Here is a 99,180-nt window from a genome sequence, read left to right on the forward strand (position 1 = left end):
GATGATCGGGCAGATTGCGGTAGCCGCGGGCGATCATCGCCCCGCCGAGCAGCACCCGCCCGTCCTCGATGCGGACCTGGGTGCCGTCCAGGGGCACGCCCTCGTAGACGCATCCGCCACAGGTCTCGCTCATGCCGTAGGTGCGCACCACGGTGATGCCCGCCTCGCGCGCGCGTTCGAGCACCGGTGTCGGCGTCGCCGCGCCGCCGACGAGCACGCCGTCGAGTTCGGCCAGCGCCTTCGCCGCGATCGGCGAATCCAGCGACTTGATCAGCTGGGTCGGTACCAGCGCGGTGTAGCGGCGTGGACCGCGCATGGCCGCGACCGCACCGGCCAGCGCCTCGGGCAGGAACCCGCCCGACACGTCGAGCACGGTCGGCTCGGTGCCGGCGAGAATGCTGCGCAGCAGCACCTGGATGCCCGCGATGTGGTGGGTCGGCAGCGCCAGCAGCCAGCTGCCCGGCCCGCCGAGCCGGTCGTGGGTGGCGTTGCCGCTGGCCCGCAGGGCCTCCGCGCCGAGCAGCGCGCCCTTCGGGATGCCGGTGGTACCGGAGGTCGTCACGACCAGGGCCACGTCGTCGTCGATCGGGTCGCCGGGCTTGAGCGCGTCGGAGAGTCTGCGCGCCTCGCGTCGATCCGTGGTCGGGATCGGCAGCCACGCGGGGCCGTTGCCGTCGAGTGCCTGCCGCAGATGGGGAAGTACTTCCCCGACACCGGAACCGGTCGGCATCTGCAGCGTCCGCAGGGTCTTGCTCACCCTGTCACCTCCGGATACAGCTCGCCGCGCGCCCTCACGGCTTCGATCGTGTCATGCGACCGACATGACCCGGCCAACGGGTCGGTTTGCCGGGGAACGGCTCGGAAATGCCAGGCATAGCGACTGCGATTCAGTAGACGGACAGTTCTCGCACTGCGGTCCGGACGACGGCGGTCGGGCGCTTGCTCGCAGCTATCGTGCGCGGCCGGACCGGGATCGGCAACTCGGCTCGACCGCCCCGACGGCCCGCTCACTCCGGCGACCAGCGCTGATCCCGCCGTATCGGATGGTCCTCGGGAACCTGAACCAGCACGATCGGGACACCGTCGGGATCACGCACCCACATCTCCCACAGTCCCCACGGTTCCCGCACCGGCGCGCGCTCGATGGCGATGCCCTTGAGCGCCAACTCCGCGGCCGCGTCGGAGATCTCGCGCACCTGCAGCCAGATGGCGCCGTCGAAGGTGCCCGGCTGCCCGCTGCCGCCGTGCGCGGCGACCTCGATCAGCGACTGCCCGGCGTAGAACACCGTGCCGCCCGGGTACTCCCGCGCGATCGCCAGGCCGAGTCCGTCCCGGTAGAACTCCAGCGTCCGCGCGTAGTCGCTGGGGCGCACGATGATCCGGCTGTTGAGAATCTCCATGGCCGTCCTCAGAAGTACCAGGGATAGGGCGTCCAGTCCGGCTTGCGCTTCTCCAGGAAGGAGTCGCGGCCCTCGACCGCCTCGTCGGTCATGTACGCCATCCGGGTGGTCTCGCCCGCGAACAGCTGCTGGCCGACCAGACCGTCGTCGAGCAGGTTGAACGCGTACTTCAGCATCCGCTGGGCCTGCGGCGACTTGCCGTTGATGTCGGCGGTCCACTCCAGCGCGACGTTCTCCAGCTCGTCATGGTCGACGACCTTGTTCACCGCGCCCATCTGGTGCATCTCCTCGGCCGTGTACGGCCTGCCGAGGAAGAAGATCTCCCGCGCGAACTTCTGCCCGACCATCTTGGCCAGATACGCGCTGCCGTAACCGCCGTCGAAGGAGCCCACGTCGGCGTCGGTCTGCTTGAACCGCGCGTGCTCGCGCGAGGCCAGCGTCAGGTCGCAGACCACGTGCAGGCTGTGCCCGCCGCCCGCGGCCCAGCCGTTGACCAGCGCGATGACGACCTTGGGCATGAACCGGATCAGCCGCTGGACCTCGAGGATGTGCAGCCGGCCCGCGCGCGCCGCGTCGACGGTGTCGGCGGTCTCGCCGCTGGCGTACTGATAGCCGTTGCGGCCGCGAATGCGCTGGTCACCGCCGGAGCAGAAGGCCCAGCCGCCGTCCTTGGGGCTCGGCCCGTTGCCGGTGAGCAGCACCGCGCCGACATCCGAGGACATCCGCGCGTGATCGAGCGCGCGATAGAGCTCGTCGACGGTGTGCGGGCGGAACGCGTTGCGCACCTCGGGCCGGTCGAACGCCACCCGCACCGTGCCCTGCTCGATATGCCGGTGGTAGGTGATGTCGGTCAGGTCCTCGAACCCGGGGACGGGCCGCCACAGCTTCGGATCGAAAGTCACGACCACGATATTGCCCTATGCCTCTCGAGTCCGGTACGAGGTCGTGACCCCGCAGGTCGAGCGGTCGCCGCGTATCCGAGTGACCCGATGCGTATAGTTGCGCGTGCTCGTTCAACGAACCGATCCGGAGGAACCTGAAAGTGGTTGCAGCGCTGTCTGAATCCCTGCTCGACGACACCAAGCGTGCGGCTTTCCTTGCCGACGCCGTCGAGGTTCTCGACGCCGAGGTCTCGGACAAAGGTGGTGCGTCCGGCCTGGCCGTGAAGGGTGGCTACGCGGCGGTCAAGAAGATCAGCCCGACCATCGTCCCCGACGCCCTCGCCTCGCTGGCCCCGAAGCTGCTCGATCAGCTCCAGCCGTACTGGGCCGAGTTCACCACCTCCGGCACCGGCACCTTCGCCGACCTGCTGACCGCCAAGTCCGACGAGGTCGCCGAGTCGCTGCTGGCCGTCACCGACGCCCGCGCCGAGTCGTCGAGCCGTCCGGCCCTGCAGAAGGTGTACTCGTCCATGCGTGGCTCGGCCAAGAAGCATGTCGTCGAGGCCCTGCCGCGAGTGGCCGATCTGGTGCAGAAGCACGCGGGCTGAGCCCTTGGCGGGGTGGCCCCCGCCGCGATCGTCCGAAAGGCCGGTGCGAGTCCGCACCGGCCTTTCGCATGCCCGGAGTGACCACACTCACGTCGCGGGCCGCGAGGCGGACGAGGCCACACTCTTTCCCGGTCGGCGGTAAATTCCGGCGGCGCGGATGTGAGGCACGGCACCCCCTTCGTGAACAACAGGAAAAGCGTGGGTTGCCACCTATTCCTCCTGTCCTTTGCGATCTCGCGAACGATTGGCTACCGCCATACCGGATCGGTTACGTTGCCCTCGAGCGAATTCGGGGATCGCAATTCTATTGTTGCGAATTGCGGATTCCGCTCGGTACGGATGCACATGACCGCATTGCGCAGGTCGAAAAGGAAGTCAGGGTTTCTCATGATCTCTCGCAAGACCATCGCCACCGCCGGTGCCACCGCGGCCGCCGCCGCGCTCTTCTTCGGCCCGGCCGCCGTCGCCAACGCCGAGGGCTCTGCCAGCGGCTCCGCTGAGCTCGCCGAGCTGTCGAGCGGCTCGGCCGACGTGCTGAGCGGTTCGTCCGCCGGTTCGAGCGTGCTGGAGTCGGGCAGCTCCGCCGTCGACAGCGCCACCTCCGCCGTGCTCAACATCATCGAGTCGATCACCGGCATCCAGGGGCTCGCCGCGCCCGCCGAGTGAGCTGCTGACCTGCCCCCTTCGGGGCCGGCCCCGGAATCCGGCGGTGGACTCGTTTCCGCCGCCGGATTTCTGTTCTCTTGAATTCTTTTTGCATTCCCATGAATGACGTCGGAGTGATTTCCAGCTACCCGCTGGAAATCTGTTTCGCGCTGTCCGTGTCCGCGCTCGGCCCCGGCGCCGTCCGCGACGGTGACGGAGACAACCCGGGCCGGGGGCAGACGAGGGTGCGCCGGTCTGACAGTCTGGGATTGTGAATCCGTCAACTGCGCAGGCACGAGTGGTCGTCGACGAGCTCGTGCGCGGCGGGGTCAGCGAAGTGGTGCTGTGTCCCGGATCGCGCAACGCCCCACTGGCCTTCGCGCTGCAGGCGGCGGATGCGGCCGGGCGACTGCGGCTGCACATGCGCATCGACGAGCGCACCGCGGGCTTCCTCGCCGTCGGGCTCGCGGTGTCGTCCGGGCGGCCGGTGCCGGTCGTGATGACCTCGGGGACCGCCGTGGCCAACCTCGGGCCCGCCGTGCTGGAAGCCAACTACGCGCGCGTTCCGCTGATCGTCGTCAGCGCGAACCGGCCCTACGAGATGCTGGGCACCGGCGCCAACCAGACCGTCGAACAGCTCGGCCTGTTCGGCAGCCAGGTACGCGCCACCATCAGCCTCGGGCTCGCGGAAACCGAGGTGGGGGAGTCGGCGTATCCGCGACAGAACAGCGTCTGGCGTTCGTCGGTGTGCCGCGTGCTCGCCGCCGCGCGCGGAACCCGGTCCGGCAACGCGGGTCCGGTGCAGTTCGACATCCCGCTGCGCGAGCCGCTGGTGCCCGAGTTGTCGGACGACCCGCTGCCTGCGGGCCGGGCCGGTGACCAGCCGTGGACGGCCACCCAGTACGCCACCCTCGACGTGCCGCTCGACATCGACCTGACGCCCGACACCGTGGTGATCTCCGGGCACGGTGCCCGGCTGTTGCCCGAGCTCGCCGCGCTGCCGACCGTCGCGGAACCGACCGCGCCGATGCACGGCCCCGCGCTGCATCCGCTCGCGCTGTCGCTGCTGAAGCCGAAGCAGGCGATCATCACCGGGCGGCCGACGCTGCACCGGCAGGTCTCCCGGGTCCTCGCCGATCCCGAGGTCACCGTGTTCGCGCTCACCACCGGTCCGCGCTGGCCCGACGTGTCCGGCAATGTCGTCGGCACCGGCACGCGCGCGGTGACCACCGGCGCGCCCGATCCGGCCTGGCTGGCCCGCTGCGCCGACCTGAATCGGCAGGCCGACTCGGTGGTGCGCGCCGAGCTCGCGGCACACCCGAAGGCGACCGGCCTGCACGTGGCCGCCGTCGTGATGGACGCGCTGCGCGAGGGCGATCAGCTGCTGCTCGGCGCCTCGAATCCGGTCCGTGACGCCGCGCTGGTCTCGCATCCACGGCCCGGCGTGCGGGTGCTGTCCAATCGCGGCGTCGCCGGCATCGACGGCACCGTCTCCGGTGCTGTCGGCGCCGCGCTGGCCCACCCCGGCCGCACCATCGCGCTGATGGGTGACCTCACCTTCTTGCACGACGCGTCCGGCCTGCTGATCGGTCGCGGCGAACCGCGCCCCGACAACCTCACCATCGTCGTCGCGAACGACGACGGCGGCGGCATCTTCGAGCTGCTCGAACAGGGCGATCCGCAGTACGCGGGCGTCTTCGAGCGCGTCTTCGGCACCCCGCACGGCATGGACCTGGCCGCCCTGTGCGCGGCCTACCGCATCCCGCATCAGCAGGTCGACCCGGGTGAACTGGCCTTCGAGCTCGCCGCAGACGCGCACGGCCTGCGGGTGCTCGAGGTCGCCACCGAGCGGTCCAGCCTGCGTGAGCTGCACGCGACGGTGCGGGCCAAGATCGCGGGGTAGGCCCTACTCCTCCTCGGTCTCGACGAACTCGTCGTCGAGTGGGACCGGGATGGCCTGCTCGAGCAGGTCGGCGGGGTCGGCCTCACGGTCGACGGAGGTCAGGTCGTCGCGGTAGTCGGCGGCATCGGAGAAGGCCGGGTCGTCGGGATCGTCGGCGAGGAAGGCCGACTGCTCCTGCTCGATCCGATCGGCCTCGGGGACCTCGTCCAGCGGTCGGGCGGACTCGTAGTCGATCATCGGTGCTCCTCGGTCGTCGCCTCGCGTGGTCACTGATCGTTACGCCTTCCAGATTGCGCCGAACACGGCTTCTCGGCAACCGATGAGTTCGGCGCGGGCGCGTCGTCTGTACGAGTACGGCAGCCCGATCTCGCTGAGGAGCGTCCATGGAACCGCAGTTCGACTTCGCCCCCGCCGCCCGCACCCTGACCGGGGTGCTCGCCGGCATCGCCGATGACCAGCTCGCCGGGCCGACACCGTGCGGCGACACCACCGTCGGTGGCCTGCTCGCGCACGTCGTCGGGCTCACCGAGGCGTTTCGGCAGGCCGCGACCAAGGAGTCCGTCGGCCGCTCCGCGCAGCCGAACCTCGACGACGACCTCGACCCGGACTGGCGGACCTTGATCCCGCGACAGCTCGACGCGCTGACGGCGGCCTGGCGCAGCGCCGACGCGTGGGACGGCGACACCGAGGCGGGTGGCGTCGAGATGCCCGCCGCCGTGATGGCCGTCGTGGCGCTCGACGAGGTCACCATCCATGCCTGGGATCTCGCGGTCGCCACCGGGCAGGACGTCGCCGTTGATGTCGGCTACCTGCCGATCCTGCGTGAATTCCTGCGCGATACCGATCCTGAAGGAACGCCCGGCCTGTTCGGGCCGGTGGTGAGCGTGCCTGCCGACGCTCCCGAATTCGACCAGATCCTCGGCCGTACCGGGCGTGATCCCGGGTGGCGACCCACGGTCGGTGCCGACCGGCGGGTCTGATCTGTAGCCTGTCGCCCGACGCTTGTCGTCCGACGCCGACGGACGAGCCCGTCACCGGACGCCGTCGAGAGACCCGCCGGCTCAGCGGACGAACGCGCCGCCGAGGGTCGCCAGGGTGGCGGCCCTCGCCGACTGGTCGGCGGCCGCCTCGTCGATCGGGTCGCCGGAGGCGAGTAATCGGTAGTACAGCGGCGCGGAGACCGCGGACAGGACGGCCCGTGGCTCGGTGCCGGGTGGCGCTTCGCCCCGCGCGACGGCGTCCTCGACACAGGGCGCCCATTCGGTGAGGCGGGTGTCGTAGAAGCGGTGCAGCGCCGTCGCGGTGACCTCGTCGGTGGTCGCCGCCGCGATGACGGCGCGGAAGAGCCTCCCCTGCCTGGGATCGGCGAGGGTCTTCGCCACCAGGCGCGCGTTGGCGGTCAAGTCGTCGAGCAGGCTGCCGGTCTCGACCCGGGGCAGCGACTGTTCGGCCATGTCGACGAGCAGATCGGCCACGAGCCACGCCGGGTTCCGCCACCGGCGGTAGACCGTGGTCTTGCCGACGCCGGCGGTGGCGGCCACCGTGGCCAGGTCGAGCTGCGCGAAACCGTGCTCGGCGAGCAGATCGCCCGCCACCTGCAGTACCGACTCGCGGACGCGGGCGGTGCGCCCACCTGGGCGAACAGAGCCCGGCCAGGCGATGTCGTGGTCCATAATGGAACTCCTGTTTCATTTAGCGCGAATCGGGTGTACTGTCGCTCTTGTTAACGGAACTATAGACCCTTTAGGAGTTCTCATGGAGTACCGGCGACTCGGCGCATCGGGTCTGCACGTCCCCGCGCTCGGTTTCGGCGCGGGCACCTTCGGCGGCCGCGGCGCCCTGTTCAGTGCCTGGGGCGATACCGACGCGGCACAGGCCAGGCGCCTGGTCGACATCAGTCTGGAGGCGGGCGTCACGCTGTTCGACACGGCGGACGTGTACTCCGACGGCGCTTCGGAAGAGGTGCTCGGCGCGGCGATCAAGGGCAGGCGCGAACAGGTTCTGCTGTCGACCAAGTCGGCGCTGCCCACCGGACCGGGCCCGCACGAGGCCGGTGCCGGCCGGGCCCGGCTGATCCGCGCGGTCGACGCGTCGCTGCGGCGGCTGGGCACCGACTATCTCGACCTGTTCCAATTGCACGCCTTCGACGCGGGCACCCCGCTGGTCGAAACCCTCACGGCGCTGCACGATCTCGTGCGCGCGGGCAAGATCCGCTACCTCGGTGTCTCCAACTTCGCCGGCTGGGAGCTGATGAAGACGCTGGCCACGGCCGAAGAACTAGGGCTGGAACGGCCGGTCGCCCACCAGGTCTACTACTCGCTCGTGGGGCGCGACTACGAGTGGGAACTGATGCCGCTCGGCACCGATCAGGGCGTCGGCGCGGTGGTCTGGAGCCCGCTCGGCTGGGGCAGGCTCACCGGCAAAGTCCGTCGCGGCCAACCCCTTCCGGCGGGCAGCCGACTGCACGAGACCGCCCAGGCCGGGCCGCCGGTCGACGACGAACGCCTCTACGACATCGTCGACGTGCTCGACCGGATCGCCGCCGAGACCGGGCGCAGCGTCCCGCAGATCGCCCTCAACTGGCTGCTCACCCGGCCCACCGTCGCGTCCGTGCTGATCGGTGCCCGCAACGAGGAACAGTTGCGGCAGAACCTCGGAGCCATCGGCTGGCAGCTCGACGCCGAGCATCGCGCCGCCCTCGACGCGGCGAGCGCGACGACCCCGCCGTACCCGTACTACCCGTACCACCGGCTGCCCGACTTCACCCGCTTGAACCCGCCCGCGGTCCGGGCGGCCTGACTCAGTACACGTCGCGCACGTACCGCTTCTCGGCGACGAGCTGCTTCTTGAAGGCCAGGGCGCCGGCCTCGTCCAGCTTCCCGTGGATCTGGGCGATCCGGAGCAGGGTGTCGTCCACGTCCTTCGCCATGCGCGCCGCGTCGCCGCAGACGTAGAAGTGTGCACCGTCGCGCAGCCAGGCCCACAACTCGGCGCCGTGTTCGATCATCCTGTGCTGCACGTAGATCCGCTCGCGTTGGTCACGGGAGAAGGCGAGGTCGAGGCGGGTGAGGAAGCCCGAGCGGAACATGTCCTCCAGCTCGGCGCGGTAGTAGAAGTTCTGGGCGGCGTGCTGGTCGCCGAAGAACAGCCAGTTGCGTCCGGTCGCGCCGACGGCCCGGCGTTCCTGCAGGAAACCACGGAAGGGAGCGATACCCGTGCCTGGGCCGACCATGATCATCGGTGTGTTCGGGTCGAGTGGTGGGCGGAAATGCGGCGCGCGCTGCAGGAAGATCGGCACCTCGGTACCCGCCCGGTCGGCCAGGAAGGTCGAGCACACGCCGCCGCGGCGGGCGGTGTCGCCGCTCGGCTCGCCGTAGCGGACCACGCCGACGGTCAGCTGCACCTCATCGGGGTCGGTCAGCGGGCTGGAGGAGATCGAATACTGGCGCGGCTGCAGCTTTTTCAAGGTGCCGAGCCAGTCGACCAGATCGGTGCGCACCGGGAAGTCACGCAGCACGTCGACGACCTGTCGATCCCAGAGGTAGCCGGCGAGTTCATTGCGGTTGTCGCGGCGCAGCAGCTTCGCCAGCTGCGGATGGGGATTGCGTTCGGCGATGAAACCGAGCAGATCCTGGCTGACCTTGGTGATGTCGTAGTGCGTGCGCAGTGCCTCGGCCAGGGGCAGGTCGCGGTCGTCGAGCTCGACCACACGACGGCCGTCCAAGCCGGTCGCGGCGAGCCATTCCTCGACGAGACCGGGGCAGTTCTCGGGCAGGATGCCGAGCGAGTCGCCCACCTCGTAGCTCGCTTCGAGATCGCGCAGGTCGAAACCGAAGCGGCGCACCTCTTTCGGCGAGCCCGGAGCGCTCAGGACGTCGTTGCGCACGAGCGTCGCCCGGACCGGGGCTTGCCGGGTGAACGGCATCGGAGTGCCACGCTGGACGCGGCCGGGCGAGGAGGCGGGGACACGTTGCAGCGTGGTCGCGCCTCCCCGGGCTGTCGCCTGGCTCGGGGAGCCGCTCGGCCACCGTGCCGCGGGGGCGGTCACACCCCCACGCGCTGACCCCGAGCTCGGTGAGCCGGTCGGCCACGATGTGCGCGCCGCGGGCGCGGCGTGCGGCCCGCCCGGGGCGGATGACCCCGCGGATCCCGGGCCTGTCGTCAGCGGGGCGGACGACGGGTGGGCCGACGAGGTCCATGCTCCGCCGTTCGGTCCGCCCGCCGTCGGCGAAAGGTCGTCGCTCGGCGCCGAACCGGTCGGCTGGGTCGGCGCACCGGCGGGCGCTGTCCCCTCACGACCGGGCCCCGGCTCGCACAGCACGGTCAGGACATCGTCGAGCCACTGGTCGGCGGCATCGGCGAAGTCTGGTTCGCAGTCGACGCGGGGGAGCATGCGCTGCGCGCCGTGCTCGGCGAACAAGCGGTCGAGGGTGCGGCCGTGGCCGCAGAAGTCGTCATAGGACGAGTCGCCGAGCGCGAAGACCGCGTAGCGGACGGCAGGGAAACGGGTGGCGCTGTCGGCCAGGCGGGTGGCGAAGTCGGCACCGTTGTCGGGTGGTCCGCCGTCGCCGAAGGTGCTGGTGACGAGGAGGACGTCGCCGGTGAGGGTGGACAGGTCGCAGGAGTCCATGTCCAGCAGGGACGGGAGAAAGCCGGCGTCGGTCAGCCGGGCGGCGACGGTGGCCGCGAGCTCCTCGGCATTGCCGGTCTGGGAAGCCCACAGAACCGTCACCGGTGGCGTGGGTGCGGCTGCACCGGTCGCGGGTTCGGCGACGGATCCGGTGGAGCGCGAATACATTCCGGCCAGCAGCCCGTCGACCCACAGGCGGGTCTGGGCGGACAGCGGTGCGGTGGTGGGCAGTACCGGCTGCCCGGTCACCGGCAGCGATTGCAGTGCGGCGAGATAGCCGCCCAGGTAGATGCGTTCGGATTCGGCGAGCGTCGGGGAGGCGGGCGCGTCCAGACCGAGGATCCCGGCCAACGGGTGCACTCCCACCGCGACGGGTTGCGCCGGTTCCTGTTCAGGCGTGGGGGCGGGTCCGACGCGGCGCAGCGCCACCGCGCAGGCCTTGAACTCCGGCTGCAGCGAGGCCGGGTCGACGGCGTCGTTGGTCACGGCATTGATGGTCAGATACTCACCCTGTTCGTCGTTCCAGTGGAAAGGAGCGAAGCAATCGCCGGGCCGCACCCGATCGCTGATCTGCACCGGCAGCACGGCCCGGCCACGGCGGGAGGCGATCTCGAGCTGATCGCCCTGGCGCAGGTCCAGACGTCGCGCATCCTCGGGGTGCACCTCGACGAACGGCGCGCCGTTGAGCTTGGTCAGCTTGGCGACCTTGCCGGTCTTGGTCATGGTGTGCCACTGGTGTTGCAGGCGGCCGGTATTGAGCAGGAACGGATAGTCGTCGTCGGGGAGTTCGGCGGCGGGCAGGTGCGGGCGGGCGAAGAACACCGCGCGCCTGCTCGGGGTGGCGAACGCCAGGCGCGGCGTCGTGCCGTCGGCGTCGACGTGCAGCGGCTGGTGGACGCCGTCGTTGAGGTAGCGGATCGGGTTGCGCGGGGTCGCGCTGTCGCGGCAGGGCCACTGCATCGGGCCTTCGCGCAGCCGGTCGTAGCTCATGCCGCTGAGGTCGTAGCCGGTCGCAGGGTTGGTGAACCGGGTGATCTCGGCGAAAACCTCGGCGCTGGAAGCGAAGTCGAAGCCGGGGAAGCCCATGGCCGTGGCGACCTGGGCGATCAGCAGCCAGTCCGGTCGCGCGTCGCCGACCGGATCGACCGACTGCCGCAGCAGGGTGACGTTGCGCTCCGAGTTCACCATCACCGCGTCGGACTCGGCCCACAGCGTCGCGGGCAGCAGCAGATCGGCGTAGGCGTTGGTGGCCGTCTCGCCGTAGGCGTCCTGCACGACGACGAGTTCGGCTGCCTCCAGGCCCGCGATCACCGTCTTGCGATTGGCCACGGTGGCAACGGGGTTGGTGCAGATGATCCACGCGGCCTTGATCGCGCCCTCGGCGAGACCACGGAACATCTCGATGGTGCCCGGCCCCGACTCGGTGCGCAGGGTGTCGGCCGGCAGACCCCATGCGGTTTCGACGAAGGAGCGGTCGGCGGGGGAGAGGAGGCTGCGCTGACCGGGCAGGCCGGGGCCCATGTAGCCCATCTCACGGCCGCCCATCGCGTTGGGCTGGCCGGTCAGCGAGAACGGGCCGCTGCCGGGGCGGCAGATCGCGCCCGTCGCCAGGTGCAGGTTGATCAGCGCGTTGGTGTTCCAGGTGCCGTGCGTGGACTGGTTGAGACCCATCGTCCACAGCGACATCCACTCGCCGGCCTCGGCGATCATCCGCGCCGCGGTGCGGATGTCGGCCTCGGCCAGCCCGGTGATCCCGGCGACCCGGTCGGGCGGATAGTCGGCGAGGAACGCGGGCATGGCGTCCCAGCCCTCGGTGTGTTCGGCGATGAAGGCGGGGTCGATCGCGTCCTCGGCGACCAGCAGGTGCAGCAGGCCGTTGAGCAGCGCCAGGTCGGTGCCGGGCGCGATCTGGAGGAACAGGTCGGCGCGGGCCGCGGTCTCGGTGCGCCGCGGGTCGACCACGATCAGCTTGGCGCCGGCCTTGAGCCGCTCGGCCATCCGCAGGTGCAGGATCGGGTGGCAATCGGCCATGTTCGCACCGGAGACGAAGAACAGGTCGGCGTGCTCGAAGTCGTCGTAGGAGCCGGGCGGGCCGTCGGCGCCGAGCGACTGCTTGTAGCCGGTGCCCGCGCTGGCCATGCACAGCCGCGAGTTGGCCTCGATGTGCTTGGTCCGCAGGTAGCCCTTGGCCAGCTTGGTGGCCAGGTACTGGGCCTCGAGCGACATCTGCCCGGAGACGTAGAGGGCGATCGCGTCGGGACCGTGCTCGTCGAGGATCGCGCGCAACCGCGCGGCGGTCTCGTGCACGGCTTCGTCGACCGGCAACGGCACGGGCACCTGTCCGCGTTCGGGCCGGTGGTAGGCGGTGTCCATCCGGCCGGGGGCGGCCATCATCTCCGCGTGGGTGGCGCCCTTGGTGCACAGTCTGCCCGCGTTCGCCGGATGCAGCTTGTCCCCGCTGACCTTCGCGATCAGCCGCGCACCCGACTGATCAGTCTTTGTCTGGACGGTAATGCCGCACCCGACGCCGCAATACGAGCACTGTGTGCGCACAGTGCCTGAGTCGCGGAAGTCGGCTGTCATGCCACCGATCATCCGTACCCGGCGTTGCGCTCGATTTACCGAACGTTATGTCCAGGTGACAATCGACCTCACACACCAGAATTTCCGCGGTGAGGTGAGGTGTGGAATATCGGCCCTGATCAGGGCGCATTCCGCGCAGGGGAACCTGCGGGCGCCGCTGGCGGGGTGACCGTTCTCACCCCGCTCTCCGCAGCGGATTCAGCCCAGTTTGTAGCCGCGGTGCAGCGCGACTACACCGCCGGTCAGGTCGCGCCACTGCACGGAGTCCCAGCCCGCGTCGGCGATCCGCCGGGCCAACCTGCGCTGGTTCGGCCACGCGCGGATCGATTCCGCCAGGTACACGTAGGCGTCGGGGTTGGAGCTCACCGCGCGCGCCACCTTCGGCAGCGCCTTCATGAGGTACTCCATGTAGACGGTGCGGAAGGGCCCGAACACCGGGGTGGAGAACTCGCACACCACCACGCGGCCGCCCGGCTTGGTGACCCGCAGCATCTCCCGCAGTGCCACGTCGATGTCGGCGACATTGCGCAGTCCGAAGGAGATGGTCACCGCGTCGAAGGAGTTGTCGGCGAAGGGCAGGGCCATGGCATCGCCCGCCACCATCGGCAACTGCCGGAACCGGCCCGCCGAGAGCATGCCCTGGGAGAAGTCGGCGGCCACGCACCAGGCGCCGGATTTGCCGAGTTCGACGGTCGAGACCCCGGTCCCCGCGGCCAGGTCGAGGACCCGCTCGCCGGGGCGCAGGGCGAGCGCGCGCCGCGTCGCCCACCGCCAGTACCGATCCTGGCCACCGGAGATGACCGTGTTGGTGAGGTCGTAGCGCTTCGCCACACCGTCGAACATCGACGCGACCTCGTGGGGTTGCTTGTCCAGCGAAGCCCGAATCGGTTCACGCTGCTCTGTTGTCGCCACGATTCGAGCTTATCCGTCGGTGGGCGCGGCGCTCTAGGCTGAGCGCCGCAACTGGTCGCGCATCCCGGTGACGTCGGCGTAGTGCGTCATGAGCTCGGTGCAGATCGCGGGCCAGGTGCGGTGCAGCACCGACTTGCGCGCCGCCGCCGCGAACCGTGCCCGCTGGCTGGCATCGCGCAGCGCCGACACCGCGCTCGGCAGCAGCTCGGCGAACCGATCGACCGGCAGCAGATACCCGTTGCGGCAGTGCGCGATCAGGTCGCGCGGCCCGCCCGCGTCGGGTCCGATCACGGGCACGCCCGAGGACAGTGCCTCCTGCACGCCCTGGCAGAACGTCTCGTGCTCGCCGGGATGCACCATCACGTCCAGGCTCGCGTAGTGCGTGGCCAGCTCGCCGCCACCCAGCTCGCCGGTGAAGATCGCGTCGGGCATCAGCCTGCTCAGCCGCGCCCGTTCCGGACCGTCGCCCACCACGACGAGCTGGATCGACGGGTCACCGGCCAGGGTGGCCAGCCGCTCGACGTGCTTCTCCGGCGCGAGCCTGCCGACGAACCCGACGACCAGCTTGTCGCTCGAACTCAGCCAGCTCGCGCGCAACTCGTCGCTGCGGGCGGCCGGGTTGAACCGGTCGATGTCGACGCCGCGGCCCCAGCGATGCACGCGCGGGATGCCGTGGTCGGCCAGGTCCTGCGCGGCCGCCGAGGACGGCGCGAGGGTGCGGGTGGCGCCCTCGTGGATGCGGCGGGTCCAGGCCCACGCCGCCCGCGTGGCCAGCCCGAGCCCGTAACTCTTGGCGAATCCCGCCACGTCGGTCTGATAGACCGCGATCGAAGGCAGGTCGAGCCGGGTGGCGGCCGCCAGACCGCCGGCGCCGAGCAGGAACGGCGAGGCCAGGTGCACCACATCCGGATCGAAGGCGGCGATCGCGGCGGTGATGCCCGGCTGAGGCAGCCCCACCGGCAGCGAACTGACCTTGGGCACCATCATCGCCGGCACCCGGTGCACCGGGAATCTGCCGTGGAAACGCGGGGCCGGTGGCACACCGCGCAGGGTGTCGGGCGCCACGATCATCGCGTCGTGCCCGTGCTGATCCAGGTGATCGAGCACCCGCAGCACGGAGTTGACGACGCCGTTCATGTTCGGCAGAAAGGACTCCGCCACGATGGCTACGCGCACGATTCCAGGGTGACCGCCACACCGCGCGACACCCCCACACCGACGTGAAGCCGGGACGAACAGCAGGAGAAGTTACGCCTCGCGCTGCTTGCGCCGGATCAGCCACAGCACCGGCAGCGCCAGCGCCCACGTCACCACGATGACCGACGCCGCCGGAATGATCGCCACCTGCGCGTCGCGCCCCGCGACCCGGACCAGATCGGGGTCGCGGGTGCTGTATTCCACGTTGATCCGCTGACCCGCGGTCAGGTTGGTCGGATAGAGAATGCCGACCTTCGGGTTGTGCGTCACGCCGTCGGGCGTCACGTACATGACGGCCGAGCGCAGCCGTCCCGCCGAGAGCACCTCACCGGAGGTGACGCCGCGATGCCGCTCGATCTCGTAGTCGTTGCGCCAGGCCGCGAGCACCAGCAACACCATCAGCACGCTGATCACGGTGGCGATGCCGAGCACCGACGTGCGCGCCCGTCGCAGGCGCTTGGATCGCCGATCCGACAGGCTCACTTCCGACACCCGGCACACAGTACCGTTGCGCGCATGTCCCGAAAATTCAGCTTCACCGTGCCCTACGCCGTCCCGGTCGAAGATCTTCACCGGGCACTCGTCGACGATGCGGTCTGGCAGGAGCGCTTCGCCGGCGCCGAGACCGCGACCCTCGAACTCTCCCATCCGGACGGGCCGGGTTCGATTCGCCTCCATATGACTGAAAAGCCCGGCCAGGACAAGGTTCCCGGCCTGGTGCGCAAGGTGCTCAAGAGTGATCTGGTGCTCTCGCGCACCGACAACTGGCAGCCGCTGACCGGTGAGGTCGCCAAGGGCAGCTTCACCGGCCACACCGGCGGCATCAACACCGAGATGTCGGGCACCTATGAACTGCGCCCGACCGCCGAGGGCAGCGAGATCGAGGTCGTCGGCACCGTCACCGTGAAGGTGCCGCTGGTCGGCGGGGCGATCGAGCCGCTGGCCGAGCAACTGCATCAGCGGGTGCTCAACAGCGAGCGCAAGTTCATCGAAGGCTGGTTCGCCAAGCTGTAGGCGTCGACGGTGCCGCCGCGTCCGGGCGGCACCGTCTCACTCGCGGGGCTCGACCAGGACCAGCCAGTTGCCGGAGTTGTCGCGGATGACGGCCTCGGTGCCGTACGGGCGCTCCGACGGCGGCTGGATGAATTCGACGCCCTTCGCGGTGAGCTCCTCGTAGCTCTTCTGGCAGTCGGCGGTCCGCAGGCCGAGCGCGCCGTGGGTGCCGGACGCGAGTGAGCGCCGGACGGCGTCGGCCATGTCGTCGGTCAGCGGCGGTCCGGGCACCATCAGGGTGACCTCGAGTTCGCGATGATCGGGGTGCGCGACGGGTGACCCAGCGGAAGCCGTTGTCGCCCATGCTCACATCCGCGGTCTCCACGAAGCCGAGCTTGTCGATGTACCACCGCTTGGCGGCGTCCTGATCGGTGACGTACACGGTGACCAGGGAAACGTTCGTAATCGTTGTCATGATCCGAGGCTATGGCGTGGCCTCCTCACCCGGCTTCTCCGAAATTGCGGTGTCGGGCCGCACCCGATCCGAGAGCCCGTGCATGAAGACGTAGCAGCCGGGAATGTGCGGCGCCCCGTCGGCGAAGCGGGCCTGGTACTCGCTCGGCGAGACCCCGACGAGCTGACGGAACTTGGCGCTGAACGAGCCGAGACTCGAATAGCCGACCATCATGCACACCTCGGTCACCGTGAGATTGGAGGCGCGCAGCAGGTCCTGAGCCCGTTCGATCCGGCGCTCGGTCAGATACACCGCCGGGGTGCGGCCGTAGACGGCGGCGAAGGCGCGCAGGAAGTGGTACTTGGAAACACCTGCGGCACCGGCCAATTCATCGAGGTTGAGCGGATCGGCGTAATTCCGGTCGATCAGATCGTGGGCGGTGCGCAGATGCGGCAGCAGCGCCAGCACCGGTCGACGGGCCATCGCGCTCATGACGGCGCCCGCACCGGCCCGCGGTCGCACCCCGGGATGCCGTCGGTCACGGGTGCCCGATCACGCGGCCCGCTCATCGGCACGCCTCGTCGCGCGCCGGTATCCGATCCGCCCGTTCGCACCTCACCGGTGTGCTCGCGCGCACGGTGTCAGCTGAACGGCGCGCGGTCGTCGGCCCGCAGGGAGGCACGGCCCGCCGCGCGCCACGCACGGGCCGTGAAGTCGACGTCCTCGTCGGTGACCAGGTTTCCCATCACCCGAACCGCGGTGCGCTGCAGGTACTTCGACCGCATCACCGGCGGCCCGCCGAGCGGAACCATCTTCGGGTGGGTGGCCAGCCCCGCGATCCGGCGCGCCACCGAGAACGTGCGCCCGTACCGCGCGCGCAGCAGCTCCGGCCAGACCCGGCTCAGGTCCGGTTCGTCGAGCAGGCCCGACAGCATGTGCCCGCCCTCTAGCCCGTAGTCGATGCCCTCGCCGTTGAGCGGGTTCACGCATCCCGCGGCGTCACCGACCAGCAGCCAGTTCGGCCCGGCCACGCCGGAGACCGCGCCGCCCATCGGCAGCAGCGCCGAGGCCACCGCGCGCAGCTCGCCCTCGAGCTGCCATTCCTCGCGTCGCAGCCGGGTGTAGTGCTCGAGCAGCGGCTTGAGCGCGATATGGGAGGGCCGCGCCTCGGTCGCCAGCGAGCCGACGCCGATGTTCACCTCGCCGTTGCCGAGCGGGAAGATCCAGCCGTAACCGGGCACCAGGGCGTCCTCGGCGTTGCGCAGCTCCAGGTGCGAGGAGATCCACTGGTCGTCGCTGCGCCCGGACTTGATGTAGGCGCGCGCGGCGGTGCCGTAGGCGTAGCGGCGATGCCAGGTGCGACCGAGCTGCTTGCCGATGGGGGAGCGCACCCCGTCGGCCACCACGAGCACCCGGCAGCGGACCGTGTGCGTGTCCGCGCCGATGCGCACCGACACGCCGGTGACCCGCTCGCCGTCGCGCAGCACCTCGATGACCTTGGCGCCGTCGACCATCCGCGCACCGGATTTCACCGCGGTCTCGCGCAGCTTGTCGTCGAGTTCGGTTCGGGGGACGGCGCTTCCATAGGTGGGGAACGACCCGCCCGGCCAGGGGAGCAGCGCCTCGCGCCCGAAGCCGGCCATCCGCAGGCCGTGGTTCACCGTGTGCGCCCGCAGCCATTCGCCGAGGCCGAGATTCTCCAGCTCGGCGGTGGCGCGCGGGGTGAGCCCGTCACCACAGGTCTTGTCCCGTGGGAACACGGCGGAATCGAGCAGCAGCACATCGCGTCCGGCGCGCGCCGCCCAGGCGGCCGACGCCGAACCGGCGGGCCCGGCCCCGACGACCAGCACCTCGACGGCGCTGGGCAGGACGGCTTGTTCTGCGGGGGCGGAATCCGGTGAACCCATGGCTCAATACTGGCACCCCCGGCCGCTGTGCGAGAGTGTCGGGTACACCGGGAATAGTCACTGTGTGACCGTGTTCATCGGCCCTTGCGCCAGAACACGCTAGGTTGCTACCCGTCGGGGTCGGACGCATCGCTGGGAGAAGATAATGAGCACATCGGCTGTGAGCGACGAGAGCACCGTGGTCGCCGGGGTGGACCTCGTCGATCCCGAACTCGCCGCCACCGTGCGCGACGGCCTGGCCGCGGTCGAGCAGCTGCTCGTCGACGAACTCTCCGACGGCGAGGAATTCCTGCAGGAAGCGGCGCTGCACCTGGCCCGCGCGGGCGGCAAGCGTTTCCGCCCGCTGTTCACCGTGCTGACCGGCCAGCTCGGCCCCAATCCCACCGACCCCGCGCTGGTCACGGCGGGCACCGTGGTGGAACTGGTGCACCTGGCCACCCTGTACCACGACGATGTCATGGACGAGGCCACCCAGCGCCGCGGCGCGGAGAGCGTCAACTCGCGCTGGGGCAACAACATCGCCATCCTGGCCGGCGACTATCTGTTCGCCCACGCCTCCCGGCTCACCTCGACGCTCGGGCCCGACGCGGTTCGCATCATCGCCGAGACCTTCGCCGAGCTGGTCACCGGGCAGATGCGGGAAACCATGGGCGCCAAGCAGTCCCAGGATCCGGTGGAGCACTACCTGCGCGTCGTCTGGGAGAAGACGGGCTCGCTGATCGCGGCGGCGGGCCGCTTCGGCGGCACCTTCTCCGGCGCGGGCCCCGAGCACGTCGAGCGGCTGGCGCGCCTGGGCGACGCGGTGGGCACCGCCTTCCAGATCTCCGACGACATCATCGACATCTCGTCCTCGGCCGAGCAGTCGGGCAAGACCCCGGGCACCGACCTGCGCGAGGGCGTGCACACCCTGCCGGTCCTGTACGCCCTGCGCGAGTCCGGCGCCGACGGCGACCGCCTGCGCACCCTGCTGGCGAACCCGCTCGAGGCCGACGCCGAGGTGGAGGAGGCGCTGGAGCTGCTGCGCCGTTCCCCCGGCATGGTCAAGGCCAAGGAGAAGCTGCAGGAATACGCCGACCTGGCCGACGCCGAGCTGGCGGCCCTGCCCGCGGGCCCGGCCAACGACGCCCTCACCCGCCTGGTCAGATACACCATCGAACGGGTCGGCTGACCAGGAACTATTGCCGGGTCAGGCACGTTTTCTCAACATGCCCAATGGGATCAAGACCTTCGGATTGATGGTCGGGCTGTCGGCGTTGATCGTCGCCATCGGGGCGATGTTCCGCAGCCCGGCCATCCTCGTCATCTCGATCGTGCTGGCCGTCGGGATGAACGCGTACGCCTATTTCAACAGCGACAAGCTGGCGTTGAAGGCGATGCACGCGCAACCTGTCAGCGAGCTCGAGGCGCCGGTCATCTACCGGATCGTGCGGGAGCTCGCGACCACGGCCCGCCAGCCCATGCCGCGGCTCTACATCAGCCCGACCAACGCGCCCAACGCGTTCGCGACCGGCCGCAACCCCCGGCACGCCGCCGTCTGCTGTACCAGCGGCATCCTGCAGCTGCTCGACGAGCGGGAGCTGCGCGCGGTGCTCGGCCACGAGCTCTCGCACGTCTACAACCGCGACATCCTGATCTCCTCGGTCGCGGGCGCGATGGCCTCGATCATCACGGGCCTGGCCAACATGGCCTTCTTCGCGAGCTCGTTCGGCAGCAGGGACGGCAACGGTCCGAACGTCATCGGGGTGCTGTTGGTCTCACTGCTCGGCCCGATCGCGGCGGGCCTGATCAAGATGGCGGTCTCGCGGTCGCGGGAGTACCAGGCCGATCAGTCCGGCGCCGAACTCACCGGCGACCCGTTGGCCCTGGCCTCGGCGCTGCGCAAGATCGAGCGCGGGGTGCAGGTGGCCCCGCTGCCGCCGGACCCGAAGCTCACCAGTGAATCGCACCTGATGATCGCCAACCCGTTCCGGGCGGGCGACCGCATCGCCCGCTGGTACTCCACGCACCCGCCGATGGAGGAGCGCATCAAGCGCCTGGAAGAGATGGCTGGCGGCACTCACCTGCACTGAGCGCCGCCGGCCCACCTACCTGTAGTTCACGAACTGCAGGGCGATGCCGAAGTCCTCGCCCTTGAGCAGGCTGATCACGGCCTGCAGGTCGTCGCGCTTCTTGCTGCTGACGCGCAGCTCCTCGCCCTGGATCTGGGCCTTCACGCCCTTGGGGCCCTCGTCGCGGATCTTCTTGGAGATCTTCTTCGCCTTCTCGGCGTCGATGCCCTGCACCAGCGTGCCGGTGATCTTGAACACCTTGCCGGAGGCCTGCGGCTCGCCGGCGTCGAACGCCTTGAGCGAGATGTCGCGGCGGATCAGCTTCTCCTTGAACACGTCGAGCGCGGCCTTGACCCGCTCCTCGGCGTTGGCCGTGAGCACGATGGCTTCCTCGCCCGACCACGCGATGGCCGCGTCGGTGCCCTTGAAGTCGTAGCGGGAGTTCAGCTCCTTCTCTGCCTGGTGCAGCGCGTTGTCGACCTCCTGCCGATCGACCTTGCTCACCACGTCGAATGACGAATCAGCCACACTGCGCTCCTGTCCATGAAGGTCCGACGAACTCCGGGGCCGGAGGTCTACCGGCCACCGAGACAGTTGTACCCGCACCGGTGCCGCACCACTGCTCGCAGGGGTGCTGTGCAGGCAGTTTGCATTGCCGGGGTGGGTTCGTTGTAAGCTTCTCAGCGCACCGGAGACGGCGCACAAGGCAGATTGCCCGAGCGGCCAATGGGAGCAGACTGTAAATCTGTCGGCGAGAGCCTACGTAGGTTCGAATCCTACATCTGCCACATCGAACCCCGTCGATCATTGATCGGCGGGGTTCTTTGGTTCTCGGGGCAGCCAGCCCAGCACCGGTGGGCTCAGCGGTACGGAAAACCGCGCAAAAACCCGCTCTGAACAGGCGATTTGGTGCTCTCGTCAGAGGGTGTGTAATCTCTTTCAGGACGCCGGAGCACGGGGTCGCTCTGATCGGCCCGCCGATCAAGACCTTGTGCCACGTAGTCATGCCCCCTTAGCTCAGTCGGCAGAGCGTTTCCATGGTAAGGAAAAGGTCAACGGTTCGATTCCGTTAGGGGGCTCGCCGGATTGCCGGTGTGGTGACCGACTTTCCCGCCGGCATCCACCGTAATAGGTCCGCCGTGGCGGTGTAGCTCAGTCGGTAGAGCAAACGACTCATAATCGTTGTGTCGCCGGTTCAAGTCCGGCCATCGCTACCAATAACGACTCAGCCCAGACCGGAAAGAAGGCATATCGTGGCCGCGAAGTCCACCGATGTCCGGCCAAAGATCACCTTGGCCTGCGAAGAGTGCAAGCATCGCAACTACATCACCAAGAAGAACCGGCGCAACGACCCGGACCGCCTCGAGCTGAAGAAGTTCTGCCCGAACTGCGGAACCCACCGGGCGCACCGCGAGTCGCGCTGATTCACCAGAACATCTGCCGAAGGCCGGACGAGAGTCCGGCCTTTGTGCTTTTCCGGGGTCGATACAGTACCCCGTCGCGGCGGTGATCACACCCCGGTCGACCTCGTGATCGGCTACGTGTGAGTAAGGTCCAGAGTTGTGACAGTGAACACCGGAACCGACGAAGCGGTCACCGCCGCAGCCGCCGAACCGTTCGATCCAGCCGCGCACGCGGCGGCGATGGTCGGCCACCACTACCGTGTCGACGACTACTACGAGGTCGGCCGCGAGAAGGTGCGCGAATACGCCCGTGCCGTCCAGGACTACCACCCGGTGCACTGGGACGAAGACGTCGCGCGTGCGAACGGTCACGAGGGTCTGCTCGCCCCGCTCACCTTCATCTCCCTGGTCGGCATCCTCGCCCAGCGCAAGCTGTTCGAGGAGATCGTCACCGGCTACGACCTGAGCCAGATCATGCAGACCGATCAGATCCTGGAATTCCACCGCCCGATCCGCGTGGGTGACCAGCTGACCTGTGACGTGTACCTGCACTCGTTCCGGCAGGCCTTCGGCGGCGACATCATCGTGACGAAGAACATCGTCACCGCGCAGGACGACGAGCTGGTGCTCACCACCTACACCACCCTCATCGGCCGCAGCGGCGGTGACATCGATCCCACGATGTCGGACGCGGTGCGCAACATCCTGATGCACGGCCTCGGCGACGAAGAGCCCGCGCATCACGCCCCGCTCGACGTGCACGCCGAGATCACCCCCGATCCGGTCACCAAGATGCCGGAGCCCTATGTCAGCACCACCGCCCTGCCCTTCGACAGCGTGTCGGCCGGAGACGAACTGCCGCCGCGCACAGTCCGGCTCACCCGTGGCGATCTGGTGAACTACGCGGGCGTGTCCGGCGACGCCAACCCGATCCACTGGAGCGACGAGATCGTGAAGCTGGTCGGCCTGGACAACGTGGTCGCCCACGGGATGCTCACGATGGGCCTCGGCGGCGGTTTCGTCACCTCCTGGCTCGGTGATCCGGCCGCGGTGAAGGAATACAACGTCCGCTTCACCAGCCCCGTCTACGTCGGCTCCGACGCGCCTGCCGAGGTCGAGTTCACCGGTAAGGTGAAGTCGGTCGATCCGGAGGCCAGGACCGCGGTCGTCGCCATCACGGCGAAGTCGGCGGGCAAGAAGATCTTCGGGCGCGCCACGGCAACCGTTCAGCTGTCCTGACCTGGTCGCCTGTGCCGGATTGGCGAATACGGCACGCGGTAACGTACACTCGGGACTCTGGGGTCACCGGCTGCTGCGCGCTGATCTTCCCCGGGAGTAGATCTCCCATGGAAGCGGCGCGCATGTTGTGTGACACCAGGGCTCGATAATCGAATATCGACACTGTGGTTGGGCGTCAACGGCTCAGGCTGGTCCAACCGAAGGGGCGTAGCTCAATTGGCAGAGCAGCGGTCTCCAAAACCGCAGGTTGCAGGTTCAAGTCCTGTCGCCCCTGCCCTGAATGCCAGCGACGAGGAAGGATCGACGTGACGGACGAGCGGGATACTCGCGCCGAAGACGGCGACGACACCGCCGCTGCCACTCGGCCGAGCGGCAAGCGGACAGCTCGCCGCGCGCGCACGTCGGATGCTCCGGCGGACACCGGTTCGGTGGCCACGCTGGACCGGCCCTCCTTGCGCAAGGACAAGGCTGCCGGTAAGGCCAAGACGGGCAACCCGTTCAAGCGGCTGCTCAAGTTCCTGCGAGAGGTCATCGCGGAACTGCGTAAGGTGATCTGGCCCAACCGGAAGCAGATGGTCACCTATACGGCCGTCGTTCTGGTGTTCGTGGTCTTCATGGTCGCGTTCATCGCCGGGATCGACATAGCGTTCGTCAAGGGTGTCGACTGGTTGTTCGGCTGATCGCCGAGCATCGCCGCCGGTAGCCGATCCCGGGCGGAGTGCGCTCCGCGCCCCGACCGGGCCCAGAGATGTACGTGACGACACAGGAAGCGAGTGCCTCAGTGAGCACCCCGGAGAACGAAACAAACGCCGAGTTCCCGGTTGACGACGCTGTCGTGGCGGAGACCGCCACCGACGAGGTCGAGGCCACCACCGAGCTCGCTGACGCCGACGTGGCCGAAGAGGCCGCCGTCGAAGCCGTCGCCACCGAGGAAGACCCCGACGCCGACCCGGTCGAGTCGATGAAGGCCAAGCTGCGCCGCGTCCCCGGCGACTGGTACGTCGTGCACTCCTACGCCGGCTACGAGAACAAGGTCAAGACCAACCTCGAGACCCGCGTGCAGAACCTCGGCCTCGAGGACTACATCTTCCAGGTCGAGGTGCCGACCGAAGAGGTCACCGAGATCAAGAACGGCCAGCGCAAGCACGTCAACCGCAAGGTGCTACCCGGCTACATCCTGGTCCGCATGGAGCTGAACAACGAGTCGTGGGGCGCGGTGCGCAACACCCCCGGTGTCACCGGCTTCGTCGGCATGACCGGCGGTGGCCCCGGCGCCAAGCCGACCCCGCTGACCATCAACGAGGTCGTGAAGTTCCTGGTCCCGGCCGGTGCGCAGCAGAAGAAGGCCGCCGCGGCCGCCGCGGCGCCCGCCGGTGGCGAGTCGACCGGTGAGGTGTCGGCCAAGCCGATCATCGAGGTCGACTTCGAGGTCGGCGAGTCGGTGACCGTGATGGACGGCCCGTTCGCGACGCTGCCCGCCAGCATCAGCGAGGTCAACGCCGAGCAGCAGAAGCTCAAGGTGCTCGTCTCGATCTTCGGTCGCGAGACCCCGGTGGAGCTGAACTTCACCCAGGTCTCCAAGATCTGACCAATCCCGACCTTCGGAAACGGCATCGCTGCGGCGGTGCCGTTTTCGTTGTCACACCTGCCCCGCTGACGGTGTGCACGACGCGGTTCGGTAGAGTGTGACAGTTCGTGTGTAGACCCCCTCCAGGCGTTTTCCGTCCGGTGTGACGGTCGTGCGCGAATGCCGGGCTTGGACCCGGCGTGGGAGCGATCCCGCAACAGGCTTACGGCAACCGTAAGGAACCGAAACCCAAGGAAGAAAGATGCCCCCCAAGAAGAAGAAGCTCGCCGGGATCATCAAGCTGCAGATCCAGGCCGGCGCCGCGAACCCGGCCCCTCCGGTCGGCCCCGCGCTCGGTCAGCACGGCGTCAACATCATGGAGTTCTGCAAGGCGTACAACGCCGCGACCGAGTCGCAGCGTGGCAACGTCATCCCGGTCGAGATCTCGGTGTACGAGGACCGGACGTTCGACTTCAAGCTGAAGACCCCGCCCGCCGCCAAGCTGCTGCTCAAGGCCGCCGGTGTGCAGAAGGGCTCGGCCGAGCCGCACAAGACCAAGGTCGCCAAGGTCACCATGGACCAGGTCCGGGAGATCGCCAAGACCAAGCAGGAAGACCTGAACGCCAACGACATCGAGCAGGCCGCGAAGATCATCGCCGGCACCGCGCGCTCGATGGGCATCACCGTCGAAGGCTGATCTTCCAGCAACCCGAGTGGGAGGGCCGGCCAGGCCCGACAACCACTTCTGAACCAGATTAAGGACAGACAAACATGGCAAAGCGAAGCAAGGCGTATCTCGCCGCTGCTGAGAAGGTCGATCGCGACAAGCTGTACTCCCCGCTGGCCGCCGCGCGCCTGGCGAAGGAGACCGCCACCACCAAGACCGACGCGACCGTCGAGGTCGCCGTCCGTCTCGGCGTTGACCCCCGCAAGGCCGACCAGATGGTCCGTGGCACCGTCAACCTGCCGCACGGCACCGGTAAGACCGCCCGCGTCATCGTGTTCGCCGCCGGCGAGAAGGCCGCCGAGGCCGAAGCCGCCGGTGCCGACGCCGTGGGCGCCGAGGACCTGATCGAGCGGATCCAGGGCGGCTGGCTCGACTTCGACGCCGCGATCGCCACCCCGGATCAGATGGCCAAGGTCGGCCGCATCGCGCGTGTCCTCGGCCCGCGTGGTCTGATGCCGAACCCGAAGACGGGCACCGTCACCAACGACGTGACCAAGGCCGTCGCGGACATCAAGGGCGGCAAGATCAACTTCCGCGTCGACAAGCAGGCCAACCTGCACTTCGTCATCGGCAAGGCCTCGTTCGACGACGCCAAGCTGGTGGAGAACTACGGCGCCGCGCTGGACGAGATCCTGCGTGTGAAGCCGTCGACCGCCAAGGGTCGCTACGTCAAGAAGATCACGGTTTCGACCAACACCGGCCCGGGCATCCCGGTGGACCCGAACCGCACCCGCAACCTCCTCGACGAGGATGCGTGAGCTTCAGCTGACAGGTAGCTCCTGATCGACCACGAGGGTGGGAACGCACTGCGTTCCCACCCTCGTGGTTTTCCGGGGACTATTCGCTCGGCGGCCCCGGTTGCGCACGGGTGTGACCAGGATTCTGCTGATCTCCGGTAGCACCAGAGACGGATCGACCAATACCGCCGCCCTCCGCACGATCGCGGCTGTCGCGCCGCCGTCGGTGCGAACGGAGCTCTATGCCGGCCTGCGCGAGCTGCCCGCCTTCGTCCCCGGTGCTGATCCCGCCGAATACCCCGCGGTGAGCGCCCTGCGCGCCGAACTCGCCGCCGCCGACGCCGTCCTGATCTGCACCCCGGAATACGCGGGCACCCTGCCGGGCAGCATCAAGAACCTGCTGGATTGGACCGTGGGCACGGCAGATCTGTACGAGAAGCCGACCGCGTGGCTGACCGTCGCCGTGCCCGGCCGGGGCGGCGGCGCCGAGGCCACCCTGTCGACCGTGCTCGGCTACGTCGGCGCCCAGATCGTCGAATCGGCGTGTACGCGACTGCCGGTGCTCGGCGCCGATGTCGGCGACGACGGACTGGTCGGCTCCGCGGAGTTCCGCAGCGGTGCGCGCCAGGTGCTGGCCGCGCTGGTCGCGCACACGCCGGGGGAGTGAACCGGCGCGCCGGGCCATGTCGCCCGGCGCGCGTCAGGTCAGTCCTCGCTCTTGTCGATCTCCCGCCAGGCGAGCAGCACCGATTCGCCGCCGTGCGGTTTCCACGGCAGGAAGATCGCCACGATCACCGCGCAGACCAGGACGGCGCCGGTCGCGACCAGCGACGCGGTGTGCGCGCCCTGGAGCGTGGCCGTCTTCATGGCGACGATCAGGTTCTCGCGCTGGGTCTCGAAGAACGGGGCCAGTTCGCGTTTGCGCAGCTCCAGGACACTGAGGGGGCTGGCCTTGACCAGGCTCTTCTCGTTGTCGTTCATGATCCCGACCGGGATGGCGTCGATGCGCGCGGCGATCCGGCTGGTGTAGTACGAGGCGACGATCGAGCCGAGCACCGCGACGCCGAGGGTGCCGCCGATCTCGCGGGTGGTGTCGTTGACCGCGGACCCGGCGCCCGCCTCCTCCAGCGGGAGCGCCGACATGATCGATTCGGTGGCCGGGCCCTGCACGATGCCGAGGCCGAGCGCCATGAACACCATCGACGGCAGCACCCCGATCAGGTAGCTGCTGTCCACGGTGACCTGTCCGCCCAGGTAGAGCCCCAATCCGGTGAGGCAGAGGCCGAGCACCAGGACGGCCGTGGTGCCGACGCGCTGCGCGAGCAGGGTCGCGACCGGCGCGCCGACCGCCACCGAGAACGCGAACGGCAGTGAGGCGATGCCGAATTCGAGCGGCGTGTACTCGCGCACGCCCTGGAAGTACTGGGTGATCAGGAACAGGAACCCGAACATGGAGAAGTAGCCGATGGCGATGGCCAAGGCGGGCAACGAGAATCGCCGATTGCGGAACAGTCGCATGTCGAGAATCGGTGCGGGCGTGCGCAATTCCCAGATCACGAAGGCGGCGAGCAGGACCGCGCCCAGCGCGGCGGTGCACAGGGTGGTGAGTGAGAGCCAGCCGTTGTGCGGTGCCTCGATGATCGCCCACACCACCAGCGTGATGCCCGCGATCGAGAGCCCGATGCCGGGTAGGTCCAGCCTGCCGACCTGGTCGGCCCGCGATTCCGGCACCCAGAGCAGCGTCGCGATGAGCGCGGCGAGCGCCACCAGCACGTTGATCCAGAACACCGAGTGCCAGCTGAAGTGCTCGAGTAGCCAGCCGCCCGAGATCGGGCCGATGGCGATGGCGAAGCCTGCCATCGCGGTCCAGGCGGCGATGGCGAGCGCGCGCTCACGCCGGTCGGTGAAGATGTTGATGATCAGCGCGAGGGTGGCGGGGAAGACCGCGGCCGCGAAGACGCCCATCGCCGCGCGGGCCGCGATGACCTGCGTCATCGACTCGGCGAGCGCGCCGCCCACCGACATCACGGCGATGCCGACCAGGCCGATCGTCATGATCCGCCTGCGGCCGTAGCGGTCACCGAGATTGCCCGCGGCGAGCAGCAGTCCGGCGAAGGTGAGGGTGTAGGCGTCGACGACCCATTGCAGGCCGGAGACGCCGGTGGCGAGCTGCACGCCGATGGAGGGGAGGGCGACGTTGACGATGGTGTTGTCGAGGACCACCAGCAGTTCGGCCAGGCAGATCACGGCGAGTGCGAGGAATCGCCGCGAACGCCGGTCCAGCAACACTGGTGGAGCGACTAGCGAGGTTGTCATAGCCAGGAGTGAATCAGGTTACTGTCACCGCGCGTAACACCTTTCAGGTGCGATTGCTACCACAGTGTAGGAATGAAAGTGACTTGGATCACTGGATATTCGGGCCATTCCGGCGTGGGCGACCCGTTTTGGCAGATGAGGGTGCGTCCAGGTACAGTGGACTCCGGTCATCGACCTGTTCGATGACTACCCATTCGTTCTACCGAAGACCGTTGGTCGTCGATGCCGTTCGCGCGGTATCGATCGAAGGTCCGGCGACATTGCCGGCGGCCCACGCAGGGAGAGCTGAGGCAGAAGAAGTCTATTCTTTCGCGCCCCGGTACGCCTTGCGTCCGGGGCGTTAGTTTTGTCGCCGGCCCCTGAATTCGGTAGTGCGCGTTCACGAACCGACATCAGAGAGGAGGCGAAGTATGGCGAAGCCTGAAAAGGTCACCGCTGTCGCGGAGATCGTGGAGCAGTTCAAGAACTCGACGGCCACTGTGGTCACGGAATACCGTGGCCTGTCGGTCGGCAAGCTCACCGAGCTGCGTCGCGCCCTCGGCGCCGAGGCCACGTACTCCGTCGCCAAGAACACCCTGGTCAAGCGCGCGGCCGCGGAAGCGGGCGTCGAGGGCCTGGACGACTTGTTCGTCGGACCGACCGCCATCACCTTCATCCAGGGTGAGCCGGTCAACGCCGCGAAGGCGCTCAAGACCTTCGCCAAGGACAACAAGGCGCTCGTCATCAAGGGCGGCTACATGGACGGCGCCGCACTGTCCGTGTCCGAGGTCGAGAAGATCGCCGACCTGGAGACCCGCGAGGTCCTGCTGGCCAAGCTGGCCGGCGCGATGAAGGGCAACATGTCCAAGGCTGCCGGGCTGTTCTCGGCTCCTGCCGGTCAGGTGGCCCGTCTGGCCGCCGCGCTGCAGGAGAAGAAGCAGGCCGAAGGCGCTGCCGAGTAATACCCCCGCACGGGTGTTACCGCCCGCGCACACAGACATTCACTACCGAAAGGAACAATCATGGCCAAGCTGTCCACCGAAGAGCTGCTCGACGTTTTCTCGGAGATGACCCTCCTGGAGCTGTCCTCCTTCGTGAAGGCGTTCGAGGAGAAGTTCGAGGTCACCGCCGCTGCCCCCGTCGCCGTTGCCGCCGCGGGTGCCGCCCCGGCCGCCGCTGACGCCGCCGAGGAGCAGGACGAGTTCGACGTCATCCTCGAGGGTGCCGGCGACAAGAAGATCCAGGTCATCAAGGTGGTCCGTGAGATCGTCTCCGGCCTGGGCCTGAAGGAAGCCAAGGACCTGGTCGAGGGTGCCCCGAAGCCGATCCTGGAGAAGGTCGCCAAGGAGGCCGCCGAGGCCGCCAAGGCGAAGCTGGAAGAGGCCGGCGCCAAGGTGTCCGTCAAGTAATTCAGCGCTTCGCGTTCGACAGCCGGGCGGTCCCCTTTCGGGGGCCGCCCGTTTGTTATTTCTCCCGACATGGGAAGGTGATACACGCTGTACCGCGAGGTCCGGGTTACTCTTCAGTCATGTAGGGGTGTGCCCCGTCTCACTGATGGGTTACAGTGACCGGACCCACAGAGCCGTGACGCGCCGCCGTGATGTGAGCGTGCGGGAGCGGGGTGGGGTGCTCGCAGGGATCAATGGAGGTAGGCGTGGGCGTCGAGGTCAGGACCGAGGGTGTAACCAAGTCCTTCGGTTCTCAGCGAATTTGGCAGGACGTGTCGATCACGCTTCCCTCGGGTGAGGTGAGCGCGCTACTCGGGCCTTCCGGCACGGGTAAGTCGGTGTTCCTGAAGTCGCTCATCGGTCTGCTGCGGCCCGAGCGCGGTTCCATCTTCATCGATGGCACCGATATCACCACCTGCTCCAACAAGGAGCTCTACGAGATCCGCAAACTGTTCGGCGTCCTGTTCCAGGACGGCGCGCTGTTCGGCTCGATGAACCTGTTCGACAACATCGCGTTCCCGCTGCGGGAGCACACGAAGAAGTCGGAATCCGAGATCCGGCAGATCGTGATGGAGAAGCTCGAGCTGACCGGTCTGCTCGGCGCCGAGAACAAGCTGCCCGGCGAGATCTCCGGCGGTATGCGCAAGCGTGCCGGTCTGGCCCGCGCGCTGGTGCTCGACCCGCAGATCATCCTCGTCGACGAGCCCGACTCCGGCCTGGACCCGGTGCGTACCTCGTACCTGGCGCAGCTGCTTCTCAACATCAACGCGCAGATCGACGCCACGATCCTGATCGTGACGCACAACATCAACCTGGCCCGTACCGTGCCCGACAACATCGGCATGCTGTTCCGTCGCCAGCTGGTCATGTTCGGCCCCCGCGAGGTGCTGCTGACCAGCGAGGAGCCGGTGGTCAAGCAGTTCCTCAACGGCCGCATGATCGGCCCGATCGGCATGTCGGAGGAGAAGGACGAGGCGCAGATGGCGCGCGAGCAGGCGCTCGTCGACGCCGGCCACCACCACGGTGGCGCCGAGGAGATCGAGGGCATCATCCCGCAGATGAAGGCGGAGCCGGGCATGCCCGCCCGCCAGGCCGTGTTCCGGCGGCAGGCGCGGGTGCGCGAGATCATGCACACCCTCCCGCACGCCGCTCAGGTCGCGATCCGCGAGTCGCTCGCCGAGTCCGACGACACCCAGGTGATGGCGGCCTACGGCGCCGATCAGCCGACCGAGCAGTTCGACACGAAGACGATTCCGCACGGCCAGATCAACGGCTGAGCACCTCCGGCGAGTCACCCCGAAACCCCGGTCCACGTGACCGGGGTTTCGTCGTGCCCGGCCGAAAAACGCCCTCTGAACGGGCGTTTTGCCGGTTGGCGCCGACGGCGTGTCGCGGGTAAAATAGCCGCGGTTCCGCGCGGGGATGTGTAGCGCGCCAGGCGATCTCACTTCTCGGACAGACCCCGCCGCGCCACTTGACGAGCCGGGCGCGAACCGTCACCCTATTCACAGCAGCGTCAGCTGTTACAGGGGCACAGCGCCCAGGGCACCCGACGCGGCCAGCGTCCACGGGAGTTCGGCGCGTTTGCCGTGTGAGCGGTCGCACGGATGGTATGTTGACACCCCCTTATATATGGGTGTAAGTTTGGACGTTGCGCTGGCTGCCTCCTGTCCACACCTTGATTCGCACACGAAAGTTCCACCTTCCGGTGTTACTTCCGCTGCTGCCTGTTCGGGTTTCGTTCGGGTTGTAACCAGCGGAATTCGTAGCAGACAAGCGACGGTCGCGGACCACCACGCGACGCGCGTGAGGTGCTGGAAGGACGCATCTTGGCAGTCTCCACCCAGACCAAGGCTGGAATCCCCGGAGCCCCGTTGAGGGTTTCGTTCGCGAAGATCCGTGAGCCCTTGGAGGTGCCCGGACTTCTCGACCTACAAACGGACTCGTTCGCCTGGTTGGTCGGTACCCCCGACTGGCGTGAGAAGGCGGCCGCACGCGGCGACGTCGGTCTCGCAGGCGGCCTGGAGGAGGTGCTCGAGGAGCTCTCGCCGATCGAGGACTTCTCCGGCTCGATGTCCCTGTCGTTCTCCGACCCGCGCTTCGAAGAGGTCAAGGCCTCCATCGAGGAGTGCAAAGAGAAGGACATGACCTACGCGGCGCCCCTGTTCGTCACCGCGGAGTTCATCAACAACAACACCGGCGAGATCAAGAGCCAGACGGTCTTCATGGGTGACTTCCCGATGATGACCGACAAGGGCACCTTCATCATCAACGGCACCGAGCGTGTCGTCGTCTCGCAGCTGGTGCGTTCCCCCGGCGTCTACTTCGATCACTCGATCGACAAGGGCACCGAGAAGGACCTGCACAGCGTGCGCGTGATCCCCTCGCGCGGCGCGTGGCTGGAGTTCGACGTCGACAAGCGCGACACCGTCGGCGTCCGCATCGACCGCAAGCGCCGCCAGCCGGTCACCGTGCTGCTCAAGGCGCTGGGCTGGACCACCGAGGAGATCGTCGAGCGTTTCGGCTTCTCCGAGATCATGATGTCCACCCTGGAGAAGGACAGCACGCCCGGCCAGGACGAGGCGCTGCTCGACATCTACCGCAAGCTGCGTCCGGGCGAGCCGCCGACCAAGGAGTCCGCGCAGACCCTGCTGGAGAACCTGTTCTTCAAGGAGAAGCGCTACGACCTGGCGCGCGTCGGTCGCTACAAGATCAACAAGAAGCTCGGCATCCACGTGCACGAGCCGGTCACCAGCTCGGTGCTGACGAAGGAAGACATCGTCACCACCATCGAGTACCTGGTGCGTCTGCACGCCGGTGACAAGACGATGACCGCCCCCGGTGGCGAAGAGGTGCCCGTCGAGGTCGACGACATCGACCACTTCGGCAACCGTCGCCTGCGCACCGTCGGCGAGCTCATCCAGAACCAGATCCGCGTCGGTCTGTCCCGCATGGAGCGCGTGGTTCGTGAGCGGATGACGACTCAGGACGTCGAGGCGATCACGCCGCAGACCCTGATCAACATCCGCCCGGTCGTCGCCGCGATCAAGGAGTTCTTCGGAACCTCCCAGCTGTCGCAGTTCATGGACCAGAACAACCCGCTTTCGGGTCTGACCCACAAGCGCCGCCTGTCGGCGCTGGGCCCGGGTGGTCTGTCCCGTGAGCGCGCCGGTCTGGAAGTTCGTGACGTCCACCCGTCGCACTACGGCCGCATGTGCCCGATCGAGACCCCGGAAGGCCCGAACATCGGCCTGATCGGCTCGCTGTCGGTGTACGCGCGGGTCAACCCGTTCGGCTTCATCGAGACCCCGTACCGCCGCGTCGTCGACGGCAAGGTCACCGACGAGGTCAAGTACCTGACCGCCGACGAGGAAGACCGCTACGTCCGCGCGCAGGCCAACTCGCCGGTCGACGCCGAGGGCCGCTTCGTCGAGGAGAAGGTCCTCGTCCGCCGCGCCGGTGAAGAGGTCGAGTTCGTCCACCCGTCGCAGGTCGACTACATGGACATCTCGCCGCGCCAGATGGTGTCGGTCGCGACGGCCATGATCCCGTTCCTCGAGCACGACGACGCCAACCGTGCCCTCATGGGCGCGAACATGCAGCGTCAGGCCGTGCCGCTGATCCGTTCCGAGGCCCCCATCGTGGGCACCGGCATGGAGCTGCGCGCCGCGGTCGACGCCGGCGATGTCGTGGTGAACGAGAAGCCGGGTGTGGTCGAGGAGGTCTCGGCCGACTACGTCACCGTGATGGCCGACGACGGCAGCCGCAAGTCCTACCGGATGCGCAAGTTCAACCGCTCCAACCAGGGCACCTGCTCCAACCAGCGTCCGATCGTGGACGAGGGCCAGCGGGTGGAGCAGGGGCAGGTCCTCGCGGACGGCCCCTGCACCGAGAACGGTGAGATGGCGCTCGGCAAGAACCTTCTCGTCGCCGTCATGCCGTGGGAAGGCCACAACTACGAGGACGCGATCATCCTGTCGCAGCGCCTCGTGGAAGAGGACGTCCTCACCTCGATCCACATCGAAGAGCACGAGATCGACGCCCGCGACACCAAGCTGGGCGCCGAGGAGATCACCCGGGACATCCCGAACGTCTCCGACGAGGTGCTGGCCGACCTGGACGAGCGCGGCATCATCCGCATCGGCGCCGAGGTCCGCGACGGCGACATCCTGGTCGGCAAGGTCACCCCGAAGGGCGAGACCGAGCTGACCCCCGAGGAGCGCCTGCTCCGCGCGATCTTCGGTGAGAAGGCGCGCGAGGTGCGCGACACCTCGCTGAAGGTGCCCCACGGTGAGTCCGGCAAGGTCATCGGCATCCGCGTGTTCTCGCGCGAGGACGACGACGATCTGCCTCCCGGCGTGAACGAGCTGGTCCGCGTGTACGTGGCCCAGAAGCGCAAGATCCAGGACGGCGACAAGCTCGCCGGTCGCCACGGCAACAAGGGCGTCATCGGCAAGATCCTCCCCACCGAGGACATGCCGTTCATGCCCGACGGCACCCCGGTCGACATCATCCTGAACACCCACGGTGTTCCGCGTCGTATGAACATCGGCCAGATCCTGGAGACCCACCTGGGCTGGATCGGCAAGGCCGGCTGGAACGTCGACGTCGCCGCCGACGGCACTCGCCCCGACTGGGCGCAGTCGCTGCCGGAGGAGATGCTGGGCGCCCCGGCCGACTCCAACATCGCGACCCCCGTCTTCGACGGCGCGCGCGACGAGGAGCTGACCGGTCTGCTCGGCTCGACCCTGCCGAACCGTGACGGTGAGCGCATGGTCAACGAGAACGGCAAGGCCACGCTGTTCGACGGCCGCTCGGGTGAGCCGTTCCCGTACCCGGTCGCGGTCGGGTACATGTACATCCTGAAGCTGCACCACCTGGTCGACGACAAGATCCACGCCCGTTCGACCGGCCCGTACTCGATGATCACGCAGCAGCCGCTGGGTGGTAAGGCGCAGTTCGGTGGTCAGCGTTTCGGTGAGATGGAGTGCTGGGCCATGCAGGCCTACGGCGCGGCGTACACGCTGCAGGAACTCCTGACCATCAAGTCCGACGACGTGGTGGGCCGTGTGAAGGTCTACGAGGCGATCGTCAAGGGCGAGAACATTCCGGAGCCGGGCATTCCGGAGTCGTTCAAGGTGCTCCTCAAGGAACTCCAGTCGCTGTGCCTCAACGTGGAAGTGCTGTCCTCGGACGGCGCCGCGATCGAGATGCGCGACGGCGACGACGAGGATCTGGAGCGCGCCGCGGCGAACCTGGGCATCAACCTGTCCAGGAACGAAGCGGCCACCGTCGACGATTTGGCGAACTAGGTGGTGACGCGGGTGGCTGCTCCGGCAGCCGCCCGCGGACCCGCGATCGGTAACTAGTGAACTTTTTGCTCGAATTCGACCCGAACAGGGGAAAGGAAGTTACGTGCTAGACGTCAACTTCTTCGATGAACTCCGGATCGGCCTGGCCACCGCTGAAGACATCCGCCAGTGGAGCTATGGCGAGGTCAAGAAGCCGGAGACCATCAACTACCGCACGCTCAAGCCGGAGAAGGACGGGCTCTTCTGCGAGAAGATCTTCGGCCCCACCCGGGACTGGGAGTGCTACTGCGGCAAGTACAAGCGCGTCCGCTTCAAGGGCATCATCTGTGAGCGCTGTGGCGTCGAGGTGACTCGCGCCAAGGTGCGTCGTGAGCGGATGGGCCACATCGAGCTGGCCGCGCCGGTCACCCACATCTGGTACTTCAAGGGCGTTCCGTCGCGCCTGGGCTACCTGCTGGATCTGGCGCCGAAGGATCTCGAGAAGATCATCTACTTCGCCGCCTACGTCATCGTCGGTGTCGACGAGGAGCTGCGCCACAACGAGCTCAGCACCCTCGAGGCCGAGATGGAGGTCGAGAAGAAGGCTGTCGCCGATCAGCGTGACGCCGACCTCGAGGCCCGCGCGCAGAAGCTGGAAGCCGACCTGGCCGAGCTGGAGGCCGAGGGCGCCAAGTCCGACGTCCGCCGCAAGGTCAAGGACGGCGGCGAGCGCGAGATGCGTCAGCTGCGCGACCGCGCCCAGCGTGAGCTGGATCGTCTCGACGAGATCTGGACCACCTTCACCAAGCTGGCCGTCAAGCAGCTCATCGTCGACGAGGTGCTCTACCGCGAGCTCGTCGACCGCTACGGCGAGTACTTCACCGGCGCCATGGGTGCGGAGTCCATCCAGAAGCTGATGGAGAACTTCGACATCGACGCCGAGGCCGAGAGCCTGCGCGAGACCATTCGCTCCGGCAAGGGGCAGAAGAAGCTGCGCGCGCTCAAGCGCCTCAAGGTCGTCGCGGCCTTCCAGGCCAACGGCAACTCGCCCATGGGCATGGTGCTCGACGCCGTTCCGGTGATCCCGCCGGAGCTGCGCCCGATGGTCCAGCTCGACGGTGGCCGCTTCGCCACCTCCGACCTGAACGACCTGTACCGCCGCGTGATCAACCGCAACAACCGCCTCAAGCGACTGATCGATCTGGGCGCGCCCGAGATCATCGTCAACAACGAGAAGCGGATGCTGCAGGAGTCCGTCGACGCGCTGTTCGACAACGGCCGTCGTGGTCGCCCGGTCACCGGTCCGGGTAACCGCCCGCTGAAGTCCCTGAGCGACCTGCTCAAGGGCAAGCAGGGTCGTTTCCGTCAGAACCTGCTCGGCAAGCGTGTCGACTACTCGGGCCGTTCGGTCATCGTGGTCGGCCCGCAGCTGAAGCTGCACCAGTGCGGTCTGCCGAAGCTGATGGCGCTCGAGCTGTTCAAGCCGTTCGTCATGAAGCGTCTGGTGGATCTCAACCACGCGCAGAACATCAAGTCCGCCAAGCGGATGGTCGAGCGTCAGCGTCCCCAGGTGTGGGATGTCCTCGAAGAGGTCATCGCCGAGCACCCGGTGCTGCTGAACCGCGCGCCCACCCTGCACCGCCTCGGCATCCAGGCCTTCGAGCCGCAGCTGGTCGAAGGCAAGGCCATCCAGCTGCACCCGCTCGTGTGTGAGGCGTTCAACGCCGACTTCGACGGTGACCAGATGGCCGTGCACCTGCCGCTGTCGGCGGAGGCGCAGGCCGAGGCCCGCATCCTGATGCTGTCGTCGAACAACATCCTGTCCCCGGCGTCGGGTCGCCCGCTGGCGATGCCGCGTCTGGACATGGTGACCGGCCTGTTCTACCTGACCCGTCTCGACGAGAAGGGTGTCGGCACCTACCAGGCCGCGGGCAAGGACGAGCCGGAGCAGGGCGTGTACTCCTCGCCCGCCGAGGCCCAGATGGCCGTCGACCGCGGTGAGCTCACCGTGCGTTCGATGATCAAGGTGCGGCTCACCGAGCAGCGCCCGCCGAAGGACATCGAGGCGGAGCTGTTCCCGGACGGCTGGCACCGCGGTGACGCGTGGCTGGCCGAGACCACCCTGGGTCGCGTGCTGTTCAACGATCTGCTCCCGGCGGACTACGCGTTCATCAACGAGCCGATGCCGAAGAAGCGGCAGGCCACGATCATCAACGATCTGGCCGAGCGCTACCCGATGATCGTCGTCGCGCAGACCGTCGACAAGCTCAAGGACGCCGGCTTCTACTGGGCCACGCGTTCGGGTGTCACCGTCTCCATGTCGGACGTGCTCGTTCCGCCGGAGAAGGCCGAGATCATGGAGCGGTACGAGGCCATGGCGGATCAGATCGAGAAGAAGTACCAGCGTGGTGCTCTCGATCACCAGGAGCGCAACAACGCCCTGGTCAAGATCTGGCAGGAAGCGACCGAAGAGGTCGGTACGGCGCTGCGTTCGCACTACCCGGCCGACAACCCGATCATCACGATCGTCGACTCGGGCGCGACCGGTAACTTCACCCAGACCCGTACCCTCGCCGGTATGAAGGGCCTGGTGACGAACCCGAAGGGTGAGTTCATCCCGCGCCCGATCAAGTCCTCCTTCCGTGAGGGCCTGACCGTGCTCGAGTACTTCATCAACACCCACGGTGCTCGTAAGGGTCTGGCCGACACCGCGCTGCGTACCGCCGACTCGGGTTACCTGACCCGTCGTCTGGTGGACGTCTCGCAGGACGTCATCGTGCGCGAGCACGACTGTGGCACCGAGCGCGGCATCGTCGTGCCGATCGCGGAGAAGCAGGCCGACGGATCGCTCATCCGGGACGCGCACGTCGAGACCTCGACCTACGCGCGCACCCTGGCGACCGACGCGGTCGACGAGAAGGGCAACGTCGTCGTGGCCAAGGGCGCCGACCTCGGCGACCCGGCCCTGGAGGCGCTGCTCGAGGCCGGCATCACCGAGGTGAAGGTCCGCTCCGTGCTGACCTGCACCACCGGTACCGGCGTCTGCGCCACCTGCTACGGCCGCTCGATGGCCACCGGCAAGCTGGTCGACATCGGCGAGGCCGTCGGCATCGTCGCCGCCCAGTCCATCGGTGAGCCGGGTACCCAGCTGACCATGCGTACCTTCCACCAGGGTGGTGTCGCCGGCGACGACATCACCGGTGGTCTGCCGCGTGTCCAGGAGCTCTTCGAGGCCCGTGTCCCCAAGGGCAAGGCGCCGATCGCGGAGGTCTCGGGCCGGGTGCGCCTCGAGGACGACGACCGCTTCTACAAGATCACGATCATCCCTGATGACGGGTCGGACGAAGTCGTCTACGACAAGCTCTCGAAGCGTCAGCGTCTGCGGGTGTTCAAGCACGACGACGGCACCGAGCGCCTGCTGGCCGACGGTGACCACGTGGAGGTGGGTCAGCAGCTGCTCGAGGGCGCTGCCGATCCGCACGAGGTGCTGCGTGTGATGGGTCCCCGTCAGGTGCAGGTCCACCTGGTCCACGAGGTCCAGGAGGTCTACCGCTCGCAGGGTGTGTCGATCCACGACAAGCACATCGAGGTCATCGTGCGCCAGATGCTGCGTCGCGTGACGATCATCGATTCGGGTGCGACCGAGTTCCTGCCCGGTTCGCTCACCGAGCGTGCCGAGTTCGAGGCCTCGAACCGTCGCGTGGTGGCCGAGGGTGGCGAGCCCGCCTCCGGCCGTCCGGTGCTGATGGGTATCACCAAGGCGTCGCTGGCCACCGATTCGTGGCTGTCGGCGGCCTCCTTCCAGGAGACCACCCGAGTGCTGACGGACGCGGCGATCAACTGCCGCTCCGACAAGCTGATCGGCCTGAAGGAGAACGTGATCATCGGTAAGCTCATCCCGGCCGGTACCGGTATCAACCGCTACCGCAACATCCAGGTGCAGCCGACCGAGGAAGCCCGTGCCGCCGCGTACGCGGTGCCGTCCTACGACGACACCTACTACTCGCCGGACAGCTTCGGCTCCTCCACCGGTGCCGCGGTGCCGCTGGACGACTACGGTTTCAGCGACTACCGCTAGTCGATAGCGCGAACGCCCCGCCCCCTGTTCGAGGGGGCGGGGCGTTCGTCGTTTCTCCGGTCGAGCGGCTGGTAGCGGCCGCTCGGGGTCGTCAGCCCGCTGAGCCGGTCAGCGCGTCGAGCAGCCCGCCGAGGCCGCCCGAGCCGCTGTCGCCGTCGCCAGGGCCCGGGTTGGTCGGCTTGGGGACCACGTTCACGGTGACGGTCTTGGAGCTGATGAGCTCCTGCACGGCCTTGATCTCGTGCGTGCCGGTGGTTTTCGGCGTCCAGGTGATGGTCGCCTTGCCGTTGGACACCGACACCGGCTCACCGATCTGGGTGCCGTTGTCGGTGAAGGTCACCTTGAACAGGAACGAGGTCGCGGTGACATCGGCGGTCACGGTGTAGGCCGTGTCGACGTAGTGCGTGGTCCCGCTGACCGCGATCGACTGGACGAGCGCCGAGGCCTGCGGTGCGACGAGCACGGCGGCCGCCGCGACCGCGCCGAAAGCCGTCAGACCGGCGCCGGCCCGCCGGGTGAGGGTGAAACTCATGAGGTACTCCTGATTCGCGCTGTCCCACTGCTGTGGGTGAGCCAGAGAGTATCGACCCAGGTAGGCCCCTGTTCGAAGAATTGAAATAATCGCATTTCACCCTGGCGCGAGGGGTCAGGCTCCCTGGGCTCGCTTGCCCGCGCGGCGCGCGAAGTCGTCGAGCGCGTCGAGGACCTCGCGGGCCTGCCAGAGGCGGTTGCGGCGCATGCCGGTGAACTCGGTGAGGACGCCGGCCTCGACCAGCACGTTGATCGCGCGAACGGCGTTGGAATCGGCGATGCCGAGGGCCTCGGCCGCGGTCGTCGCGTCGAAAACCGGTTGGCGCAGGGCGATGTCGATCAATCGCCACGGCGTGGAGCCGCGCCTGGCCCGGATCGCTGACTCCCACCGCGCACGGATCAGGTGAATGTCCTCGACCAGTAGGCGGGCATTGCCGAGGGCGGTGAACGTCGCTTCCGCGACTTCGCGCACTATCGGCGCCGGGTCGCCGTCGCGGTACGCGGTGAGGGCGGCGAAGTAGTCGTCGACCCGCGACAGGAGCCCGGCGGCGATCGGAACCGCCGCCAGCTCGGTGACGCCCTTCGATCGCAGCATCGCATGCATCAGCGCCCGGCCGGTGCGGCCGTTACCGTCGACGAACGGGTGGATGGTCTCGAACTGCGCGTGCGAGAGGGCGGTGTGGGCCAGCGCTGGAATGTCGTCGCGGCGGATGAATCCGAGGAGATCATCGATCGCGGTGGGCAGCCTGGAGTGGTGGGGCGCGACGAACGCTGCCCCATGCGGCCCTGCATTGTCGCCACCGATCCACACCTGCTGGGTTCGCCACCGGCCTGCGGTCTCCGGCTCGTGGACCATCAGCGCGGCGTGCATGTCCAGTAGCAGACGCTCGTCGATCTCGCCTTCCGCCGATTTACCATCAGTTATTGGCTAACTGATGATATGTCGGCGTGATCAGTCGGATGTCGTTTCGGTGGGGCGGGAGCGAGGTGGGGCGGTGCGGGCGTGGGTGGCGTAGAGGGTGAGGCCGACGAAGGTGAGGCCGCCGACGAGGTTGCCGACGACGGTGGGGATCTCGTTCCAGATCAGGTAGTCGCCGAGGGAGAAGTCGCCGCCGAGGAGGAGGCCCGAGGGGAACAGGAACATGTTGACGATGGAGTGTTCGAAGCCCATGTAGAAGAAGAGCATGATGGGCATCCACATCGCGATCACCTTGCCCGACACCGAGGTCGACATCATCGCGGCGACGACGCCGGTGGAGACCATCCAGTTGCACAGGACCGCGCGGATGAACAGCGTGAGCATGCCCGCGCCACCGTGCTCGGCGTAGCCGACCGTGCGGGATTCGCCGATCTCGCCCAGCTTCTCGCCGACCGCGCTGGGGTCCATCGAGAAGCCCATGGTCAGGATGATCGCCATCATCACGGCGACGGTGAACGCACCGGCGAAGTTGCCGACGAACACCCAGCCCCAGTTCCGCAGCATCGAACGCACCGTGACGCCGCGTCGCTTGTCCAGCAGGGCCAGCGGCACGAGCGTGAAAACGCCGGTGAGCAAGTCGAACCCGAGCAGGTACAGCATGCAGAAGCCGACGGGGAACAGCACCGCGCCCAGCAGCGGCTCGCCGGTGTTCACCGTGATGGTGACCGCGAAGGCGGCGGCCAGGGCGAGGATGGCGCCCGCCATGTAGGCGCGGATCACCGTGTCGCGGGTGGACATGAACGCTTTGGCCTCGCCCGCGTCGATCATCTTCTCGACGAAGTCGGCCGGTTTCAGGTAGGACATGCAACCCCATTCGTAGTGCTTCCAGCACAGTAGTTTTCGCGGCCGAGATTGCCTGCCGATCACTGAAGGTTGCCGCTGCGTAAATAGTGGTATGCCACTATGGCGGGGGTGTGGCGACGGGTGGCAGGCTGGCGGCGTCCCCGATCTCAGGAGCCCGCATGCAACCGATCATGAGCAAGTCCGCCGCCGCCGACCTCGTCGTCGCCGCCCGCATCCGCAAGGGGCTGACGTGGGCCGCCATCGCGGAATCGCTGGGCGCGCCGCTGGTCTGGACGACGGCGGCACTGCTCGGTCAGCACCCGATGACCGCCGAACAGGCGGCCGCGGTCTGCGCGCTGCTCGACCTCGACGAGACCGTCGCCGAGAGTCTGCGGCTGCAACCCGCACGCGGCGCCGACCCGGCCCAGCTGGCCGACCCGACGATCTACCGCCTGGTCGAAGCCGTCTCGGTCTACGGTCCCGCGCTCAAGGCGCTGATCCACGAGGAGTTCGGCGACGGCATCATGAGCGCCATCAACTTCAACATCGACATCGCCCGCCGCCCACACCCGGACGGCGACCGTGTGGTGATCACCCTCGACGGGAAGTTCCTCGACTACCGCTGGTGACTCACGAGCGAACCTCGGGCGCCACGGCGGGCGCCTCGGGATCGCCGAGGGCGTGCGGCTCCGGTTCGCCGAGCCGCACGGCGACGACGCCGACGAGAATCAGTGCCCCGCCGAGCAATTGGATCGGCCGCGGCGCCTCGCCGAGCAGCGCCCAGGCGAAGAGCAGTGCGGCGAGCACCTCGTTGAGCGCGACGAAGGACGCCAGTCGCGAACCGAGGCGCCGCGTCGCGGCGATGCCGGTGACGTAGGCGATCGCGGCGGTGACGATGCCGATGAGCAGGATCGGCACCCACCAGGGCGTGCTGAAATCGTCGAAGACCACGGTCTCGGTGGTGACACGCAGGGGGACGATGCCCGCGGCGCCCGCCACGAGCAGGGCCACCCCGCCGATGAGCAGGCCGCCCGCCGCCAGGACGGTGCCGGGCAGCTCGCCGCCCTCTGCCGAGAGCAGGAAGTAGGTGGCGGCGCCGACCATCGAGCCCAGCGCCCACAGGATGCCGATCGGGTCGGCGGAGACGCCGGAGAGCACGTCGAGCACCAGGAGCAGGCCGGTGATCCCGAGCAGCGCGCCCGCCACGGTCGCGGCGCCGGGGCGTTGCCGGTGCCGCAACCACAGCCAGCCGACGATCGCGATCGGCGCGGCGAATTCGATGAGCAGCGCGACGCCGACCTCCATGTGCGCGACCGCGTTGAAGTAGGCCAGCTGGGTGCCCGCCACCGCGATCAGGCCATAGGCGATGACCAGGGTCAGGTTCTCCCGCAGTAGGTTCCAGCGTCCGCGCAGCTGGGGGAGCGCGAGCGGGAGCAGGACCGCCGCGGCGAGCAGGACGCGCACGGCGACCACGGCGGCCGCGCTCCATCCCGCGTTCATCAGTCCGCGCGCGAGCGAGCCGGACAGCCCGAACGACGCGGCCGAGGCCACTGCGAAGAGCAGGCCGGTGCGCATCCGTCGCGCGGTTGCGTCATGAGTCAACGTCGCCATGACTAATGACGGTAAGCAGCTTGCGGTAATGTGTCAATGTGGTTTTCGCTCATGACACCGAAGCGGCGCTGCTGGCGGCAGTCGAATTGGTCAACTCCGCCGAGGACCCCGACACGCTCACCGAACCGGCCCAGCTGGCCGAGTTCTTCCGCCGGCACGACTACACCGGCGTCCGCTCCGGTGACGCCACGGAACTCGCCGCTGTCCGGGCCCTGCGGCCCGCCCTGCGCGAACTGCTCACCAGCGATCGCGACACCGCGGTCACCCTGGTGAACCGGATTCTCGCCACCCACCGCGCCGTCCCGCAGCTGGTCCGGCACGGCGCGGTCGACTATCACGTGCACGCGGTGCCCGCGTCGGCCACGCTCGATGTCCGCATCGCCGTCGAGACCGCCATGGCGATGATCGACGTGATCCGCGCCGACGACATGACCCGGCTCTCGGTCTGCGCCGACGATTCGTGCGCGGGTCTGGTCCTCGATCTGTCGCGCAACCGCTCGCGGCGCTACTGCAGCACGGCGTGCGGTAACCGGAACGCGGTCGCCGCGTACCGCGCCAGACAGCGCTGACCGGTCAGCGCACCTTCGGGCACTTCTTGCCCGCCAGGTGACACTTGTCCTCGAAGCCGGCGGGCAGCCACGTCCCCTTCCGCAGCTGGGGATGCTGGGGGAAGTGCTGGAGGGCGGCGGTGGTGAAGATCAGCGGCGCCCAGGCGGTGCGGATCTGCAACTGCTGCAGCGTGCCGGCGCGGTCGGGAAACCGGCAGCCGAGCAGATCGGGCCCGGTGAGGTCGACGCTCTCCAGCGCCGACCAGTACAGCGAGAAGGACTGATCCGGATTGGCAAGGTGCACACGCCGATTCGAGATCATCGCCGAGCCGGGCCGCTCGGCCACCCAGCGCGGCCGCGCGGCGGCTTCGGCGCGGGATCGCCGCGTCTCGTTGCGGATGCCGTTGCCGAGGTGCGCCGCGACGCCGAGTGGTGTCCGTCCGTCGGCGCGCACCTGGCCGCGCGTCCACCGGCCGTCCCCGAGGCCGCGCCAGGTGAACCAGTGGACACCGCCGTCGGCGAGGCAGGTCTCGCCCGGCTCCAGCCGCACCCGCGTGGGGGTGGACGGGATCTCGGCGGCGCGCCCGGCCGTGAGCAGCGCCACCACCCCGCATGTGTACAGCAGGTAGTCGTCGAACCACGTCCATCCGGCCTGCTCGGCCAGGGCGCGATCGATATCGGCCAGCGGGTCGAACACGTCTCTCACCACCCACTCACAACGTGCGCTCACGGTCAGCGCGCTGTTCCTGCCTCAACGGTAGCGGAGGGCGTGACCGGGCTCAGCGCTCGCTGTCGAGTGCCGCCATCTGCGCCGCGGCGTAGCGCTGCCCGGCGACCGCGTCGGCGGGAGCGGCCGCCTCGATCTCGGCCAGTTCCGCCGGGCTCAGCGTGATCCGGAGAGCGTCGAGGGTCTCGGTGAGCCGGGCGCGGCTGCGCGCGCCGATCACCGGCACGATGTCGGTGCCGCGGCTCAGTGCCCAGGCGATGGCGAGCTGGGCGACGGAAACCCCCTTGGCGGCGGCGATCTCGGCGAGCGACTCGACCAAGCGCAGGTTGCGCGTGAGGTTCTCGCCCTGGAAGCGCGGGCTGTGGGTGCGGAAGTCGGCGGCGTCGGCCGGTGCGCCGCCGGTGCGGAAGGTGTCGCTGAGCAGGCCGCGGGAGAGCACGCCGTAGGCGGTGATGCCGATGCCGAGTTCCCTGGCGACGGGCAGGATCTCGCGCTCGATGCCGCGCGTGAGCAGCGAGTACTCGATCTGCAGGTCGACGATGGGATGCACGGCGTGCGCCCGCCGCAAGGTGTCGGCGCCGATCTCGGACAGGCCGATATGGCGCACGTAGCCGGCCTCGACCAGCTCGGCGATGGCGCCGACGGTGTCCTCGATCGGTACGTCCGGGTCGAGCCGCGCGGGACGGTAGATGTCGATGTGGTCGACGCCGAGCCTGGTCAGGCTGTAGGTCACGAAGTTGCGCACGGCCGCGGGCCTGCCGTCGAAGCCGCCCCACGAGCCGTCGGGGCCGCGCAGTCCGCCGAACTTCACGCTGAGGACGACATCGGCCCTCGGCCGCTCGGCGATGGCCTTGCCGATCAGCAGTTCGTTGTGGCCCGCGCCGTAGAAGTCGCCGGTGTCGACGAGGTCGGCGCCCGCGTCGATGGCGGCGTGGATCGTCGCGCGGGATTCGCGGTCGTCGGCGGCGCCGTACATGCCGGACATGCCCATCGCGCCGAGGCCGATGCGGCCGACCCGGGGACCGGTCGCGCCGAGGCCGACGCGGGGAAGGGAGATCGAGTTCGTCATGCCTCCAGCCTGGGCGGCCCGCGCCCGGCGCGGCAGAGACCGCTCATCGGGGGACCGCCGATCCCTGGCTGGGACGGCCGAGTGCGCGCACCATGGGGACATGGACCGAGCCGAACTAGCCGACTTCCTGCGCAGGCATCGTGACCAGCTCACGCCCGCCGAGGTCGGCCTGCCACCCGGCGTGCGCCGACGGACTCCCGGCCTGCGTCGCGACGAGGTCGCTCTGCTCACCGGGATGTCCACCGACTACTACACCCGGTTGGAGCAGGCGCGCGGTCCGCGACCGTCGACGCAGGTCCTTGCCGCGCTGGCGCGGGCGCTGCGCCTGAGTGCCGACGAACGCGACCACCTGTTCCACCTCTGCGGACATCAGTCGCCGGATCGGGAACTGCGCGACAAGCATGTCGGGCCCGGCCTGCTGCACATGTTGGCCAAGCTCGACGACACCCCGGCCGCGGTGGTCACCGAGCTGGGGGAGGTGCTCGTCCAGAACCGCATGCACACCCTGCTGGCGGGCGATCACGGCGACCGGGTCGGTCTCGATCGCTACTACGCGTGGCGTTGGTTCACCGACCGCACCGCGAGAACGGTTTTCCCGGAAGAGGATTGGGACCGGCTCGGCCGCAGTCACGTCGCCGATCTGCGCGCGACCGCGGCACGCCGGGCCGACGACGCCGAGGTGAACACCTTCATCGCCGAATTACGGCGCGCCAGCGCCGAATTCGAACAGCTGTGGAACGAACACGAAGTGGCGGTACGGGTCACCGACATCAAGCGGTTCGCGCATCCGGAGATCGGTCTGATCGACACCGTCTGCGAAGTCCTGGTCACCCGCAACGCCGCGCAACGGCTGCTGGTCTACCTGCCGCGGCCGGGTACCGACGCCGCCGAGAAGATGGCGCTGCTGCGGGTGATCGGTACCCAGCGGCTCAGTCCGGCGTGAGGGTCAGGGTGCCCCGGTGACGTACGCGATCGCGGTGTCGATCGCGGGCTGACCACCCGCCATCGCGTACCCGGCCAGCGCGCCGATCGCGGCGCCCGCCACGGTCGCGACCGGCACGGTGATGAAGTCCAGGATGAACAGGCCGAGCGGGAAGCCCAGGACGAAACCGATCGCCGCGCCGATGGCGGCGCCCTGGATGATCTCCGGCTGCAACCGCTGGGTCTCGGCGAAGAAACGCTCCTGCGCGCTGATGTCGCGCAGCGGCGCGTCCGTGCCGCCGACCGGGGTCAGGGTGAGCCGGGTGCCGTCGGCGTCGATGGCGGGCGTCAGCGGCACGCTGTGCTCGCCGACGCGCACGAGCATCGGCAGCGCCGCGATCACGGCGCCGGACGCGTCGGTGATCGCGACGACCTTCGCGTCGTGCGCGAGCTGGAAGCGGCCCGCGTCGAGGGTGGTCACCACCGCGCGCCGATCCTCGGCCAGTCCGACCTGGTAGTTCACATCCTTGTCGACGCCGGTCAGCTGGATGCCCGCCGGCGCGGCCTCGACGGCCTGGGTCGGCCGGGGTTCGACGGGAGCGGGCTCGGCGGCCCCGATTCCGGTGGCCGACAGGGTGACCCCCACCGCCAGCAGTGCCGCACCGAGCGCAGTGCCGATCCTCATTCCGCAAGCCTCCCGCTGAATCGCCTGGGACCGAATCGTCCCGTTTCATCGCGGCAAACCTAACCGTTGCACGGCGATTCGGAAAGTCGTAGCCGCCTCGCTCAACCGGCCGCGGGCGAGCGGTCACCGCCGGGCGCGCGCCGGGCGAACTCGGGCGCGTGTTCCGGGCGCAGGCCGATGCCGCCCAGATAGCCGGTGAGTCCGGCCAGCACCGGCACGGCGTCGACGACCCGGAGCGGCAGCGGCGCGGTCCGCAGGGTGCCGCGCAGGGCCGGTGCGATGAGCATCTCGTGTTCGCCGCGCTGGGAGCGCTGGGTGAAGCTGGCGGGCAGCATCCGCCTCCGCTGCACCTTCTCCAGCTCGGCGGTGGAGACCGTGCCGTCGAGCAGGGGCCCCGCCAGGATGCGCGCGGCCGCGACGGCGTCCTGGACCGCGAGGTTCACGCCGACGCCGCCGACCGGCGACATCGTGTGCGCGGCGTCGCCGAGACACAGCAGGCCGGGCCGGTACCAGCGGTCGAGCATCCCGACGGTCACCTCGAGCAGCTTCACGTCGTCCCAGGAGCGGATCGCCGCGATCGCGGCGGCGGGCCAGCCGAACAGTTCGGCGAGGCGATCGCGCAGCCAGCCGATGTCGTGGCTGGCCCGTAGCCGCGCGTCGTGACCCTTCTCGATGATGTAGCCGGTCTGGTAGTAGTCGCCGCGATCGAGCGCCACGGCGGAATTGCCGCTGGTGAAGCGGGCCTGGATGGCGCCGCTGTCGATGTCGTCGCGGGATTTCGGGATGCGCAGGAACCACATGTCCATCGGTACGTCCGCGATCCGCTGACGCAGCCCCGCCGCCTCGCGCACCACGGAATCCCGCCCGTCGCAAGCGATCACGAGATCGGCGCGGAGCTCGTGCACGTCCTCGTCGGCATCGCGCCAGCACACGCCACGCACCGCCCCGCCGTCCTCGATCAGTCCGGTGACGGTCGAGCGCATGCGCAGGGTGAAGCTCGGCTCCACGGTTGCGGCGCGCGCGAGCAGGTCGAGGAAGTCCCACTGCGGCACCATCGCGATGTGCTTGTACCGCCCGGGGATTCGGGTGAGGTCGGCGGCGACGACCATGCGGTCGCCCGCGTACATGCGCATCTTCGTCAGCGCGGACTGCGGCAGCCTGGCGAAGGCAGGGCCGAGCCCGAGTTCGTCGAGCAGCCGCACCGTGGACGGATGGACCGTGTCGCCACGGAAGTCCCGCAGGAAGTCGGGGTGCTTCTCGAGCACGGTCACCGCGACGCCCGCGCGTGCCAGCAGCAGGCCCGCCATCATTCCGGCCGGCCCGCCGCCGACGATGCAGCAGGTGGTCTTGTCCATGAGTTTCCCCCTCGGAAGCCAATGTCTACGACGAAGCGTAGTAGTCAAAGCGCGGGCGGGTCCAGGCTTTTCGAAATTCGGCTCTTGACGTGAGTGTGCGGCCCCGCAATACTGAACTAGATGGTTCAGTATGACTTCCTAGACGCCTCGTTCGGCGCGCTCGCTGACCCCACCAGGCGGGGGATACTCGAGCGGCTCGGACGTGGACCCGCCAGCGTCAGCGAGCTGGCCGAGCGCTTCGAGATGACCCTCACCGGCATCAAGAAGCACATCGGACTGCTCGAGGACGCGGGCATGGTGGTCACCGAGAAGCGTGGCCGGGTCCGGTACTGCCGGATCGGCGAGCACGTCTTCGATCGGGAGGTGGCGTGGATGCAGGGGTACCGGCAGATGCTCGAGGCCCGCATGGACCGTCTCGGTGAATTCCTCGAACGAACGGAGCCAGAGCGATGAGCACAACCACCAACGACGCGGTCATCACCACCACCTCGGACCGCGAAGTCCACATCGAACGCGATTTCGACGCCCCGCTCGACCGGGTGTGGGACGCCTACAGCCGGATCGAGCAGCTGTCCCGCTGGTGGGGCCGCGGGCACGTGGTCGACGTCGAGCGCTGGGAGTTCCGCAAGGGCGGGCACTGGCGATTCGTCGAGCACGACGGCGACGAGTCCTACGGCTTCGAAGGCCGTTTTCGCGAGATCACCCCGAAGGAGCGCATCGTGCAGTCCTTCGAATGGGACGGCATGCCCGCGCACATCTCCATCGACGCCACGACCTTCGTCGACCTCGGCAACGGCCGCGCCCGCGTGGTCACCGACAGCGTCTTCCACACCGCCGAGGAATGCGCGGGCATGCTCGCCTCGGGCATGGAAGTCGGCCTCAACGACAGCTATCGCGCCCTCGACGCCCTGCTCGCCGGCGGACGCTGAGCCCGCCGGCTGATCCGGCGCCGCGGGGAAGGCGGTGCCGGATCAGGTGTGGGTGCAGCCGGTGGCCCGTTTGCGCGGCTTCAGGCGCAGCGGCGGCAGCGGCGGCGCGGGAATCCGCTCGTCGGGTCCGTGCCCGGCGATGTCGCCGAAACGCGTGGTGTCCCTCGCCTCCCAGGCCTCGCGGGCCGCGACGATCTCGTCGTGACTGCGGCCGACGAAGTTCCACCACATCACCAGCTCCTCGGTGAACGGCTCGCCGCCGAGCAGCGCGAAATGCGCGCCCTCGGTGCTCGACAACTCCACCTCGGCGCGATCGGTACCGAGGTAGAGCAGGGGGCCGGGACCGAGCTCGGTGCCGTCCACCACGACCGTCCCGCGCACCACCAGCACCGCGTGCTCGAACGCGCGCTCCACCGGCAGACGCACCCGCGCCCCGGCCTCGAGCACGATATCGGCGCCGACGATCGGCGTATACGCCTTCGCCGGTGAGGTGACACCGCCCAGCGAGCCGATCAGCACCGTCGCGCGCAGGCCCGGTTCCTCGTAGACGGGCAGCGCGCGATGCTGTTCGAAATGCGGGTCGACGCCGGTCGCCGTGCCGGGCAGGGCGATCCACAGCTGCAGGCCGTTGCCCGCGTGCGCGCCGGGCACCCCGAACTCCGAGTGCGCGATGCCGCGACCGGAGGTCATCAGGTTCAGCTGGCCCGGTTCGATCTCGACGTCGGATCCCACGGAATCACGGTGCCGGATGCGGCCGTCGAACGGCCAGGTCACCGTCTGCAGGCCGATGTGGGGGTGCGGGAGGATGTCAGGGGAGGCGCCGGTCTGCTTGACCGTCGGCGAGCCGAATCGGTCGAGGAAGCACCAGGCGCCGACGGTCGGCAGATCACGTTGCGGCAGTGTGCGTTCCACGTACACCCCGCGTACGCCGCCGAGCGGGACCTCGCGCGCCGGATACAGCTCGGCGACCGGACCGGGACTCGGCGACGGCTCACACAGCGCCTCCGCCGGGTCGGTCTCCAGATCGCTCATCGAGCGATGCCCTTGCCGACCACGTGCGCGTCGTACTCGGGGTGCTTGTCGAGCCAGCCGCGGATGAACGGGCAGTGCGCGGTGATGGTGCGCCCGCGGGCGATCACGTCCTCGACGGCGAGCCGGGCCAGCACGCTGCCGATGCCCTTGCCCGCGAAGGCGCCGTCGATCTCGGTGTGGATGAAATCGGTGTCGTTGTCGCGCTCGATGTATTCGGCGAAGCCGGCCAGCTCACCGCCGTAGAACACGTCGTAGCGGTTCTTCTCCGCGTTGCGCACGACCCGGCGCTCCGGTTCGGTGGAGGTGGGCTGCGACGCGGGAGTTGCCTCGGACATCTTGCGCTCCTTCCGCACCCGAACCGGGTGCGCGCTCAGGATCGACACGCGGTTGAACGCGCCGATCGCGATGGCGATCCAGATGATCACCGAGATCTGTTCCTCGGACCAATGCTCGCGCGCGATCGCGTATTCCCGATCGGTCGCTTCCTCGTCGGGCAGCGTGGTGACCGCCTCGGCCAGCCCCAGCGCGGCCCGCTCGGCCGCAGAGTACGGGCCGCCGCGCCGCCAGGAGGGCAGCACCGCGATCTCCTGTGCGGTCAGCCCGGCGCCTGTCCCCGCGCGCTCGTGCACGTCGAGGCAGTAGGGGCAGCCGTTGATCTGCGAGACCCGCAGATTGATCAGTTCGATCAACCGCCGATCTATCCCCGCGGCCGCGGCGGCGGCGCGGATCTCGGCCGCCGTCGCGCTCATCGCCTTGAAAATCGCCGGACTCTGCTTGTCGACCCACACCCGCTCGCGCTGCTCGCTCACCCTGTGATGCTAGCTCCGGGCGCCACGGGGCAGTGGCGCGACGGTGCTCATGTGGCCGGTCGCCCGGCGTCGGATCGGCCCTCGTAGATGGCGATCTTGTAGTCGAGGACGGCCACGGTCTGCTGGAGTTCCGCGATCTTGTCGAGCACGTCGGACCTGGTCTGCCGGAACATCTCCAGCCGGGCCGGATAGGTGTGTTCCCCGGCCCTGACCAGTTCGGCGTAGCGGATCATGTCGGCCACCGGCATGCCGGTCATCCGCAGCCGGGTGATCAGCGTCAGCCACTCCAGGTCGCGATCGGTGAAGCGGCGGTTGCCGGTGTGGTCGCGGCCGATGTAGCCCATCAGGCCGATCCGCTCGTACCAGCGCAGGGTGTCGCGGCTGAGCCCGGAGCGCTCGGCCACTTCGCCGATCGAGTACCGCGGGCGCGACCGCTCGTCGTCTGTGCTGTCGGTCAGCAGAGCCGTGTCGTGATCCATCGTGCTCGTCCCCTCTCGTGGAACCCCACCGACGCTAGCCACCTGGAGTGCACTCCAAGCAAGACCCATTGTCGCGGGACGAGCGCCGTCAGTTGTACTTCGGCAACTCCTGGACGGCCCACTGGTTGCCGTCGGGGTCCTTGAAGAAGGTGAACAGGCCCCAGCCCATGTCCTGGACCGGGCTGGCCTCCACCCCGGCGGCCACGAGCTGCTCGTAGGCCTGCTGGGCGCTGGGGACCACCATCTGCATGCCCTCGACACTGCCCGGCGCGGCACTGGTCAAGCCGCGGCCGATGCAGATCGAGCAGCCCGAACCCGGCGGGGTGAGCTGGACGAAGCGGATGTCCGGGCTCGGGGTGTGGTCGTGGTCGGCGTTGAAGCCGATGCTCGTGTAGAAGTCCTTGGCCCGGTCGACATCGGTGACCGGGATGGCGACGAGTTCGATTTTCCAGTCCATGCGCACAAGCATGGCACCGGGGACCGACAGAAACGTAGTGTGGATCACATGGCTGGTAAGGACATCGACCGGATCAGGGCGCGCTCGGCCTGGGAGACGGTCAAGGAGAGCCCGGTGATCACCGCGATCGCGGTGGCGCCGGTGGTGCTGGTACTCGGCGTGGTCTGGTGGCTGACGAACGGTTTCGTCGCCTTCGTCCTGCTGGTACTGCTCGGGGTCGGCATCGTCATCGGCGGCAAGCTGTTGAAGTAGGCCGCCGACGAGTTCATCGGGGGACGTGGAAATGCGTCAGTTCGCCCGTACCCGGGTCGATCCGCGCCCACGGCCGGTCGAACGCGAGCACGGCCAGCGCCGAGGTGGGGAACTTGCGGCTCAGCTCGGTGGCCTGATCGGACTCCCGGTTGGCCGCCAGTTCCCAAGCGGTCCACGGGATTCCGGGGACGTGCCCGACCACGAGCAACGTGCCGATCGCGTCGTCGGTGAGCTGGATCAGCTCGATGAGCGTGTGCGGGTTCGCCTCGTAGATGTCGTCGGTGAACTCCACCGGCGCGTCGATCCCCGTCGCGGCCAGGGTCTGCCTGGTGCGCGTCGCGGTCGAGCAGCGGACGGCGTCGACGGCGGGCTGGGTGGCGCGCAGCCAGTCGCCCGCCAGCGCGGCTTCGCGGTGTCCACGGGGCGCCAACGGCCGGGCGTGATCACCCACGCCGTCGGGATAGGCCGATTTTCCGTGACGCATGAGGATGAGGGTCGACGCCATGGAACCACGGTAATCCCGACCGCCGGTGAGTTGGCGGTCACACTCGAGGCACACTGAAAGCTGCGTCACCGTAGATGTGTTCGTGGCACACCCGCCGCGGACCCGCTCGGCCGACGTCTCGAGCCACCGACACACACATTTCGAGGATCTGCACACTATGGCCTACGTCATCACGCAGCGTTGTTGCAACGACGCCAGCTGCGTCACCGAGTGCCCGGTCGACTGCATCCGCCCGACCCCGGACCAGCCGGAGTTCGCGACCGCGGAAATGCTGTACATCGACCCAGACACCTGCATCGACTGCGGCGCCTGTGTCGATGCCTGCCCGGTGGACGCGATCTTCTCCGAGGACGATCTGCTCGCCTCGCTGGCCAGGTACCGCGAGATCAACGCCGCCTACTTCCAGCGCCACCCGCTGGAGTCGAACTTCGACCCGCTGGCCACGCCGACGCGCCCGCCCAAGGATCTGGGCACGCTGCGCGTCGCCATCGTCGGCGCCGGGCCCGCCGCCTGCTACGCCGCCGACGAGTTGCTGCGGCGCAGCGACGTGGAGGTCGAGATGTTCGACCGCCTGCCGACCCCGTGGGGTCTGGTCCGGGCCGGCGTCGCGCCCGACCACGCGGGCACCAAGAACGTGGCCAACATGTTCGACTCGGCCTTCCGCCGCGACACGCTGCAGTACTACCTGAACGTCGAGGTGGGCCAGCACATCGACCATCAGGAACTCCTCGACCACCACCACGCGGTGATCTATGCCGTCGGAGCCTCCAGCGACCGCAAGCTCGGCGTGCCCGGCGAGGACCTGCCCGGCAGCCACTCGGCCACCGAGTTCGTGGCCTGGTACAACGGCCACCCCGATTTCGCCGACCGCGAGTTCGACCTGTCGGGGGAGCGCGCGGTGATCGTCGGCAACGGCAACGTCGCGCTCGACGTGGCCCGCGTGCTCACCGTCGACCCCGACGAGCTGGCCAAGACCGATATCGCCGACCACGCGCTGGACGCCCTGCGCCGCAGCAACATCCGCGAGGTCGTGATCCTGGGCAGGCGCGGCCCGCTGCAGGCGGCCTACAGCACCCCGGAGTTCCTGGCCCTCACGCATCTGAAGAACGTCGACGTGGTCGTCGACGCGGCCGATCTCGAGCTCGACCCGCACAGCAGGGCGCTGCTCGACGACCCGAACATCGAGCCGTCGCTGCGGCTGAAGTACACCCTCGCCGAGGAGTACTCGACCGCCGCGCACGACCCGGCGCACAAGCGGATCGTCTTCCGCTACCTGGCCACGCCGACCGCGGTGCACGGCGACGACCACGTCACCGCCGTCGAGTTCGCGCACAACGAACTCTCCGAGGAGAACGGGCAGCTGGTGGCCACCGCCACCGACCGCACCGAGACCCTCGCGACCGGCCTGGTGTTGCGCTCGATCGGCTACCGCGGCGTTCCCGTGCCCGGCCTGCCGTTCGACGAGCGGCGCGGCACCGTGCCCAGCGAGCACGGCCGCGTCATCGACGCGACCGAGCCGGTGCCGGGCGTGTACGTCTCGGGCTGGATCAAGCGCGGTCCGCGCGGCGTGATCGGCTCCAACCGGGTCGACGCCGAGGAGACGGTGGAGGCGCTGATCGCCGACTTCATCGCGGGCAAGCTGACCGCGCCCACCGGCGACCGCGCCGCGCTGCAGGCGCTGCTGGCCCAGCGTCAGCCCGATCTGGTCGACCGCAAGGGCTGGAAGACCATCGACCAGGCCGAGAAGACCGCGGGCAAGGCGGCGGGCAGGCCGCGCGTCAAGTTCACCACCCGCGCCGACCTGCTCAAAGCGGCCAAGGGCTAGCCGACGGCCCCGGTCCGGTGACGGGCCGGGGCTACTCCGGAAGCGGCATGATCTTGACGACCGTCGTCGTGATCCCGCCGACCACGAACCACAGCCGCAGCACCGGGCGCCCGGTCCGGTCACCCGGCTCGTGCCGCGCGCGCACCGTGATGTGCTCGCGCGCCAGCACCGGCGCCACGTACTCGATCACCGCGCGGTGCGGTCCCGCGACCAGCTTCGGGTAGTCGACCAGGAACTGCTCGACGGCCTGCCAGTAGCAGGTGTGGTTGACGTGGTTGTACTGGTCGATGTCGGTCGCGCGCACCGGGAAGGGCAGGTCGGTGTCGGATTCGCGCGGGGCCGGATCGGTGAGGTAGGGCCGCCAGCGCAGCCGGTGCTCGTCGGTGGATCTGGCCAGGTAGGCCAGGCCCTCGTCGGAGATCCGGGCGGGCAGGTTGCTCGACTCGCTGAGGTTGATCCAGAAACCCTCGGTCTCGATGAGGCCGCCGCCGTCGCTGCTGATCCGCGTGCGCATGTTCGTCCAGCGGGTCGACATGCTCGCGCACCAGCGCCGCAGGTGCACCTGATCGGGCCAGGTGATCGGCCGGATGACGTCGATGACCGTGCGTCGCACGATCCAGGTGGGGTCGGTGCGATGCAGTTCGGTCTGGTGCAGTTCGTCCCAGGAGATGTCTTGCAGGTAGCGCGCCACGGCGTCGAAGCGCAGCCGGTGATACGGATCCACGTCGCCAGCCCGGACGGGCCACGCCGCGGCGAAGCCCATGCCCTCCTGGGGAAGCGGGGCCAGTGGCTGATCGAGTGACACTTGTGCTCCTTGCGCGGCGCACCGGGGCGCGCCGCGACTTCTTGCGTAGTTCTGCAGACGACTTTACGGGTCGTGGATCACACCATGACAGACCTACCCGCTCCCGGTAGCCTGCAGGAATGGTCGCCGGGGCGATGGCGGGCTCGATGTTCGGCCGCTATGAAATGCGTGGACTTCTCGGAGTCGGCGGAATGGGGGAGGTCTACGAGGCCTACGACACCTCCAAGAATCGCGTTGTCGCGGTGAAGGTGCTCAATCGGGAACTGGCCGCCGACCCGGTCTTCGTGCAGCGATTCCGCCGCGAATCCCAGGCGATGGCGAGCGTGCAGGAACCGCATGTGATCCCCGTGCACGACTGGGGCGAGATCGACGGCGTGCTCTACATCGACATGCGTCTGGTCAAGGGCACCGACCTCAAGGACCGGCTGCAGCGGCACGGCAGGCTCACCCCCGGTGAAGCAGTCCAGGTGATCGAGCAGATCGCCGCCGCGCTCGACGCCGCGCACGAGACCGGCCTCGTGCACCGCGACGTGAAGCCGGCCAACATCCTGCTCACCAGCAACCTGTTCGCTTACCTGGTGGATTTCGGGATCGCGCACACCCCCACCGACCCCGCGCTCACCAGCACCGGCAGCGCCGTCGGCTCGATGGCCTACATGGCGCCGGAACGCTTCGACGAGGCCCCGCTGACCGGCGCGGTCGACACCTACGCGCTGACCTGCGTGCTCTACGAAAGCCTGGTCGGGCGGGTCCCGTACCCGGTGAACAGTCTCGCAGGGGCGATCGGCTCGCATCAGATGGCGCCGCCGCCGCGCCCGAGCGCCGTCGACCCCGCGCTGTCGGCCTTCGACGCGGTGATCGATCGCGGGATGGCCAAGCGGCCGGGGGAGCGCTACGCGACCCCGGGCGATCTCGGCCGCGCCGCCAGGGCCGCGCTCGTGCAGACCGAGCGCTCGGCGCCCTCGACGGTGCCCGGCCCGCGGGTGCCGGGGCCCGTCACCCCGGCGACCGCGCAGCCGCACTGGTCGGAAGTGCCTCCGCCGCCGACCGTTTCGGGGCCCCAGATCCTGGTCGACCGCACCGGGGCAGGGCAGCACGGGCAGCCGACCACCGGCCCTTCGCATCCGTCCGCCACCGTGCGGCAACCGACGCCGGCCGAGCGACCCGCGCACCCATCGGCCACCATGCGGCAACCCGCGCCCGGTCCCGCCTACCCGTCGGCCACGGTGCGACAACCAGCGCCCAGCGGATACACCCACCCGTCCGCACCGTTACCCCTTCCGCCGCAACGCAATACGTCCACCCCGCTGCTGGCCGGCGCACTGGGCGCGCTGATCGTGGTCGCCGCGGTCGGCGTCGCGGTGTGGGTGATGCTCGACGTCGCGGACGACAAGCAGACCGTCGCCGGTCCCACGTCGACGGTCGGGGCCACCCTCCCGCCGCCGGTGATCGACACGGTCAGCCAGGACGTGCCGACCACCCCGTACGAGCCGCCGCCCGCCACGACAACCGTGCCGCCGCTGCAGTCGAGCGTCTCCGGCGCCGACGGCCAGGGCTTCCTGTCCGGCCCGCGCTGCAACGACAACGACGCCGCGATGTCGATCGCCCGCACCACCGGTTCGAAGGTGGTCATCTGCCACACCGGCGCCGGCCGCTACTACTACAAGGGCGCCAGGGCCAGTGACGGACTCGGGCTGGAACTCGACGATCCGGTGCCGACCGGCAACGGTGGCTTCACCGCGACCAACCCCACCGACGGCACCCGCTACCTGCTCACCGCCACCGGGCTGGTGATCACCAAGGACGGTGAGGTGCTCGCGAGCGAGCCGGTGACCGAATTCGCCTACCGCTGAGCTGTCCACCGGGATATGTTCGCGGTGTCAGGTGCCACGAAGAAGAGGTGTCAGGAATGCGCGCAGCACAGGTCGCCACGTTGGACGGACCGTCCGCGATCGAGATCGTCGACCTGCCGGAACCGGCGGCCTACCAGGGCGGCGTCCTCATCGACGTGCACGCGGCGGGCATCGCCTTCCCCGATGTGCTGATGACCCGCGGCCTCTACCAGATGAAGCCGGCGCTGCCGTTCGTCGTCGGCGGGGAGGTCGCCGGTGTGGTGCGCAGCGCGCCGGAGGGCTCGCCGCTGCGCCCGGGCGACCGGGTCGCCGCGCTCACCATGCTCGGCAATGCCGTGGCCGAGGTGACCGTCTCGCCCGAGCACGCCGTGTTCAAGCTGCCCGACAACGTCTCGCTCGAGGCGGGCGCGGGAATCCTGTTCAACGACCTCACCGTCCACTTCTGCCTCACCAAGCGCGGCCGGCTCGCCCAGGGCGAGACGGTGCTGGTGCACGGCGCCGCGGGCGGCATCGGCACCTCGACCCTGCGCATGGCGAAGGCGCTGGGCGCGGGCCGGGTGATCGCGGTGGTGAGTACCGAGGCCAAGGCCCAGGTGGCCAAGGCCAACGGCGCCACCGACGTGGTGCTCGCCGACGGCTGGCTGGCCGCGGTCAAGGAGCTCACCGGGGGTCGTGGCGTCGACATCGTGCTCGATCCGGTCGGCGGCGACCGCTTCACCGACAGCGTCCGCTCGCTGGCCGGTGGCGGCAGGTTGCTGGTCGTCGGTTTCACCGCGGGCGAGATCCCGACGGTCAAGGTGAACCGGCTGCTGCTCAAGAACGTCGAGGTCGTCGGCGCGGCCTGGGGCGAATGGGTGATGAGCCACCCGACCTACCTCGCCGAACAGTGGGCCGAGGTCGAGCCGCTGCTGGCCTCGGGCGCCATCCCGGCGCCGGAGCCCGTGCTGTACCCGTTGGAGCGGACCGCCGAAGCGGTTGCGGCGCTGGACAACCGGACCGCGACCGGCAAGGTCGTCGTGCAGCTGCGCTGACCAGGGAACCCGGCACGGCACGGGTGTGTCGGAGGCAGTCGGTATCGTCCAGCACGCCAAGGGGAGGAGCCGCATGCCACTGTCGAACAGGGTGCTGAACCGAACGCTGCTCGCGCGCCAGCATCTGCTCGAACGCTCGACGCTGAGCGTGCCGCGGATGTGCGAGCACCTGATCGGCCTGCAGGCCCAGGACGTGCCGCCGCCGTTCGTCGGGTTGTGGAGTCGCATCCAGGATTTCGATCCGGCGGCGGTGTCGGCTGGTCTGGAGGACCGCTCGCTGGTCCGGATCACCCTGATGCGCGGCACCATTCACCTCGTCACCCCGCCCGACGCGCTGCGCATCGCACCGCTCATCCAGCCGGAGCTGGAGAAAGTGCCCGCGCGCAAGGGTTTCAACTACGGGGCCATGGTCGGGCTCGACCTCGACGAGGTCCGCGCGCACGGCGAAGCGGTGCTCGGTGACGAGCCGATGTCCGCGGCCGCGCTGCGCGCCGAGGCCGCCCGGCTCTACCCGGATCGCGACGCGGGCGTGGTCGTCCAGACCTGGCTGTACCAGCTGCCGGTCCTGCAGACTCCGCCGCGCGGCCGCTGGCGCGACAGCAGCAAGCCGGTCTGGTCCCGGGTGCAGCCGTGGCTCGGCGCGCCGCTCGACCCCGGCTATCCGGTGGCGGAACTGATCCTGCGCTATCTGCGCGCCTTCGGGCCCGCCACCACCATGGACATGCAGACCTGGTCGCGTTTGCCCGCGATGAAGCAGGCCGTGGCCGAGCTGGGCGACCGCGTCCGCACCTACACCGACGAGCGCGGGCGCACCCTCTACGACGCGGCCGACCTCGAACTCGCCGACCCCGAGCAGCCCGCGCCCGTGCGGTTGCTCGGCTGGTACGACAACGCGCTGCTGTCGCATCAGGACCGCGCGCGGATCACCGGCGACGACACCGCACCGCCGATGCGTGCCTTCGCCTCGTGGGTGTCGCCGGTGCTCATCGACGGTTTCCTGGCCGGCATGTACAAGGTCTTCGTGAAGTCGGGCACCGCGCGCCTGCGGATCAGCCCGACCAGGAAATGGTCGAGAACCGAAGCCGCGCAGGTGGAATCGGAGGCCGCCGCCCTGCTGGCCTTCCTCGAACCCGAATCGGCGCCGGCGGTCGAGATCCTGGAACCCGGCGCGGACGTCCGGCCGTGACACGGCTTTAACGTCGGGGCAACACTCGGTTCCTAAGGTCTTCCCCACGACGTTCATGGCTGCAACGGACGACGTGCACCGCTGAGACCGGCGGGCGAACCAGCCGCATCCGAGAGAGGTGCGCGCATGGGTTCTTCCGCGTCCGTCGTCGTCACCGACGTCACCGTCTACACCGAACAGGGCTGGGCCTCCGGCGAAGTCGTCGTCCGCGACGGTGTGGTCGTCGCGCTGGCGGCCGGGCCCGAACACGCCGACCTGCCCCGCTTCGACGGCGGCTCCGGCTACCTGCTCCCCGGCTTCGTCAACACCCACACCCACCTGCAGCAGGCGGTCCTGCGTGGCGTCGGCGAGGGCCTGCCGCTGCTCGAATGGTTGCGCTGCGTCGGCGAACACACCGTCGCCGCGACTCCCGAACAGACCTACCTCTCGGCGCTGGCGGGTGGCCTGGAGTTGTTGCGCAGCGGCGTGACCACGGTCGTGGAGCACCTGTGGCCCAACCCCTCCGACGAGATCCATCAGGCCATGATCCGGGCCCTCGACGAACTCGGCATCCGGGTGGTGCTCGGCCGCGGCATCGCCGATCGCGCCGACAGCACCCGCAAGTGGGGCCTGGACCCGCGCCTGCTGCAACCACTCGACGAGGCGCTGGCGCACGTCGACGCCCTGGACAAGCAGTTGGTCGGCACCCGGATCACCACGGCACTGGCCGTGCCCAACCCGCGCTGCCTCACTCCCGACGGCATGGCCGCCGCCCGCGAATACGCCGGGGCCACCGGCAAGATGGTGTCGATCCACCTGCTGGAGACCACCACCGACGAGGACATGTGCCGGTTGCACGCGGGCACCGGCGCCGTCGACTACCTCGACGCGAGCGGCTTCCTCTGGGACCGCACGCTGGCCGTGCACTGCGTCAACCTCGACGCCGCGGGACGCGCGGTCCTCGCCGAGCGCGGCGTGACGGTGTCCTACAACCCGGTGTCCAACATGCGGCTCGGCAGCGGCGTCGCGCCCGTGCCGCAGATGCTGGCCGCGGGCATCGACGTCACCCTCGGCGTCGACGGCGCCGCGAGCAACGACACCCAGGACATGCTGCTCGCCCTGCGCCTCGGCGCGTTCCTGCAGCGTGCGGCACACCGGCGGGCCGATCTGCTCGACGCCCACCAGATGCTGCGGATGGCGACCGGCGCGGCGGGCCGAGCGGTCGGCGGCCCCACCCACACCGGCATCGCCGTCGGCGATCGCGCCGACCTCACCCTGGTCCGCTTCGATCGCGACTTCGCCTGCCTGCCGGTCCTCGACCCCGGCGCCACCCTGCTCACCGCGGCCTCGCCGCGCGTGATCGACACGGTGTGGGTCGACGGTGAGGCCGTCCTCCGCGACGGCCGCAGCACCCGCGTCGACGCCGACGACCTCACGCAGCGCCTGATTCGCATGCGCTGATTGTTAATACGCCAGAAACGAACCACACATTGCATGTAATTCGGTGAAGTCAGACTGATGTCGACCAAAGGTTGCACGCAATATCGCAGAGAAGGTGAATCACGGTGACGCTCTACGGCACGGTGAACGACGCCGACGCGAGGACGCTGCTCTCCGGCCTGGAGGTCTCCTTCGCCGGTGTCAGCAAGCGCTTCGGCGGCGACCAGGGCACGCTCGCGCTGACCGAGATCGACCTCGATCTGCGCGAAGGCGAATTCGTCGCGGTGGTCGGACCCTCCGGCTGCGGCAAGTCGACGCTGCTGCGCCTGGCCGCGGGCCTGGAACCGGTGAGCGCCGGATCGGTCGCGGTGAAGACCGATTCGATCGGCTTCATCTTCCAGGAGGCCACCCTGCTGCCCTGGCGCAAGGTGCGCCGCAATGTCGAACTCTCGGCCGAACTCGCCGGCATCGACAGGTCGGTGCGCCGCGAGCGGGTCGCCAGGGCGATCGAGGCCGTCGGGCTGGCCGACTTCGCGAACAAGCTGCCGCACCAGCTCTCCGGCGGCATGCGCATGCGGGTGTCGCTGGCCAGAGCGCTCGCACTGGAACCGCGGCTGATGCTGCTCGACGAGCCCTTCGGCGCGCTCGACGAGATGACCAGGCTGAACATGCAGGAGGAACTGCTGCGGCTCTACCGCGACAACGCCTTCACCGCGCTGTTCATCACCCACTCGGTCTCCGAGGCCGTGTTCCTCGCCGCCCGCGTGGTGGTGATGTCGGCCAGGCCCGGCCGTGTCCACGAGGTGATCGACGTCGACCTGCCCTACCCGCGGGACCGGGAGCTGCGCTTCCAGCCCGCCTTCACCGCCCTCGTCTCGCGCGTCTCGCGCTCGCTGAAAGAGGCTGCCTGATGGTCAGTATCGCGGCCCGTGCCGCCACCCCCGCCGCCGCGCGCCCGAAGCTGCCGACGGCATCGATCCGCGCGATCGGGAAATCGCTTGTCGCGCCCGCTGTCTCGATCACGCTGGCGCTCGGCGCCTGGTACGCGGTGTCGATGCTGCTGCTCAGCGAGAGCCGCCGGTTCCTGCTGCCGCCACCGCACGTGGTGTTCCGCGAATCGCTGGCCGACCCCGCCAAGCTCGCGGTGATGGGCGAGGCGCTGGCGGTGACGGCCAGGGTCGCGATCACCGGCCTGCTGATCTCGGCCGTCCTCGGCGTCGCCATCGCGGTGCTGATGAGCCAGGCCAAGCCGATCGAAAAGGTCGTCTACCCGTATGCCGTGGTGCTGCAAGCTATTCCGGTGCTGGCGGTGGTGCCGCTGATCGGTCTGTGGCTCGGCTACGGCTTCGCCGCGCGCACCACGGTGTGCGTGCTGATCGCCATCCACCCGATCATCGCGATGACGCTGTTCGGCATCAAATCCGTCGACGCCAACCTCCAGGAACTGTTCACACTCGGTCGCGCGGGACGGCTGCGCAGGCTGTGGTCGCTGCAGCTGCCCGCCGCGCTCCCGTCGACACTGACCGGATTGCGCACCGCCGCCGGGCTTTCCGTCACCGGCGCGATCATCGGCGACATGTTCTTCGCGCAGGGCAAACCGGGCATCGGCACCCTGCTCGACACCTACCGGGCCCGCTTGCAATCGGAGGACCTGATCGGCGCGCTGCTGCTGGCCGCGCTGTTCGGCGTGCTCGTGTTCACCGTCTTCACCGTGGTGCAGAAGGTCAGCGTCGGTCGCTGGCACAACTCCGCGCACTAGCCGTCACCCGCACAAGAGGATCAACCATGAAGTCATTTCCCGCGCGCCGCCTCCGCCTCGCGACACTGGCCATCGCGCTGGTCGCGACCGCGTCGGCCTGTTCCGGCGACATCGACGAAGGCCCCGCCGTCGCCCTCGAACCGGCCCCGGCCGAGCAGCAGCTCGCCGGCGCCTGCCCGGCCACCGTGGTGGTCCAGTTGCAGTGGGCGCCGGAGACCGATTCCGGGCCCATCTTCGGCCTGCTCGGCCCCGGCTACCGGGTCGACGCCGACAACAACAAGATCACCGGACCGCTCGTCGCCGACGGCAAGGACACCGGCGTCGAGCTCGAGATCCGGGCCGGCGGTCCGGCCATCGGCTTCCAGACCGTGCCCTCGCAGATGTATGTCGACCAGAGCATCACCCTCGGGCTCGCGCACTCCGAGCACGCCATCGCGGCCGCCGGTCAGCAGCCGATCGTCGCGGTGACCACGCTGCTGCGCAACAGCCCGCAGATGCTGATGTGGGACCCGAAGACCAACCCCGGCTGGCAGGACATCGCCGACATCGGCAGGTCGGGGAAGCCGATCGTGGTGTCCAAGGGCCAGCTGTACCCGAACTGGCTGGTGGCCCGCGGGCTGGTGAAGCAGGACCAGATCGACGCGTCCTACGACAATTCGCCCTCGCGGTTCGTCACCGATCCGTCCTTCGCGCAGCAGGGTTTCGCCAATGCCGAGCCCTACACCTACGAGCACGAGGTGCGGGCCTGGAACAAGCCCGTCGCCTACCAGTTGCTCAAGGACGTCGGCTACGAGGGCTACGCCCGCACGGTGAACGTGCGCGCCGACAAGCTCGCCGAACTGCGGCCCTGCCTGCAGAAGCTGGTGCCGATGATCCAGCAGGCCACGGCCCGGTTCCGGGCCGACCCCGCGCACGTCAACGACGTCGTCGTCGACGTGGTCGAACAGAATCCCAAGCTGAGTCCCTACAGCCCCGAACTGGCCGCGTTCGGTTCCAAGGCCCTGATCGACGGCGGCCTGATCGGCAACGACACCGACGGCGTCCTCGGCAGTTTCGACGAGGCCCGCGTCCAGCGCATCATCGACGAATTCGGACCCATCCTGCGCACCGGCGGCGCGGACGTGCCCGCGGGACTCACCGCGAAGGACCTGGTCACCAAGGAATTCCTCGACCCCAGCATCTCCGTCACCGGATAAGGAGTCACACCAATGACCACCAGTTACGACCTCTCCGAGGTCTCGCGCGAGAAGGCGATGGGCGGGCTCGGCAAGGAGACCGACGCCCGGGAGATCCGCGTCATCGACCTCACCGACTTCGACGACCGGCGCGCCGAGATCACCGAGCAACTCTGGGACGCGGCCACCGAGATCGGCTTCTTCCAGCTCTCCGGCCACGGCATCCCGCAGGACCTGATCGACGGAATGTTCGGCGCCACCGCCGATTTCTTCGCGCTCCCCGAGGCCGTGAAGGGCCGATACCCGCTGGTCAAGAAGAACAACGCGGGGTGGGAGAGCCTGAGCCAGGTGCGCCCGTCCATCGGCGTGCCGGATCAGAAGGAGTCCTACCAGGTCACCCGGCCGCACATGGCCGAGCTCTGGCCCAGCGAGGACGAACTGGCCGGATTCCGTTCCCGCGTCCTCGATTTCGAGTCCCGCGCCTGGGCGGTGGCGATGCGGGTGCTGTCCTGCTTCGCCGACCGTCTCGGCCTGCCGCGCGAACACTTCACCGCCGCACACGATCCCGCCTCCCCGGACTACCAGAGCACGCTGCGGCTGCTGCACTACTTCGCCGTGCCCGAGGAGCTGCGTGGCGTGCCGGGCCGGTGGCGGGCGGGCGCGCACACCGACTTCGACTGCCTGACCCTGCTGTTCCAGCGCGACGGTCAGGGCGGGCTGCAGGTGTGCCCCGGCAAGGAGATGGCCGAGCAGGAGTGGACCTCCATCACCCCCTCGTCGAGCCTGATCACCTGCAACATCGGCGACATGCTCACCCGCTGGAGCGACGACCTGCTGCCGTCGAACTTCCACCGCGTCCGCAGCCCGGGCGAGGGCGAATACCAGGGCGAGCGCTACAGCATCGCCTACTTCGCCCAGGCCGACCGCGACGCGATCATCCAGGGCCCGGCAGGCAAATATCCGCCCGTCACCGCCGCCGACTTCCTCACGCAGCGTGTGCAGGCGAACTATCAGCCCAAGGGATAATCGGGACAGCACCCGGAAAGGACCATCGTGATGACCGACGAGAGCTCCGCGCTGCTCGGCCGATCCGTCCATCGGCAGATCCGGCAGATGGTCCTCGCCGGCGAGCTGGCCCCCGGCAGACCGCTCAGCGTGCCCGCGCTGGCGACCCAGCTGGGGGTCAGCCGCAGTCCCGTCCGTGAGGCGGTGCAGCAGCTGATCTACGAGGGCCTGGCGGTGAGCGCGCCGCACGCCGGGGCGAAGGTCGCCGCGGTCGACGACGCGCAGATCCGCGAGGTGCTCGCGGTCCGCGCCGTCCTCGACGGGCTCGCCGCCGCGGCGGCGGCCACCCGCCTCACCGAGGCCGATCTGGACAAGCTCGCGAGCATCATCGCCGCCCAGGAGGCCAACCTCGACGACGCCACCGACGCGGCCCGCGACGCCCAGCTCGACCTGGAATTCCACACCTTCCTGCGCGACGCCTCCGGCAACAGCTGCCTGAGCGAGGAACTGGCCCGGCTCGAGGCCAAGGCCCACCTCTACCGCGGTGACCTGTGGTGCTCGGCCCGCAACCGCCGCGTCGCCCTGCGCGAGCACCGCCGCATCGTGGAGGCACTGGAATCGGGGCACGCCGAGTCGGCCCGTGCCGCCGCCGAGGCGCACGTCCACGGTCTGCTGACCCGGCTCGATCGGGCCTGATCGGCGGGCTTCTCAGCGCTGGTCGCGATAGGCGGGCGCCTTCGCGGTGCCCGCCGGGGTGAGTGTGTGCAGCAGCGGCATCGTGCGCCGGGCGATCACCGTCGACAGCACGATCACGCTGTGCGAGCGCACCACCGAGCCGGTCCGGTCGATGCTGAGCAGCACCGCCTGCAGGCCGGCGTGCGAGTCGGCCCCGATCCGGCACAGCACGTCGCCCGACCCGGTCGTCGCGTAGGCCTCGAGCACACCGGGGATGGCCTCGAGCTCGGCGCTGACCGTGTCCAGCGCACCCTGCGCGATCTCGAGCGTCACGAAGGCCTGCACATCGAAACCGGCCGCGGTGACGTCGATCTGCGGGTCGTAGGAGGCGATCACCCCCGACTCCTCCATCCGGTTGATCCGCGCCTGCACGGTGGCCCGCGCGACCTTCGTGCGGCGCGAGAGCTCGAGGATTCCGGCCTTCTGGTACTCGTGCATCGCGGACAGGATCGCCAGATCGAGTTCGTCCAGTTTCGCGGGCGTGCGCATCGGAAGACCTCCTGCTCGGGTGCTATTCAAATTGTCCACCATCGAGCCGTTTCCGGTGGCTTCTCGTGTCAGCTTGCCCAGGGTTCGATGGCGTAGTTGCCCAGCTGCGTGATCGCGGGATTTCCTAGGTCATGACCATTGAGCAGCAGCTCGTCGGGCTCATCGAGCACGACGACAGTGTCGATCCGTTTCCGGTGATCGGGTGGGACGCGCTGGTGTGGGTCGTCGGCAACGCGACCCAGTGCGCGCACTACCTGCAGTCCGCGTTCGGGATGCGGCTCGAGGCGTACTCCGGCCCCGAGACCGGCAACCGTGACCACAAGGCGTTCGTGCTGCGCAGCGGGTCGGCACGGTTCGTCGTCCAGGGCGCCGTCGACCCGGACAGCCCGCTCGTCGCCCATCACGACCGCCACGGCGACGGCGTCGTCGACATCGCGCTCGAGGTGCCCGACGTCGACCGCTGCGTCGCCTGGGCCCGCGAGCACGGCGCGCGCATCCTCGTCGAACCGCACGACGCGACAGACGAATTCGGCACCGTCCGCTCCGCGTCGCTGGCCACCTACGGCGAGACCAGACACACGCTGGTCGACCGCTCCGGCTATCACGGGCCGTATCTGCCGGGCTACGTCCCGCGCACCTCCACCCGCGAGCAGCGCGGCGGGCGGCTGTTCCAGGCGATCGACCACGTGGTCGGCAATGTCGAGCTCGGCATGATGGACCGCTGGGTCGACTTCTACCGCGACGTCATGGGATTCACGAACATGGCCGAGTTCGTCGGCGACGACATCGCCACCGAGTACTCCGCGCTGATGAGCAAGGTCGTCGCCAACGGCAACCACCGGGTCAAGTTCCCGCTCAACGAACCGGCCGTGAGCCGCAAGCGTTCTCAGATCGACGAGTATCTCGAGTTCTATCGCGGCCCCGGCGTCCAGCACATCGCCCTCGCCACCGGCGACATCCTCGCCACCGTCGACGCGCTGCGCGCCGAGGGCGTCGAATTCCTGGCGACCCCCGACACCTACTACGAGGACCCCGAACTGCGCGCCCGGATCGGGCACGTCCGGGTCCCGGTGGGGGAGTTGCAGCGACGCGGCATCCTGGTCGACCGCGACGAGGACGGCTATCTGCTGCAGATCTTCACCCGTCCCATCGGCGACCGTCCCACCGTCTTCTTCGAACTCATCGAGCGACACGGCTCACTCGGCTTCGGAAAAGGCAATTTCAAAGCGCTTTTCCAGGCGATCGAACGGGAACAGGAGGCCCGCGGGAACCTGTAGCGCCGGCCCGCATGCGATTAGAGTTCATGGCATGCGGATCCCCTCGGCGATCATCACCGGCATGGCCCTGGTCGTCATGCTGACGTCGTGCGGATCGGGGGGCGACTCCGATACGCCGACCGGACCGGGCAAACCACCACCGAAGGTCGCCTCGCTGGGGCCGTTCGTCGGCGAGTGCGGCCACGTCACCGACGACGAGGTGCGCACCCTGGCCGGGCTCGGGCAGATCTCGCGGGTCTACAAGAACGCCACCGGCTGCAACTGGCAGGCGGCCGGATTGTCCTCGCCCAGCGTGACGTTCGCCTCCTATCGGGGCAGCCCGATCGAGCGGGAGAAGGCCTGGGTGTCCAGCGTCGGCCGCAACCCGCAGACCATCGACGTCGGCGGCAAGCCCGGCTTCGAGGCGCTCGATCCTGAGGGCACGGTGTGCGATTTCGCCGTGCAGCTCGACGACGACTTCTTCGAATGGTCGATCTCCACCGGCCTGTTCGCCACCGGCGGCAATCCGTGCGAGAAGACCAGGAAGCTGGCCGAACTCACCGTGGGGCGGCTCGGATGAGCGCGCGCCGGATCGTGGTCGCGGCTTCGGCGGCGCTGCTGCTCACCGCGACGCTGGCCGGGTGCGGCGAGAAGGTGCAGGGCAACGCGCAGCCGCTGGGCAGCGGCGGCGGCGGTGAGTCGATCAACACCGACTTCGACAAGCTGCTGCGCGAATGCGATGTGGTCGCCACCGACAAGATCGGCGAGATCATCGGCAACGCCACCTACGTCAACACCTCCTTCAGCGGCGCGGTGTGCATGTGGGACATCGAGGACGCCCCCGGCGGCGGGGCCATGGCCACCCTGAACTGGTACGAGATGGGTACGCTGAACAACGAGAAGGCGACCAACGACAAGTTGGGCTACCTCACCGGCGACATCACGGTGCAGGGCCGCAGGGCCCTGCAGGTGCGCAGGCCGGGCGACAACGACTCCTGCGGCGTCACCGCGCCCGCGGCCGATGTCGGCGTCGTCGGCTGGTGGATCAACTACCGGCCCGGCTCGGCACACCCCGACCCGTGCGCCGGCGCCCAGAAACTGGTGGAGCTGACCCTGGATCTGGCCCGGTAGAAGCCTTGACGCACGACCCCGCTTTGACCCCGGTTCGGGCGGGCGCGTATCGTGGATCGCTGTGCCCGGATTGCTACGGGCAAGTTCGTGCGTGAACGTAGGCCAGCGAGAGCGGCCGGTACGTTCCAGCGTGCCCGGAAAAAGGGCCCTGAGCTGCGCGCGACACGCCCGACCGCGGGTCAAGCGAAACACGGTCGGACGTGCGAGTGAAAGCTCGATGAACTGAAGACACGTTCCGACAGCCGCAATAACCGATAAGGAAAGCCGGTCTATGCCAACCATCAACCAGCTGGTCCGCAAGGGTCGCCGCGACAAGGTCTCCAAGACCAAGACCGCGGCCCTGAAGGGGAGCCCGCAGCGTCGTGGCGTGTGCACTCGCGTGTACACCACGACCCCGAAGAAGCCGAACTCCGCGCTCCGTAAGGTCGCGCGTGTTCGCCTGACCAGCGCGGTCGAGGTCACGGCTTACATCCCCGGTGAGGGCCACAACCTGCAGGAGCACTCGATGGTGCTCGTGCGTGGCGGTCGTGTGAAGGACCTCCCGGGTGTGCGCTACAAGATCATCCGTGGCTCGCTGGACACCCAGGGTGTGAAGAACCGCAAGCAGGCTCGCAGCCGCTACGGCGCCAAGAAGGAGAAGAGCTGATATGCCACGCAAGGGCCCCGCACCCAAGCGTCCGCTGATCAACGACCCGGTCTACGGGTCGCCGCTGGTCACTCAGCTGGTCAACAAGATCCTGCTGGACGGTAAGAAGTCCACCGCCGAGCGCATCGTCTACGGTGCCCTCGAGCAGGCGCGTGAGAAGACCGGCACCGATCCGGTCGTCACCCTCAAGCGCGCGCTGGACAACGTCAAGCCCGCCCTCGAGGTGAAGCCCCGCCGCGTCGGTGGCGCCACCTACCAGGTGCCGGTCGAGGTCCGTCCGGGCCGCGCCAACACCCTGGCGCTGCGCTGGCTGGTCAGCTACTCCCGCGCCCGTCGCGAGAAGACCATGGTCGAGCGTCTCGCCAACGAACTCCTCGACGCCAGCAACGGCCTCGGCGCTTCGGTGAAGCGTCGCGAGGACACCCACAAGATGGCCGAGTCGAACCGGGCCTTCGCGCACTACCGCTGGTGATTGCCGCCCGGCCCGTCGCTAGTGTCGGCGCCGGAAGGCTTTCAGTCGGGACGCGGCACTTCGGTGCCGCCCCCGGCGTTGACATTGTGACGACCCGAACCAGGGTCGTTCCCGAGAATCCCAACTAGCTAACGAGCGGGGAAGATTTCCGTGGCACAGGACGTGCTCACCGACCTGAACAAGGTCCGCAACATCGGCATCATGGCCCACATCGATGCGGGCAAGACCACCACCACCGAACGCATCCTCTTCTACACGGGTGTCAACTACAAGATCGGTGAGACGCACGACGGCGCGTCGACCACCGACTGGATGGAGCAGGAGCAGGAGCGTGGTATCACCATCACCTCCGCCGCCGTGACCTGCTTCTGGAACCAGAACCAGATCAACATCATCGACACCCCGGGTCACGTGGACTTCACCGTCGAGGTGGAGCGTTCGCTCCGCGTGCTCGACGGCGCCGTCGCCGTCTTCGACGGCAAGGAGGGCGTCGAGCCCCAGTCCGAGCAGGTGTGGCGTCAGGCCGACAAGTACGACGTGCCGCGCATCTGTTTCGTGAACAAGATGGACAAGCTCGGCGCGGACTTCTACTTCACCGTGCAGACCATCAAGGACCGCCTCGGCGCGAAGCCGCTGGTCATCCAGCTGCCGATCGGCGCGGAGGACACCTTCGAGGGCATCGTCGACCTGGTCGAGATGAACGCCAAGGTGTGGACCGGCGAGACCAAGCTGGGCGAGAAGTACGAGGTCCAGGAGATCCCGGCCGACCTCAAGGAGAAGGCCGAGCAGTACCGCCAGGAACTGGTCGAGACCGTCGCCGAGTCGGACGAGGCGCTGCTGGAGAAGTTCTTCGGTGGCGAAGAGCTCACGATCGAGGAGATCAAGGCCGGCATCCGCAAGATGACCGTCGCCTCGGAGCTCTACCCCGTGCTGTGTGGTTCGGCGTTCAAGAACAAGGGCGTGCAGCCCATGCTCGACGCCGTCGTCGACTACCTGCCGTCCCCGCTGGACGTGGAGAACGTCGAGGGCCACGTGCCCGGCAAGGAAGACGAGATCATCACTCGTCAGCCGAGCATCGACGCGCCGTTCTCGGCGCTGGCGTTCAAGATCGCCGTGCACCCGTTCTTCGGTGAGCTCACCTACATCCGCGTGTACTCGGGTTCGGTGGCCTCCGGTGCCCAGGTCGTCAACTCGACCAAGGGCAAGAAGGAGCGTCTGGGCAAGCTGTTCCAGATGCACTCCAACAAGGAGAACCCGGTTCCCGAGGTCACCGCGGGCCACATCTACGCGGTCATCGGCCTGAAGGACACCACCACCGGTGACACCCTCTGCGACCCGCAGAACCAGGTCGTCCTCGAGTCGATGACCTTCCCGGACCCGGTCATCGAGGTCTCGATCGAGCCCAAGACCAAGTCCGACCAGGAGAAGCTCGGCACCGCGATCCAGAAGCTGGCGCGCGAGGATCCGACGTTCTCGGTCAAGCTCGACGCGGAGACCGGCCAGACCGTCATCGGCGGCATGGGCGAGCTCCACCTCGACATCCTCGTGGATCGTATGAAGCGCGAGTTCAAGGTCGAGGCGAACGTCGGTAAGCCGCAGGTGGCCTACCGCGAGACGATCACCAAGCCGGTCGAGAAGCTCGAGTTCACGCACAAGAAGCAGACGGGTGGCTCCGGCCAGTTCGCGAAGGTCATCATCGCGGTCGAGCCCTTCGTCGGCGAAGACGGTGCGCACTACGAGTTCGAGAACAAGGTCTCCGGCGGTCGTGTGCCCCGTGAGTACATCCCGTCGGTCGACGCCGGTGCCCAGGACGCCATGCAGTACGGCGTGCTCGCCGGCTACCCGCTGGTGAACATGAAGGTCATCCTGCTCGACGGCGCGTACCACGACGTCGACTCGTCGGAAATGGCCTTCAAGATCGCGGGCTCGCAGGCCCTCAAGGAAGCGGCCCGCAAGGCCGGTCCGGTGATCCTCGAGCCGCTCATGGCGGTCGAGGTCATCACGCCCGAGGATTACATGGGCGACGTGATCGGCGACCTGAACTCCCGCCGTGGCCAGATCCAGGCCATGGAGGAACGCAGTGGTGCCCGTGTCGTCAAGGCGCTGGTTCCGCTCTCGGAGATGTTCGGCTACATCGGTGACCTGCGGTCGAAGACCCAGGGTCGCGCGAACTACTCCATGGTGTTCGACTCCTACGCTGAGGTTCCGGCCAACGTGTCCAAGGAGATCATCGCCAAGGCGACCGGCGAGTAATTCGCTTGCGGGGGCCAAGTACGCTTGGCCCCGGCAACCGGGCGTCAGCACGACCCCCCTTAATAACCGCACTGCTGCAAAAAAGCACGCACTAACTAGTCCAGGAGGACCACAGTGGCGAAGGCGAAGTTCGAGCGGACGAAGCCCCACGTCAACATCGGCACCATCGGTCACGTCGACCATGGCAAGACCACGCTGACGGCTGCTATCACCAAGGTGCTGGCCGACAAGTACCCGGACCTGAACGAGAGCTTCGCTTTCGACCAGATCGACAAGGCGCCGGAGGAGAAGGCTCGTGGTATCACGATCAACATCTCCCACGTCGAGTACCAGACCGAGAAGCGTCACTACGCGCACGTCGACGCCCCGGGTCACGCCGACTACATCAAGAACATGATCACCGGTGCGGCCCAGATGGACGGCGCCATCCTCGTGGTCGCCGCCACCGACGGCCCGATGCCGCAGACCCGTGAGCACGTGCTGCTCGCCCGTCAGGTCGGCGTGCCCTACATCCTGGTCGCGCTGAACAAGTCGGACATGGTCGACGACGAGGAGATCCTCGAGCTCGTCGAGATGGAGGTCCGCGAGCTGCTGGCCTCGCAGGAGTTCGACGAGGATGCCCCCGTCGTGCGCGTCTCCGGCCTGAAGGCCCTCGAGGGCGACGAGAAGTGGGCCGAGTCGGTCCTCGAGCTCATGGCCGCCGTCGACGAGTCGATCCCGGACCCGGTCCGTGAGACCGAGCTCCCCTTCCTGATGCCGGTCGAGGACGTCTTCACGATCACCGGTCGTGGCACCGTCGTCACCGGTCGCGTCGAGCGCGGCATCATCAACGTGAACGAGGAAGTCGAGATCGTCGGCATCCGTCCGGACAAGACCAAGACCACGGTCACCGGTATCGAGATGTTCCGCAAGCTGCTCGACCAGGGCCAGGCGGGCGACAACGTCGGTCTGCTGGTTCGTGGCATCAAGCGCGAAGATGTCGAGCGTGGCCAGGTCGTCGTGAAGCCGGGCACCACCACCCCGCACACCGAGTTCGAGGGCCAGGCGTACATCCTGTCGAAGGACGAGGGCGGCCGCCACACCCCGTTCTTCAACAACTACCGTCCGCAGTTCTACTTCCGTACGACTGACGTGACGGGCGTTGTGACCCTGCCCGAGGGCACCGAGATGGTCATGCCCGGTGACAACACCGAGATGTCCGTCAAGCTGATCCAGCCGGTCGCCATGGACGAGGGCCTGCGTTTCGCGATCCGTGAGGGTGGCCGCACCGTCGGCGCCGGTCGCGTCACCAAGATCGTCAAGTGATTCCCTGAATCCCTGACACCGCAACGGCGTCGCTCCTCCGGGAGCGGCGCCGTTCGGCGTTTCCGGGGTCTACGGCAGGTCAGTGCGATCGACCCGGATCGAGCTAGGGATGGTCGGACAGAAACTTCCGGACCAAGCCGCGCAGCTCTGGCACCTGTGCGCCTTCCAGTTCCACGACGAGCGCATCCGCTCGCCGGGCAATGCCCCGCACCTGGTCCGTCATTTCGCCGGAGCCGGACCATCGGTCCTGAGGAAGCCTGAGCACCGCACACAACAGGGCACCCGGAGAGAAGTGACCGGCGGCAAGCGGATCCGCCTCCAATTGATCGAGCGCGCGAGGCAGGATCGCCGCTGCTCCCACGTTCTGCGACAACAGGATTCGCAGGTCTTCGATACCCAGCTCCACGATCGGCACCTGCCGCAGCCGGTGGACGGTCTGAACCAGGTAGGTGTCCTTCGGAGAGGCGGCCGGCCAGATGTCACCCTCGATGTCCTGCACCGATCGCGTTGCTCTTCCGCTCACGTTGTCATTCACGTCAGCGGATCGGTTTGTTCGGGTATCCGGTCGTTCGCCGACTCGAGCACCAGATCCAGCAGCCAGAAGCTCAGCTCCCAATCTGCCTTCTTCGCATTCAGGAGATCAAGAAACTCACCCAGTCGTTCTGGATCGGCGACCTCGATCGGCCAATCCTGCATCCAACTCTCGTGCGCTACGTTCGCCAGCAGTGCCACTCGCGACATCGAATCCCAACCTGGATAGATCACGTGACCGAAGGTAGCCAACGCGGCAACCGTCGGCGATTGATATTGCGGTTGGTCGGTAGCCTGCGGGGAGGGCATTGGTGCCATCATGTTGATCCACCTCTGACACCGAACCGGGTGATGCGGGCCATGACCTTGGAGGTCATCGCGTTGATGATGTGGGGTGGGTAGCGTTCGCGGGGTAGATGTTCGGGTGGATCGGAGGCGGCGTGGGTGTTGTGCAGGGGTTCGAGGTGGGGGAAGGGGTGCTTCGGGGTGGGATGCCCTATCTGGTGTTCGGGGAGGGGCGGCCGTTGGTGTTCTTGCGGTGGTTCACGCCGGATCACGCGAATCCGAAGGGGTGGATGCGGAAGTCGGAGGTGAAGACCTTGGCGCCGTTGGCCCGGCATTGTCGGGTGTACGCGGTGAATCGGGCGCCGGGGATGGCGGTGGGGACGACGATGGCCGATATCGCGCGGGAGCACGCGGAGGCGTTGACGGCGGAGTTCGGCGAGCCGGTGGACGTGCTCGGGATCTCGTCGGGTGGGTCGCTGGCCTTGCAGCTGGCCGCGGATCATCCCGAGGTGGTGCGCAAGCTGGTGGTCGCGTCGTCGGGATATCGGCTCGAGAATGCCGCGCGGGAATCCCAGATGAAGTACGCGACAGCGGTGGCCGAGGGCCGCCGCGGCCTGCACCACATGGTGACGCAGGGCATCGAGTCACCGCTCAAAGCGCGGCTGATCGGTGCCGTGGCATGGCTCGCCGACCCGCTGGTACGGCCGAAGAATCCGGCCGACACCCTCGCCTTCGTCCGCGCCGAGGACGCGTTCGACCTCGATGACCGGCTCGCCGACATCACGGCCCCGACCCTGGTGGTCGGCGGCGACCGCGACGAGTTCTACTCCGTCGACACCTTCCGCCACACCGCCGACGGCATCCCCGACGCCCGCCTGGTCGTCTACCCGGACACCTCGCACCTCGGCGCGGTGAAGCACCCGCGCTTCGCGCCCGAGGTCACCGCGTTTCTCGACGAGCAGGCCGACTGACGCGCGTCGAGGAGCCGGCCGTGCGCACAGCGTGCTGTTCGCACGACGGCAGCGCGCGCACCGTCGGCCGTTTCAGGCCGGGGTGGGCCGGACGCGGACGGTGACGCGGCGACCGTCACGGTGGGTGACCGCGTGACCGCGATGGTCGACACCGGCGATACGCAGGGTGACCGGACCGCCCTCCCCGAGGAAGTTGCGCCACCACTTCTTCTTGTCCGGCATGGCCACCCCGATGACGTACTCGTCACCGCGGCGCAGGTAGTTTACCGGGGTGCTGAAAGTGCGGCCCGAGCGGCGACCGGTGTAGCTGATCTGCGCGAACGACTTGCCGAGCAGCTTGCCGATGATCGGCGCCTCGGCCAGCGCGACGACGCCGGCGTTGGCGCCCCGCACAACGCGGGCCAACAACGATTCCTGACTCAACGGCTTCTCCTGCCTGTGGAAGAACGAGCACGTGCCGCCCACGGTACCGAGGGTCCCTGGCAGAACTCTGAGACCTGTTGGCGGCGAGCTGGTTACGTGCTCAGCGGATCTTGGCCCCGTACACGCGGTCGACGGCCAGCGCCATCAGCACCCGGCGGTCGGAAACCATGACGTCGCGGTACTCCTGCCAGTCGGGGTGCTCGCCCGCGGCCGCGCGGTAGTAGTCGACGAGCGCTTCGACTTCGGGGCCGTTCGGGTCGGTGCCGGGACCGGTGAGGGTGACGCTGCCCTCGGCGGTGGCCCAGGACCAGCCGTCCGGCGCGGTCACCTCGAGCGCGGCCCTGGGGTCGCGGCGCAGGTTGACGGTCTTGGCACGGCCCTCGGTCATCGACACGTAGACGATCCCGGCCGCGCGGTCGTAGTACGGGGTGACGGGCGACAGCTGGGGCAGGCCGTCGGACTTGATGGTGGCGAGCACCCCGAGTTTCGCCGTTTCGAGCAGGTCGTGTGGATCGAACGCCGCTGTCATCGGTGCGGACTCCTCTGTGTGCCGGACGCTGATCGGGGACACGAACCCTCCCCTCGTCGTGACGAACCGTCGCGCCGCCGAATTTATGCCCGGCCGGAAAACCCGTCGACAGCGCGGCGACCGGGCGCGTAGAACTTGTCACATGGTTACGGAACGTCCGCAGTCGCGGTTCTAGCTCGCATCGGGTCCTCGGGCGCCGATGTGGCGCCGCGTGATCCGACGCCCGTGCCGTCTTCCGGAACGCCTCACCGGCGAGCGTCGATCCATCGACGCGACCAGCTGGGGGATTCCCATCATGACCGGACCACGCACCGACCTCACCCGCCTGCGCAATATCGGCATCGCCGCCCACATCGACGCGGGCAAGACCACCATCACCGAACGCATCCTGTTCTACACCGGCGTCACGCGCGTCCTCGGCGAGGTGCACGAGGGCACCGCCGCCATGGATCGGATGATCCAGGAACGCGAGCACGGCATCACCATCGCGGCGGCGGCCACCACCTGCGCGTGGCGCGAGCACGAGATCACCATCATCGACACCCCTGGCCATGTCGATTTCACCGCCGAGGTGGATCGAACGCTGCGGGTACTCGACGGCGCGGTCGCCGTGTTCGACGCCAAGGAGGGCGTCGAGCCGCAGTCGGAGCAGGTGTGGCGACAGGCCGACAACTACGGCGTGCCCCGGATCTGCTTCGTGAACAAGATGGACAAGCTCGGTGCCGATTTCGCGTTCACCGTACGGACCATCGCGCAGCGACTCGGCGTGCGGCCGTTGGTGATCCAGCTGCCGATCGGCGCCGAGCGCGAGTTCGATGGCATCGTCGACCTGGTCGAGATGAACGCCAAGGTGTGGCGGGGCGACACCGGCGACGGCGCGCGCTTCGACGTGGTGCCGATCCCGGACGACCTGCGCGTCAAGGCCGAACAGCACCGCGAGGCGCTGGTGGCCGTGCTCGCCGAGGCCGACGAGGACCTCCAGGACCGCTACCTGCGTGGTCGCGAGATCCCCGTCGAACTGCTGAAGGCGGCCATCCGCACGCTGACGCTCGACGCCGGGGCCTACCCGGTGCTGTGTGGCTCGGCCCTGGGCAACATCGGCGTGCAGCCGCTGCTCGACGCCGTCGTCGACTACCTGCCCTCACCGGCGGATGTCGTCGCCGTGCACGGCTTCTCGCTGACGGGCGAGTCGATCGAGCGGGCGCCGGAGATCGCGGAGCCGTTCGCGGCGCTGGCGTGCAAGATCGCGGCGCACCCGTTCTTCGGCAGCCTCGTGTACCTGCGGGTCTACTCGGGCCGGATCGAACCCGGTGCGGTGGTACTGAATTCGACGAACGGACGAAAGGAGAAGGTGGGCAAGCTGTTCCAGATGCATTCGAGCACCGAGATCCCCGTGGAGCGCGTGGGAGCGGGGCAGATCTGTGCCGTGATCGGTCTGAAGCGGACGCGCACCGGCGACACCCTGTGCGATCCGGACCAACCGATCGTGCTGGAGCCGATGAGCTTCCCCGACCCGGTCCTCTCGGTCGCGATCGCACCCCGAACCCGGGCCGACCAGGACAAGCTGGGCGTGGCCCTGGCTCGCCTGGCGGACGAGGATCCGACGTTCACCGTGCGCGTCGACGCCGAGACCGGTCAGACGGTCGTCGGCGGCATGGGCGAGCTGCATCTGGAGATCCTGGTGGACCGGATGCGCAGGGAGTTCCGGGTCGAGGCCGAGATCGGCGCGCCACGGGTGGCCTATCGCGAAACCGTCACCACCGCGGTCGATCTGCTCGAGTACACCCATCGCAAACAGGTGGGCGGACGCGGGCAGTTCGCGAAGGTGGCGATCGCGCTGGCGCCGCATGTGGCCGCAGACGGCGCGATCTACGAGTTCGAGAGCCGGGTGAGCGGCGGGCGGGTGCCGCGGGAGTACCTCCCCGCGGTCGACGCGGGCGCGCAGGACGCGCTGGCGGTCGGCCCGCTGGCCGGCTTCCCTCTGGTGGACGTGAAGGTGACGCTGCTCGACGGCGCCGCCCACGTCCAGGACTCGTCGGAACCGGCCTTCCGGCTCGCGGGCGCGGCGGCGGTGCGCGCCGCCGTCGCGCGGGCGAAGCCGGTGCTGCTCGAACCGGTGATGGCCGTCGAGGTCGTCACGCCCGAGGAGTACGTCGGTGAGGTGATCGGTGACCTGAACGCCCGGCGCGGCCGGGTCACCGAGATCGCCGAGCGGGGCGGCGCGCATGTCGTGCGCGCGGTGACCCCGCTGCGGGAGATGTTCGGCTACATCGGGGATCTGCGTTCGCGCACCCGTGGCCGGGCCACCTACTCGATGGTGTTCGACTCCTACGCTCCGGTGCCGTCGGCGCTGGTGGAGTCGATCATCGCGGGCGGCTGAGGTGAGCCCGGTGGCGTCGCGGTGCGGCGCCACCGGAGCCTCAGGAGTTGGCGACGGAGGACGAATCCGCCGGTGCGCCGGTGAGCAGCCGGAGCGCGTCGGCGGAGGCCGCGTCGCGCGGTGTGTAGACCTCGAGGCGATGGTCGGGGCTGTCGGGCTGCAACCACACCTGGTAGTCGACGTCGACGCGGCCGACCGTCGGATGGCGCAGGTCCATCGGGCCGACCGTGCAGTCGGCGACATCACCGCTCGCCCAGAGCGTCGCGAATTCGGTACTGCGCATGGCCAATTCCCCGATCAGTTCCGCCAGGCGCGCGTCGTCGGGGTAGCGGCCCGCGGTGAGCCGCAGGTAGGCGACGTGGATGCGGGCCAGCTCGGTCCAGTTGCGGTACAGATCGCGGGTGAGTGGATCGAGGAAGAACAGGCGCGGGATCGACGGCCGGCGCTCGGGGTCCTCGGGCGCCGCGAGGTCGAGATGCTCGGCGATCAGGGCGTGACCGGGCCGGTTCCAGGCGAGAACGTCACCGCGGCGGCCGAGGATGATCGCGGGCAGCGTGTCGCCGAGCGAACCGAGCAGGGTGAGCACCCGGGGATGCGGCTGCTCGGGCTCGTCCCGGACCAGCCGCGCGACGGCGCCGCGGCCAGCGAGATTGCGCAGGTGCGTGGTCTCGGCCTGGTCGAGTTGCAGCACGCGGGCGAGGGCATCGATGACCTGCGGCGACGCGGTGCCCGCCTGGTCCTGTTCGAGGCGGGTGTAATAGCCGGGACTCACCCCGGCGACCTAGCGGTTATACATTCCTTCCGTATCGTTGGGGTATGGCGAAAACGGTTGTCAGGGAACCTGGTTGGCTCACCGAGATCAATACTGCGTTGGCTGCGGCAGTGGCCGGGGTGGACCCTGCGGAGTGGGTGTACGGGTACGTGCGGATTTCCCGGGACGAGAAGGACCGGGCCGAGGGGGTGCAGCTGCAGGCCAAGAACCAGGCCGCGCACGCGGGCCGGAAGGGGTTGGCGTTGGCGCGGATCTTCTGTGACAACGATCTTTCGGGTGCCGACGCCGACCGGCCGGGGTTGCGGGAAGTGTTGGGGTTGGTTGCCGCTGGCCCGGCGAAGACGCTCCTCGCCCGCGATGTGGCGCGGTTGACCCGCGATTACGACCTGGGCAACGAGTTGATGAAACTCGGTCGCGACGAGGGGGTGCGGTATGTGTTCGTCCGCGACACCGATTACGACCTGACCACGGGCGCGGGGCGCAAGAACTTCATGGTGAAGGTCGCCGAGGCCGCCGAGTACCGCGAGACCAACACCGAAAACCTCCTCGACCGCATGAGCGAGGAAGCCGCGAAAGGGGTGATGCAAGGAGGTTCGCGCCGGTTCGGGCACGGCAAAGTCGTTGGCACGCACCCAATCACAGGCACGGAAATTTTGGACCGGTACGCGTTACGCGACGACGAGGTCGCGGTGTTGCGCGAGGGCCGGGACCGGATCATCAACGGCGAGTCGCAAACCGCGATCATCACCGACTGGAACGCCCGGGGCATCACCACCTCCGAGGGTGGGTTGTGGCGGGTGGGCAAACTGTCGCAGCTGTTGTTGCTGGAAGCCTATGTCGCCTATGACCTGGGCGAGCACACCGAAGCCACCGGCGCACGGTGCGAGTGTTTGAACAACCCCGAAGGCAACGGTATCCGGGTGCATGCCCGGACCGGGACCCGGCATCGGGCGCAGTGGCCCGCTGTGTTCACCCGCGCCGAGCACGACGCCATGCGGGCGGCGATCAAGGCGCACAGTCGGGCGAAGAACCCGGACCGCCCCCGCCAGCGCAACGGCGAGTACTGGCTGACCGGGCTGGCCGCATGCGGCGGAACCTGGCCCGAGACCACCGCGCGGGCGGGACAGTCGTGTGGTCGGTGGATGGTCGGGTCCTCGCTCGAGCGCAAGCGCAAGTACGGCACGGTGGTGCAGCGTCGGTATGGGTGTCAGGCCAAGGACGCGGCCAGGGTGCGGTGTGGGTGTGGGCGCGTGTTCCGGGACGCGGGCGCGCTCGAGATGTGGGTGGCCCAGCAGGTGATCGCGGCGTATGAGGACCCGCGGATCCTGACGCGGCTGGATCGGGGTAACGACAACGCCGGGCGGATCGCTGTGTTGCAGCGGCGGATCGAGACCACCGAAGGCAATCTCGACGCCGAGACCGACCGGCGTGCCGAGGTGTTGACCGGTGCCGGGGACGCTGACGACTTGCGGGTGATCGAACGGACGATCACGAGTTTGAAACTGTCGTTGAAAACGCTACGCGCCGAGCAGGACTCGCTGCGGGGAGCGCAAGCGTTAGCGGTGCTGGCCGATATCGGGTCCACGCCCGGCGAGTTGCGGCGGGCGTGGACGAGTAAGGGTGCGCGGTGGCGGCACGAAGCGACCGCGCGACTGGTGGAGAAGGTCATCGTGTATCCGGCGAAGATCTATGCCGCGAAGTGGGCGGACCAGAACGGCAAACCGTGGCGGTTCGACACCTCTTCGGTGCAGATCGTGTGGCGGGAACTGTAGCCGGGCCGGGTTCGGTCAGGCCGCATCACGCCAACGCCCCTGGTCGCGCTTTCGGTCGTGGTCGAGGGTGTCGAGCGCGTTGCGCACGAACAGGGCCAGTGACTCGAGGACGGCGGGGTTGTCGATGCGGGCGGGCAGTCCCTGCCGGATCCGGGACTCGGCGACCAGGCGGCGGGTCTCCTCACTCGTCGGCCCCACCCACATCCCCCTGGTGCGGGGCGTGGCCGTTTCACGGCCGGATTCGCCCGCAGCGCCGTCAACGGCTCCCGGTGCGGGGTTCGGGGTACGGCGGTGGTGTGCGTGGCGGGTGCGGGCAGCGTCGAGACTGGCAACGTTCTCGGGATCAGCGGGCATGAACAGCTCTCCTGCCTGAAGGGCGTGTCCGGGCTCGTGCGCGGCGCCTGGACACAAGGGTGCGTGTACACCTCTCTACTGCCGCGAAAATCGCCGATTTGGGACACAGCAAGCGATGACGATTCGGTAACGATCGAATCCGTGCAGGTCAGCCATCATTCGGGGCAGAGAACGAACTCCCGCGCAAGGTCTGGTGAACGACCAGACTTCCCGCGACAACATCGAACGATGTCACCTGCCGATCGGCGGGAATTCAGCGGTTGAAAGCGTGAACTGTTGCCGCGGAACTGGCCGCGCACGGATGTCTATACATAGTGAATGTATAGACAATCCACGTTGATATCCGCACGGATATACGGCCACTGACCAGCGGAAACACCGTGCGCGGGTGCGTCGGCTTAATCCGCCCACCGAACAGTGCAGGTGATCTCACCATCGAACATGCCACGGAAAAATGATCATCGCCGCACTCACCGATCAACCCACCCCCACCTCGGTGAACCACCAGTCCTGGCGCGGCACGCCTCAATACCTGGCAGAGGTTCGCCACCTCGCCCGGACCGATCTCGCCGACGGTGCCGCAACGGCAGGACTACACCCAGGCATCGGGCCCACATGAACCCCGGCAGTCAACGGCAAGCGCTGGGCACGGATGTCTATTATCAATAGAATAATAGACAATCCTGGATGACATCCGCACACGGATGTGCCCGCTACGCTGCGAATAGGCGGCACCCAAGGGGCGTGATTTGATCGCCCCCCACAAAACCGCACAGAATTCCCCACACAAGACCCCATGCATTGACCGCCACGGAAATCCGTCACCCCACTCCGCTCTGCAACTATTTTGCAAACACGATCGCAGTGGCCAGAAGAGCCGGGCAGCTTGACGGGTGCGAGCTGGCAGACTCGTTCACAAGGCTCAAACCGGACGCCGGCGTGAGTGTGGTCAGAGGTGATCGGCGGAAACCAGGCAGGAGATCCCGACGGGCCCGACAGAGGGGTCCGCGAGCTCAGTCGGATTGCCCCTGTCTACCAGAGTGAATCGGAATGGGCCCGGCTCGCCAGCCCGACGAGTTCGTTGGCGGTGAACCCATTTCCGGCTATCGTGTGCCGTGAAGCGACGCTGTGGGTGCTGCCGTCGGAGTCGTAGAGGAGTCCTCCGCTCTCGCGCACGATGACCGTACCCGCCGCGATATCCCACGGGTTGTTCGACAAGATGACGCAACCGTCGGTACGGCCGTCGGCCACGCACGCGAGGTCGAACGCAGCGGAGCCGAACATCCTGATCCGCTCCACCTGCGCGGCCAGCAGCGCTGTCAGCGACAAGCGCGGCCGGTTACGCTCTGCCGAGTCCCCACCCACCGCGTAGTCCCCAAGGGAAACAATCGACTCCGAAAGCAGCGACGCGGTCCCGACGCGAATGGATTCACCGTTGCGGAATGCCCCCATCCCTAATGCTGCATAATATTCGAGACCCAATGACGGGAAAGCGATCACGCCAATGGTCGGCTCATTGCCTTCCAGGAGTGCGAGAGACACACCGAAGAGCGGGAGCCCATGAATGAAATTCGACGTCCCATCAATCGGATCCAGCACCCACAAGCTGCCGCGTTCGCGGCGGACATCATCGCCTTCCTCGCCGAGGAACCCGATGTTCGGTGTCTCCGAGTGCAGGAAGTCTTGGATACGTTGTTGAACCGCGACATCGATATCGGTGACGAAATCTCGGTCACCTTTGGATGAAATGGACCCGACACTTCTCGATTCAATGACTGACACACCGTCAGCTACCGCGCGGCGCGCCAAATCGAGCAGTGACCTCCTATTAGTTGCGTTCAATGACGTAGTCCGTTCCCTTTCTCCACATTTCCTCGAAAACTTCCGTGAACGTCTGAAAAGTTCCCTCGCGCTCCTGCCTTTTGGACACGAATGTCGGTGATTCCAGTCCGCGAGCGAACGGCAAATACGGTTGCATGACACATGTTTCTGAATCGATGATGCAGATATTGAACCGGACCGGGGCGTCGTAGACGCGGATTTCTATCCTTCCGTTCATCGCGCTCGTCCAGTGCGACTGCACACGCTGGAGCATATGAATGTTGAGTCTGGTGAGGCCCGACAGTGCGCCCGGCGCATGTCCCTCCTCTAACTCTCGTTCTGCGATGTTCGAGCCCTCTGGGTCGAGGAACAAGCACCGCATCCTGGTGCCGCCCCGCATCATCCGCAGAACCTCAGTGTCCGAGCACTGCTGGCACAAGATGTTCAGCGATAGTCCCGTGAGGTCGATCGTACTCGCATTTCGGAACAACTTCTGCGGCGGACTCACCCTGAGAAAGTCGGCGCGTCGCGCGAAAACGCTCTCGACATCCGAAGTCTCGCCGCGGTCGTTCGTATCCCGTGCAACTGTCCGCGTCCGGTCGGAGAGGTTCATATCCTCGGCGTGATTCATGAACAACTCGTCAGCGGTCCAGCCGGGGAACATCGTTTCAAGCACTCGGCAGTGATGCGGGTAGGGCAGCGTGGAAATATTGCCCGACAGCCACCGATAGAATTGCGCCTTCTTGGGACCGGCGCCGACTGCTGTGGGATCGATTCTCGACGCGACAACATCGTATTCGCGATTGAACGCCGACACTGTCTGCAGGTGTCGCTTCTGGAGCAAAGCCTTGAGCACTGTTCCCACGCGTCAACCCCTCGTCATCATGCGACCCGTCCGGCTGATCGTAGCTCAGATGAGCCATAGAAGAAACCGTATCGGGTACCGAAGGATTCAGATCAGACATTCCAGGCGTCGCGGCGATACCGCCCCACGCGCCACGGTGGTCGGCGAATAGGAACCAGCCAGCGCCGCCACCGCGCCAAGGACTCGAATCCACAATATCCGCGCGGGCATATCGGCCACCAAGGAGAAAGCATGCCCCGACGTTCTCCGGAGCGAGAAAACGCATCCGCGCACCTCGGCCCCAACGGTTACCAAGCCGAACAAAGGACGAATTCGATGACAAACACCCTCGAATTCGAAATCCTCGCTGTCCTCCGGCCCGGCGGAATGCTCACCGCCGACACGATCGCCCGCAACCTGAGCGTACCGAAGTGGCGCGTCATGCGTGCTCTGCGCGCCCTGCGCGAGGACGGCGCCGCGTTCTGCAACCGGTGCGACCAGTGGCAGGTATCGGTCGAGCAACATCGCCCGCAACGACAGGCGGACCGATGACCCACCTCACCTCACCGTCGCCGATTCCCCGGCCCGAAATCGCTGACCTGGTCGCCACTCTCGAGGCGATGCGCGAGGCCGGGTGGATCACCACGACCCTCTCACCCGAGCCCGGCCCGGTTGTCGGGATCGGGCCGCGCGACACCGTGATTGGAGAATCGCGATGAAACAGACCAGCCTACCCGACCCGCCCTCCGCCGAAGCCGCTCGCGCGCGGTGTGCGTTCTATCGGCAGGTGTGCTGCCTACCCACGGTCATCGACCCGGTCACCGGGCGGATCACGATGCGCGCCGGACTGGTCGGCGCGGTGATGATGCCCACCGCCCTGGCTGTGAGTGTCAAGAACATCCTCGACGATCGAGGCGCCGCGCCCCTACCGATCATCGGCCATCCCCGAGCCCGCATGTGGAGCTTCTTGGTCCGGTCCGACATCCGCCCGATCGGTGACCCGACCGTGCTAGCGGCGCTGTGGAAAGCGCGGATAGTGGTGATCAGAGACGGCGATATCGCATTGCCCTCCCCGGTGCCGGACCCGCTGATGATCCGCACCTGGATTTCCCCGGCCAGCAACCCGATCCCGTCGGGGACGCTCATCCTCGACACCGTCGTCGCCCACCTCCCGCAGCAGGACAGGCAATGACCCCAAGCCCGCCCTCACCGCGTCCCTACGAACCCGACATCCACCTCACCATCGAATTCCCCACGCTACGCATGGAATTCGCCGCATGTCTGACAGCGGCGATGGTGTTCGTCTGCGAGGCGGGCACCCGCCGACTCTGTCTCGTCGCCGTCGATACCCGCCCGTGTGACGGGCTCCCACGCCTCCCGGCCGAACGCCTATATCTACAACCATGACCGCATCTACAACCATGACGGCAACCACCATCCACCCGACGCCCTCGGGCCTCCCCGCATGCTCGCCGCACCCATCCGTACGCCTTGACGACCCCGGCGACAACGGCAGAATCGCGATCAATGCCGAATGACGCGCTCTAACAACAAGCGTCACGCCCTTTGATACGGCGACCGTCACCGCGTGATCAGAACCGCCTCACCGAAGCCGTCGCGGACACCCGAACAGGGGCCTTCGATCTCCTGGACTGCGCACAAGGTCTCAGGTGATGACGCCTCGCGTGACTCGAACCGGGACGTTTGTCGACCGCGTCACCACCTTTCCAGTCACCGACCACACTGAATCGACCCCGGGCAACTCCTCATCGCCGTGCGCCCCTTCGTCACGGCACCGGAGTCGCCCGGGGTCCACTGCGTCGGGCGGATGGGCCCCGAGGCGGGAACCGCGACGACATGCACACGCCGCCGCGCTATGGCTCGACGCTGGGTGCAGGGCCCGGCGGACAAGGTGTTCGCGTCAATCGCTGCGACACAGTCCATCGATGGCATCGGCGTGTCCACCGAGGCGCGAGACAGATAGCGCCCGTGTACTAGGGTGAGTACGCTGCTGACGAGTCGGGGAGGGGAAGGACATGGTTCGGCTGACGCGATGGTTGGCTGCTGGGCTTGGTTTCGCCTGTGCGGGGGCGGCCCTCATCGGCTGCGATTCCTCGGGCGAGACCGGAACGACTCCGACATCAACCTTGTCGGTGAACGGACGTGAGCTGGCCGAGGACGTCCCTTCAGGGTTCGATCCCTGCATCGACATCCCAGAGGAAGTCCTCATAGAGGAGCGACTGGGCAGCAAGGAACCAGACCTCACCGAAGCACCAGGGGGCGTGATCTGGAAGGGCTGTGACTGGGTCTATCGGGGCGGCGGCGGATATTCGGCGAGTATCCGCGTGACAAATCTCACGGTGCAGATGGTGCGGGATCGAAACTTTCAAGATGCGACCGACTTTGTGGTCGGCGAACGCGAGGCGATCTCCACTCGGCAGTTCGACGGACCGAACGTCAACGAAGTCTGCGATATCAATGTGGCTGTGCGCGGCGGCAGCGTGGAAGTAAACGTTGTCAACCCGCCGTCACGTCGAGATACCGGCCACCTGGACTCCTGTCAAATCGCTCGCACGTTGGCCGAGAAGATTGTGCCGTTAATTCCCGAAACTCTTTGAGTAGCAGTTGATATCGGCGTAGGAGGGGTTCCTTGGCGGGAGACGATGGCCAAAGCGTATTTTCAGGCATGATTGAGCAGGCTCGGGTGGGGAGCCTGAATCTTCGGATGGAGCCCGAGGAATTCGCTCGAATCGATCGCGAATGCACCGAGTTCCAGACAACGATCGGGCAAATCCAGCAATCGATGACTGACATTTCGAAGATCGCGACGTGGGGTTTCGGTGATCACGCGAACTCTGGTTTGTCGTCGGCGAGGGTTATGGCTGACAGGTTCAGGACGAAGGCGCGGGGCGGCGAGGATTCCTTCTACGATGTGCTCGAAGAGCACTACAAGATCGTCGAGGACATTCGTGTTCTCCATCAGGTGATCCGCGATCGGTTCATGGCCGAGGACGAGGCATGGGCAGCACGCTTCAACGCCGAAGTCGCCGCGCTGGATGCGGGTGGTTCGAAATGACGGGTACCGAGCCCGTGAAGATCCCACCCGCCACCGAGACGCCACTGTGCTGGACCCACAAGGGGATTCTCAAGGCGTTCGAGCAGGTCGCCACCGACCCCGCGAACGGCGCGGCAACGAAATACCGTGAGTCCGGAACGAAGTGGACCACCGCCCTCGAGCAGTTCCGCCAACGCATGCAGGTCTCGATCGCATCGGCATGGGAAGGCGACTCGGCAACAGCATCGATCAACGCGATCCGCCAGTACACCTCCGACGCGGACAAACTCACTCCCGCGTTCACGACCATGAGCGATCAGGTCACCGCTGCCGCTGCCGCAGCGGTGAAGACGAAATCAGCGCTGCCCGGTGAAGTGGATCCCGGTTTCCTGGACAGCATGCCGTGGAACAAGGCCGTTGTCCGGGGCCAGCGCGAGGATGCCGAGGACGACGCACGTGACGTCATGGGCAACCAGTACGTGCTGCCCTTCGCAGGAACAGACAGCGCGATCCCCGTCCTACCCCGCCCGGCCAACCCCACCCAGACCACCGAGGACCCCGGCGGGAGCACCGTCACCGATAACACGAATGGTGGCGGCAACCAACCCGACACGAACGGTGGGACTCAACAGGCACAAACGACAGACACCGAGGACCCGACCGAACAAGACCCGACTGAGTCCTCTCCGACCGGGGATCCGTCCTCGTCGGCTCCGACCTCCACCGAAGAAGACGACTCCACCGACGCTGCAGGAACAACCGACCCGGGCACCGATTCTCCGTCGACCTCACCTGCTGCGACAAGTCCGGCCACTACGAACCAGCCGACCGGGCTCGGGAGCGGATCCGGAGGAGGTGGGTCAGGTATCTCCGGCGGGACAGGCGGTTCGCCGGGTACCGGCTCACCAACCGCCCCGAAGTCGGGCACCGCGATGCCGGGCGGTCTTGCGACATCCGCACCTGCCGCCGCGGCCGCCGCAGCGAACGCAGCAGCAGCAGGATCCCGCGGAATGACGGGCATGCCAGGCATGATGGGCGCCGGCGCGGGCCGGGGTAAAGACGACGAATCCGAACACAAGATTCCCGACTACCTGATCACCGAAGCCAACACCAGCGAGCTGATCGGCGAGTTGCCTTCGGCAGTGCGTGGTGGAGTCCTCGGTAGCCACTTCCCCTCCGCGAACCCGCCACGTACGGACCGCACGTCGGGAGATACTTGATGTCGGAATGGACCTGGGATCCAGACGATTTCGCAGCCCTCTGGCTCAACGACGGCCGCGACCGATTCCCTCGCCCCTTACATTTCACCAGTCGCTTCCGCTATCGGGAGGACTTCGACGCCCACGCCCGAGGGGTGCGTGCGCGGTACACCGGCGAGGAATCCTCAGCCATCGAACTCGCCCTGAACACCCTTGCAGCAGCGACCATCCGCGTCGAAGTCTTCGCCGAGACAGGCCCTTCCGGCAGCCACGTCCACAGAATCGTCGGTGCCAGGGATCTCCACAACGCCGTGATCGCAGCCCAAACAGTCATCGACGGAGTCGATGGCCCGATCTGGGTACGCCGTGGCCGACCAGAGAATCTCGGGAAAGGTATCGCCTCACGAATCCCGCCATGTGCACCTGGTAGACGGCGAGCTGAAGAATTCTTTACCCGCGATCTGGAACCCGACTACAACAACCATTTCACCGATGTAGCGCACAACACTCCGATCGAGCGGTACAACCGTGTGGTCGCCCACCCTCGCTCCGGTTCGGGGTCCGCCGCAATCCGAACCGGCGACATCAACACTCGCACCGACCCAGAGCGATATATCGAATGGCTCGACATGGCCGATGACGGGCGCTATATCGTTCACAGAACGCGTGAGCGACTCACCATCGAATCCGGTGATACCGCAGCTCTCGCGACGATCGTGACGGGCTGGATTGACCGCGCATTGGAACGGCAACGCGAGGCAGTCAATCGGTAGGGAGTGTAGCTGCGGCATTGCAGAAGGATCGGACGCTGGTGCTGTAGTGAAACAGAGATTGGATATCAATTGGCAACTCAAGGTTGGTTCAACCACTATGACGAACCTGACGAATTCTGGGATGACGAGCCGCTGGTCCCGTTGAAATCTACTGGTTCCCATCCTGTCTCGACGTCACCGGCGAATGGATCGCAACACGAGTTCTACCGTGAAGACCCCCAGCTTCGTACTCAGCCGGTCGATGCTTCCCGGGGACCGGCTGGCTCTGGGCCGCAATCCCGAGTTGGTTCCTCATTTGCATCGATGGATCTAGATGCCGGGTACTTGCCGGTGCGTATTGTGTTGAGTCCGCGTTGGCCTACATATGTCGGCCCACATGAAGTCGGTGACGAGCTCATGGCAGCGTATCGTGCCTCGGTCTCAGATCGAACACGCAAGCTCTGTTCGTCTGGACACTGGCCAACACCGCAGGAACTTTCAGGTGATGCGGCTCCGGACCTCCGGACAATAATGATGGTGCTGCTAGAGGCCGAGACGTGGGAACAGTACTGCAGCATATCCAGTGACATGATAACCAGCGCCAGCTATCAGGTGTCGAGTAGCGCATCTTTCCAAGGGGGAAAACCTGTCACTGTGACAGGGGATCGTGCGTACATGAGATCGATTGATATTTGGAGCGATTGGGCTGAGAGTGTACACCCGAGCCAGATTGTAGATGAAGTAATGCAGTGTGTAGATTCCATAAGACGTTTACGTCCAAAATTTTCCCCTGACCGCGACTACTCGCGCTACTCGGATGCGGACCTGGAATATCACTTGGACCGCCATCGCCTAAGGCTGCTCGATGAAAGGAAGAGATAGTGTCTGATTTGCTTGCGGTTGCCCTGGATTCCATGAGAATTGCGGCCGCTAAGTGGAGCGAAGGCGCCACGAACCTGAAGGCGGGAGTCGCGACGACGTGGAAGCTTGAAATTGCGTCCACTGAGGCAGGGACCTTCGCTGAAGCCTTGGCAAAATATCAGCCTGCACCAGCCTATTTTCGAGACCGGCTGAGCGAGGGGGTGGTCGTTTTTCAAGACATTGCTACCGTGCTGACGGAAGCGCGTACCACCTATGAGGCAGAAGACTTGACCAATAAGGGCAAGCTGGTAAGGCTCGAGGGGGAAATGTGACGGACGATCGAACGAGTCTTCTCGACAAAGTTTCATATATCAGAGAGAAGCGAGACCGAATAGGGAATCTCCCTGGGAAAGTCGATTCCTACGCAGGACATCTCGTCGCGCACGTGCGGCAAGTCGGGTACGGAGGAGTTGCATCCGCCCCGTTCGGTGTCTTCACCGTCGAAGAAACGGTGGACGAGATATGGAACGAGCGTGACAAGATTAACGCGGCCATTAGGGAGACGTGGAACAAACTCACGCATATCGATGGAGACCTCGAAGTTCCTGTAAAGTTCATCGATGTCGCAAATGAATGGAGAATTCTCCGGGGGAATGTTGTCGCGGCCGGGAATAGCTTCGTGGAGACGTCGCTTACCGGTGAATGGCAAGGTGACGCAGCTACCAGATATGCAGATATGCGACCGAGACAGAAGGAGGCGTTAGACGCCCTCCCTCTGGAGTTTGACAAGATTGCGTCGAGCCTGGAAACGATTGCCTCTTCGGAGCTGACTCTGTATGGCGAGCTGGCCACGAAAGCCAATGACCTGGTTGTCAAAGTCGAGGAAACGGCTGTCGACTATGTGAAATCCGCCCTTGCATTGCTGACGATCGACGGCGCTCTCGGGCAGATAAAGGCCTTGACTACGGTTGTAGAGGCGGCCAATACGTTTATTCTCGCAACCGTGCGAGGAATGGCAGACGCCGCCAAGAACAACATGATCGAGGGCAATAAGATCGCTGAGGTGGTGTCTGTTCAGAAGGGATTGCCGGGCAACAAGTGGCCGACCGGGGCAAAGGCGTCATACGGCTCTGGAATCGGCGGTATTCGTGAGGCGATCGGCGATGCTTCGGTAAATGACGGTGACAAGTCGGACTGGAGTGTTGTCCAATGAGGTACCAATTTGTGGTCTGGGGTGCCGTTGCGATGATGTTCGCCGCCGGATGCTCTTCGCCGCCACCTGCGGAGATGCCTGTGGCTACCACTGCACCGGCTTCGATTACGCAAGGGGAGTTGTGCGGTGAGCTAGAGAAATTCTTCCTACAGGAGTTGCGAGCTGTCGAAGTTCGGGCGATTCCTAATGTTTCGGTTGATGCGAGACTCTCGGGCGGTGGCGTTTGCGAGCTGGCTCAAGATCAGAACGTGATTGGTCATTTCGTCGCGCGCGCCGCGCCGAGCGACACCGACCCGACTGCGGGGCAGGCGGGGTACAAAAGGGAAGACAGGTTTGGCAACGGCGTGTGGGTTTATGATCTTCGGTCCGATCGGGATAATCCATCGAACAAGGTTCGCTTTGCTGTCCGCGTCAAAACATGGAATTCCACACTTGAAATTCTGGACTCTGAAACGAGAACTTCGAATGGTGCCCTGAATTTGACTGATGAAGGCAAACGCAAAGCCGTGCAGTTTCTAACCGTGCTAACGACGAGGATGGCTGCCTGAGGCCGATATGTGCTGATAGGGACTCCCGCGATCCGATCGTGCTGCCGGTGATCCGACAAGGCGCTGCGGAGCCGCACGAATTTCATCACGCCCCGGTTGGGGGCGAATCCTCTGTCTCCGTTTGAATGGTGCTGTGGGATTGCGGTCACCGGCATTGTCCGTGGTCGGGCCGGTGGTTCCTGCTTGGGTGCGATAGCGGTTCGCGAGATGTGCCCATGCGGTCCACGATCGCAAGAGGGGGAGTGTATAACCAACATCACACCCCATCGAAATCCACCACTGCGTTGCCGCAGCCGTTCGGCGACGTGCTGACGAGACGCAGGATGAACGTGCAACGAGCTCAGGTCCGCTCGTGTCCATACGCCGCCAGCGCAGTCGTACCCCTACCCCCTACCCCCTATCCGCTGTCGTCCGCGTCCGGCGGATGGTGGCACGATCGATCGGTCCAACGACGGCAGCAGACCAGGACCGGGCACCGACCGATACGGCACGGCCGTGGAACATGCCGGACGATCCGAGTAGGGGGTTCTGACAAGCGCCTTCAACTCAGCGCCTGCCGACACGGGGCAAGCGAGGACAGGGCTATGACACGATAGGTCGATGAGCGCGAATGCCCAGCTTGTGAACGAGTTCTCGGTCGAGTTGATGATGGACTACGGCCATTTCTGTCTTCACGGTATCGGCGCTGACGACGAGGAACGCCATCTGAATTTGCTCGATCGGGCTCAGGTCGAACCGCCGAGCGCGGGAGACGGCCGGATGGTCGTTGTGACGAGCCCGTACCAATGCAACTTCGGTATGCCGGTGACTGTGGAGATATTCGACGCGCCGCCCGACAACGACGACCGTGAACAGTGGCAGCAAGTCAGCCAAGCGCGTCTACATGTCGGCCCGCGGCGGAGTCTGGTGCTGAGTTCCTCGGTCGATGGTTGGACCGAGGTCTCTCCGGTCGAGGAAGGCGACTACCTGGTCGAGATGGCCGGGCGCGGGTTCGCCGATGACCCCGGCCCGGACGGACCCGCTGATTCGTGGCGCATTCGCCTGTGGCCCGACGACGGCACCGACCCGCTTCCCGCCCAGCATTGGAAGGCACCCACTACCCCCGCGCCGGAAGTCGCTCCAGCCGAGGATGCTGAACAGGAGCGCCGCGAATGGGGCGGGGAGCCAATCCCCGCCCTGGCCGAATTGCCCACCGGCCTCGATTGGGTGCGCTATGACCGCCCCCTTGCGGAAGCTATCGCGGTAATGGACGAACCCGACCTGCGCCGCCTGGCCGCTTTTTGCGCGGTGCGCGCCTACGAATGCGCCGGACTCGCCGAGCTGCCCTGGATCGCTCCCGCGATGGCGGCGCTGCGGGCTGGCGATGAGTTGCCACCGCCGTTTCACAGCATGGGCGCGACCCACAAGCGCTTCGAAGCAGAATTCCCATACGACACCCGCACTGCAACCGCGACGACCGGATCGGCCAAGCAACCGAATCCGTTCGACAACGGACCCATCCACCGCCCCTCCTGTGCGGTCAATGCCGTGTCCTACGCCGTCGAGAAGCCCGACCCGATCATCGCTGCCGTGTTCGCGTTCCTCCTGGCCGCCCGAACCTTCGGGAACGAGGTCGACATCCTGCTCGCTGATATCCGAACCGAGTTCGGGGATCGGATACCGCCTGTGTAGGAGGCCAACGGTGGGCAAAGTGACGGAGTTCCTGCCGGACGTACCGTCACGGATAAGGAGTGTGTAACCGAAATGTGACCCCGGCGAGCTGGGCGAGTTCCTCCCGGCGTAGGCCGGGCACCCGGCGGGTGACCCCGAAGGTCTTCAGACCGATCCGTTCGGGGGTGATCCGATCGCGCCGGTTCTTGAGGAACGTGCCGAGGGTCTCCAACTCCATACCCTCGATCGTAGGGACCGCGCGCGAGGCGAGGGTATCCCCGCGAGGTATACCCGCGGCAGGGGTCTGGCAGGCCGGACCACGCGGTTCGAGGGTTGGGTCATGAATCGACTCCAGACGACGTCCACCGAGCTGCGGGCCTGGCTCGGACTGCTGGTCGTGCTCGGGCCCGTGCTGCTGGTCGCGATGGACGGCTCGGTGCTGTTCCTCGCCATGCCCGCCGTCACCGCCGCGCTCTCGCCCTCCGCCGACCAATCCCTGTGGATCCTGGACAGTTACGGCTTCGCCGTCGGCTCGCTGCTCATCGCGTTCGGCACCATCGGCGATCGCTACGGCCGCAAGCGGTTGCTGCTGATCGGCGCGGCCGTGTTCGGCCTCGGCTCGGTGGGCGCGGCCTTCGCGACCGGCCCCGAACCGCTGATCGCCTTCCGGGTGCTGATGGGCGTCGCGGGCGCCACCCTGCTGCCCTCCGCGCTGGCGGTGCTCGGCACCCTCTTCACCGATCCGCGCAGGCGGGCACAGGCCATCGGGATCTTCGCGGCCACCTTCGCCGCGGGTTTCGCCCTCGGGCCCGTGGTCGCCGGCCAGCTGCTCAGCCGGTTCTGGTGGGGGTCGGTGCTGTTGATCAATGTGCCGGTGGTCGTGCTGTTCCTGGCGTTCGCGCCGATTCTGCTCGGTGAAGTGCGGACGGCGGGGGTGGGGCGCATCGACGCGGCCAGCGTGTTCACGTCGGCGGCGGGTCTGCTCGGGGTGCTGTACGCGGTGAAGCACGCTGCGGCGGAAGGGTTCTCGGCTTCCACGCTGGGGATCGGACTCGTCGGTGCCGCGCTGCTCGGGTGGTTCGGGCGCAGGCAGGGGCGGATCGCGAACCCGCTCATCGATTTCGGGCTGTTCCGCAACCGGGTGTTCGCCATCGCCATCGTCACCGGGTTCCTGCCGCTGGCCGCGTGGTCGGCGACGGCCTACCTCGCCGGGACCTACCTGCAGTCGGTGCTCGGCCTCTCCGTCGCCGACGCTGCGTTGCTCGCCGTTCCCGGCGCGCTGGTCCTCACGGTCGCTGCCGTGGTCACCCCGGCGATCGTGACCAGGATCGGGCGCTCCGCCGCGCTGATCACGGCCCACTTCAGCATCGCCGCAGGCCTGTTCCTGCTGCTGCCGACCGGCCAGCACGGTGGGATCGGCTGGTACCTCGCCGCGACCGCCGTCGCCGGGATCGGCTACGGCATCTCGTTCAGCGTGGTGGCCGACATCGCGGTCGCCGCGGTCCCGCCGGAACGCGCCGGCTCGGCCGCCGCCCTCGCCGAAACCGGCAACGAGCTCGGCAATGCCCTCGGCATCGCCCTGTTCGGCGCCCTGGCCGCCGTCCTGTTCCGCCTGCACGGCCCCGATCTCGCGCCCACCCTCGGCGAGACCCTGAGCCTCCCCGGTGTGGTCCCCGCGACGCTCGATGACGCACGCGCCGCCTTCGTCGACGGACTGCGTGTGGTCGCGCTCGTCGCGGGTGCCCTGCACGCGATCCTGGGTGTGATCGCGCTGCGCGTCCTGCGGGTTGGTGGTGCCGCCGTGAGTGATCCGGTGGGGGAGAAGGAGACCATTTCAGTCGCGGCGCGGTGATGATGGTGCGGCCGCGCCTGATTCGCATGGCTCGCCCCGGTTGTCACGTCCCGGTGCGGAGGCCGTTCCGAAGTGGTGGCCGAGGCGCGGTGGCCGAGAGATCGAGGTCGCGGGTCTACTCGTCGAACGGTGTTTGTCCGAGGACGCACGAGGTGTCCGGGGCCGGAACCTCCAGGTCGATGAGGTAGCGCTCGCGGAGGGTGGTGACGCAGTCGCCCGTCGGCTGGTGGCCGTAGCCGTCGGTGACGACCACCAGTCGTGCGGTGCCCATCGCGGCGGCCGCGCGGTGGGCCGACTCGACCGGGGTGGCCGGGTCGAAGCGGTTGTTGAGCAGCAGGGCCGGGGTGGTGGAGTGCTGGGTCCACGGGCCTGTGTAGCGCTGGGGATAGCCGTCGGTGGGTGCGGGCCAGGCGGCGCAGGGCTGCCGCAGGTAGAGCCAGAACGGCCCGAATACCGGGGCGCGGGTGGCGGATTCGCGTGCGTACTCCGGCCAGCGGTGCGGCTCGCGCGGGAAGGAGTTGTCCGCGCAGGACATCGCGACGAAGGAGTCCAGGAACTCGGGACTCATCTCGGCGGCCGCGAGCACTTCGCGCACCACCCCGGGCGACCCGGCTTGGCCCCGCTCGAGTTCGGCGAGCAGCGCGGCCAGCGCGGGCCAGCCACGGTCCGGGTCGTACAGCAGCGTCGCGTACGCCTGAACGACCTCGCTGTACGTCACCGACACGGCGTCGGGACCGTCGCCGACCCGGATCGGCGCGACCGCGGCTCGTGCGAGCAGTGCGTTCTCCCGTGCCACGAGCGAATCCGCCGGGAAGGCGCACGGCGCCGACCCGGCCGCAGCGCACGGCTCGGCCGACGTGCCCGCGAAGGCGCAGCGCTGGGGTCCTGCGGCGGCGCACAACCGGAGGAACTCCGCGCGGACCTCCTCGGTGCCGAGGGCGGTCGTGTCGATGTGCGCGCGGGTGTCGGTGGTGTAGGCGGTGGGGTCGACGATCGAGGACAGGGCGAGTGCGCGGACCCGCTCGGGGAACAGGGAGCCGTAGACGATGCCGAGGTAGCTGGCGTAGGAACCACCCTCGAAGGTGAGCTGCTCGGCGCCGACGGCGCGGCGCAGCAGGTCGAGATCGCGGGCCGCGTCCACGGTCGTCAGATGCGCGAGCAGTGCGCCGCTGTGCTCGGCGCACCCCGCCGCCAGCGCTCGACTTCGGTCCTCGACAGCCTGGTGCTGGGCATCGTCGACGGGCGGGACGGTCATGCCGCGCCAGAAGTCCGCGGCGGCGGCCGAGCCCGCGAAGCAGCGGACCGGGGCGCTGCGGCCGACACCGCGCTGGTCGAAGGTGACCACGTCGAAGCGTCTGCTCAGTTCGCCGGGGAACATCTCGCCGCCCGCGGCCCAGTCGATCCCGGAACCGCCGGGCCCACCGGCGGCGGTGAACAGGGTCCCGAGGCGACGGCCGGGGTCGCCGGCGGGCTGACGGACCACCGCGAGCTCGAGCGTCGGTCCGTCCGGGCGGGCATAGTCCAAGGGCACGGGCACGCGGGCGCAGTCGTAGCGCCGCAACTCTTCCTCGGCACACGGCGCCCAGGACGGCTGCGGTGTCGGCACGGCGTCGGCCTGCGCGACCAGGTCCGCGGCCGGGATTCGCGACCCATCGGCCGCCACGCAACCGGTCGCGACCAGGCAGAGCGCGGTGAGGATGGCACCGGCGAAGGACTTCATCGACATACGAATGATGCTGTCGCCGAACGTGCTTGCCGTCGTCCTCCGATCGGCGGACCCGGCACCCTGAGATCTATCAGGGTCACCCGAGCTGGGTCATCCCCGCCGCCACGACCTGGGCGACGTCGAGCAGGTCCTCGGAACTGGGGAACGGAATGCCGTCCAGCGCCTGCAGCCGATCGGTGCTGGCGATGGCGAACATGGCCGAGACCCACGCCGCCGCGCAGGCGTGCAGGGTGCTCGGGCGGATCGGGGTGGGCACGCTGGCCTGCAGCACCCTGGCGGTGACGTCGAGCAGTTGGTCGCGCAGGCCGCGCAGCCTGCGCCGCACATCGGGATGGGTGTCGGCCTCGCGCCACATGATCACCCGCAGCACCGAGGAATGGTTGTCGCGCAGGTTGATCGCGGTGTCGAGGTTGACCAGACTCGCGGCCGGATCGCCGGGGGCCACCACGGCGTCGAGATCGTCGAGCGGCTGATCCGGCACCCGCTCGCGCATGAGCGCGGACAGGATCGCGTTCTTGGTGGGGAAGTAGTAGAAGACCAGGCCCTTGGGCACCCCGGCGGCCGCGGCCAGCGCCGCGGTGGGGGTGGCGTCGAAACCCTGTGCGGCGAACAGGTTCTCGGCGGCATCCAGAATGAGTTGCCGGGCGTCGCCATCGCGTCTCGCGTCGCGGCGCCCGACGCGTCGGCCCGGCATCAGTGATGCGGAGCCATCTTGTGCAGGCGCTCGTTCATCGCGGGCAGCGCGGCGACGGCCACCACCGCCGTGACCACCCCGACCACCCAGGCGGTCCAGGACGCGCCGCGGAAGGCGGTGAAGTCCATCGCCCACGGCGAGATGAAGAGCAGGACGCCGAACAGGCCCATCGCGTAGTCGGCGCTGGACATGCTCGCCCTCGCCATCTGGATCAACCCGGTCGCGGCGATGAGGACGCCGAGCACGATGAGGCTCCAGCGGGCGTTGTCGTTGGTGTCGACCCACAGGGGTGACAACGCGGTGAATGCGCCGAGCACAACGGCGAGTAGATCCTGTGCGCGGCTGTCGGTGAACATGGGGGATGCCTCCTCGATGAGACGAAAAATGCTGCTGACCTCGGTCTACTCCTGATTGACCGCCCGGTCGACATCGGAATCGGCACGGTTGGGTTGCGACGTGGGTATCACTCGCGGCCGGGCGCACTGGTACAAACATCTGGGGGCCGTAGTGGTCCCCGACACAGAGACACACAGCATGGGCGGCCGGTCGCCGGCGGCGATGGCTCGCGCGAGCCCGGACGACCCCGCACATGCCGAGAGGACACACGTATGAGCGCGCCCATCGTGATCGTCGGAGCGGGCCTCGCGGGCCTGCGCACGGCGGAGGAGCTACGCCGAGCCGGGTACGAAGGTGGCGTCGTGCTGCTGGGTGACGAGTCGCGCCCGCCCTACGACCGCCCGCCGCTGTCGAAGCAGTTCGTCCGCGGCGAGACCGACGACACCACGCTGCGGCCGCCGGAGTTCTTCGCGGAGAAGAACATCGAGCTGCGCCTCGGGGCCGCCGCCACCGGAGTCGACACGGCCGCGCGCACGATCGCCCTGGCCGACGGTTCCACGCTGGCCTACGACCAGCTGATCATCGCGACCGGGCTGCGTCCGCGCAGGCTCCCGGGGCTGCCCGAGGTCGCCGGTCTGCACGTGCTGCGCGCCCACGAGGACGCCGAGACCCTGCGGGCCGAACTCGACGGCGCGGGCCGCGCGCTGATCATCGGCGCCGGTTTCATCGGCTGTGAACTGGCCGCCAGCTTCCGGGCCGCCGGGATCGCGGTCAGCATGGTCGAGCCGCAGCCGACGCCGCTGGCCTCGGTGCTCGGCGAGCGCATCGGTGGTCTGGTGGCCCGGATGCACCGCGACGAAGGGGTCGACCTGCGCTGCGGCGTCGGCGTCGACACGCTGCGCGCCGACGACGCCGGGCACGTGCGCGGCGCGCTGCTCACCGACGGCACCGACATCGACGCCGACCTGGTGGTCCTCGGGGTCGGCTCGGTGCCGGTCACCGATTGGCTGGCCGGTTCCGGCATCGACCTGGCCGAACCGGCCGCCGGTGGCGGTGTGCTCGCCGACGAGGTGGGCCGCACCTCGGCCGAGGGCGTGTGGGCGGTCGGCGACGTCGCCGCCTGGCAGCACGACAGCGGCGAACGCAAGCGCGTCGAGCACTGGACCAGCGCGGGTGAACAGGCGAAGCTGCTGGTCACCGCGCTGCTCGGCGGCGCGGCCCCGACCGCGGCCAGGGTGCCGTACTTCTGGAGCGACCAGTACGACGTCAAGATCCAGGCCCTGGGCACCCCCTCGCCCACCGACGACGTCACCGTCGTCACCGACGACGGCCGCAAGTTCCTGGCCTACTACTCCCGCGACGGCATCCTCACCGCTGTCCTCGGCGCCGGCCTGACCGGCCAGGTGATGAAGCTCCGCGCCAAACTCGCCACCACCACCCCGGTAGCCGACCTCCTCGCCGCCGCCGGCTGAGGTCGGCAGGCAGGGCAGTCGGCACGGCGCGACCGCGGTCGAGGTCATCGGGGTGGGCAACGCCTTCCCGGTGATCTCAGCGCGGCTGTCAGCGTGACGTCAGGTCCGTGTCAGCACGGCCGGACAGAGTGTGTTCATCGAACGAAGCGGCCCCGAAACCCCGGGGCCACAACCGAA

The 99,180-nt window shown here is 67.8% G+C and carries 97 protein-coding genes, 4 tRNA genes and 3 pseudogenes (1 of these 104 cut by a window edge); 62 read left to right on the plus strand and 42 right to left on the minus strand.

Annotated features, from left to right (window positions below; genetic code table 11):
- The 3 genes from menE to DFR69_RS20675 all read right to left on the minus strand — a co-directional run.
- On the minus strand, positions 1–730 hold the 5' portion of the coding sequence (gene menE, locus DFR69_RS20665) for an o-succinylbenzoate--CoA ligase (RefSeq protein ID WP_110039355.1). 404 nt of this gene lie to the left of the window's left edge; the window shows 730 of its 1,134 coding nt (coding positions 1–730); it begins with the start codon at positions 728–730; its stop codon lies off the left edge, out of view.
- A gap of 277 nt (positions 731–1,007) precedes the next feature.
- The gene (locus tag DFR69_RS20670) at positions 1,008–1,400 is read right to left on the minus strand and encodes a VOC family protein (RefSeq protein ID WP_110039223.1); all 393 of its coding nucleotides are present in this window, start codon (positions 1,398–1,400) and stop codon (positions 1,008–1,010) included.
- Positions 1,401–1,408: 8 nt separating this feature from the next.
- Entirely contained in the window at positions 1,409–2,302 is an 894-nt protein-coding gene (locus DFR69_RS20675) for a 1,4-dihydroxy-2-naphthoyl-CoA synthase (protein ID WP_110039356.1), read from the minus strand.
- Between the two features lie 140 nt (positions 2,303–2,442).
- On the opposite strand from DFR69_RS20675, the gene DFR69_RS20680 reads away from it, so the two are divergent.
- From DFR69_RS20680 to menD, 3 genes are all read left to right on the plus strand, one after another.
- Complete coding sequence (locus DFR69_RS20680) at positions 2,443–2,889, plus strand: DUF6918 family protein (RefSeq protein WP_110039224.1); 447 nt, start codon at positions 2,443–2,445, stop codon at positions 2,887–2,889.
- A gap of 387 nt (positions 2,890–3,276) precedes the next feature.
- Complete coding sequence (locus DFR69_RS20685; protein WP_110039225.1) at positions 3,277–3,555, plus strand: hypothetical protein; 279 nt, start codon at positions 3,277–3,279, stop codon at positions 3,553–3,555.
- Positions 3,556–3,805: 250 nt separating this feature from the next.
- Positions 3,806–5,437, plus strand: a complete 1,632-nt coding sequence (gene menD, locus DFR69_RS20690; RefSeq protein ID WP_110039226.1) for a 2-succinyl-5-enolpyruvyl-6-hydroxy-3-cyclohexene-1-carboxylic-acid synthase — start codon at positions 3,806–3,808, stop codon at positions 5,435–5,437.
- Positions 5,438–5,440: 3 nt separating this feature from the next.
- On the opposite strand, the gene DFR69_RS20695 is transcribed toward menD, so the two are convergent.
- On the minus strand, positions 5,441–5,674 hold the full coding sequence (locus DFR69_RS20695; RefSeq protein ID WP_110039227.1) for a hypothetical protein: 234 nt from the start codon (positions 5,672–5,674) through the stop codon (positions 5,441–5,443).
- Positions 5,675–5,820: 146 nt separating this feature from the next.
- Here DFR69_RS20695 and DFR69_RS20700 point away from each other — a divergent pair, with 146 nt between their 5' ends.
- Positions 5,821–6,417, plus strand: a complete 597-nt coding sequence (locus DFR69_RS20700; RefSeq protein WP_110039228.1) for a TIGR03086 family metal-binding protein — start codon at positions 5,821–5,823, stop codon at positions 6,415–6,417.
- A gap of 81 nt (positions 6,418–6,498) precedes the next feature.
- Here the strand turns inward: DFR69_RS20700 and DFR69_RS20705 are convergent, their stop codons facing one another.
- On the minus strand, positions 6,499–7,110 hold the full coding sequence (locus tag DFR69_RS20705) for a TetR/AcrR family transcriptional regulator (protein WP_110039229.1): 612 nt from the start codon (positions 7,108–7,110) through the stop codon (positions 6,499–6,501).
- Between the two features lie 82 nt (positions 7,111–7,192).
- Here DFR69_RS20705 and DFR69_RS20710 point away from each other — a divergent pair, with 82 nt between their 5' ends.
- On the plus strand, positions 7,193–8,236 hold the full coding sequence (locus DFR69_RS20710) for an aldo/keto reductase (protein WP_110039230.1): 1,044 nt from the start codon (positions 7,193–7,195) through the stop codon (positions 8,234–8,236).
- Between the two features lies 1 nt (position 8,237).
- Here the strand turns inward: DFR69_RS20710 and DFR69_RS20715 are convergent, their stop codons facing one another.
- The 4 genes from DFR69_RS20715 to DFR69_RS20730 all read right to left on the minus strand — a co-directional run bounded on the left by DFR69_RS20715 (position 8,238) and on the right by DFR69_RS20730 (position 15,251).
- On the minus strand, positions 8,238–12,662 hold the full coding sequence (locus DFR69_RS20715) for a bifunctional nitrate reductase/sulfite reductase flavoprotein subunit alpha (RefSeq protein ID WP_110039231.1): 4,425 nt from the start codon (positions 12,660–12,662) through the stop codon (positions 8,238–8,240).
- 186 nt (positions 12,663–12,848) lie between these two features.
- Positions 12,849–13,562 carry a demethylmenaquinone methyltransferase gene (locus tag DFR69_RS20720; RefSeq protein WP_110039232.1) on the minus strand — a complete coding sequence of 238 codons (714 nt, stop codon included), beginning with the start codon at positions 13,560–13,562 and terminating at the stop codon, positions 12,849–12,851.
- A gap of 33 nt (positions 13,563–13,595) precedes the next feature.
- Entirely contained in the window at positions 13,596–14,738 is a 1,143-nt protein-coding gene (locus DFR69_RS20725; protein ID WP_110039233.1) for a glycosyltransferase family 4 protein, read from the minus strand.
- Between the two features lie 72 nt (positions 14,739–14,810).
- Positions 14,811–15,251, minus strand: a complete 441-nt coding sequence (locus DFR69_RS20730; protein WP_244198374.1) for a DUF3592 domain-containing protein — start codon at positions 15,249–15,251, stop codon at positions 14,811–14,813.
- 24 nt (positions 15,252–15,275) lie between these two features.
- Between DFR69_RS20730 and DFR69_RS20735 the strand changes: the two genes are divergently transcribed.
- Positions 15,276–15,773 carry a DUF2505 domain-containing protein gene (locus DFR69_RS20735; protein ID WP_110039234.1) on the plus strand — a complete coding sequence of 166 codons (498 nt, stop codon included), beginning with the start codon at positions 15,276–15,278 and terminating at the stop codon, positions 15,771–15,773.
- A 36-nt stretch (positions 15,774–15,809) separates the two neighbouring features.
- Here the strand turns inward: DFR69_RS20735 and DFR69_RS20740 are convergent.
- The 3 genes and pseudogenes from DFR69_RS20740 to DFR69_RS20750 form a co-directional block, all read right to left on the minus strand.
- Positions 15,810–16,227: pseudogene (locus DFR69_RS20740) on the minus strand (VOC family protein).
- A gap of 9 nt (positions 16,228–16,236) precedes the next feature.
- Positions 16,237–16,689 (minus strand): helix-turn-helix transcriptional regulator, encoded by a 453-nt coding sequence (locus tag DFR69_RS20745; protein ID WP_110039358.1) that lies wholly within the window; start codon positions 16,687–16,689, stop codon positions 16,237–16,239.
- A 158-nt stretch (positions 16,690–16,847) separates the two neighbouring features.
- On the minus strand, positions 16,848–18,113 hold the full coding sequence (locus DFR69_RS20750) for a geranylgeranyl reductase family protein (RefSeq protein WP_110039235.1): 1,266 nt from the start codon (positions 18,111–18,113) through the stop codon (positions 16,848–16,850).
- 145 nt (positions 18,114–18,258) lie between these two features.
- On the opposite strand from DFR69_RS20750, the gene DFR69_RS20755 reads away from it, so the two are divergent.
- Together DFR69_RS20755 and htpX are read left to right on the plus strand one after the other, a co-directional pair.
- On the plus strand, positions 18,259–19,281 hold the full coding sequence (locus DFR69_RS20755; protein ID WP_110039236.1) for a polyprenyl synthetase family protein: 1,023 nt from the start codon (positions 18,259–18,261) through the stop codon (positions 19,279–19,281).
- 37 nt (positions 19,282–19,318) lie between these two features.
- Positions 19,319–20,182: a zinc metalloprotease HtpX gene (htpX, locus tag DFR69_RS20760; RefSeq protein ID WP_110039359.1), complete on the plus strand. Its 864-nt coding sequence runs from the start codon at positions 19,319–19,321 to the stop codon at positions 20,180–20,182.
- A gap of 15 nt (positions 20,183–20,197) precedes the next feature.
- Here the strand turns inward: htpX and DFR69_RS20765 are convergent, their stop codons facing one another.
- A complete protein-coding gene (locus DFR69_RS20765; RefSeq protein WP_110039237.1) occupies positions 20,198–20,689 on the minus strand; it encodes a YajQ family cyclic di-GMP-binding protein in 492 nt (163 codons plus the stop codon).
- A 177-nt stretch (positions 20,690–20,866) separates the two neighbouring features.
- Between DFR69_RS20765 and DFR69_RS20770 the strand changes: the two genes are divergently transcribed.
- The 11 genes from DFR69_RS20770 (at position 20,867) to DFR69_RS20820 (ending at position 26,501) form a co-directional block, all read left to right on the plus strand.
- Positions 20,867–20,949: transfer RNA gene (locus tag DFR69_RS20770), tRNA-Tyr, on the plus strand.
- A gap of 218 nt (positions 20,950–21,167) precedes the next feature.
- A tRNA-Thr gene (locus DFR69_RS20775) sits at positions 21,168–21,240 on the plus strand.
- A gap of 62 nt (positions 21,241–21,302) precedes the next feature.
- Positions 21,303–21,378 (plus strand) — tRNA-Met (locus DFR69_RS20780).
- A 36-nt stretch (positions 21,379–21,414) separates the two neighbouring features.
- Positions 21,415–21,585: a 50S ribosomal protein L33 gene (gene rpmG / locus DFR69_RS20785; RefSeq protein WP_019049401.1), complete on the plus strand. Its 171-nt coding sequence runs from the start codon at positions 21,415–21,417 to the stop codon at positions 21,583–21,585.
- Positions 21,586–21,729: 144 nt separating this feature from the next.
- A complete protein-coding gene (locus tag DFR69_RS20790; protein WP_110039238.1) occupies positions 21,730–22,803 on the plus strand; it encodes a fused (3R)-hydroxyacyl-ACP dehydratase subunits HadA/HadB in 1,074 nt (357 codons plus the stop codon).
- A 201-nt stretch (positions 22,804–23,004) separates the two neighbouring features.
- Positions 23,005–23,077, plus strand: a tRNA-Trp gene (locus DFR69_RS20795).
- A gap of 31 nt (positions 23,078–23,108) precedes the next feature.
- Complete coding sequence (gene secE / locus DFR69_RS20800; protein ID WP_110039239.1) at positions 23,109–23,483, plus strand: preprotein translocase subunit SecE; 375 nt, start codon at positions 23,109–23,111, stop codon at positions 23,481–23,483.
- A gap of 101 nt (positions 23,484–23,584) precedes the next feature.
- Positions 23,585–24,391, plus strand: coding sequence for a transcription termination/antitermination protein NusG (nusG, locus tag DFR69_RS20805; protein ID WP_110039240.1), 807 nt, complete (start codon positions 23,585–23,587; stop codon positions 24,389–24,391).
- 241 nt (positions 24,392–24,632) lie between these two features.
- On the plus strand, positions 24,633–25,067 hold the full coding sequence (rplK, locus tag DFR69_RS20810; protein WP_110039241.1) for a 50S ribosomal protein L11: 435 nt from the start codon (positions 24,633–24,635) through the stop codon (positions 25,065–25,067).
- Positions 25,068–25,141: 74 nt separating this feature from the next.
- A complete protein-coding gene (gene rplA / locus DFR69_RS20815; protein WP_110039242.1) occupies positions 25,142–25,855 on the plus strand; it encodes a 50S ribosomal protein L1 in 714 nt (237 codons plus the stop codon).
- Positions 25,856–25,967: 112 nt separating this feature from the next.
- Entirely contained in the window at positions 25,968–26,501 is a 534-nt protein-coding gene (locus DFR69_RS20820; RefSeq protein WP_208644023.1) for an NADPH-dependent FMN reductase, read from the plus strand.
- Positions 26,502–26,539: 38 nt separating this feature from the next.
- On the opposite strand, the gene DFR69_RS20825 is transcribed toward DFR69_RS20820, so the two are convergent.
- Positions 26,540–28,150 carry an MFS transporter gene (locus DFR69_RS20825; RefSeq protein WP_110039244.1) on the minus strand — a complete coding sequence of 537 codons (1,611 nt, stop codon included), beginning with the start codon at positions 28,148–28,150 and terminating at the stop codon, positions 26,540–26,542.
- 410 nt (positions 28,151–28,560) lie between these two features.
- Between DFR69_RS20825 and rplJ the strand changes: the two genes are divergently transcribed.
- The 5 genes from rplJ (at position 28,561) to DFR69_RS20850 (ending at position 38,946) form a co-directional block, all read left to right on the plus strand.
- Positions 28,561–29,091 (plus strand): 50S ribosomal protein L10, encoded by a 531-nt coding sequence (gene rplJ, locus DFR69_RS20830; protein WP_110039245.1) that lies wholly within the window; start codon positions 28,561–28,563, stop codon positions 29,089–29,091.
- 60 nt (positions 29,092–29,151) lie between these two features.
- The gene (rplL, locus tag DFR69_RS20835) at positions 29,152–29,538 is read left to right on the plus strand and encodes a 50S ribosomal protein L7/L12 (RefSeq protein WP_110039246.1); all 387 of its coding nucleotides are present in this window, start codon (positions 29,152–29,154) and stop codon (positions 29,536–29,538) included.
- 245 nt (positions 29,539–29,783) lie between these two features.
- Positions 29,784–30,854 (plus strand): ABC transporter ATP-binding protein, encoded by a 1,071-nt coding sequence (locus tag DFR69_RS20840; protein WP_233000903.1) that lies wholly within the window; start codon positions 29,784–29,786, stop codon positions 30,852–30,854.
- Positions 30,855–31,388: 534 nt separating this feature from the next.
- Positions 31,389–34,889 (plus strand): DNA-directed RNA polymerase subunit beta, encoded by a 3,501-nt coding sequence (gene rpoB / locus DFR69_RS20845; RefSeq protein ID WP_110039248.1) that lies wholly within the window; start codon positions 31,389–31,391, stop codon positions 34,887–34,889.
- A 103-nt stretch (positions 34,890–34,992) separates the two neighbouring features.
- Positions 34,993–38,946: a DNA-directed RNA polymerase subunit beta' gene (locus DFR69_RS20850; protein WP_110039249.1), complete on the plus strand. Its 3,954-nt coding sequence runs from the start codon at positions 34,993–34,995 to the stop codon at positions 38,944–38,946.
- Between the two features lie 91 nt (positions 38,947–39,037).
- Here DFR69_RS20850 and DFR69_RS20855 read toward each other — a convergent pair whose 3' ends face one another.
- The 3 genes from DFR69_RS20855 to DFR69_RS20865 form a co-directional block, all read right to left on the minus strand.
- Complete coding sequence (locus tag DFR69_RS20855; RefSeq protein ID WP_110039250.1) at positions 39,038–39,478, minus strand: Ig-like domain repeat protein; 441 nt, start codon at positions 39,476–39,478, stop codon at positions 39,038–39,040.
- Between the two features lie 114 nt (positions 39,479–39,592).
- Positions 39,593–40,402, minus strand: coding sequence for a Fic family protein (locus tag DFR69_RS20860; protein WP_308633187.1), 810 nt, complete (start codon positions 40,400–40,402; stop codon positions 39,593–39,595).
- 27 nt (positions 40,403–40,429) lie between these two features.
- The gene (locus DFR69_RS20865; protein WP_110039251.1) at positions 40,430–41,260 is read right to left on the minus strand and encodes a formate/nitrite transporter family protein; all 831 of its coding nucleotides are present in this window, start codon (positions 41,258–41,260) and stop codon (positions 40,430–40,432) included.
- 158 nt (positions 41,261–41,418) lie between these two features.
- Here DFR69_RS20865 and cynS point away from each other — a divergent pair, with 158 nt between their 5' ends.
- Positions 41,419–41,868, plus strand: coding sequence for a cyanase (cynS, locus tag DFR69_RS20870; protein ID WP_110039252.1), 450 nt, complete (start codon positions 41,419–41,421; stop codon positions 41,866–41,868).
- A gap of 1 nt (position 41,869) precedes the next feature.
- Here cynS and DFR69_RS20875 read toward each other — a convergent pair whose 3' ends face one another.
- Positions 41,870–42,850 carry an EamA family transporter gene (locus tag DFR69_RS20875; protein WP_110039253.1) on the minus strand — a complete coding sequence of 327 codons (981 nt, stop codon included), beginning with the start codon at positions 42,848–42,850 and terminating at the stop codon, positions 41,870–41,872.
- A gap of 38 nt (positions 42,851–42,888) precedes the next feature.
- On the opposite strand from DFR69_RS20875, the gene DFR69_RS20880 reads away from it, so the two are divergent.
- Positions 42,889–43,419: a CGNR zinc finger domain-containing protein gene (locus tag DFR69_RS20880; RefSeq protein ID WP_110039254.1), complete on the plus strand. Its 531-nt coding sequence runs from the start codon at positions 42,889–42,891 to the stop codon at positions 43,417–43,419.
- A gap of 4 nt (positions 43,420–43,423) precedes the next feature.
- Here DFR69_RS20880 and DFR69_RS20885 read toward each other — a convergent pair whose 3' ends face one another.
- Both DFR69_RS20885 and DFR69_RS20890 read right to left on the minus strand, forming a co-directional pair.
- Complete coding sequence (locus DFR69_RS20885) at positions 43,424–44,104, minus strand: hypothetical protein (RefSeq protein ID WP_146229375.1); 681 nt, start codon at positions 44,102–44,104, stop codon at positions 43,424–43,426.
- 73 nt (positions 44,105–44,177) lie between these two features.
- Positions 44,178–45,194, minus strand: a complete 1,017-nt coding sequence (locus DFR69_RS20890; RefSeq protein WP_110039256.1) for an aldo/keto reductase — start codon at positions 45,192–45,194, stop codon at positions 44,178–44,180.
- 100 nt (positions 45,195–45,294) lie between these two features.
- Between DFR69_RS20890 and DFR69_RS20895 the strand changes: the two genes are divergently transcribed.
- A complete protein-coding gene (locus tag DFR69_RS20895; RefSeq protein ID WP_110039257.1) occupies positions 45,295–46,137 on the plus strand; it encodes a helix-turn-helix transcriptional regulator in 843 nt (280 codons plus the stop codon).
- Positions 46,138–46,140: 3 nt separating this feature from the next.
- Here the strand turns inward: DFR69_RS20895 and DFR69_RS20900 are convergent, their stop codons facing one another.
- Together DFR69_RS20900 and DFR69_RS20905 are read right to left on the minus strand one after the other, a co-directional pair.
- Positions 46,141–46,800 (minus strand): DUF8020 domain-containing protein, encoded by a 660-nt coding sequence (locus tag DFR69_RS20900; RefSeq protein ID WP_110039258.1) that lies wholly within the window; start codon positions 46,798–46,800, stop codon positions 46,141–46,143.
- Between the two features lie 101 nt (positions 46,801–46,901).
- Positions 46,902–48,155, minus strand: coding sequence for an FAD-dependent oxidoreductase (locus DFR69_RS20905; protein ID WP_110039259.1), 1,254 nt, complete (start codon positions 48,153–48,155; stop codon positions 46,902–46,904).
- Positions 48,156–48,275: 120 nt separating this feature from the next.
- Here DFR69_RS20905 and DFR69_RS20910 point away from each other — a divergent pair, with 120 nt between their 5' ends.
- Positions 48,276–48,608 carry an ArsR/SmtB family transcription factor gene (locus DFR69_RS20910; RefSeq protein ID WP_110039260.1) on the plus strand — a complete coding sequence of 111 codons (333 nt, stop codon included), beginning with the start codon at positions 48,276–48,278 and terminating at the stop codon, positions 48,606–48,608.
- Positions 48,605–49,084, plus strand: a complete 480-nt coding sequence (locus DFR69_RS20915) for an SRPBCC family protein (protein ID WP_110039261.1) — start codon at positions 48,605–48,607, stop codon at positions 49,082–49,084. Before DFR69_RS20910 ends, DFR69_RS20915 begins: the two co-directional genes overlap by 4 nt.
- Before the next feature lie 42 nt (positions 49,085–49,126).
- Here the strand turns inward: DFR69_RS20915 and DFR69_RS20920 are convergent, their stop codons facing one another.
- From DFR69_RS20920 to DFR69_RS20935, 5 genes and pseudogenes are all read right to left on the minus strand, one after another.
- The gene (locus tag DFR69_RS20920) at positions 49,127–50,116 is read right to left on the minus strand and encodes a pirin family protein (RefSeq protein ID WP_110039262.1); all 990 of its coding nucleotides are present in this window, start codon (positions 50,114–50,116) and stop codon (positions 49,127–49,129) included.
- Positions 50,113–50,451: a GNAT family N-acetyltransferase gene (locus DFR69_RS35700; protein WP_308633188.1), complete on the minus strand. Its 339-nt coding sequence runs from the start codon at positions 50,449–50,451 to the stop codon at positions 50,113–50,115. Before DFR69_RS35700 ends, DFR69_RS20920 begins: the two co-directional genes overlap by 4 nt.
- A gap of 12 nt (positions 50,452–50,463) precedes the next feature.
- A pseudogene (locus DFR69_RS35705) lies at positions 50,464–50,925 on the minus strand (carboxymuconolactone decarboxylase family protein); the annotation flags it as partial.
- Positions 50,926–50,972: 47 nt separating this feature from the next.
- Positions 50,973–51,404: a MerR family transcriptional regulator gene (locus DFR69_RS20930; RefSeq protein ID WP_186817310.1), complete on the minus strand. Its 432-nt coding sequence runs from the start codon at positions 51,402–51,404 to the stop codon at positions 50,973–50,975.
- An 88-nt stretch (positions 51,405–51,492) separates the two neighbouring features.
- A complete protein-coding gene (locus DFR69_RS20935) occupies positions 51,493–51,861 on the minus strand; it encodes a VOC family protein (protein WP_110039265.1) in 369 nt (122 codons plus the stop codon).
- A gap of 48 nt (positions 51,862–51,909) precedes the next feature.
- On the opposite strand from DFR69_RS20935, the gene DFR69_RS20940 reads away from it, so the two are divergent.
- Positions 51,910–52,113 (plus strand): hypothetical protein, encoded by a 204-nt coding sequence (locus DFR69_RS20940; RefSeq protein ID WP_110039266.1) that lies wholly within the window; start codon positions 51,910–51,912, stop codon positions 52,111–52,113.
- Between the two features lie 13 nt (positions 52,114–52,126).
- On the opposite strand, the gene DFR69_RS20945 is transcribed toward DFR69_RS20940, so the two are convergent.
- The gene (locus DFR69_RS20945; RefSeq protein WP_110039267.1) at positions 52,127–52,618 is read right to left on the minus strand and encodes a SixA phosphatase family protein; all 492 of its coding nucleotides are present in this window, start codon (positions 52,616–52,618) and stop codon (positions 52,127–52,129) included.
- Between the two features lie 157 nt (positions 52,619–52,775).
- On the opposite strand from DFR69_RS20945, the gene DFR69_RS20950 reads away from it, so the two are divergent.
- On the plus strand, positions 52,776–54,443 hold the full coding sequence (locus DFR69_RS20950; protein ID WP_110039268.1) for an FAD-dependent oxidoreductase: 1,668 nt from the start codon (positions 52,776–52,778) through the stop codon (positions 54,441–54,443).
- Positions 54,444–54,474: 31 nt separating this feature from the next.
- Here DFR69_RS20950 and DFR69_RS20955 read toward each other — a convergent pair whose 3' ends face one another.
- Positions 54,475–55,248, minus strand: a complete 774-nt coding sequence (locus DFR69_RS20955) for an acyl-[acyl-carrier-protein] thioesterase (protein WP_186817311.1) — start codon at positions 55,246–55,248, stop codon at positions 54,475–54,477.
- A gap of 119 nt (positions 55,249–55,367) precedes the next feature.
- Between DFR69_RS20955 and DFR69_RS20960 the strand changes: the two genes are divergently transcribed.
- From DFR69_RS20960 to DFR69_RS21000, 9 genes are all read left to right on the plus strand, one after another.
- Complete coding sequence (locus DFR69_RS20960; protein ID WP_110039270.1) at positions 55,368–57,101, plus strand: serine/threonine-protein kinase; 1,734 nt, start codon at positions 55,368–55,370, stop codon at positions 57,099–57,101.
- 56 nt (positions 57,102–57,157) lie between these two features.
- A complete protein-coding gene (locus DFR69_RS20965; RefSeq protein ID WP_110039271.1) occupies positions 57,158–58,132 on the plus strand; it encodes an NADPH:quinone oxidoreductase family protein in 975 nt (324 codons plus the stop codon).
- Between the two features lie 73 nt (positions 58,133–58,205).
- Positions 58,206–59,318: a winged helix DNA-binding domain-containing protein gene (locus DFR69_RS20970; RefSeq protein WP_110039272.1), complete on the plus strand. Its 1,113-nt coding sequence runs from the start codon at positions 58,206–58,208 to the stop codon at positions 59,316–59,318.
- Between the two features lie 126 nt (positions 59,319–59,444).
- The gene (locus tag DFR69_RS20975) at positions 59,445–60,758 is read left to right on the plus strand and encodes an amidohydrolase family protein (RefSeq protein WP_110039273.1); all 1,314 of its coding nucleotides are present in this window, start codon (positions 59,445–59,447) and stop codon (positions 60,756–60,758) included.
- Positions 60,759–60,862: 104 nt separating this feature from the next.
- Positions 60,863–61,648, plus strand: coding sequence for an ABC transporter ATP-binding protein (locus tag DFR69_RS20980; protein ID WP_110039274.1), 786 nt, complete (start codon positions 60,863–60,865; stop codon positions 61,646–61,648).
- Complete coding sequence (locus DFR69_RS20985) at positions 61,648–62,496, plus strand: ABC transporter permease (protein WP_110039275.1); 849 nt, start codon at positions 61,648–61,650, stop codon at positions 62,494–62,496. The genes DFR69_RS20980 and DFR69_RS20985 overlap by 1 nt, the downstream gene beginning before the upstream one ends.
- Before the next feature lie 26 nt (positions 62,497–62,522).
- Positions 62,523–63,692: an ABC transporter substrate-binding protein gene (locus DFR69_RS20990; protein WP_110039276.1), complete on the plus strand. Its 1,170-nt coding sequence runs from the start codon at positions 62,523–62,525 to the stop codon at positions 63,690–63,692.
- A gap of 12 nt (positions 63,693–63,704) precedes the next feature.
- A complete protein-coding gene (locus DFR69_RS20995) occupies positions 63,705–64,697 on the plus strand; it encodes an isopenicillin N synthase family dioxygenase (protein ID WP_110039277.1) in 993 nt (330 codons plus the stop codon).
- Between the two features lie 30 nt (positions 64,698–64,727).
- The gene (locus DFR69_RS21000; protein ID WP_110039278.1) at positions 64,728–65,372 is read left to right on the plus strand and encodes a GntR family transcriptional regulator; all 645 of its coding nucleotides are present in this window, start codon (positions 64,728–64,730) and stop codon (positions 65,370–65,372) included.
- 12 nt (positions 65,373–65,384) lie between these two features.
- Here the strand turns inward: DFR69_RS21000 and DFR69_RS21005 are convergent, their stop codons facing one another.
- A complete protein-coding gene (locus tag DFR69_RS21005; protein WP_110039279.1) occupies positions 65,385–65,900 on the minus strand; it encodes an Lrp/AsnC family transcriptional regulator in 516 nt (171 codons plus the stop codon).
- 131 nt (positions 65,901–66,031) lie between these two features.
- Here DFR69_RS21005 and hppD point away from each other — a divergent pair, with 131 nt between their 5' ends.
- The 7 genes from hppD (at position 66,032) to tuf (ending at position 72,963) form a co-directional block, all read left to right on the plus strand.
- Positions 66,032–67,177, plus strand: coding sequence for a 4-hydroxyphenylpyruvate dioxygenase (gene hppD / locus DFR69_RS21010; protein ID WP_110039280.1), 1,146 nt, complete (start codon positions 66,032–66,034; stop codon positions 67,175–67,177).
- A 31-nt stretch (positions 67,178–67,208) separates the two neighbouring features.
- Positions 67,209–67,736 (plus strand): DUF3558 domain-containing protein, encoded by a 528-nt coding sequence (locus DFR69_RS21015; RefSeq protein ID WP_110039281.1) that lies wholly within the window; start codon positions 67,209–67,211, stop codon positions 67,734–67,736.
- The gene (locus DFR69_RS21020; protein ID WP_110039282.1) at positions 67,733–68,287 is read left to right on the plus strand and encodes a DUF3558 domain-containing protein; all 555 of its coding nucleotides are present in this window, start codon (positions 67,733–67,735) and stop codon (positions 68,285–68,287) included. Before DFR69_RS21015 ends, DFR69_RS21020 begins: the two co-directional genes overlap by 4 nt.
- Before the next feature lie 271 nt (positions 68,288–68,558).
- Positions 68,559–68,933, plus strand: a complete 375-nt coding sequence (gene rpsL, locus DFR69_RS21025) for a 30S ribosomal protein S12 (RefSeq protein WP_019049359.1) — start codon at positions 68,559–68,561, stop codon at positions 68,931–68,933.
- 1 nt (position 68,934) lies between these two features.
- Entirely contained in the window at positions 68,935–69,405 is a 471-nt protein-coding gene (gene rpsG, locus DFR69_RS21030; protein ID WP_019049358.1) for a 30S ribosomal protein S7, read from the plus strand.
- 150 nt (positions 69,406–69,555) lie between these two features.
- On the plus strand, positions 69,556–71,658 hold the full coding sequence (fusA, locus tag DFR69_RS21035) for an elongation factor G (RefSeq protein ID WP_110039283.1): 2,103 nt from the start codon (positions 69,556–69,558) through the stop codon (positions 71,656–71,658).
- A 114-nt stretch (positions 71,659–71,772) separates the two neighbouring features.
- Complete coding sequence (tuf, locus tag DFR69_RS21040; RefSeq protein WP_110039284.1) at positions 71,773–72,963, plus strand: elongation factor Tu; 1,191 nt, start codon at positions 71,773–71,775, stop codon at positions 72,961–72,963.
- A gap of 103 nt (positions 72,964–73,066) precedes the next feature.
- Here tuf and DFR69_RS21045 read toward each other — a convergent pair whose 3' ends face one another.
- Both DFR69_RS21045 and DFR69_RS34115 read right to left on the minus strand, forming a co-directional pair.
- Positions 73,067–73,462, minus strand: a complete 396-nt coding sequence (locus DFR69_RS21045; protein WP_110039285.1) for a contact-dependent growth inhibition system immunity protein — start codon at positions 73,460–73,462, stop codon at positions 73,067–73,069.
- Positions 73,463–73,494: 32 nt separating this feature from the next.
- Positions 73,495–73,815 carry a hypothetical protein gene (locus DFR69_RS34115; RefSeq protein WP_146229376.1) on the minus strand — a complete coding sequence of 107 codons (321 nt, stop codon included), beginning with the start codon at positions 73,813–73,815 and terminating at the stop codon, positions 73,495–73,497.
- A gap of 254 nt (positions 73,816–74,069) precedes the next feature.
- On the opposite strand from DFR69_RS34115, the gene DFR69_RS21055 reads away from it, so the two are divergent.
- Positions 74,070–74,750 (plus strand): alpha/beta fold hydrolase, encoded by a 681-nt coding sequence (locus DFR69_RS21055; RefSeq protein WP_244198375.1) that lies wholly within the window; start codon positions 74,070–74,072, stop codon positions 74,748–74,750.
- A gap of 72 nt (positions 74,751–74,822) precedes the next feature.
- Here DFR69_RS21055 and DFR69_RS21060 read toward each other — a convergent pair whose 3' ends face one another.
- Positions 74,823–75,173, minus strand: a complete 351-nt coding sequence (locus tag DFR69_RS21060; RefSeq protein ID WP_186817312.1) for a nitroreductase/quinone reductase family protein — start codon at positions 75,171–75,173, stop codon at positions 74,823–74,825.
- A 100-nt stretch (positions 75,174–75,273) separates the two neighbouring features.
- Positions 75,274–75,702, minus strand: a complete 429-nt coding sequence (locus DFR69_RS21065) for a PPOX class F420-dependent oxidoreductase (RefSeq protein WP_110039287.1) — start codon at positions 75,700–75,702, stop codon at positions 75,274–75,276.
- Between the two features lie 295 nt (positions 75,703–75,997).
- Between DFR69_RS21065 and fusA (DFR69_RS21070) the strand changes: the two genes are divergently transcribed.
- Positions 75,998–78,082, plus strand: a complete 2,085-nt coding sequence (fusA, locus tag DFR69_RS21070) for an elongation factor G (protein ID WP_110039288.1) — start codon at positions 75,998–76,000, stop codon at positions 78,080–78,082.
- A gap of 40 nt (positions 78,083–78,122) precedes the next feature.
- Here the strand turns inward: fusA (DFR69_RS21070) and DFR69_RS21075 are convergent, their stop codons facing one another.
- Entirely contained in the window at positions 78,123–78,854 is a 732-nt protein-coding gene (locus tag DFR69_RS21075) for a helix-turn-helix transcriptional regulator (RefSeq protein WP_244198376.1), read from the minus strand.
- 44 nt (positions 78,855–78,898) lie between these two features.
- Between DFR69_RS21075 and DFR69_RS21080 the strand changes: the two genes are divergently transcribed.
- Positions 78,899–80,626: a recombinase family protein gene (locus DFR69_RS21080; protein WP_110039362.1), complete on the plus strand. Its 1,728-nt coding sequence runs from the start codon at positions 78,899–78,901 to the stop codon at positions 80,624–80,626.
- 15 nt (positions 80,627–80,641) lie between these two features.
- Here DFR69_RS21080 and DFR69_RS34120 read toward each other — a convergent pair whose 3' ends face one another.
- The 3 genes from DFR69_RS34120 to DFR69_RS21095 form a co-directional block, all read right to left on the minus strand.
- The gene (locus tag DFR69_RS34120) at positions 80,642–80,980 is read right to left on the minus strand and encodes a hypothetical protein (protein WP_146229377.1); all 339 of its coding nucleotides are present in this window, start codon (positions 80,978–80,980) and stop codon (positions 80,642–80,644) included.
- Between the two features lie 1,032 nt (positions 80,981–82,012).
- Positions 82,013–82,822, minus strand: a complete 810-nt coding sequence (locus DFR69_RS21090; protein ID WP_208644025.1) for an inositol monophosphatase family protein — start codon at positions 82,820–82,822, stop codon at positions 82,013–82,015.
- A complete protein-coding gene (locus DFR69_RS21095) occupies positions 82,809–83,666 on the minus strand; it encodes a DUF5919 domain-containing protein (RefSeq protein ID WP_110039290.1) in 858 nt (285 codons plus the stop codon). The genes DFR69_RS21090 and DFR69_RS21095 overlap by 14 nt, the downstream gene beginning before the upstream one ends.
- A gap of 315 nt (positions 83,667–83,981) precedes the next feature.
- Between DFR69_RS21095 and DFR69_RS34125 the strand changes: the two genes are divergently transcribed.
- The 10 genes from DFR69_RS34125 (at position 83,982) to DFR69_RS21130 (ending at position 92,944) form a co-directional block, all read left to right on the plus strand.
- Positions 83,982–84,197 carry a TrmB family transcriptional regulator gene (locus tag DFR69_RS34125; RefSeq protein ID WP_146229378.1) on the plus strand — a complete coding sequence of 72 codons (216 nt, stop codon included), beginning with the start codon at positions 83,982–83,984 and terminating at the stop codon, positions 84,195–84,197.
- Positions 84,198–84,480: 283 nt separating this feature from the next.
- Positions 84,481–84,837 carry a hypothetical protein gene (locus DFR69_RS21100; protein ID WP_146229379.1) on the plus strand — a complete coding sequence of 119 codons (357 nt, stop codon included), beginning with the start codon at positions 84,481–84,483 and terminating at the stop codon, positions 84,835–84,837.
- Positions 84,838–85,681: 844 nt separating this feature from the next.
- A complete protein-coding gene (locus DFR69_RS21105) occupies positions 85,682–86,263 on the plus strand; it encodes a DUF3558 domain-containing protein (RefSeq protein ID WP_110039292.1) in 582 nt (193 codons plus the stop codon).
- A 32-nt stretch (positions 86,264–86,295) separates the two neighbouring features.
- The gene (locus DFR69_RS21110; RefSeq protein WP_146229380.1) at positions 86,296–86,721 is read left to right on the plus strand and encodes a hypothetical protein; all 426 of its coding nucleotides are present in this window, start codon (positions 86,296–86,298) and stop codon (positions 86,719–86,721) included.
- Positions 86,718–87,920 carry a WXG100 family type VII secretion target gene (locus tag DFR69_RS21115; protein WP_167456346.1) on the plus strand — a complete coding sequence of 401 codons (1,203 nt, stop codon included), beginning with the start codon at positions 86,718–86,720 and terminating at the stop codon, positions 87,918–87,920. The genes DFR69_RS21110 and DFR69_RS21115 overlap by 4 nt, the downstream gene beginning before the upstream one ends.
- Entirely contained in the window at positions 87,920–88,672 is a 753-nt protein-coding gene (locus DFR69_RS21120; RefSeq protein WP_110039295.1) for an ESX secretion-associated protein EspG, read from the plus strand. Before DFR69_RS21115 ends, DFR69_RS21120 begins: the two co-directional genes overlap by 1 nt.
- A gap of 860 nt (positions 88,673–89,532) precedes the next feature.
- Entirely contained in the window at positions 89,533–89,844 is a 312-nt protein-coding gene (locus tag DFR69_RS34130; RefSeq protein WP_146229381.1) for a hypothetical protein, read from the plus strand.
- The gene (locus DFR69_RS34135; protein WP_146229382.1) at positions 89,841–90,725 is read left to right on the plus strand and encodes a hypothetical protein; all 885 of its coding nucleotides are present in this window, start codon (positions 89,841–89,843) and stop codon (positions 90,723–90,725) included. Before DFR69_RS34130 ends, DFR69_RS34135 begins: the two co-directional genes overlap by 4 nt.
- Before the next feature lie 80 nt (positions 90,726–90,805).
- Positions 90,806–91,273, plus strand: a complete 468-nt coding sequence (locus tag DFR69_RS34140; RefSeq protein ID WP_146229383.1) for a hypothetical protein — start codon at positions 90,806–90,808, stop codon at positions 91,271–91,273.
- 600 nt (positions 91,274–91,873) lie between these two features.
- Complete coding sequence (locus DFR69_RS21130; protein ID WP_146229384.1) at positions 91,874–92,944, plus strand: hypothetical protein; 1,071 nt, start codon at positions 91,874–91,876, stop codon at positions 92,942–92,944.
- A 58-nt stretch (positions 92,945–93,002) separates the two neighbouring features.
- Here DFR69_RS21130 and DFR69_RS21135 read toward each other — a convergent pair.
- A pseudogene (locus tag DFR69_RS21135) lies at positions 93,003–93,161 on the minus strand (transcriptional regulator); the annotation flags it as partial.
- Positions 93,162–93,263: 102 nt separating this feature from the next.
- Here DFR69_RS21135 and DFR69_RS21140 point away from each other — a divergent pair.
- Positions 93,264–94,775: an MFS transporter gene (locus tag DFR69_RS21140; RefSeq protein ID WP_110039298.1), complete on the plus strand. Its 1,512-nt coding sequence runs from the start codon at positions 93,264–93,266 to the stop codon at positions 94,773–94,775.
- A gap of 115 nt (positions 94,776–94,890) precedes the next feature.
- On the opposite strand, the gene DFR69_RS21145 is transcribed toward DFR69_RS21140, so the two are convergent.
- The 3 genes from DFR69_RS21145 to DFR69_RS21155 form a co-directional block, all read right to left on the minus strand.
- A complete protein-coding gene (locus DFR69_RS21145) occupies positions 94,891–96,501 on the minus strand; it encodes an alpha/beta hydrolase (RefSeq protein ID WP_110039299.1) in 1,611 nt (536 codons plus the stop codon).
- Positions 96,502–96,577: 76 nt separating this feature from the next.
- Complete coding sequence (locus tag DFR69_RS21150) at positions 96,578–97,195, minus strand: TetR/AcrR family transcriptional regulator (RefSeq protein WP_110039300.1); 618 nt, start codon at positions 97,193–97,195, stop codon at positions 96,578–96,580.
- On the minus strand, positions 97,195–97,551 hold the full coding sequence (locus DFR69_RS21155) for an SPW repeat domain-containing protein (RefSeq protein WP_110039301.1): 357 nt from the start codon (positions 97,549–97,551) through the stop codon (positions 97,195–97,197). The genes DFR69_RS21150 and DFR69_RS21155 overlap by 1 nt, the downstream gene beginning before the upstream one ends.
- A gap of 252 nt (positions 97,552–97,803) precedes the next feature.
- Between DFR69_RS21155 and DFR69_RS21160 the strand changes: the two genes are divergently transcribed.
- Positions 97,804–99,003: an NAD(P)/FAD-dependent oxidoreductase gene (locus DFR69_RS21160; RefSeq protein ID WP_110039302.1), complete on the plus strand. Its 1,200-nt coding sequence runs from the start codon at positions 97,804–97,806 to the stop codon at positions 99,001–99,003.
- Positions 99,004–99,180 lie beyond the last annotated feature (177 nt).

The sequence above is a fragment of the Nocardia neocaledoniensis genome, from assembly GCF_003182135.1.
In the GTDB taxonomy this organism is placed as follows: domain Bacteria; phylum Actinomycetota; class Actinomycetes; order Mycobacteriales; family Mycobacteriaceae; genus Nocardia; species Nocardia neocaledoniensis.

Excerpts from the sequence above, each read along its gene's own strand:
- DFR69_RS20985 (WP_110039275.1), top strand. The coding sequence starts at position 61,648 with ATGGTCAGTATCGCGGCCCGTGCCGCCACCCCCGCCGCCGCGCGCCCG.
- DFR69_RS21000 (WP_110039278.1), top strand. The coding sequence starts at position 64,728 with ATGACCGACGAGAGCTCCGCGCTGCTCGGCCGATCCGTCCATCGGCAG.
- DFR69_RS20705 (WP_110039229.1), bottom strand. The coding sequence starts at position 7,110 with ATGGACCACGACATCGCCTGGCCGGGCTCTGTTCGCCCAGGTGGGCGC.
- DFR69_RS21140 (WP_110039298.1), top strand. The coding sequence starts at position 93,264 with ATGAATCGACTCCAGACGACGTCCACCGAGCTGCGGGCCTGGCTCGGA.
- DFR69_RS34115 (WP_146229376.1), bottom strand. The coding sequence starts at position 73,815 with ATGATGGCACCAATGCCCTCCCCGCAGGCTACCGACCAACCGCAATAT.
- DFR69_RS20995 (WP_110039277.1), top strand. The coding sequence starts at position 63,705 with ATGACCACCAGTTACGACCTCTCCGAGGTCTCGCGCGAGAAGGCGATG.
- DFR69_RS20875 (WP_110039253.1), bottom strand. The coding sequence starts at position 42,850 with ATGGCGACGTTGACTCATGACGCAACCGCGCGACGGATGCGCACCGGC.
- DFR69_RS21005 (WP_110039279.1), bottom strand. The coding sequence starts at position 65,900 with ATGCGCACGCCCGCGAAACTGGACGAACTCGATCTGGCGATCCTGTCC.
- DFR69_RS20670 (WP_110039223.1), bottom strand. The coding sequence starts at position 1,400 with ATGGAGATTCTCAACAGCCGGATCATCGTGCGCCCCAGCGACTACGCG.
- DFR69_RS20890 (WP_110039256.1), bottom strand. The coding sequence starts at position 45,194 with ATGACGAACTCGATCTCCCTTCCCCGCGTCGGCCTCGGCGCGACCGGT.
- DFR69_RS20945 (WP_110039267.1), bottom strand. The coding sequence starts at position 52,618 with ATGGCGTCGACCCTCATCCTCATGCGTCACGGAAAATCGGCCTATCCC.
- DFR69_RS21120 (WP_110039295.1), top strand. The coding sequence starts at position 87,920 with ATGTCGGAATGGACCTGGGATCCAGACGATTTCGCAGCCCTCTGGCTC.
- DFR69_RS20920 (WP_110039262.1), bottom strand. The coding sequence starts at position 50,116 with ATGAGCGATCTGGAGACCGACCCGGCGGAGGCGCTGTGTGAGCCGTCG.
- DFR69_RS20685 (WP_110039225.1), top strand. The coding sequence starts at position 3,277 with ATGATCTCTCGCAAGACCATCGCCACCGCCGGTGCCACCGCGGCCGCC.
- DFR69_RS20865 (WP_110039251.1), bottom strand. The coding sequence starts at position 41,260 with ATGTCCTACCTGAAACCGGCCGACTTCGTCGAGAAGATGATCGACGCG.
- hppD (WP_110039280.1), top strand. The coding sequence starts at position 66,032 with ATGACCATTGAGCAGCAGCTCGTCGGGCTCATCGAGCACGACGACAGT.
- DFR69_RS21100 (WP_146229379.1), top strand. The coding sequence starts at position 84,481 with ATGCGCGCCGGACTGGTCGGCGCGGTGATGATGCCCACCGCCCTGGCT.
- DFR69_RS20825 (WP_110039244.1), bottom strand. The coding sequence starts at position 28,150 with ATGACAACCTCGCTAGTCGCTCCACCAGTGTTGCTGGACCGGCGTTCG.
- rplA (WP_110039242.1), top strand. The coding sequence starts at position 25,142 with ATGGCAAAGCGAAGCAAGGCGTATCTCGCCGCTGCTGAGAAGGTCGAT.
- DFR69_RS20895 (WP_110039257.1), top strand. The coding sequence starts at position 45,295 with ATGGACCGAGCCGAACTAGCCGACTTCCTGCGCAGGCATCGTGACCAG.
- DFR69_RS34125 (WP_146229378.1), top strand. The coding sequence starts at position 83,982 with ATGACAAACACCCTCGAATTCGAAATCCTCGCTGTCCTCCGGCCCGGC.
- rpsG (WP_019049358.1), top strand. The coding sequence starts at position 68,935 with ATGCCACGCAAGGGCCCCGCACCCAAGCGTCCGCTGATCAACGACCCG.
- DFR69_RS21160 (WP_110039302.1), top strand. The coding sequence starts at position 97,804 with ATGAGCGCGCCCATCGTGATCGTCGGAGCGGGCCTCGCGGGCCTGCGC.
- DFR69_RS21145 (WP_110039299.1), bottom strand. The coding sequence starts at position 96,501 with ATGTCGATGAAGTCCTTCGCCGGTGCCATCCTCACCGCGCTCTGCCTG.
- DFR69_RS21055 (WP_244198375.1), top strand. The coding sequence starts at position 74,070 with ATGCGGAAGTCGGAGGTGAAGACCTTGGCGCCGTTGGCCCGGCATTGT.
- DFR69_RS34120 (WP_146229377.1), bottom strand. The coding sequence starts at position 80,980 with ATGCCCGCTGATCCCGAGAACGTTGCCAGTCTCGACGCTGCCCGCACC.
- DFR69_RS20745 (WP_110039358.1), bottom strand. The coding sequence starts at position 16,689 with ATGGCCCGTCGACCGGTGCTGGCGCTGCTGCCGCATCTGCGCACCGCC.
- DFR69_RS20940 (WP_110039266.1), top strand. The coding sequence starts at position 51,910 with ATGGCTGGTAAGGACATCGACCGGATCAGGGCGCGCTCGGCCTGGGAG.
- DFR69_RS20710 (WP_110039230.1), top strand. The coding sequence starts at position 7,193 with ATGGAGTACCGGCGACTCGGCGCATCGGGTCTGCACGTCCCCGCGCTC.
- DFR69_RS20750 (WP_110039235.1), bottom strand. The coding sequence starts at position 18,113 with ATGGGTTCACCGGATTCCGCCCCCGCAGAACAAGCCGTCCTGCCCAGC.
- DFR69_RS20965 (WP_110039271.1), top strand. The coding sequence starts at position 57,158 with ATGCGCGCAGCACAGGTCGCCACGTTGGACGGACCGTCCGCGATCGAG.
- DFR69_RS20755 (WP_110039236.1), top strand. The coding sequence starts at position 18,259 with ATGAGCACATCGGCTGTGAGCGACGAGAGCACCGTGGTCGCCGGGGTG.
- rplJ (WP_110039245.1), top strand. The coding sequence starts at position 28,561 with ATGGCGAAGCCTGAAAAGGTCACCGCTGTCGCGGAGATCGTGGAGCAG.
- DFR69_RS21155 (WP_110039301.1), bottom strand. The coding sequence starts at position 97,551 with ATGTTCACCGACAGCCGCGCACAGGATCTACTCGCCGTTGTGCTCGGC.
- rplL (WP_110039246.1), top strand. The coding sequence starts at position 29,152 with ATGGCCAAGCTGTCCACCGAAGAGCTGCTCGACGTTTTCTCGGAGATG.
- DFR69_RS20905 (WP_110039259.1), bottom strand. The coding sequence starts at position 48,155 with ATGGACAAGACCACCTGCTGCATCGTCGGCGGCGGGCCGGCCGGAATG.
- DFR69_RS20700 (WP_110039228.1), top strand. The coding sequence starts at position 5,821 with ATGGAACCGCAGTTCGACTTCGCCCCCGCCGCCCGCACCCTGACCGGG.
- DFR69_RS20695 (WP_110039227.1), bottom strand. The coding sequence starts at position 5,674 with ATGATCGACTACGAGTCCGCCCGACCGCTGGACGAGGTCCCCGAGGCC.
- DFR69_RS20970 (WP_110039272.1), top strand. The coding sequence starts at position 58,206 with ATGCCACTGTCGAACAGGGTGCTGAACCGAACGCTGCTCGCGCGCCAG.
- DFR69_RS20715 (WP_110039231.1), bottom strand. The coding sequence starts at position 12,662 with ATGATCGGTGGCATGACAGCCGACTTCCGCGACTCAGGCACTGTGCGC.
- DFR69_RS21015 (WP_110039281.1), top strand. The coding sequence starts at position 67,209 with ATGCGGATCCCCTCGGCGATCATCACCGGCATGGCCCTGGTCGTCATG.
- DFR69_RS21080 (WP_110039362.1), top strand. The coding sequence starts at position 78,899 with ATGGCGAAAACGGTTGTCAGGGAACCTGGTTGGCTCACCGAGATCAAT.
- DFR69_RS21130 (WP_146229384.1), top strand. The coding sequence starts at position 91,874 with ATGAGCGCGAATGCCCAGCTTGTGAACGAGTTCTCGGTCGAGTTGATG.
- DFR69_RS20930 (WP_186817310.1), bottom strand. The coding sequence starts at position 51,404 with ATGGATCACGACACGGCTCTGCTGACCGACAGCACAGACGACGAGCGG.
- DFR69_RS21065 (WP_110039287.1), bottom strand. The coding sequence starts at position 75,702 with ATGACAGCGGCGTTCGATCCACACGACCTGCTCGAAACGGCGAAACTC.
- DFR69_RS21115 (WP_167456346.1), top strand. The coding sequence starts at position 86,718 with ATGACGGGTACCGAGCCCGTGAAGATCCCACCCGCCACCGAGACGCCA.
- DFR69_RS20855 (WP_110039250.1), bottom strand. The coding sequence starts at position 39,478 with ATGAGTTTCACCCTCACCCGGCGGGCCGGCGCCGGTCTGACGGCTTTC.
- DFR69_RS20900 (WP_110039258.1), bottom strand. The coding sequence starts at position 46,800 with ATGAGGATCGGCACTGCGCTCGGTGCGGCACTGCTGGCGGTGGGGGTC.
- cynS (WP_110039252.1), top strand. The coding sequence starts at position 41,419 with ATGCAACCGATCATGAGCAAGTCCGCCGCCGCCGACCTCGTCGTCGCC.
- DFR69_RS20935 (WP_110039265.1), bottom strand. The coding sequence starts at position 51,861 with ATGGACTGGAAAATCGAACTCGTCGCCATCCCGGTCACCGATGTCGAC.
- htpX (WP_110039359.1), top strand. The coding sequence starts at position 19,319 with ATGCCCAATGGGATCAAGACCTTCGGATTGATGGTCGGGCTGTCGGCG.
- fusA (WP_110039288.1), top strand. The coding sequence starts at position 75,998 with ATGACCGGACCACGCACCGACCTCACCCGCCTGCGCAATATCGGCATC.
- rplK (WP_110039241.1), top strand. The coding sequence starts at position 24,633 with ATGCCCCCCAAGAAGAAGAAGCTCGCCGGGATCATCAAGCTGCAGATC.
- rpsL (WP_019049359.1), top strand. The coding sequence starts at position 68,559 with ATGCCAACCATCAACCAGCTGGTCCGCAAGGGTCGCCGCGACAAGGTC.
- DFR69_RS21105 (WP_110039292.1), top strand. The coding sequence starts at position 85,682 with ATGGTTCGGCTGACGCGATGGTTGGCTGCTGGGCTTGGTTTCGCCTGT.
- DFR69_RS20950 (WP_110039268.1), top strand. The coding sequence starts at position 52,776 with ATGGCCTACGTCATCACGCAGCGTTGTTGCAACGACGCCAGCTGCGTC.
- DFR69_RS20990 (WP_110039276.1), top strand. The coding sequence starts at position 62,523 with ATGAAGTCATTTCCCGCGCGCCGCCTCCGCCTCGCGACACTGGCCATC.
- DFR69_RS20975 (WP_110039273.1), top strand. The coding sequence starts at position 59,445 with ATGGGTTCTTCCGCGTCCGTCGTCGTCACCGACGTCACCGTCTACACC.
- DFR69_RS20910 (WP_110039260.1), top strand. The coding sequence starts at position 48,276 with ATGGTTCAGTATGACTTCCTAGACGCCTCGTTCGGCGCGCTCGCTGAC.
- DFR69_RS35700 (WP_308633188.1), bottom strand. The coding sequence starts at position 50,451 with ATGTCCGAGGCAACTCCCGCGTCGCAGCCCACCTCCACCGAACCGGAG.
- DFR69_RS21150 (WP_110039300.1), bottom strand. The coding sequence starts at position 97,195 with ATGCCGGGCCGACGCGTCGGGCGCCGCGACGCGAGACGCGATGGCGAC.
- DFR69_RS21020 (WP_110039282.1), top strand. The coding sequence starts at position 67,733 with ATGAGCGCGCGCCGGATCGTGGTCGCGGCTTCGGCGGCGCTGCTGCTC.
- DFR69_RS20915 (WP_110039261.1), top strand. The coding sequence starts at position 48,605 with ATGAGCACAACCACCAACGACGCGGTCATCACCACCACCTCGGACCGC.
- DFR69_RS20960 (WP_110039270.1), top strand. The coding sequence starts at position 55,368 with ATGGTCGCCGGGGCGATGGCGGGCTCGATGTTCGGCCGCTATGAAATG.
- DFR69_RS20735 (WP_110039234.1), top strand. The coding sequence starts at position 15,276 with ATGTCCCGAAAATTCAGCTTCACCGTGCCCTACGCCGTCCCGGTCGAA.